The following is a 111,587-nucleotide window of genomic DNA, read 5'->3' as shown; positions in this document are numbered from 1 at the left end:
GGCGGTCGTGACGTTCATCCGGATGTCCTGGGGCAACCACGGCACGGCCGTGTCGCCGCAGCAAGTGGCCGAGCTGCGTTCGGCACCGCTCGACTGAGCAGCGTTTGATGCACCCGGGGCGCGGCCTGCGAATTTCGCGGCCGCGCCCTTCGTTTTTTCAAGACCGGTATCATATGGGTCCGTTTGTGTTGGTGGTCACCTTCGGGTGACCGTGCAGGAGAACTGAGCCGTGCCCGTTGGTGAGCGCTTGAACAGCATTACCCATCTCGTCGGCGCCGTGCTGTCGGTGGTGGGGCTGGCGACGCTCGTCACGATGGGCGCGCTCGCCGGGGATGCGTACAAGGTGGTGAGCTTCAGCGTGTATGGTGCGATGCTGTTCGTGCTGTATGCGATCTCGACGCTGTATCACAGTGTGAGCCATCCGCGTCTGAAGGCGATTCTGCAGAAATGCGATCACTCGGCGATCTACCTGCTGATCGCCGGCAGCTACACACCATTCACGCTCGTCACCTTGCGTGGACCGTGGGGCTGGTCGCTATTCGGCGTGAGCTGGGGGCTTGCCGCCCTCGGCATCGTGCAGGAACTCACGCTCGGGCGACGCACCCGCAGCGTGTCGATGGTGCTGTATGTATTGATGGGATGGCTCGCGCTCGTAGCCGTCCGCCCGCTGGTGCAGGCATTGCCGGCCGCGGGAACCGCGTGGCTCCTGGCCGGCGGCGTCATTTATAGCGCTGGCATCTATTTCTTCATCAACGACGAGCGCATCCGCCACGGACATGGTATCTGGCACCTGTTCGTACTGGCGGGCAGTCTGTGTCAATTCGTCAGTGTCGCGCGTTATGTCGCGTGACAATCCACGGCGACGAAATGCAACTTAAGGCCAGTCGACGTGTCTGCATAGCGCGTTGAAACATCCGGCACATCTGTGAGCGTGCCGCCGATTTCTCCGTGAACGGAACCGGGCTTCGGCCTCGCACACGCCATGCGGGCGTGTCGATGCCGTGCCGGTCTTTCCGCGTTGGGGTCCGTTGCCCGCGCGGGGCCGTTCGCGAAACTGCATTGCAAAGAACTTTTATGTCTTTTGATTCCCTCGGCTTGTCCGAACCGCTGGTCCGCGCTGTCAATGAACTCGGCTACACGAGCCCGACCCCGATCCAGACTCAGGCGATTCCCGCCGTGCTCAACGGCGGCGACCTGCTCGCCGGCGCGCAAACCGGCACCGGCAAAACCGCCGGCTTCACTCTGCCGATCCTGCAGCGTCTGAATTCCATGCCGCCGCCCGCCGGCGGCAAGCGCGTCGTGCGCGCGCTGATCCTCACGCCCACGCGAGAACTCGCCGCCCAGGTCGAAGAAAGCGTGCGTGCGTACGGCAAGTATCTGAAGCTGAAATCGACCGTAATGTTCGGCGGCGTCGGCATCAATCCGCAGATCGATGCATTGAAGCGCGGCGTCGATATCGTCGTCGCGACGCCGGGCCGTCTGCTCGATCACATGCAGCAGAAGACCATCGACCTGTCGCATCTCGAGATTCTCGTACTCGACGAAGCGGACCGCATGCTCGACATGGGCTTCATCCACGACATCAAGCGCGTGCTCGCGAAGCTGCCGCCGAAGCGCCAGAACCTGCTGTTCTCGGCGACTTTCTCCGACGAGATCAAGGCGCTCGCCGACAGCCTGCTCGACTCCCCGGCGCTGATCGAAGTCGCGCGCCGCAACACGACGGCCGAAACGGTCGCGCAGAAGATTCATCCGGTCGATCGCGACCGCAAGCGCGAGCTGCTCACGCATCTGATTCGTCAGCACAACTGGTTCCAGGTGCTCGTGTTCACGCGCACCAAGCACGGCGCGAACCGCCTCGCCGAACAGCTGACGAAGGACGGCATCAGCGCGCTTGCGATTCACGGCAACAAGAGCCAGTCGGCGCGCACGCGCGCGCTCGCCGAGTTCAAGGACGGCACGCTGCAGGTGCTGGTCGCGACCGACATCGCGGCGCGCGGCATCGATATCGATCAGCTGCCGCACGTGGTCAACTTCGATCTGCCGAACGTCCCGGAAGACTACGTGCACCGCATTGGCCGCACGGGCCGCGCGGGCGCGACGGGCGAGGCGGTGTCGCTCGTCTGCGTCGATGAACTGCAGTTGCTGAAGGACATCGAGAAGCTGATCAAGCGTCCGGTCCCGCAGGAAGTCATCGCCGGTTTCGAGCCGGACCCGACCGCGAAGCCGGAGCCGATCCAGCGACGCGGTCAGGGCGGCGGCGGCCGTTCGCCGCGCCAGGAACAGGGCGCCGGGCGCCGTGGCGGTGGTGCTGGTGGTGGCGCTTCGGCCAAGCCGGCGCAAGGCTCCGGTCAGCGTACCGGACAAGGTACGGGTCAGCGCTCGAACCAGCATCCGTCGAACGGTCAGCCCGCGCCGCGCTCGCCAGGCGCGAAGCCGGCCGGCAACGGCGGCCAGCCGCGTCGCGATGCGCAGCGCCACGACGATCGGCCGCGTAGCGCAGCGCATGAGGGCAGCGCCGCGCACCATGCGCCGCGCAAGCAGCAGGGCAATCGTTCGCACAATGGCAATCCGGGCGCGTTGCTCGGCGGCGGTGTCAAGCGCAACGATGCGCCGCGTGGCGCGCAACCGTCGCGCAACGGCGAGCGCGGCCGTTAAGCGTCGCCGTGCCTGAAGGCTGCCGCTGTATCAGCCGTTAGTACTTCTCTGCTCGAAGACTAACGGCTGCTCGCGGCGGCGGCCCGCTTCAAACGCTCGACCTGCCGTTCCCATCGCTCGAGCACCGCACTCTCCTCTCCTTGCAGTTCGAACATGATGCCGCTGGTCAGGCGCGCATAACGGACGCTTTGCGCTTCCGCCGTGTCGATCGAGCCGAGCAGATAGACGAGACCGCTGTCGTCGCCGTCGACGCCGGGCAACGGCGCGACGCGCAACTGCACCTGATAGAACGCTGCATCCCAGACGAAGCTCAGCGCCGCGCGTCCGCTTTGCGCGATCGCGCGCGTCGCTCGGGCCTGCGGCCATAGTGCGACGCACAGCGTGCGCGAGTCGGGTGCATAGAGTTCGCCGACGCTCAACAGCGATGTGCGCACATGGCCGTTCGCATCGACGCTCAGCAGCGAGGCGGTGAAGCCCGCTTTATCACGAAGCGCCGACCCGTCGAACAGCGCGCGCACGTTGGCCGGCCATTCGTCGAATACGGTCTGTTCGAGCGGACGCGCGGACGCGAAGGAGTCGCTCATGGCATCGATCCATTCGAAGTGGTCTGTGAGGCTCAATCATGCCTCGAAAAAACCAATGCCCGCATGAGCGGGCGGGGCCGCTTCGTCAGGCGGTTGCGCCCGCGTCGCCGATGGATGGCGCAACGAAAGAACGCTCAGCGAAAGAACACGTGCTGGGTGATCTTCGCGAGCGGGTAATGCACGCCCGGTTGAATGCGCGCCGGCAGCTCCAGCGGCTTGAGCAGCATCTTCACGCACATATCGGCAGACAGATTGCGCCGCACCAGGGTATTGATGCGGGCGGCGCGCTCGCGGTTATATGCGCCGTCGTGCACGCGCTCCGGATAGCGAATCGCGAACACGTGCCGCAACGCGATCTCCGAATCTTCGTTCTTGATTTCCATCACGCGGCGCATCAACGCGCCGAGCACCGCCAGCCGGCCGTTGCCTTCGATGCGGTTGTACTTCTTGAAGTATCTGAAAAAGTGCTTGTAATGACGGACTTCGTCGGTGCGGATGTTGTCGGTGATCTGCTTGAGCACCGGCTCGTCCGAACACTCGTTGATCGCGCGATACAGCGTCGCGGTACCCGTTTCGACGACGCAACGCGCGACCATTTCGAGCGCGCGGGTCTTTTCGAAATCCTCGACCGAGCACGTGAGCGAATACTCGCCCATGAAATTGCGGAACGCGGTGTCCCAGTCGAACTCCGGCCACACATATCCGATATAGGTCTTCAGAGCCCGGCCGTGCTGCATTTCCTCAGGCTCCCACTCGTCGTTTAGCCAGGCAGAGACCTCGGGATCGTCGTTGAAAAACTTGCTCAGATTGCTGGTGTAGAGATCGGTGCCGCTTTCGATAAACGAAGCCGCGCACAGCAACAGCAGCAGGTCTTCGTTGACGGCGGCCTTCTGCCGGTCAATGCGCGTCAGATCGATGTCCTCGATCCGCCAGGGCATGACATGGTTCAGCTCTGTTTGCATCGTGTCTTGCTCCCATGCTGTCCCGACCCGTGGAGCGACTCGCAACTGCCCCCCGCGCTCGCCGTGATATTGCTCCGTGTCGGATACAACGCCGTGAATTAGAGTTGGGCCCTCGTACTCTGCATGTTAGCCGGAGATGTCCGACCATGCAGACCACACAGCACAGACCATGCCGCATCGACGCAGTTCCTGTTTCAGGATGGTCCAATGTTCCAACGGATTCGACGAAGTGCGCAAGGTGGACAAAATACCAGTTCAAAAGGCCGGCTTTACGGACAGGCGGCAGGTCTGGCGGGCGCCCGCGTCTTCAGGCAGTCTGCGGGTCGCCCACGACTCCTCCCGCATGGCGAAGACCTGTTTCGCAATTGCGGCGTGCCGCCCTAGAAACCGGCCGCGAGCCCGTCGCGGCGGCTGTCGCTGGCTGCCACGTAGCCGCGCTCCGGCTCGTCGCGATCGAGCTTCCAGATGAACTGGCCGGAGCCGAAGTCCATGTACGGATCGTCGACCGACTTGATCGTGTGGCCGAGCTTCTGCAAGCCCTCGGTGGTCTTCGGATCGAGTGTCGACTCGGTATCGACCGTGAAGTCGTGGTTGACCTTCCAGCGCGGCGCATCGCACGCGGCCTGCGGCTGCTGACCGTAGTCGAGCATGCGCACCACCGTTTGCAGATGGCCTTGCGGCTGCATGTCGCCGCCCATGACGCCGAAGCTCATCACCGCTTCCTGCTGACCGTTCACCTGCTGCGTGAGGAACGCCGGGATGATCGTGTGGAAGGGCCGCTTGCCGCCCTCGACGACGTTCGGCGACTTCGGATCCATCGAGAAGCCGCAGCCGCGGTTCTGCAACGCGATGCCGCTGTCCGGCACCACGACACCGGAGCCGAAGCCCATGTAGTTCGACTGGATGAAGCTGACCATCATGCCGCTCTCGTCCGCCGCCGACATATAGATCGTGCCGCCCGCCTTCGGCATGCCGAAGTCGAAGTGCGTTGCGCGCTTCGGGTCGATCAGCTTCGCGCGCGACGTGAGATATGCGTCGTCGAGCATCTGCTCGGGCGTGACTTCCATCGAACGCGGATCAGCGACGTAGCGATACACGTCGGCAAACGCGAGCTTCATCGCTTCGATCTGCAGATGCTGCGACTCGACGCTGTCGACCTCCAGCGACTTCACGTCGAACTTCTCCAGAATGCCGAGCGCGATCAGCGCCGCGATGCCCTGGCCGTTCGGCGGAATCTCATGCACGGTGTAGCCGCGATAGTCCTTGCCGATCGGCTCGACCCAGTCCGCGCGGTAGTTGCGCAGATCGTCGGCGGTGAGCGCGGCGCCGCCTTCGCGCGCGAACGCGGCGATGCGCTCGGCGATCTCGCCCTCGTAGTACGCGCGCGGGCCTTGCTCGGCGAGTTGACGCAGCGTCTTTGCGTGACCGGGGAAGCGCACCAGCTCGCTGACTTCAGGCGCGCGGCCGCGCGGCATGAAGGTCTGTGCGAAGCCCGGCTGATCCTTCAGGTCCGGCACGGCGGCCGCCCACTTGTACGCGACGACGCTCGCCACCGCGTGACCGCGCTCCGCGATCTCGATGGCCGGCTCCATCAGGTCGGCGAACGGCAGCTTGCCGAACTTCTGATGCAGCGCTTCCCAGCCGGCGATCACGCCGGGCACCGTGACCGCGTCCCAGCCGCGCTTCGGCTGCTTCGCGAGGCCGTTGTCCTCGCCGTGCTTGCGCCTGAAGTATTCGACGTTCCATGCGGCTGGCGACACGCCCGACGCGTTCAGGCCATGCAGTTTCTTGCCGTCCCACACGAGCGCGAACGCATCGCCGCCAAGGCCGCACGACACCGGCTCGACGACCGTGATGACGGCGGCCGCCGCGACGGCCGCATCGACGGCATTGCCGCCCTTCCACAGCATGCGCAGCCCGGCCTGGGCGGCGAGCGGATGCGAGGTCGAGACGATATTGCGTGCGAATACGGGCAGACGTTGCGTCGGATAGGGGTTTTGCCAGTTGAAGCCAGTCATGTCGAACACTCTCGAAAGCGTGGCCCGGCACGGAACAGTCGCCGGACATCATGGGAATGGTTGTAAAGCAGATAAAAAGCTTGGAAGCCGGGATTGCACCGCGAAGCGGGCCAAAAAACAAATTCATTTATCAAATGAATAAATGTGCAATGTATCTCAACGGGGTCGAAGCAGGTTTGCAACCTTGGCGTCCACTTCAGGCGGACTGCGCCGTTGGCGGGCAAGAAGCCCGATGGTCTTACAATAGCGGCAGCCGCGTTCGCCGACGGACCGCGCCGACACAACAGCCACGACCCGAGACACATGACACGAGACCCCCGCCTGACTCTCAACGCCCGGCAACAGGAATTGCTGGAGTGGGTGCAACGCGACGGCTTCGTGACCGTGGACGACCTCGCGAGCCATTTCGACGTTACACCGCAGACGATCCGCCGCGACGTCAACTGGCTCGCCGATATGAACCTGCTGCGCCGCTACCACGGCGGCGCGAGTCTGCCGACCAGCTCCGAGAACGTCTCCTACACCGCGCGGCAGCGGATGTTCCATGAAGAGAAACGGCGCATCGCGGGACTGGTGGCCACTCACATTCCCGATCAGGCGTCGCTGTTCATCAACCTCGGCACGACCACCGAAGAGGTCGCCCGCGCGCTGAACCGCCACCGCGGACTGCGCGTAATCACGAACAATCTGAACGTCGCAAGCATGATGAGCGGCTACCCGGATTGCGAGGTGCTGGTGACGGGCGGCATCGTGCGGCCGTGGGACAAGGGCATCGTCGGCGAACTGGCGATCGACTTCATCCGGCAGTTCAAGGTCGATTTCGCGATCATCGGCACGTCGAGCATCGAGCCGGACGGCACGCTGCGCGATTTCGACACGCGCGAGGTGCGTGTCGCCGAGGCGATCATGGAGCACGCTCGCACCGTGTTCCTCGCCGCCGACCACTCCAAATTCGGCCGCCCGGCACTCGTACGCCAGGGACACCTGGAACAGATCGACGCACTGTTCACCGACGCAGCCCCGCCCGCCGACATGACCGAGGCGCTGAGTGCCGCCAACTGTCAAATCTATATCGCCGGATAATACCAGGCGTTCTCCGCCATGCTGCGGTGCACGAAAAACCTCCAGTGAAATCAAGAAGTTGGCTGCGGGGGCGGACCGCCGGTCGCGCAGCGAATTGTCAAAGGGAAAATTTACGGGGACAAGGTTGGCGTTTCATCGATGGTCGCCTACACTCCAGTTCCCCAACGTGCGTTGCGAGTTTCGCACGGCGTCGGTTGTGTGAGTCTGTCGTGTAAGCCGTACCTCCCGCCCTGATCCTTTAGCGGACCCCGCCCCGGCCTGCCGGTCGGCTGCAAGGTTGTCCGTGATTGCCTGACATGGAGAGAACGATGCTGAGTCCGCATGAATTCGCCACGTTGTTGCTCGTCAAGGACGCCCCCAACCAGGTCGATATGGACCGACAAGAACTCGATGCGTTGCTCGAACGCCAACTGGTGCAACTCGAACGCCTCGCATCGGGCAATGAAGAATGGCGCGTGACGGAAACCGGCGACACCGCGTTGCGGGCCATCAAACGTTTTTCCTGAGTTTCCCCGGCATTCGTTTCGAGAGTCATTGGCGGCGTGCGCGCGCCACCTCGGCGCTCGCGCCTCGCGCTCCCATCGTCCGACTTCGTCTCACCCGAATCGCATGGCAACGGGCCGCCCCGCGGCCCATTATTGTGCGCAGCTCTCGTTGACACAATAAATTCACGCGACGAACTCCCTTCCCTCGCGTATGCCCAGGACGCTCTCCGCCGACGCGGGAGCCGTCGCGCGAAGCCGTGTTCGCACAGCTGTTGCGCATGCTGTGGCGCGGAGCGTTGGCGCAGCGCGGTTGAGCCTGCATGCCGGGCAGGCTGCGGAACGATCAGGGCCGTCCGTCACCTCACCGCCGCTCACCCGGCGCGCAGGGTGGGATCAGCGCTCGCACGCCAACTGATCGCCCTTGCGCGCTGCTCGTTGAAGAACGCGACCCACTGGTTACGCACCTTCGGATCGCTGCTCGTCGCCTCGCTTGTATGGCGCTGCGCAATCGCCGCCTGGAACGCGCAGAAGTCCTCCTTCGACAGCCGGCCGCGCCGGTTCGCCACATAGGCGTCGAAGAACGTCTCGTAGACCGCCTGGGCGTCGCGGCCGTAATCGACGGTCTGCGGCGAGCACATCAGCTGCAATGCCTCGAACGACGTCGCCCCCCTCGTCCCCTCCAGGCTCGGCGTACTCACGCATCCCGCCAGAAAAGCCGCCGCACCGATCATCAAAAGTCCACGCATACATCACCTCGAAATGGCTGCTGACGAGAGTATCGTTCGCGGCCCCGCGTTGCGCCACTTCCTCGCCATATGGCCAGGATTCGTTCGGACTGAGTGAGCTTTACTTTTTCGAATATGTTCATTAGAGTTCGAAAACGAACATCATTCGTTCGATTTGCTTTCCAACCAACTTCCGGATGCGATGCAAAGGACTCAGCAGGTGGCGCAAGGCACGAAATACGATCTGCTCGTCGTGGGCGGCGGGATCAACGGCGCCGGCATCGCCCGCGACGCGGCCGGTCGTGGACTGTCGGTGCTGCTGTGCGAGCAGGACGATCTGGCCGCGCATACGTCGTCGGCGAGTACCAAGCTGATTCACGGCGGACTGCGCTACCTCGAATACCGCGAGTTCGGGCTCGTGCGCAAGGCGCTGCAGGAACGCGAAACGCTGCTGCGCGCGGCCCCGCATATCATGTGGCCGCTGCGCTTCGTGATGCCGCATATGCCGGACCTGCGCCCCGCCTGGCTGATCCGCGCGGGTCTGTTCCTCTACGACCATCTGGCCAAACGCGAGCTGCTGCCGGGTTCGCGCGGCATCGTGATGAAGCGGCATCCGGCCGGCGTGCCGCTCGTCGATTCGATCAAGCGCGGCTTCGTTTATTCGGACGGCTGGGTCAACGACGCGCGCCTCGTCGTGCTGAACGCGCTCGACGCGCACGAGCGCGGCGCGACGATCCTCACGCGCACGAAGCTGCTCAACGCCGGGCGCGTCAACGGCGAGTGGCGCGCGCAGCTGCGGCGCGCGGACGGCGCGACGCTCGACGTGCGCGCCGCCGCGATCGCCAACGCGGCGGGCCCGTGGGTCGGCGAGCTGCTGAAGGGCGCGCTCGGCCGGCCCGCATCGCATAGCGTGCGGCTCGTCAAGGGCAGCCATATCGTCACGCGGCGCCTGTTCGAGCACGACCACGCGTACATCTTCCAGAATCCCGACAAGCGGATCATCTTTGCGATCCCGTACGAGCACGACTACACGCTGATCGGCACGACCGACCTCGAATATCGCGGCGACCCGTCGCAGGTCGCGATCGACGCGAACGAAACGCAGTACCTGTGCGATTCCATCAACCGCTACTTCAGGCAGAAGATCTCCACCGCCGACGTGCGCTGGAGCTATTCGGGCGTGCGCCCGCTGCTGGAGGACGAGAACGCGGACAATCCGTCGGCGCTCACGCGCGACTACTTGCTCGAACTCGACGCGCCGGCCCACGAGGCGCCGCTGCTGTCGGTGTTCGGCGGCAAGATCACGACCTTTCGCAAGCTCGCCGAGCAGGCCGTCGACACCCTGACCGAGGCGCTGCGCCGCGACGCGCCCGCGTGGACCGTCGGCGCGCCGCTGCCGGGCGGCGACATCGCGCAGGCGAACTTCAATCGCTTCCTCGGTGAGTTCTCGCGCGAGCATGCGTGGCTTCCGGCGTCGCTCGCGCATCGGCTCGCGCGCGCGTATGGCACGCGCGCGAATCGCGTGATCGGCCTGGCGCGGTCGCGCGCCGAGCTAGGCCGCGAGTTCGCGCCGGGACTGCACGAAGCCGAGCTGGTCTATCTGCGCGATACCGAATGGGCGCTCAGCGCCGAGGACGTGCTTTGGCGGCGCTCGAAGCTCGGCCTGCATCTCGAGCCGGGCAAGCTCGAGCAGGTCACGCGCGACATCGACGCGTGGTTCGCGCGCGAGCCCGCGCGACAAAGCGCGTAAGTGGCGCCACCCGCGGCGCCACCCGCCACAGGTTCGGCTGGACGGCGCCGGCACGCGCCCTCACACTATCTCGGCCCGCTCACAACAACACGCCGTTCCCAACGCCGTCCGCCGATCCGCCGATCCGGCGATCTGCAACACGCATGGAGAAGAGACAATGCAGGATCAGTACGTCCTCGCGCTTGACCAAGGCACCACCAGCTCGCGTGCGATGCTGTTCGACCGGCGCGGCAACGTCGTGTCGATCGCGCAGAAGGAGTTCCAGCAGATCTACCCGGATCCCGGCTGGGTCGAGCACGACCCGCAGGAAATCTGGTCGACGCAGGCCGGCGTCGCCGCCGAAGCCGTCACGCGGGCAGGCATGAACGGCACGTCGATCGCGGCAATCGGCATCACGAACCAGCGCGAAACCACGATCGTCTGGGATCGCGAAACGGGCCACCCGATCTACAACGCGATCGTCTGGCAGGACCGCCGTACCGCCGACTTCTGCGACGAACTGAAGGCGCAGGGGCTCGAAGCAAGCGTGCGCGCGAAGACCGGTCTGCCAATCGACTCGTATTTCTCGGCGACGAAGATCCGCTGGATTCTCGACAACGTAGAAGGCGCGCGCGAAAAGGCGCGTCAGGGCCGGCTCGCGTTCGGCACCGTCGATAGCTGGCTCATGTGGAATTTCACGAAGGGCGCGCTGCACGTCACCGACGTGACCAACGCGTCGCGAACCATGCTCTTCAACATCCACACGCTGAAGTGGGACGACGAACTGCTCGCCGCGCTCGACATCCCGCGCGGCATGCTGCCGGAAGTACGGCCGTCGTCGGAGGTGTATGGACCGACCGTGACCACCGTGTTCGCCTCGAAAATTCCGCTCGCGGGCATCGCCGGCGATCAGCACGCCGCGCTGTTCGGCCAGATGTGCACCGAGTCCGGCATGGTGAAGAACACGTACGGCACCGGCTGCTTCCTCGTGATGAACACGGGCGACAAACCGATCGAATCGAAGAACAATCTCGTCACGACGATCGCCTGGCAGATCGGCGAGCGGATCGACTATGCGCTCGAAGGCAGCATCTTCATCGGTGGCGCGGTGGTGCAGTGGCTGCGCGACGGTCTGGGCATCATCAGGAACGCGGCGGAAAGCGAAACGCTCGCGCGCGGCGTGCCGCATTGCGACGGCGTGTACCTCGTGCCCGCGTTCGCCGGCCTCGGCGCACCGCACTGGAACGCGCATGCGCGCGGCACGCTGTTCGGTGTCACGCGTGGCACCACGTCGGCGCACATCGCGCGCGCCGCGCTCGATTCGATCGCGTATCAATCACTCGACGTGCTGACGGCCATGGAAGCCGACTCGGGCATTCGCATCGGCGAGTTGCGCGTGGATGGCGGCGCCTGCGCGAACAATCTGCTGATGCAGTTCCAGGCCGACATTCTCGGCGTCGACGCGGTGCGCCCGCAGGTGTCGGAAACGACCGCACTCGGCGCCGCGTATCTGGCTGGACTCGCGGTCGGCTACTGGAAGGACATCGACGAATTGAAAAGCCAGTGGAAGCTCGAACACCGCTTTACACCCGCGCTGCCGCATGCGGAGGTCAAGACGTGTCTCGAAGGCTGGCAGCGCGCGATTCGCGCGGCGAAGGCCTGGGCCGATACGCCCTGAGGCGGCGCATTCGTCAAGGTTTGACCCGAACAGGTTTGGCCCGACGCGAAAGCCCGCGTCCGAAAGTACGTATGCACGTATGATGGCGTTTTTCACCACGTAGCGCGGGCCCGCAACCCGTCGCCCGCGCGCTTTGCGCCTACCGCTCTTCAGGCATGATCGACCACCTCATCTGTGACTGCGACGGCGTGCTCGTCGACAGTGAAGTCATCGCCGATCGCGTGATGTTCGACACGCTGACGGCCACCTTCCCCGGCCTCGATTTCGCCCCTGTCGTCAAAACCGCCTTCGGCCAGCAAACGTCGCGCTTTCTGGCCGGCCTGGAAAAGCATTTCGACATCACGCTGCCCGCGAACTTCCTCGATACGATCGAGCACAACGTCGAGCTCGCGCTCGCCGCGTCGCTCGGTCCGATCCACGGCGTGCGCGACGCGCTGCAACGCGTGACGCTACCGGCCGCCGTCGTGTCGAACAGCCGTATGACGCGCGTGAGCGCTTCGGTGCGGCGCGCGGGCTTGCAGCAGATTTTCGGCGAGCGCGTGTTCAGTGCCGAGCAGGTCGCTCGGCCGAAGCCGTATCCCGACGTCTATCTGTTCGCGGCAAAGACGCTCGGGGTCGAGCCGGCACGCTGCCTCGTCGTCGAAGACAGCGTCGCGGGTCTGAACGCGGCGCGCGCGGCCGGCATGAAGACGATCGCGTTCGTCGGCGCGAGCCATATACCGGACGGCTATGCGGATGCGCTGCGTGCGATGGGCATTACGCGGATCATGAAGCACATGGACGAACTGCCGGCACTGATCGAGGCGGGCGTGCGCGGCGAGTTCGGCGACGTGCAGTCGTAGCGGTTTCCGCCAGGCGAACAAGAAAAAAGCCGGTTCTTCTTCTGAAGGACCGGCTTTTTGCATTGCTTGATGGCGTCAAGCGCCGCTCGCTGGATGGATGGCCCGTCAAGCCTCGGCCATCGCGCCCTCGCGCACCTGTGCGAGCGCCTCGCGAAACTCGACCAGCTCCGCGATCGTCAGCATCGGCAGATTATGTTGCGCGGCGAAGCGTTCGACGTCCGCGCCGCGCGTCATCGTGCCGTCGGCGTTCATCAGTTCGCACAGCACGCCAGCCGGCTTCAGGCCGGCGAGGATCGCGAGATCGACGGTGCCTTCGGTGTGGCCGCGCCGCGCGAGCACGCCGCCGGGCATCGCGCGCAGCGGGAACACGTGGCCGGGGCGCACGATGTCGGCGGGCTTCGCCGTATCGGCGATCGCGGCACGGATCGTCGTCACGCGATCCTGCGCGGACACGCCGGTGCTGACGCCTTCGCGCGCCTCGATCGACACCGTGAACGCGGTGCCATGACGGCTTTCGTTGTTGACGGCCATCGGCGGCAGTTCGAGCGCACGGATCTTGTCGTCGGGCAGGCACAGGCACACGATGCCGCTGCATTCACGAATCAGCAGCGCCATCGTTTCAACCGACAGGCGCTCGGCCGCGACGATCAGATCGGCTTCGTTCTCGCGGTCATGGTCGTCCTGCAGCACCACGGCGCGACCTTCGCGCAGCGCCTGCAAGGCGGCGGCGATACGCGGCGGAACGGCTTCGGTGGCGAGCAGCGGGAGATCGGCGAAGGCATCGTCTGCAATCGTCGACGGTGCGGGAAAAGTAGCAAAGGACATGGTTGAAACGCTCATCGCAAAAGTTGGGCGAGAAACGTTTCAGGGCATTGCAAACAGACTGAGACGCGCCGCCGGGCGCCGCACGAAAGCGGACGCTCATCCGCCGCCTCAACTGCAGGGGCGTCGCGAAACGCACAGGACTATCTGCACATCTTCTTCCATCCGGACTATGACCGTCGGCTCTGGCTTCTAACCAGATCTGCTGACCCCGCCGCTGTCTTCAATACTTCGAAGACAGCATGATGCGGGCGCTCGCGGGCTTGCCGGCTCGCGCTGTCGCGCTGCCGGCCTACCGCCGGTGGGGAATTTCACCCCGCCCTGAAGACGCACTGATTGCCGGTTCGACCGGCCGGCGAAGCATACAGCAGCCGCGCGTGAATTGCAGCGCGACACCCACAAAATCCCCGGTTGCGGCGTTGGACCTGCCTCAACGCTGCGACCTGCGCCTGAACCTCCGGCGCCCTCGATCCTCAACTCGACACGCTTGCGCGCGCGGCTTCATCACGCGCGACGCCTGCAGTCGGCACTTCCCAGCGCGGCGGCGTCTCCGCCCGCAGCGTCACGCGAAACGCGCGCGCCTCGGTGTCGCCGGGATTGCGCAGGCTGTGCGGCTGGTCGGCGTCGAACACGATCGCGTCCCCTGTGGCGAGCAGCTGGCGCTGGTCGTGCACACTGACTTCGAGCGTGCCGTCGCTGACCACCAGATTCACCGTCGTGCCGGGCGCGCGGCGGATGCCGGCTTCGGTGTGGAGCGGCGCGATACGCAGCTCGTGGAACTCGGCGGCGATCGGCTCGTCGTCGGGATACAGCGGCCGCACCGAGTAACGCCCGTTCGCGCTCACGACGCGCGCCGAGCGCTCGGCCGGCAGATGCTCGAAGCCATTGGTCGCGTGACGCCGCAGGAACGCCGCCACCGATACCTTCAGCGCCGCCGCCACCTTGCACAGCACCTTGATCGAAGGCACGCTGCGCGCCGACTCGATTTGCGCGAGCATCGCGCGCGACACGCCGGATGCGCGCGCCAGCGCATCGAGCGAAAGCTGCCGTTCGGCACGCAGCCGCGCCAGATTCACGCCGACCAGTTGTTCGAGCGCATCGAAGGGTTCGGCGCCGCGCGGCGCGGCGTCGGTATCGGCCCCGGCCGAAGGATCGCGAACCAGCGCGAGCGGGGAATGCATATTGGCCTCCAGAGCGCCGCCCGGCGGCGCAAGAGCAGTAAGTGCAAGCAAGATAGCATCGGCTTTCGCCGCGCCCAACGAAGTTATCTTCACACTGTTATCAGCATTGGGGAGACAAGCAACTGACGACTCACGCACTGCGCGAGCGGGGCGCGCCGCAAGACCGACCGGGAAGCCCCGAAACCCCCGCCGGGTGAAGGGCTATAATATGCAGTTACGCTGCAAGGACACGCGCAAGCCGGCCACCGTGCGCCGCGCCACCCCGCGCCGCAGCTTCATTCACCCTTTTACGACGCCCCCAGGTTAACCACTGCGACCGGCGAAATTCGATGACCAAGAAAGTTTATGTAAAGACCTTTGGCTGCCAGATGAACGAGTACGACTCCGACAAGATGGTCGACGTGCTCGGTGCCGCTGAAGGACTCGTCAAGACCGACACGCCGGAAGACGCCGACGTGATCCTGTTCAACACCTGCTCGGTGCGCGAAAAAGCCCAGGAGAAAGTCTTTTCCGACCTCGGCCGCGTGCGCGAGCTGAAGGACGCGAATCCGGATCTGATCATTGGCGTGGGCGGCTGCGTTGCAAGCCAGGAAGGCGCCTCGATCGTCGCGCGCGCGCCGTACGTCGACATCGTGTTCGGCCCGCAAACGCTGCACCGCCTGCCGCAAATGATCGACGAGCGCCGCGCGAGCGGCCGCGCGCAGGTCGATATTTCGTTTCCCGAAATCGAGAAGTTCGATCACCTGCCGCCGGCGCGCGTCGAAGGTCCGAGCGCGTTCGTGTCCATCATGGAAGGCTGCAGCAAGTACTGCAGTTATTGTGTCGTGCCGTACACGCGCGGCGAGGAAGTGTCGCGCCCGCTCGACGATGTGCTGACCGAAATCGCCGGCCTCGCCGACCAGGGCGTGCGTGAAGTCACGCTGCTCGGCCAGAACGTGAACGCTTATCGTGGTGCGCTGACCCTGGGCTCGACCGAGATCGCCGACTTCGCGACACTGATCGAATACGTCGCGGACATCCCAGGTATCGAACGGATCCGCTATACGACCTCGCATCCGAAGGAATTCACGCAGCGCCTGATCGACACCTACGCGAAGGTGCCCAAGCTCGTCAGCCACCTGCATCTGCCGGTGCAGCACGGCTCCGACCGCATCCTGATGGCGATGAAGCGCGGCTACACCGTGCTCGAATACAAGTCGGTGATCCGCAAGCTGCGCGCGATCCGGCCTGACCTGTCGCTGTCGACGGACATGATCGTCGGCTTCCCCGGCGAGACCGAGGAAGACTTCGCGAAGATGATGGCGCTCGTCGAGGAGATGAAATACGACACGAGCTTCTCGTTCATCTACAGCCCGCGCCCCGGTACGCCGGCCGCGAACCTGCACGACGACACGCCGCGCGAGGTCAAGCTCAAGCGCCTGCAACACTTGCAGGCCACGATCGAAGAGAACGTGCAGCGCATCAGCAATGCGATGGTCGGCAAGGTCGAGCGCATTCTGGTCGAGCGCCCGGCGCGCAAGGACCCGAACGAGCTGGCCGGCCGCACCGAGAACAACCGCGTCGTCAATTTCCCGGCGCCGGTCGCCTCGCATGCACGGCTGATCGGTCAGATGGTCGACGTGAAGATCGTGCACGCGTACCCGCACTCGCTGCGTGGCGAACTCGTGATGGTTCACGACGACAGCGCCGCCACGACTCACTGAGCGCACCGAACGACATTCTGAGTACCGTAACCGACAGGATCGACTCACCGCCTTGAAGACCACTCAGCAGCAGCATCTGGAATTCACCGCACCGCGCGAAGACAACGCGCGGCTCGCCAACCTCTGCGGACCGCTCGACGAAAATCTCCGGCAGATCGAGCAGGCCCTCGACGTGACCCTGCAGCGCCGCGGCCACCGCATCACCATCCGCGGGCGCGGCGCGAAACTCGCGCTCACCGCGCTCGAAAACTTCTACAACAGCGCACGCGAGCCTTTGTCGGTCGACGACATCCAGCTTGCGCTCGTCGAAGTGCGCCATCCGGCGCGCCACCGCGCGAACGGCAACGGCAACGGCAATGGCAAGGTCGACGACAGCGGCGACCCGCGCTTCGCGGGCAACCCCGACCATCCGTTCGACCAGCCCGTCGATATCAATGCGAACGAAGACGACTTCGAGGAGTACGGCCCGAAGCTCTACACGCGACGCGCGGATCTGCGCGGCCGCACTCCGGCGCAGCGTGGGTACCTCAAGCAGATTGTGTCGCACGACGTGACGTTCGGCGTCGGTCCGGCCGGCACCGGCAAGACCTACCTCGCGGTGGCCTGCGCGGTCGACGCGCTCGAGCGCGACCAGGTCAAGCGCATCGTGCTCACCCGCCCCGCGGTCGAAGCGGGCGAGCGGCTCGGCTTTTTGCCGGGCGATCTCGCACAGAAGGTCGATCCGTATCTGCGCCCGCTTTATGACGCGCTGTACGACCTGCTCGGCTTCGACAAGACCGCGAAGATGTTCGAGCGGCAGATGATCGAAATCGCACCGCTCGCGTACATGCGCGGCCGCACGCTCAATCACGCGTTCATCATCCTCGACGAGGCGCAGAACACGACGCCCGAGCAGATGAAGATGTTCCTCACCCGGATCGGCTTCGGCTCGAAGGCGGTCGTCACCGGCGACACGACCCAGGTGGACCTGCCGCGCGGCCACAAGAGCGGGCTCATCGAAGCGCAGCAGGTGCTCGCGGACGTGCGCGGCATCGCGCTCACGCGCTTCACGAGTGCCGACGTCGTGCGGCATCCGCTAGTCGCGCGAATTGTGGAGGCGTACGATGCGCATGCGCAGAAAACGCCAGCTTCGGTCGATTCGCGCTGAGCGATGCGCCTCGCGGCCCGAGGCGCAACCAGCCGCACTGCGAACAAACGCCTAAGCCACGAACGCCACGCATAGACACCGCATGAGCCGCCCCCCGAAACTGACATTGAACCTGCAATTCCCCGCCGCCAAAGCCTGGCCGGAACACAAGGCGCTGCTGCCACGAGCGACGGTGGCCGGCTGGATCAAGGCAGCGCTGTTCGCGGATGGCGAACTGACGGTCCGGTTCGTCGACGCCGAAGAAGGCCGCACGCTGAACCGCACCTATCGCGGCAAGGACTACGCGACCAACGTGCTGACTTTCGCCTACGCCGAATCGGAAGACGACCCGGTCACGGGCGATCTGATCCTGTGCTGCCCGGTGGTCGAAAAGGAGGCTGCCGAGCAGGGCAAGCCGCTCACCGCGCATTATGCGCACCTGCTCGTGCACGGTACGCTGCATGCACAGGGCTACGACCACGAGGTCGAAGAAGAAGCCGAGGAAATGGAAGCGATCGAGACCGAAATCCTCGGCAAGCTCGGCTTTCCCGACCCTTATCAATAAGAATCCATCGTGAGCACCCAGTCCCCCGAAGCCGATATCGCCGTGCGCTGCCGGGATTACCCGCCGGTGCTCGGCGAATCGCGGCTTCTGACGGACGACGAGTTGCGCGAGTCGCTCGAATGCACGTTGCGCGGCTGGGACCGCGAGCGCGATCTGTGGCTGTTCGGCTACGGCTCGCTGATCTGGAACCCGGGCCTGCCCACCGTCGAGGCGATGCGCTCGAAGGTGCATGGCTATCACCGCGGCCTCTATCTGTGGTCACGCGTGAATCGCGGCACGCCCGAGCAGCCCGGCCTCGTGCTCGCGCTCGATCGCGGCGGCTCATGCACGGGCATGGCGTTCCGGCTCGCCGCCGTCGGCGCGATGCCGCATCTCGAAGCACTGTGGCGCCGCGAAATGCCGATGGGCTCGTATCGGCCCGCGTGGCTGCCGTGCGTGCTCGCGGACGGACGGCGTGTCGATGCGCTCGCGTTCGTAATGCGCCGCGACGTGCCGAGCTACACCGGCAAGCTGCACGACGACATCATCCGGACCGTGCTGGGCTGCGCGAGCGGCCGCTACGGCACGACGTTCGAGTACGTGAGCCGCACCGTGCATGCGCTGCGCGAAAGCGGGATGCCGGACCGCGCGCTCGAAGCGCTGCTCGCGCGCTGCACACGGACGGCGTGACTCGGCGAATCCGCGAAAACCCCACCCGCGACTTTTTTCCCCCCAAGCGCTTTTGCCCGTGTAATCGGTTAGCATGGACCCACGCCCCGCCGTTTCGGCGCGGCCGCTTTACCCCGGCTTTGCTCGTCGCCAGTCCCGGTGGGACACGGTTCCGCCATGTGCCTGGTGTATCCTTAACGCTCTGCAACAGCGCGCCCAGTCTCGCCGGGCGCACTACCATGAACGACACGTATCCCAGTCGACGCCATACCGGACGCCAACCCGACAAACCGCAGGAAAAGCGCTCGCTGCTCGAGCGCCTGACCGACTTCATCTCGCCCGAGCCCGACTCGCGCGCCGAGCTTCTGGAAATCCTGCAGGACGCGCACGAGCGCAACCTGATCGACGCCGACTCGCTGTCGATGATCGAAGGCGTGTTTCAGGTGTCGGAACTGAGCGCACGCGACATCATGGTGCCGCGCGCGCAAATGGACGCGATCAACATTGCGGACAATCCCGCCGAATTCATCCCTTATGTGCTGGAGAAAGCGCATTCGCGCTATCCGGTGTACGAAGGCAACCGTGACAACATCATCGGCGTGCTGCTCGCGAAAGACCTGCTGCGCTACTACGCCGAAGAAGAATTCGACGTGCGCGGCATGCTGCGCCCGGCCGTGTTCATCCCCGAGTCGAAGCGGCTGAACGTGCTGCTGCACGACTTTCGCGTGAATCGCAATCACCTCGCGGTGGTCGTCGACGAATACGGCGGCGTCGCGGGCCTGATCACGATCGAAGACGTACTGGAGCAGATCGTCGGCGACATTGAGGACGAATACGATTTCGACGAGGAAAGCGGCAACATCATCGCGTCGCCGGACGGACGCTTCCGCGTGCGTGCGCTGACCGAGATCGAGCAGTTCAACGACACCTTCGGCACCCATTACCCGGACGACGAAGTCGACACGATCGGCGGCCTCGTCACGCATCACTTCGGCCGGGTGCCCCATCGTGGCGAGAAGGTCCGCCTCGACGATCTGATCTTCGAGATCCTGCGCGGCGACGCCCGCCAGGTCCACATGCTGCTGGTGCGCCGCGATCCGCTCGCGGGCCAGCGCGAACGCGAGACGCAGCCCGTGCAAACCTGAGCCCGCTGCGCGGGCCTTTGCACTGCCTGCGCGTCCGCGCGTTTTGCTGTGTGTGCATTTTGCCTTCTCATTTGACTTCTCAACTACCGACGCCGACCGCGCAACAATGGCCGACCCGATCACTTCCCGTTCGCGCCGCGGCGTGAGCGCTCCCGCTCCCGCCGACGACAGCACGCGCAGCCGCGCGCTGCCTCGCTGGCACTACCTCGTCGCACTCGCCGCGGGCGCAGCCAATACGCTGTCCTTCGCACCGACGCCGCACGGCGGCTGGCTGCAGCTCGCGATCTTCGTGTTCTTCTTCGCGTGGCTCACGCGCAGCACCGGCTGGAAAAGCGCCGCGCTGACGGGCGGCGCATTCGGCTTCGGTAATTTCGTGAGCGGGATCTGGTGGCTTTATGTGAGCATGCACTACTACGGCGGCATGCCCGCGCCGCTGGCCGGCACGGCGCTGGTGCTGTTCTCGCTGTATCTCGCCGTCTACCCGGCGCTCGCCGCGGGCTTGTGGTCGTTCTGCGCGGGCCATGCTCAAAACGGCGCCGCCGACGAGCGCGCGCCGTTCTCACCGACCTGGCACGGCGCGCTTGCGTTCGCGAGCGCGTGGGCGATCGGTGAATGGCTGCGCGGCACGGTGTTCACCGGTTTTCCGTGGCTCGCGATCGGCTATGCACAGGTAGATGGCCCGTTCGCGGGGTTTGCGCCGGTGGTCGGCGTGTACGGCGTCGGCTGGATGGCCGCGCTGACGGCCGCGTTGATCGTGCAGGCGCTGCTCGCGCTGCTGCCGTCGTGGCGCTCCGGGCGTGCGGATGAAGCTCGCGATCCGAACACGAGAAGCCGCGTCGCCCCTATCGTCCTGCCCGCCGGCGTCGCGCTCGCACTGATCGTGATCGGCCTGGTGCTGCCGCTCGTGCAATGGACCACACCCGCCAACGCGCCGCTGTCGGTGCGTCTGCTGCAAGGCAACGTGAAACAGGAGATGAAGTTCGAGGAAGCCGGCACGCGCGGGGCGATCGAAGAGTATCGGCAGATGATCACGTCGAAGCCGGCCGATCTGATCGTCACGCCGGAAACCGCGATCCCCGTGCTCGCGCAGCAGTTGCCGCCGAACTTCGCGGCGGCGATCCGGCAGTTCTCGGATTCGACCGGCAGCGCGCTGCTGTTCGGCGCGATCGGCGGCACGGTCACGCCGGACGGCCGCGTGGTCGACTACACCAACAGCCTGTTCGGCGTCACGCCCGGCTCGCACGAGATCTACCGCTACGACAAGCACCACCTGGTGCCGTTCGGCGAATTCGTGCCGTGGGGCTTCCGCTGGTTCGTGAACCTGATGAACATTCCGCTCGGCGACTTCTTCCGCGGCCCGCCGGTGCAACCGCCGTTCATGGTTCATAACCAGCCGGTCGCGGTGAACATCTGCTACGAGGACATCTTCGGCGAGGAGATCGCACGCACGCTGCGCGAGAACGCGACGCCCGCCGGCGTGCTCGTCAACGCGACCAATCTGGCGTGGTTCGGCGACACCATCGCGCTCGACCAGCATCTGCAGATCGCGCGCATGCGCTCGCTCGAAACCGGCCGGCCGATGCTGCGCGCGACCAACACCGGCATGACCGCCGCGATCGACGCCAACGGCCGCGTGATCGGGCGCCTCACGCCGTACACGGTCGGCTCGCTCGACGTGACGGTGCAAGGCACCTCGGGCAGCACGCCTTATGTGACGAGCGGCAACAATACGGTGCTCGCGGTGTCCGCGCTGCTGCTCGCGTTCGGTTTTGCTTTCGGGCCACGGATCGTGCGGCGACGCAACGGCAAGCGGTAGCGCCCACGTCAAATACACCACCCGCAAAAAAAATGCGCCTGACGTGCAGGCGCATTTTTTATGCTCTTTCGAGCTTCCTCAGTCCCTCGGCACCGTATCGATGAATGACTGCCGCAGCGACAGCTTCTGGAAGTGCTTGTCCAGATTCGGATGCGATTCGCGCCAGTTCAGTTCCGGCGTGCGGAAGTCCAGATAGCCGAGCGCGCAGCCTACGGCGATGTCGGCGAGCGTGTAGTGATTGCTCGCGCACCACGGCTTGCTGCCGAGCCCCTGCGACATCGCGATCAGCGCTTCGTCGATCTTGCGCTGCTGCCGCGCGACCCACGCGTCGACGCGCTGCTCGGGCGCGCGCTGCGTGCCTTCGAGACGGATCAGCACGGCCGCGTCGAGCAAGCCGTCGGCGAGCGCTTCCCAGCAGCGCACCTCGATACGCTCGCGCCCCGACGGCGGAATCAGCTTGCCGACCGGCGACAGCGTATCGACGTATTCGCAGATCACCCGCGAATCGAACACGGCCTCGCCGTCTTCCATCACGAGGCAAGGCACCTTGCCGAGCGGATTGAAGGTGTGAATCCGGGTTTCCGGCGCCCAGACGTTCTCGGGCACCAGTTCATAGTCGATCTTCTTGTCGGCAAGCACGATCCGCGCTTTACGCACGAACGGGCTGCCAAACGAACCGATGAGTTTCATCATGACCTTCTGCCTTTATCTGAATCCGGCGAAAGTATAAGTGGTCCAAGGCGTTCGCGAACGTGCGCCCGGCATCTTCGCGAGCTGCCCGCCGAGCCGCTGTGGGCGGATTGCAACATGACCTCGGCCGCCGCGCTGTCGGGATCCGCACAAACCCGGTCAATGTCGGGCGCGGAAAATAGGGCCCTGTGAATCGCGGCGCTACAATCGCACGATGAACCAGCCGACCGAACCCACCATCGCCATCGACGTCTACCGCGCGCGCCGCGAGCGCGTTCTCGCCGCGCTGCGCGCCGCGGGCGGCGGCGTCGCCATCGTCCCCACCGCGCCGGAGGCGCTGCGCAACCGCGACGCCGACTACCCGTACCGTCACGACAGCTACTTCTATTATCTGACCGGCTTCACCGAGCCCGAAGCGCTGCTGGTGCTCGACGCGAGCGCCGCGCCGGGCGCGCCCGCGTCGATCCTGTTCTGCCGCGAGAAAAGCGTCGAGCGCGAGACCTGGGAAGGCTTCCGCTTCGGCCCCGACGGCGCTCGCGAAGCGTTCGGACTCGACGCCGCGTTCCCGTTCGGCGAACTCGACACGCAGCTGCCGCGCATCATCGCCGACAAGCCGGCGCTGCACTACGCGCTTGGCACATCGGCACGGCTCGACGAGCAGGTGCGCGGTTGGCTCGACGCGGTGCGCGCGCAAAGCCGCAGCGGCACCGTCGCGCCGACGGCCGCGCGCGACCTGCTGCCGCTCATCGACGAGATGCGGCTCGTCAAGGACGACCACGAGCTGGCGATCATGCGCCGCGCCGCGCAGATTTCTGCGGCCGCGCATCGTCGCGCGATGACGGCGTGCCGCCCCGGCGTCCGCGAGTACGAACTCGAGGCCGAGCTGCTGTACACGTTCCGCAAGTTCGGCGCGCAGGCCCCGGCCTATGGGTCGATCGTCGCGGCCGGCGCGAACGCATGCGTGCTGCACTACCCGGCCGGCAACGCGATCGCGCGGGACGGCGACCTTATCCTGATCGACGCCGCCTGCGAACTCGATGGCTACGCGTCCGACATCACGCGCACATTCCCGGCGAGCGGCCGTTTCACGCCGGTGCAGCGCGAGCTTTACGACATCGTGCTGGCCGCGCAGCAGGCTGCCGTCGCCGCGACGCACGCCGGCGCGAGCTTCGACGATCCGCACCAGGCCGCGCTGGGAGTGCTGTCGCAGGGGCTGCTCGACACCGGCATCGTGCCGCGCGCGAAGTTCGCCTCGGTCGACGACGTGATCGCCGAGCGCGCCTATGCGCCGTTCTATATGCACCGCACCGGCCACTGGCTCGGCATGGACGTGCACGACTGCGGCGACTACCGCGAGCGCGGCGCGCCACGCGACGAGGCGGGCGCGCTACCGTGGCGCACGCTGCGCGCGTCGATGACGCTGACGATCGAGCCGGGCCTGTACATCCGCCCGGCCGAGGGTGTGCCCGAGCGCTACTGGAATATCGGTATCCGCATAGAGGACGACGCGATCGTCACGCCGTCGGGCTGCGAGCTGATCACGCGCGACGTGCCGGTGGCCGCCGACGAGATCGAAGCCCTGATGCGGGAAGCCCGGACGGGCAATCAAGCCCCGCATGAAGCGAGGACCTGATCCGCGATGAACGATGCTTCTCCGTCGGCGGTGATCCTGAAACCCGCCTCCCACCAGCAGGGGTTCGATTTCGATGTCACGATCGTCGGCGCCGGACCGGTCGGCCTCGCGCTCGCCGGCTGGCTCGCGCGCCGCAGCGTCACGCGCGAGCTGAAGGTCGCGCTCGTCGATGCGCGGGAACCGGAAGACTCGATCGCCGATCCACGCGCGATCGCGGTCTCGCACGGCAGCCGCATGATCCTCGAGCCGCTGCGCTGGCCCGCCGACGCCACCGCGATCGAGCGCATCCACGTGTCGCAACGTGGTCATTTCGGGCGCACGCTGATCGATCATCGCGAGCACGGGCTGCCCGCGCTCGGCTACGTGCTGCGCTACGGCTCCATCGTGCACGGTCTCGCCGACGCGGTGCGGGCGACGCCCGTCCACTGGTTCCGCTCGACCTCGGCGGGCGCGCCGGTTCAGGACTCCGACGGCGTCACGCTGCCGATCGAAACCGCGGGCGTCGCCCGGCACTTGCGCACGCGGATTCTGGTGAACGCCGAGGGCGGACTGTTCGGCGACCAGAAGCGCGCGAAAAGCGTGAGCAGCGTCACGGACGAAGACACCGGCTCCCGCAAGCCCGGCAAGAACAACGGCGGCTCGCGCGACTACGGTCAGACCGCGCTGGTCGGCACGGTCACCGTGTCCGCGCCGCAGCCGCACGTCGCGTGGGAGCGCTTCACGTCGCAAGGCCCGATTGCGCTGCTGCCGATGGGCGGCGTGCGCGGCGCCGACTACGCGCTCGTCTGGTGCTGCGCGCCCGGCGAAGCGGCGCGCCGCGCGCAGCTCTCCGACGAAGCGTTCCTGCGCGAGCTCGACGCCACGTTCGGCGACCGCATGGGCCGTTTTACGCACATCAAGCTGCGCGCATCATTCCCGCTCGGGCTCAACGCGGTCGACACGCTGGTGAACGGCCACATCGTCGCGATCGGCAATGCGGCGCAGACATTGCATCCGGTGGCGGGTCAGGGTCTCAATCTGGGCCTGCGCGACGCGCACGCGCTCGCCGATGCTCTGTCGGCCGAAGGCCCGACGCCGCTCGCGCTCGCGAGCTTCGCGCAGCGCCGCGCGCTCGACCGGCGCCTGACGATCGGCTCGACCGATACGCTCGCGCGCCTGTTCACCGTCGACTTCGCGCCGCTGGCGGTACTGCGCGGCCTCGCGCTGACCGCGCTCGAATTCGTGCCGCCGGTGAAGACCGCGCTCGCCCGGCAGATGATGTTCGGCCAGCGCCGCTAGGCGCGAGAAGCCGCCGTGCGGTTCTATGAACGGCGCGACTTTCATAGAAGATTTAACGGGTTACGGGGGCCGGACGGCGAGTCCCGGCAACCCGTTAACGCTAAAATACAGGTTTTCCCTCGCATTTCGCGCTGCGTCGGCCGTCACGATCTTCAGGTCGTGGTCCGTCGCCTGGGCGCGCTCACGTCATGCCCACTCTCGGCTCCCACAATCTGCGCAACAATCTGTTCGTCGCCCCAATGGCGGGCGTCACCGACCGGCCGTTCCGCCAGCTGTGCAAACGGCTCGGCGCGGGCTACGCGGTGTCGGAAATGGTCGCGTCGAACGCGCAGCTATGGAAAAGCGAAAAGACCATGCGCCGCGCGAACCACGAAGGCGAGGTCGAGCCCATCGCGGTGCAGATCGCCGGCGCGGACCCGGACATGATGGCCGAAGCCGCCCGCTACAACGTCGCGAACGGCGCGCAGATCATCGACATCAACATGGGCTGCCCGGCCAAGAAGGTCTGCAACGTCGCGGCCGGCTCGGCCCTGCTGCAGAACGAGCCGCTCGTGCAGCGGATCGTCGAGGCCGTCGTCAACGCGGTCGGCGTCGGGCCAGACGCGGTGCCTGTCACGTTGAAAATCCGCACCGGCTGGAATCGCGAAAACAGGAACGCGCTGAATGTCGCGCGTCTCGCGCAAGCAGCGGGCATTTCGATGCTGACCGTGCACGGCCGCACGCGCGCCGATCTCTACCACGGTGACGCCGAATACGACACCATCGCCGCGGTGAAAGCGGCGGTACGCATTCCGGTCGTCGCGAACGGCGACATCACCTCGCCGCAAAAAGCGCGCGATGTGCTCGCCGCGACCGGCGCGGACGCGATCATGATCGGTCGCGCCGCGCAGGGCCGGCCGTGGCTGTTTCGCGAAATCGGGCATTTCCTGCAAACGGGCGAGCTGCTGCCGCCGCCGCGCATCGACGAGATCCAGCAGGTGATGAACGAGCATCTCGAAGATCACTACGCTTTCTACGGGGAATTTACCGGTGTGCGCACTGCGCGCAAGCACATCGGCTGGTACACTCGCGGCCTTTCCGGCGCCAACCTGTTCCGGCATCGCATGAATACGCTGGACACCACGCGCGAACAACTCCTCGCCGTCAACGAGTTCTTTGACGCGCAGAAGGCGATCTCAGACCGCCTCGTCTACGTCGACGAAGCGCCCGACAGCCAGGGCGAGGACCCCACCGACCGACTAGCAGCATGAGCAAGAACAATATCGAACAATCCGTCCGCGACAGCCTGGGCGTGTATTTCCAGGATCTCGACGGGTCCAATCCGCACGACGTCTACGACATGGTCATTTCATGCGTGGAAAAACCCTTGCTCGAAGTGGTGCTCGAGCAGGCCGGCGGTAATCAGTCGCTGGCCGCCGAGTATCTCGGCATCAACCGCAATACGCTGCGCAAGAAGCTGCAACAACACGGTTTGCTGTAGCGCGTTGTAGCTTCCGGCGCCCTGCCACGTTTCCCTTCGGCTTTTCGTCTTCATCATGATCAAGCAAGCGCTCATCTCCGTTTCAGACAAGTCCGGCATCGTCGACTTCGCCAAATCGCTGTCGGACCTCGGCATCAAGATCCTGTCGACCGGCGGCACCGCGAAACTGCTCGCGGACGCGGGCCTGTCCGTCACCGAAGTCGCCGACTACACGGGCTTCCCTGAAATGCTCGATGGGCGTGTGAAAACGCTGCATCCGAAGGTGCACGGCGGCATCCTCGCGCGCCGCGATCTGCCCGAGCACATGGCCGCGCTCGAGAAGCATGACATTCCGACCATCGACCTGCTGGTCGTGAACCTGTACCCGTTCGTGCAGACCGTGTCGAAGGAAGAGTGCTCGCTGGAAGACGCGATCGAGAACATCGACATCGGCGGCCCGACCATGCTGCGTTCGGCCGCTAAGAATCACCGCGACGTGACGGTGGTGGTGGATCCTGCCGACTACGCGCTCGTGCTCGACGAAATGCGCGCGAACGGCAACACGGTGTCGTACAAGACGAACTTCCGCCTGGCGACCAAGGTGTACGCGCACACCGCGCAGTACGACGGCGCGATCACGAACTATCTGACGAGCCTGACCGACGAGTTGCAGCACGCCTCGCGCAACGAATATCCGGCCACCTTCAACATGGCGTTCGAGAAGGTGCAGGACCTGCGCTACGGCGAAAACCCGCATCAGAGCGCGGCGTTCTACCGCGACCTGACGGTGCCGGCCGGCGCGCTTGCGAACTACAACCAGTTGCAGGGCAAGGAACTGTCGTACAACAACATCGCCGATTCCGACGCGGCGTGGGAATGCGTGAAGACCTTCGACGTGCCGGCCTGCGTGATCGTCAAGCACGCGAATCCATGCGGCGTCGCGCTCGGCGCGGATGCGCACGAAGCGTACTCGAAGGCGTTCCAGACCGATCCGACCTCGGCGTTCGGCGGCATCATCGCGTTCAATCGTGAAGTTGACGAAGCGGCCGCGCAAGCGGTCGCAAAGCAGTTCGTCGAAGTGCTGATCGCGCCGTCGTTCAGCGCCGAGGCACGCCAGGTGTTCGCGGCGAAGCAGAACGTGCGTCTGCTCGAAATCGCTTTGGGCGAAGGCCACAACACGTTCGATCTGAAGCGCGTCGGCGGCGGCCTGCTGGTGCAGTCGCTCGACTCGAAGAACGTGCAGCCGCGCGAGCTGCGCGTCGTCACGAAGCGTCACCCGACGCCGAAGGAAATGGACGACCTGCTGTTCGCATGGCGCGTCGCGAAGTACGTGAAGTCGAACGCGATCGTGTTCTGCGCGAACGGCATGACGCTCGGCGTCGGCGCGGGCCAGATGAGCCGCGTGGACTCGGCGCGTATCGCGAGCATCAAGGCGCAGAACGCCGGTCTGACGCTGGCGGGTTCGGCGGTCGCGTCGGACGCGTTCTTCCCGTTCCGCGACGGTCTCGACGTGGTCGTCGCGGCAGGCGCGACCTGCGTGATCCAGCCGGGCGGTTCGGTGCGCGACGACGAGGTGGTCATGGCGGCCGACGAGCACAACATCGCGATGGTGCTGACCGGCGTGCGTCACTTCCGTCATTGACCGGCTGAAATTCGATAGCTGAAAAGAGGCCCGGCGGGTTGTCCTGCCGGGCCTTTTGCTTTGGAGCGGCGCGCTCAATCGTTCGGATCTTTGCGGGCGTAACCGTCCCGCACTTGCGGGTGTTGACTGATGTACGTGCCCAAACCCTTGCCGCGCCGCGCAAGACGCTTCAGCACGGCGACATGGTCGGCGCCCACACTCGCCTCTGTGTACCAATACGCGACGCCCGGCCGAAAGCGCACCTTGATGAAATCGTCGCCGATTTCGTAAGCGTCGACACCCGAGTCGCCGCTGAGATTGCGGTAGCGCTCCATTCCCGATGGCCCTCCCTGGGCAATGCCATAGCAGTTTTTATTCCGCCACGCATGCTGCCAGCGGGCCGCCACGCGCCGTGTTCGTTGTAGTATCGCAGGCACCTGGTTTTTAGCGCTCCTGCGGCACTTCATGAGAATTCTCGGCATCGACCCCGGCCTGCGCGTGACCGGCTTCGGCGTGATCGAACAGCACGGCCACACGCTGCGCTACGTCGCGAGCGGCGTGATCCGCACCGCCGACGCCGATCTGCCGTCGCGGCTCGGCACCATCTTCGCAGGCATCTCGACCTTGATCCGCGAGCACGCGCCGGATCAGGCGGCGATCGAAAAAGTCTTCGTCAACGTCAATCCGCAGTCGACGCTGCTGCTCGGCCAGGCGCGCGGCGCAGCGATCTGCGGGCTCGTCGCGGGCGGCGTGCCGGTCGCCGAGTACACCGCCTTGCAGTTGAAGCAGTCGGTGGTCGGCTATGGCCGTGCGACCAAGGAGCAGATGCAGCAGATGGTCGTACGCCTGCTGAGCCTGTCCGGCATACCGGGCACCGACGCCGCCGACGCGCTCGGCATGGCCATCTGCCACGCGCACGGCGGCTCGACGCTGAGCACGCTCGGCGGCATCGCGCCGGCGCTCGCGAAGAAGGGGCTGCGGGTACGGCGCGGCCGTCTGGTCGGCTAGCGCGAGGTGCTAGCCGCTACGCCATACGCACCGCCGATGCGCTGCGCTAAACTCGCGCATTCCCATCCGACTCTGAAAACGAATCCGCCATGATCGGTCGCATTGCCGGCGTTCTGCTGGAAAAAAATCCGCCGCATCTGCTCGTCGACTGCAACGGCGTCGGCTACGAAGTGGACGTGCCGATGAGCACGTTCTACAACCTGCCGTCGACAGGCGAGCGCGTCGTGCTGCTCACACAGACGATCGTGCGCGAGGACGCACATCTGCTGTACGGCTTCGGCACTGCGCAGGAACGCGCGACCTTCCGCGAACTGCTGAAGATTTCCGGCATCGGTGCGCGCATGGCGCTCGCGGTGCTGTCGGGCATGAGCGTCGCGGAGCTTGCGCAGACCGTCACGATGCAGGACGCCGCGCGCCTCACGCGCGTGCCGGGCATCGGCAAGAAGACCGCCGAGCGGCTGCTGCTCGAACTGAAAGGCAAGCTCGGCGCCGACCTCGGCGCGATGGCGGGCGCCGCGTCGGCGTCCGACCACGCGTCCGACATCCTCAATGCGCTGCTCGCGCTCGGCTACTCGGAAAAAGAAGCGCTCGCCGCTATCAAGAACGTGCCCGCTGGCACGGGAGTGTCCGAGGGCATCAAGCTCGCGTTGAAGGCGCTGTCGAAGGGCTAAGCGCCAAGCCGCGCGCGGTACAATGACCCTATGATCGAAACCGACAAACTCGCCGCCGAGCGCATCATCGCGGCCACGCCCGTGTCGCCGAACGAAGAAGCATTCGAGCGCGCGCTGCGTCCGCGCCAGCTCGAGGAATATGTCGGGCAGGAGAAAGTACGCGGCCAGCTCGAAATCTTCATCGAGGCCGCGAAGCGCCGTTCAGAATCGCTCGACCACGTGCTGCTATTCGGCCCGCCGGGCCTCGGCAAGACCACGCTCGCGCACATCATCGCGCGTGAGATGGGCGTCAATCTCCGGCAAACGTCGGGGCCGGTGCTCGAACGCGCCGGCGACCTCGCCGCGCTGCTCACGAATCTGGAAGCCAACGACGTGCTGTTCATCGACGAAATCCACCGGCTCTCGCCGGTCGTCGAGGAAATTCTCTACCCCGCGCTCGAGGATTATCAGATCGACATCATGATCGGCGAGGGGCCGGCCGCGCGCAGCGTGAAGCTCGACCTGCAGCCGTTCACGCTCGTCGGCGCGACCACGCGCGCGGGCATGCTGACCAATCCGCTGCGCGACCGCTTCGGCATCGTTGCGCGGCTCGAGTTCTATAACGCGGAAGAGCTCGCGCGCATCGTCACGCGTTCGGCCTCGCTGCTCGGCGCGCAAATCCATCCGGACGGCGCATTCGAAATCGCCCGTCGCGCGCGCGGCACGCCGCGTATCGCGAACCGCCTGCTGCGGCGGGTGCGCGACTTCGCCGAAGTCAAGGCGGACGGCAACATCACCGCGCAGGTGGCCGACGCCGCGCTCAGCATGCTCGACGTCGACGCGGTCGGCTTCGACCTGATGGACCGCAAGCTGCTCGAAGCGATCCTGTACAAGTTCGACGGCGGCCCGGTCGGTGTCGACAATCTCGCGGCGGCGATCGGCGAGGAGCGCGACACGATCGAAGACGTGCTCGAGCCGTATCTGATCCAGCAGGGCTTCCTGCAGCGCACGCCGCGCGGCCGTGTCGCCACGTTGCTCACCTACCGGCATTTCGGGCTGACCGCGCCGGATTCGTCGAGCGCGCTCCCCGGTCTGTGGGATTCCACGAACTGACTCGTGCGACGAGGCTGACCAGGATGTCCGACCAGACCCAGCAACCCGGCCCTTCCAACCGTTCACCCGTCAATCCCGCCGGCGATCCGTCCGGCAACTTCACGCAGCGGCTCACCCATCGCCTGCGCTCGAAGCTCGCCGCCGGCGTTACACATCTGACGACCGGCAGCGGCCCCGTGCTCGACTACTCGTCACCGCCGGGCGATCCCGGCCTGTTCGGGCCCGACTCGGTCTGCTGGAAAGTCCACGCCGACTTCACGTCGATGATGACGGGCGGCATCAGCGCGCTGCTGCTGCAGGCGCTGCATCCGCTTGCGCTCGCGGGCGTCTGGGACCATTCGAGCTTTCGCACCGACATTCTGGGCCGGTTGCGTCGCACGGCGACGTTCATCGCCGGCACGACGTACGGCAGCAGGGTCGATGCACTTGCGCTGATCGAACGCGTGAAGCGTATCCATCTCGACGTGACCGGCCTCGCGCCGGACGGCCAGTCGTATCGCGCGAGCGAACCCGCCTTGCTGACATGGGTGCACGTCGCCGAAGTGTCGAGCTTCATGACCGCGCATCTGCGCTACGTGAATCCGGTGCTGTCCGTCGCCGCGCAGGATCAATACTTCGCAGAGACCGCGCGCATCGCGGAAATGCTTGGCGCCATCGACATTCCGCGCTCGCGCGCCGAGATCGAAGCGTATCTGCTCGCGATGCGGCCCGCGCTCGTCGCGAGCGAACGCACGCGCGAAGTCGTCCGGATTCTGATGACCGCACCTGCACCAAGCCTGGCCATGCGGCCCGCCGGCACGCTGATGCTCAATGCTGGCGTCGATCTGCTGCCCGACTGGGCGCAGCAGATGCTCGGCTTGAATCGCTACGCGGCACTGCGTCGCACCTTCACGCGGCCCGGCGTGCGGGTCGTCGCGCCGGTGATTCGCTGGGCGCTGGTCAATGGGGTCGCGAAGCGGGCCAAGCGCCGCGCCGCGGCGGCGGTGCGGGAGCGGGATTGATTGCGGCACGCGTCTTGCGAGCTTGCCCGCCTTTGCTTACCGCCCCGGTCCCTTCCTGAAACCATCATCGTCGGCGCTGCCCGCGTCGAGATGCGCTACGTCCGCCCACGACACGATCGTCGCGCGACCGTTCAGGTAATCCACGACGTTCAGGCTGGTGTTCAGCAGCGGGTAGTCGCGCGGTGCGTCGAGCCGCATGCCGGTTGCAAAGCGGCGCACGCAGTCGAGCACGCCCCCATGCGTGACGCAGGCGATGCGCCCGCCCGGATGCGCGGCGACGAGCGGCTCGATCGCATGCACGATGCGATGGTAGAACACACGTTGCGACTCGCCCTCGGGGGGCGCGAAGCCGGGGTCGCGGGTTTGCCACTGCGCGTATTCGTCGGGGAAACGTTGCGCGATTTCGTCGCTGTCATGGCCTTGGAACGCACCGTACGAGCGCTCGCGCAAGTGCTCGCGCGAGAGTAGCGGCAGGCCGAGCGCATCGCCGATCGGCTGCGCGGTCTGGCGCGCGCGCTGCAGGTCGCTTGAATAGATCGCGTCGAGCCGTGCGCCCTGCTTCGCCTCGTCGGCGAAGCGCTGCGCGAGACGCCGCGCCTGGGCGATGCCCGTCGCCGCGAGCGGTATGTCAATGTGGCCTTGAATGCGCTTGATGCGGTTCCAGTCGGTCTCGCCGTGCCGGATAAACAGGATCTGCGTCGTCATGAGAGAGAGGTGCCGTCGTCGATGGGGCCGAGCGGCTATTGTCGCAAAAAGCGCCGGCACACCTCGCTTGCGGCGACGGAGCGCTCGAACGTTAGCGCTCTCTTATGCGTTGGTCTGCAACCAGAACGTGACCGGCCCGTCGTTGACGAGCGACACTTGCATATCCGCGCCGAACTCGCCTGTCTGCACGATCGGATGCTTCGCGCGCGCGGCCGCGACGAAGTAGTCAAACAGGCGCTTGCCCTCGTCGGGCGGCGCGGCTGGCGTAAAGCTCGGGCGCAGGCCGCTGTTGGTATCGGCCGCCAGCGTGAACTGCGAGACGAGCAGCAACCCGCCCGCGCGCCCGGCGCCGTCGAGATTCTGCACCGACAGGTTCATCTTGCCGGCCGCGTCGCTGAATACACGGTAACCGAGCACCTTGGCGAGCAGCTTGTCGGCGACAGCCTCGGTGTCGCCGCGCTCCGCGCACACGAGCGCGAGCAGACCCGCGTCGATCGCGCCCGTCACACGATCGGCGACGCGCACTTCGGCGCGCCGCACGCGTTGGATCAGCGCGATCACGCCGTCAGCGTCACGCGCGCGAAGCGGCGCTTGCCGACTTGCACGACGTACTCGCCCGCTTCGACCTTCAGGCCCTTGTCGGACACCGCGGTGCCGTCGATCTTCACGCCGCCCTGCTCGATGTTGCGCAACGCCTCGCTCGTCGACGGCACGAGGTTCGCCTGCTTCAGCAACTGGCCGATCGCGAGCGGTGCGCCCGCGAGCATCACTGCGGGAATATCGTCGGGCACGCCGCCCTTCGCGCGATGATTGAAGTCTTCGAGCGCGCGCTCGGCATCTGCCTGTGAGTGGAAACGCGCGACGATTTCCTGGCCGAGCATCACCTTGAAGTCGCGCGGATTGCGGCCCGCGTCGGCTTCACGCTTGAAGCCGGCGATCTCGTCGAGCGGGCGGAACGACAGCAGTTCGAAGTAACGCCACATCAGCGTGTCGGAGATGCTCATCAGCTTGCCGAACATGTCGTTCGGCTTTTCGCTGATCCCGATGTAGTTGTTCTTCGACTTCGACATCTTCTCGACGCCGTCGAGCCCTTCGAGCAACGGCATCGTCAGGATGCACTGCTGCTCCTGGCCGTACTGCTTCTGCAACTCGCGGCCGACCAGCAGGTTGAACTTCTGATCCGTGCCGCCGAGTTCGAGGTCTGCGTTCAGTGCGACCGAGTCGTAGCCCTGCATCAGCGGGTACAGGAATTCGTGGATCGAGATCGGCACGCCGCTCTGGAAGCGCTTCGTGAAGTCCTCGCGCTCGAGAATGCGCGCGACCGTGTAACGCGACGCGAGCTTGATCATGCCGTCGGCGCCGAGCGGCATCGACCATTCGCTGTTGTAGCGGATCTCGGTCTTGTCGCGATCGAGCACGAGCGCGGCCTGCTCGAAGTAGGTCTTCGCGTTCGATTCGATCTGCTCGCGCGTGAGCGGCGGGCGGGTCGCGTTACGCCCCGACGGATCGCCGATCAGCGACGTGAAATCGCCGATCAGGAAGATCACCGTGTGGCCGAGGTCCTGCAGTTGGCGCATCTTGTTCAGCACGACCGTGTGACCGATGTGGATGTCGGGCGCGGTCGGATCGAGCCCGAGCTTGATGCGCAGCGGCTTGCCCGTCGCCGCGCTGCGCGCGAGCTTTTGCGCGAATTCGTCTTCGATCAGCAGTTCGTCGACGCCTCGCTTGGTTACGGCGAGCGCGTGACGGACTTCGTCGGTGATCGGGAAGGCGGAAGCGGGATTGGGCTGGGTGGACTCGGTGCTCATGCTGGAAACGTGAAGTCGCGAAAAAACAGGATTGTCCCATAGATGCGCGCCGCCGCGCCCACTGACGCGCGCGCGGCACCCGCGCCACGCTTATCCTGAACCGCACTTGCGCCGATAATCTGCTACAACGAATCGCAACGAACATCGACAGGAGCAGCGACGTGGCGCAAGACCCCGCAGACGGCATCTATTTCGGACTGATGTCGGGAACCAGTATGGACGGTGTGGACGGGGTGGCCGTCCGGTTTGCCAAAGGGAAGCCACCGGAGGTACTGGCCGAAGCGTTCGTCGGCTTCTCGGCCGGCATTCGCCAGGCGCTGTTCGCGCTGCAGCAGCCCGGGGACAACGAGATCGAGCGTGAGGCGCTCGCCGCCAACGCGCTTGCGGCGCGCTACACGGTGTGCTGCCACGATCTGCTGCGCGACAGCCGCGTGTCGGCCGACGACGTCCGCGCGATCGGCGTGCATGGACAGACCGTGCGGCATCGGCCCGAAATGGGCTATACGCGACAGATCAACAACCCGGCGCTGCTAGCGGAAATGTTGCACATCGACGTGGTCGCCGATTTCCGCAGCCGCGACGTCGCCTCGGGCGGCCAGGGCGCACCGCTCGTGCCCGCTTTTCACGCGACGATCTTCGGCGCGAAGAACGAAACGCGCGTCGTCTGCAATCTTGGCGGCATCAGCAACATCACGATACTGAATGCGAACGGCGCCGTGCGCGGCTTTGACTGCGGCCCGGCGAACGCGCTGCTCGACGCGTGGGCCGAGCGCCATCTCGGCAAGCCATTCGACGAAAACGGTCATTTCGCGGCGAGCGGCCAGGTGAATCACGAGCTGCTGGACGCGTTGCTCGACGAACCGTTCTTCGCCGAACAGCCGCCGAAGAGTACCGGCCGCGATCTGTTCAACACCGCATGGCTCGACGCGAAACTCAAGCCGTTCGCCGCGCTTGCGCCGGCCGACGTACAGGCGACGCTCGTCGCGCTGACCGCGGTGACGGTCGCGCGCGAAATCGAGCGTCATGCCTCCGACGCGCGCGCGGTGTATGTATGCGGCGGCGGTGCGCGCAATCCTGAGATCATGAAGGCGTTGCAACGGGCCCTCGAAGATAGCGGTGTAAGCGCCGTACCTGTCTTGACGACCGACGCGCTGGGCGTGCCGCCGAGCCAGGTCGAGCCGCTCGCGTTCGCGTGGCTCGCGATGCGTTGCATCGCGCGTCTGCCAGGCAATCTGCCGAGCGTGACCGGCGCGTCCGCGGAGCGGGTGCTGGGGGCGATTTATCCGCGCTGAGAAAGGATGGGATGAAAACAAGCGCTTATTGGCTGCCGCACGCTGCCTACGCGGCGCGAAAGCAATGAGAAACGGGGCCTCTCGGCCCCGTTTCTTTCGCTGTGACTTGACGAGCCTTTGCGCTCAGACCGAGAACGACGAGCCGCAACCGCAGGTCGTGGTCGCGTTCGGGTTCTTGATGACGAACTGCGCGCCGTTGATGTCGTCCTTGTAATCGATCTCGGCGCCGACCAGGTACTGGTAGCTCATCGAATCGATCAGTAGTTGTACACCGCTCTTGTTCATCACGGTGTCGTCTTCATTGATCGCCTCGTCAAACGTGAAGCCGTACTGGAAGCCTGAGCAGCCGCCGCCCTGCACGAACACGCGCAGCTTGAGCTCCGGGTTGCCTTCCTCATCGATCAGTTGCTTGACCTTGTCAGCCGCTGCGTCGGTAAAGACGAAGGGGGCCGGCATCTCGGTCACGGGGGTGTCGGTGACTGCGTTCATTCGAACTCTCCAAAAAGCTTTAAGCGATATTGTAGGGCTGATCCGAATATCGTGCTGAAGCCCACAAACTCAATGGGTTCTTGCTGCAAGGTCGATGCAAGGTGATTCATTGCTAATCGAGCGGGCGAGGCCGGCCCGCGAACCCAGGCGGGGCCATAAAAAAAGCCGCCTTCGCGCATGGCGTTGGCGGCTTTTTCTGCAAACCGGCGTGAAAGCCGGTTCGCGCCCGAAACGATTAACGCTTCGAGAACTGCTTGCGGCGACGTGCCTTGTGGAAGCCGACCTTCTTACGTTCGACTTCACGAGCGTCACGCGTGACGAAGCCGGCCTTCGACAGCTCCGGCTTCAGCGTTGCGTCGTAGTCCATCAGCGCGCGGGTGATGCCGTGGCGAACCGCACCGGCTTGACCCGTTTCACCGCCACCCGTGACGTTGACCTTGATGTCGAACGTGGTGCCGTGGTTCGTGAGTTCGAGCGGCTGACGCACGATCATCAGCGACGTTTCGCGCGAGAAGTAGTCGGCGATGGGCTTGCCGTTGACCACGATGTCGCCCTTGCCTGCCTTGATGAACACGCGAGCGACGGCGCTCTTGCGGCGGCCCGTGCCGTAATTCCAGTTACCGATCATGTGGGCTCCCCTTAGATCTCGAGCGCCTTCGGCTGTTGTGCCGAATGCGGATGCGTTGCGTCAGCGTAGACCTTCAGCTTCTTGATCATCGCGTAGCCGAGCGGGCCCTTCGGCAGCATGCCCTTGACCGCCTTCTCGAGCGCGCGGCCCGGGAAGCGTTCTTGCATCTTGCCGAACGTCGTTTCATAGATACCGCCCGGGTAGCCCGAGTGACGGTAGTACTTCTTGTCGGTAACCTTGTTGCCCGTGACCTTCAGCTTGCCGGCGTTGATAACGATGATGAAATCACCGGTGTCGACGTGCGGAGTGAATTCAGGCTTGTGCTTGCCGCGAAGACGGTGTGCCACTTCGCTGGCGACACGCCCGAGAACCTTATCCGTCGCGTCAATCACGTACCATTCGCGCGCCACCTCATGGGCTTTTGCGGAAAACGTCTTCATGATCGATCCAAAAAAATTGCTGCGCCCAATGTGTTTTTTCCTGCTTGTAGTGTGCGCATCGAGGCGCGTGCAGGCTCTCCCTGGTTCTTCCTCCGCGGGCGCGGATGCGGAAAAGCCCTGAATTATAAAGGAATTTGCGCTTGCAAGTCAAAACGTGCGCTGCGCTGGCCGCGAACGGCTCGAAAACGGGGCGAAACGCCGGACCGGCACGGGCGAAAAAAAACCCGAACGAGCGGTTCGGGTTTAATCCACCAAAGGAGGAGGTGGAGGAGACAGCGGAGGTTGCAGAACTGCTGCAACGATGAAGCGATTATAAGACTCGCCCTTGTGCGACGCAAGAACATTTGCATTGCGAAATACGATTTCATAATGTAAAAAACGGCCGAATGAAGCGCGTTTCGCGAAACTCCTTTTGGATCAAGCACTAAGGATTAGGGAATGATGACCGCTTCAAGCATCCACTAGAGTCAAACCCCTAAATCGCTCGCCGTCTTCGGAATCGCGCGCCCGTTCTGCATTGCAGCATGAAACCGATCAGAGGGCATAGATTCGCGGTGCGCGCAGTGTGAACCAATTGTCAGACACCGGGCTACAATGCCGACTCGATATAGCGATGCGCGGTGGGAGTCACAGCATGGAATGCAAAGTAAGCTGGATGGGGCAAGACGGGATGGCGTTCGCGGCCGAGACGGGTAGCGGCCATCTGGTCACGATGGACGGCGCGCCCGAAGGTGGCGGCCGCAATCTCGCGCCGCGTCCGATGGAGATGGTGTTGCTCGGTACCGGCGGCTGCACCGCCTACGACGTCGTGATGATCCTGAAGAAAAGCCGTCAGGAAATCGCCGGCTGCTCGGTGACGCTGAAGGCCGAGCGCGCGAGCGAAGATCCGAAGGTGTTCACGAAGATCCATTTCCACTTCACGGTGACGGGCAAGAATCTGAACCCGGCGACCGTCGAGCGCGCGATCAACCTGTCGCACGACAAGTATTGCTCGGCATCGATCATGATCGCGAAGACCGCCGAGCTCACGCATTCGTTCGACATCGTCGCGATCTGAGCGCGGTAACCATCGCGATAGCGGCCATGGCCGCCATACTTGCCCAAATAAAAAGCCGGCGTCCCAACGGACGCCGGCTTTTCTTATTCAGCGGCAAAGCAGGCCGATAAGCCGGATTCTGTGCACGCATCGCGTCCGAAGACGCGACGCGCGTGGCAGCCATTCCTCTAGGCGCGCCATTACTGACGCGCTCAAGCTTCCTACCCGCAGACGAGACGGGGGCCCCGTCCTGCATCGCGAAGATGCGCGCCTGCCTACTTGGAATTGCTCCGGGTGGAGGTTACCGTGCCGGTCTGCCTTGCGACAGCCGCGGTGCGCTCTTACCGCACCGTTTCACCCTTACCTGATCCCGGCTTGCGCCGGGCCATCGGCGGTCTGCTCTCTGTTGCCCTGTTCCGCGTGTCGCCACGGATGGCCGTTAGCCATCACCCTGCCCTGTGGAGTCCGGACTTTCCTCGCCCTCGCTGGCCGAAACCGTCGAGGCCGCGACTGCCTGGCCTGCTTTGCTGGCGCGGATTTTAACACCGATCGCCGATGCGGCCGACGCAGACCTGTCCCGCGCCTGGCGCTCGCGCCGCCCCGCGCGAAACACGGACGTGTCGTCGTAGAACGCCGGCGATTCGTTATCAGGCCACCAGCCCGGAATGCCGAGCACGGGCAACGGCGCGAACATCCGGCTGGTCAAAGCGTCGGTGCCGAGCAGCGCCGCGCTGACCGCTTCGTCGAGCCACGCGTTGCGCGCAGAGGCATCCCAGTCGAAATAGGCTGCCGGCACGTCGACGATCCAGGCATGGCCGGTGCAGCCCTTGAACGGCGCGATCAGCTTTTCCAGCAGCGCATGGCCGAAGCAACGCACTTCACAGCCGCGCCCCCACGCATCGCGCCGCGCGACGAACAGCGTCTGCCAGTCGAAGCCGCGTAGCGCAGCGCTCAGCGAAGGATCGGCGCAGGCGAACAGCAGCGCGTTTTCGTCGAAGAGGGTCAACATGTCGCGCACGCCGCCGCGCGTGGGGCCGACGCCGAGCACGTCCAGTTCCGCCGACTGGCGCGCGTTCAGCGCCGCTTTGATGCGCGGAAAGGCGAACCACATCGAGCCGTTGAAGAAGTCGTGCAGATCGTGGCGCGTCGGCACGCAACCGGTCGACGCGATATGCGCTTCATAAGCGGCACCCGCGGGCAGATCGTCCTGCGCGATAAACGTAAGACGCCGGCCGCGGCCGGTGGTTTGTTGGATCTGGGCGGCATCGGCGTTCATCGTGGCGAGCAGGTCCGCGTAGCTGGTCAGCGCCGCTTGCTGCCAACGCTGACCGCGGGCGGCGAATTGCGCAAACCACGCCTTCGACCAGTCGATTGCGGCGAAGTCCGGTGATATTGGTTCGGGTACCATGCCGCGCGCGGCTTTGGCCGCGGTTTCGTGCGCTACCGTGAAGCCCGCTTGGGCCGCCACCTCATCCGTGGCGCACTGTCCCGCCTCGAACTCCCGCATCTAGCGCTGCCTCAAACGAGACGCCAGCCAATCGACTCGCCGCCGCGCAGCGGCACGACCGGCGTATCGCCCGCCGGCAGCTCGGCCGGCAGCGTCCATTCCTCGCGACGCAGCGTGACCTTCTCCGTATTGCGCGGCAAACGGTAGAAGTCCGCACCGTGGAAGCTCGCGAAGCCTTCGAGCTTGTCGAGCGCACCGGCTTTGTCGAACGCTTCGGTGTAAAGCTCGAGCGCGTGCAGCGCGGTATAGCAGCCCGCGCATCCGCACGCATGCTCCTTCAGCCCCTTTGGATGCGGCGCGCTGTCGGTGCCGAGAAAGAAGCGCGGATTGCCGGATGTCGCCGCTTCGACCAGCGCGACGCGATGCGTCTCGCGCTTCAGCACCGGCAGGCAGTAGTAATGCGGACGGATGCCGCCCTGGAAGATCGCGTTGCGGTTGTACAGCAGATGGTGCGCGGTGATCGTCGCGCCAAGCAGTTCGGCAGCGGCGCCCGCTTCGCGGACGTAGTCGACCGCGTCCTTCGTCGTGATGTGCTCGAACACCACCTTGAGCGCCGGAAACTCGCGGCGCAGCGGCGTCATCACGCGATCGATGAAGACCTTCTCGCGATCGAAGAGATCGATGTCCGAATCCGTCACCTCGCCGTGCACCAGCAGCGGCATGCCCACTTCCTGCATCATCTCCAGCGTCTTCGCGCACTTCATCAGGTCGGTGACACCCGCGTCGGAGTTCGTCGTCGCGCCCGCCGGGTACAGCTTCACGCCGTGCACGAAGCCGCTTTCGCGCGCGCGGCGGATTTCGTCGGGCGGCGTGTTGTCGGTCAGGTACAGCGTCATCAGCGGCTCGAATTTCGCGCCCTCGGGAATCGCGGCGATGATGCGCTCGCGATACGCCCCGGCCATCGCCGTCGTCGTGACCGGCGGCTTCAGGTTCGGCATGATGATCGCGCGGCCGAACTGGCGCACGGTATCGGGCAGCACGGCCGCGAGCATCGCACCGTCGCGCACATGCAGATGCCAGTCGTCCGGGCGGACCAGCGTGATGGAATCGGGGGAAACGTTGGAAGCAGTCATGGCAGGGAAACGAGACTTCGCGCGCCTGGCTGATCGACCGGTCAAACCGCGTTGTTGCGGCCCGAACACATGTCAATTCTGCTTTTTGGCGTCTCCGGCTCGGTGATATGCTTGGAAAATCATCATTGTAACGGCTCGCTCCGTTCACAGGCTCACCGCAACATGTGCCAACTTCTCGGAATGAACTGCGCCGCGCCGACGGACGTCACGTTTTCCTTCACCGGTTTCGCGGCGCGTGGCGGCGTCACCGATCACCACGCCGACGGCTGGGGCATCGCTTTCTTCGAGGACAAGGCCTGCCGGTTGTTCATCGATCATCAATCGTCGGCCACGTCGCCGATCGCCGAGATGGTCAAGCGTTACCCGATCAAATCCAAAAACACGATCGCGCACATCCGCAAGGCGACCCAAGGGCACATCCTGCTCGAAAACTGCCACCCGTTCATGCGCGAACTGTGGGGGCGTCACTGGATCTTCGCGCATAACGGCGATCTGCAGGCCTACGCGCCGCAGCTGAACGGCGTGTACCAGCCGGTGGGCACGACCGACAGTGAACTCGCGTTCTGCGCGCTGCTGCAAGGGCTGCGCAAGGCCTTTCCGGGCACGCAGCAACCACCGCTTCACGAACTCCTGGCCGCGCTCGAAGCGCTCACGCGCGACATCACGCAATACGGCGTGTTCAATTTCCTGATGTCGAATGGCCAGGCGCTGTTCGCGCATTGCTCGACGCATCTGCATTACCTTGTGCGCCGTTGGCCGTTTTCGACCGCGCATCTGGTCGACGCCGACGTGTCGATCGATTTCGCCCAATACACGACGCCCGAAGACCGCGTCGCGGTGATCGCGACCAAGCCGCTGACCGACAACGAAGTGTGGATCTCGTTCAATCCTGGCGATCTGCTGATGTTCCAGCATGGCGAAGTGATCGGCCGCACCAACATTCCGGTGCCGGAGTCGGTGCTCGACAAGCTGCGCAATCCGGCGCTCGATGCATCGGCGTCGGCCACGACGATTGCAGCGTCGGGCGGCGCTCACGCAGCGGGTACGAGCGGGACCGCGCTTTCGCCCGACAGCGAGGCTGATCTGGAAGCCGCGGACGACGCAGCGGCGTTCGAGTCCTAAGCCGCTGCCGCCCCTGAACCCGGGCAACAAAAAGCCGCTCCGAGAAGCGGCTTTTTTTCATCCGATGCAAGCCCCGGGCCGAGGCCTGCGCGCCGAACCTCAGTGCAGAATCTTCGCGAGAAAGTCCTTCGCGCGATCCGACTTCGGATTCGCAAAGAAGTCTTCCTTGCGGTCGTCTTCGACGATCAGGCCCTTGTCCATGAAGATCACGCGATGCGCGACCTTCTTTGCAAAGCCCATTTCGTGCGTCACGCACATCATCGTCATGCCTTCCTGCGCGAGTTCGACCATCACGTCGAGCACTTCATTGATCATCTCCGGATCGAGCGCCGAAGTCGGCTCGTCGAACAGCATCGCGATCGGGTCCATCGACAGCGCGCGCGCAATCGCCACGCGCTGCTGCTGACCACCGGAAAGCTGCCCCGGATACTTGTCCGCATGCGCGCGCAGACCCACGCGATCGAGCAGCTTCAGGCCCTTCGCCGTCGCCTCGTCGTTCGAGCGGCCAAGCACCTTGATCTGCGCGAGCGTCAGGTTCTGCACGATCGACAGATGCGGGAACAGCTCGAAATGCTGAAACACCATGCCGACCTTCGAGCGCAGCTTCGACAGATTGGTTTTCTTGTCGGTCAGCGATTGGCCGTTGATGACGATCTCGCCCTTCTGAAACGGCTCGAGGCCGTTGACAGTCTTGATCAGCGTGGACTTGCCCGAACCGGACGGCCCGCACACCACGACCACTTCACCCTTTTTGACTTCCGTCGTGCAGTCGGTCAGCACCTGGAAGTGGCCATACCACTTCGAAACATTCTTGATAGAGATCATCTTGCGACCTTTTTCTGAAGACCTTTGACGAGGCTCGACGCGATCACGCAGATCACGAAATAAACCGCACCCGCGAACAGTACCATCTCGACATTCGTGCCGTCACGATCGCCAATATTCGTGGCCGTGCGGAAGAAGTCGGCGAGGCTGATCACGTAGACGAGCGACGTATCCTGAAACAGCACGATACCTTGCGTGAGCAACAGCGGCACCATCGCGCGGAATGCCTGCGGCAGGATGATCAGACGCATCGCCTGTCCATAGGTCATGCCGAGCGCGAACGACGCGTTGACCTGGCCGCGCGGCACCGCCTGAATGCCGGCGCGGATGATCTCGGAATAATACGCGGCCTCGAACAGCGAGAACGCGACCATTGCCGAGGCCAGCCGGATGTCGATGTCCGCCGACAGACCGAGCACGCTTTGCAGCACCTGCGGCACGATCAGGAAAAACCACAGCAGCACCATCACGAGCGGGATCGAACGGAAGATCGTCACGTAGCCCTGCGCGAACCATGCGAGGGGTTTGATGGGCGACAGCCGGAACATTGCGAGAATGGTGCCCCAGATGATGCCGAACACGATCGCGACCAGCGTGATCTTGAACGTGATGATGGCGCCGGTCCACAGCGTAGGCAGCGCGCCCGGAATACCGCTCCAGTCGAAATGATGCATCACTTGCCTCCGATATAGCCGGGCAGCCGGGTCTTCGCTTCGACCCAGCGCATCAGTTGCATCACGATCAGATTGATCAGCATGTACGCGAGCGTGACCGCAATGAACGACTCATACGTCTGCGCCGTATAGTCGACGAGCTGACGCGCCTGCGCGGACAGATCGAGCAGACCGATCGTCGAAGCGACCGCGGAGTTCTTGAAGATGTTCAGAAACTCCGAGGTGAGCGGCGGCACGATGATCCGGTACGCGACCGGCAGCAGCACGTAGCGATACGTCTGCCATTGGGTGAAGCCCACCGCGAGACCGGCCGCGCGCTGTCCGCGCGGCAGAGCGTTGATGCCCGAGCGCACCTGCTCGCACACGCGCGCGGCGGTGAAGAGACCGAGACACACGATCGACGAGGAGAAGAACTGCGCGCTCGGCGGCAATTGCTTGAACCAGTTGCCGATCGACACGGGCAGCAACTCCGGTATCACCAGATACCAGATGAAGAACTGCACGATCAGCGGAATGTTGCGGAAAACCGCGACGTAGACGGTGCCGATGCCCGATGCCCATTTGTTCGGCACCGTGCGCAGCACGCCGAAGAGCGAACCGACGATCAGCGCGATCACCCATGCCGACAGCGACACGGTGACCGTCACCCACAGTCCTGACAACAGCCAGCCCAGATAGGTGGTCGGCTCGCCCGTGGAGACGGGACTCAGCAGAATGCCCCAGTTCCAGTGATATGACATGACCAAGACTCCGGCAAAAAAGAAACGGAAGAAGCGCGTGGCCCCTTCCGTTCCGTTCAGCGTTACGAAAGTGTCGAAAAAGCGGTGAGCGTTTAGTCGATTGCCTTGTCGTTCGGGTTCTTGAACAGCGCGCGCATATCGTCGCTCATCGGGAAGTTCAGGTTCAGGCCCTTCGGCGGGATCGGCGATTCGAACCAGCGCTTGTAGATCTGCTCGCCTTCGCTCGAGAGCTGCACCTTCGCGATCGCGTCGTCGGCGACCTTCTTGAAGTCCGCGTCGTTCTTGCGCAACATGCAGCCGTACGCCTCACGCGATTGCGGCGTGCCGACGATCACGAAATCGCCCGGATTGCTCGACTTCGCGCGCTCGCCGGCGAGCAGCGCGTCGTCCATCATGAACGCGGCGGCGCGACCCGTCGACAGCGTCAGGAACGACTCGCCGTGATCCTTCGCGCTGATGATGTTCATGCCCATGTTCTTGTCCTGGTTCATCTTGCGAAGCAGGCGCTCGGACGTGGTGCCGGCGGTCGTCACGACCGTCTTGCCCTTCAGGTCCGGGAAGTCCTTGATGCCGGAGTCTTTCTTCGTCATGAGGCGCGTGCCGATCACGAAGATCGTATTCGTGAAGGCGGCCTGCTGCTGGCGCTCGAGGTTATTCGTGGTGGAACCGCACTCGATGTCGACCGTGCCGTTCTGCACCAGCGGAATGCGGTTTTGCGACGTGACCGGCACGAGCTTGACCTTCAGATTCGGCATGTTCAGCTTCTGCTTGACGGCCTCGACGATCTTCATCGCGTAATCCTGCGAGTAGCCGATCACGTTCTGCTTGTCGTCGTAATACGAGAACGGAATCGACGATTCGCGGTGGCCCAGCGTGATGACGCCCGTGTCCTTGATCTTTTTCAGCGTGCCCGAATCTTGCGCGTGCGCGCCAACGGTAAACAATCCCAGAGTGGCGAGCAGCAGCGCAGCTTTTTTAATCTTCATCTTGATCTCCTATGCAAGAACGGGCGCCAGTGTAGCAAAGTAATTTTTCTGAAAGTAATACTATTGATTTTGCTGTTGCGCGCACGCCGCGAAGAGTCCGCAGCGCCGTCGCACAGCCTTTTCGCGCACATGCGAAGGCGGACGGCATCGATAGATGTCGTCCGCCGGTAAAACACGCCGTCTCGTGGACCGCGCTGATGCTCAAAGTCGGGGCGGTTGCGCCTACCGGCCCGCAAGCCGGGCCGCGTAACCGCCGTCTCAAACAGAGTAGAACACGGTCGATCAGGGATACAAGCCGCGCATCTCGCGCGCTTGCAGAATCCGCTTACACGCGACGATAAACGCCGCCGTGCGCACCGACACGTTCTGCTCGCTCGACACCTGCCAAACCGCCGCGAACGCTTCGCGCATTACGCGCTCGAGCCGCTCGTTGATCTCGTCCTCGGTCCAGAAGAAGCTCGAGAAGTCCTGCACCCATTCGAAGTACGAAACGGTCACACCGCCCGCGTTCGCGACCACGTCCGGAATCACGAGGATGCCGCGATCGTGCAGGATGTCGTCGGCCGCCGTGGTGGTCGGGCCGTTCGCGCCCTCGACGATGATCTTCGTCCTGATCTTGCCGGCGTTCTTTTCGGTGATCTGATTTTCCAGCGCCGCCGGAATCAGGATGTCCGACTCGACCATCCAGAACTCATCGCTCGCGATCGCGTCGGCCTCAGCGAAACCGGCGACGCCGCCCGTCTTCGCGACGTGATCGAGCAGCGCGACCGCGTCGATGCCGGTGGACTTGTACACCGAGCCGGTGTGGTCCTGCACCGCGACGACTCTCGCGCCCGCTTCCTGGAACAGCCGCGCGGCGATCCCGCCGACGTTGCCGAAGCCCTGCACCGCGATGCGCGCGCCTTCGATGTCGAAGCCGATGCGTCGCGCCGCTTCGCAGCCGACCACGAACACGCCGCGGCCGGTCGCCTCGCGACGCCCGAGCGAGCCGCCGAGCGTAATCGGCTTGCCGGTCACGACGCCGGTGGCGGTCTGGCCCTGGTTCATCGAGTACGTGTCCATCATCCACGCCATGATCTGCTCGTTCGTGTTCACGTCCGGCGCGGGGATGTCGGTGTTCGGTCCGATGATGATGCCGATTTCGCTCGTGTAGCGGCGCGTCACACGCTCCAGCTCACCACGCGACAGCGTGCGCGGATCGACGCGGATGCCGCCCTTCGCGCCGCCGTACGGCACGTTCACCGCCGCGTTCTTCACCGACATCCACGCGGACAGCGCCATTACTTCGGATAGCGTAACGTCCTGGTGATAACGCACGCCGCCCTTGCCCGGGCCGCGCGACACGTTGTGCTGAACGCGATAGCCCTCGAAGTGCGCGACCGTGCCGTTATCGAGCTCGATGGGCACATCCACGATGAGAATGCGCTTTGGGCGCTTCAGGGTTTCGAGCCAGCGGGACAGCGAACCAAGATACGGCGCGACGCGGTCGACCTGACGCAGGTAATTGCCCCAGGGGCCGAGGTTGTCGCTGTTGAGATACGAGGGAATGGACTGCAACGTTGAAGCGGATTGCGCGGCTTGTTGCTGGATTGACATGAACGCTCCGGCGTTTGATCGAGTACGGGCATTGTGGAAAAACGCTGTATCGAAATCCAATGCCGTTTCCTTATCCTGTTATGTTTTTTTTGCATAACGTTCGGAAAGCCGCAAATTCGCGTCGTCGCGACGCAGGTTCAAGCCCGAGTTTCGTGCCGCGTTTCATGCCGCGTTTTATGCACTCCCCTGCCTGAGTTCTTCCGACACCACGTCCCATAACTGCCGCACGAGGATCTGACGCGCGTCGTCGCTTTTCGCGGCGAGCTTGTCGCGATACAGGCGAATCTCCATGGTGAGCGTCAGTTGTCCTTCAGGCGTGCCGCGCGTCGCGCGATCGAGGCGGATCAGGCGGCCTTCGGCCACCGCGTCTTCGACCGCGCTATGCGGCAGAAACGCGACGCCGTGGCCGGCGAGCGCCATTGCCTTGAGCCCCTCGGCCATGTCGGTTTCGTAGAGGCGGTCCAGATACAGGCGCTGCGGCGCGTTCGCGAGAATCACCTCGGTCATGCGCCCGAGGTACGCGTTCGGCGTGTACGAGAGATAGGGCGCGGGGGCATCGGAGGAGCCCGGCAGCGTGTAACGCGGACGGCCCGCACGGGCCGGCGCCGAGAATGGGCTGATCGGCTCATGGCCGAGCGTCAGCATGTCGTAGCGGGCCGGATCGAGCGCGACCGGATGGCTCGGGTGGTGATAGCCCATCATCAGATCGCAACCGCCTTCCACCAGCGACAGCGCCGCGTCGTGCACGTTCAGCGCGCGCAGTCGGGTGTGGATCGGGCCCATCTGCGCCTCGATACGCTGCAGCCAGCGCGGGAAGTACGTGAGCGACAGCGTGTGCGGCACTGCGAATTCGATCGTCGCCTGCGGTGTGGCCGTGTGGCCGCGCAGCAGCGCGCGCGCCTCGTGGAACTGCGACAGCATCGCGAGTGCCTGCTCGTTGAACACCTGGCCGGCCGCCGTCAGGCGCGTCGGATAAACCGAGCGGTCGATCAGTTCCGTGCCGAGCCACGCTTCGAGCGCCTGGATGCGTCGCGAGAAAGCCGGCTGCGTAACGTGGCGCAATTCGGCCGAGCGGCTGAAACTACGCGTTTCCGCGAGCGAAATGAAGTCTTCGAGCCATTTCAGTTCCATGCGATTGCGCTTGCCGGCGGGAGGAAAGAAGTCTGCATTCTAGCGGCGCGGGCAGCGGCTGACGCAACCGGGCAGGCCCATCACGTCACAGTGGTAAAATTCCCGATTCCCTGCGTTTCCGATCCGCTCGCTGAGCGCTCAACCGCCTCAACCCGGTCCTCATCATGTCCGACACCCGCCCCGACACCCTGTTCGCGCTGAATGCGCTCTCCCCGCTCGACGGCCGCTATGCCGCGAAAACCGAAGCCCTGCGCGACTGGCTCTCGGAAGCCGCCTTCATGCGCAATCGCGTGACGGTCGAAATCCACTGGCTGATCGCGCTGTCGCGCGCCGGTTTCGCCGAGGTGCCGCGCTTCTCCGCAGCGTCCGAGCAGTTCTTGCTGCAACTGGCCGAGCGCTTCACCGCACACGACGCCGCACGCATCAAGGAAATCGAGCGCGTGACGAACCACGACGTGAAGGCTGTCGAGTACTGGCTGAAGGAATCGGTCAAGGGTCAGGAAGAACTGGAGCGCGCGAGCGAGTTCATCCACTTCGCCTGCACGTCGGAAGACATCAACAACACCTCGCACGGCCTGATGCTCGCCGGTGCGCGCGAACACGTGATCCTGCCGGCGCTGCGCTCGGTGCATCAACGCCTCGTCGCGCTCGCGCACGCCCAGGCCGCGCAGCCGATGCTGTCGCGCACGCACGGTCAGCCGGCCAGCCCGACCACGCTCGGCAAGGAAATCGCCAACGTCGCCGCGCGCCTCGCCCGTGCGATCGAGCGTATCGCAAAGGTCGAACTGCTCGGCAAGATGAACGGCGCGGTCGGCAACTTCAATGCGCACCTGTCCGCGTATCCTGAGTTCGACTGGGAAGCGTTCTCGAAGGACGTCGTCGAGAACCGCCTGAAGCTCACGTTCAATCCGTACACGATCCAGATCGAGCCGCACGACTACATGGCCGAGCTGTTCGATGCGATCTCGCGCGCGAACACGATCCTGCTGGATCTGGACCGCGACGTGTGGGGCTACATCTCGCTCGGTTACTTCAAGCAGCGCACGAAAGCCGGCGAAATCGGCTCGTCGACGATGCCGCACAAGGTCAACCCGATCGACTTCGAAAACTCCGAGGGCAACCTCGGTCTCGCCAACGCAACGCTGCGTCATCTCGCCGACAAGCTGCCGGTGTCGCGCTGGCAGCGCGACCTGACCGACTCGACCGTGCTGCGCAACATCGGCGTCGCGTTCGGGTACTCGCTGCTCGCGTACGACTCGCTGATCCGCGGTCTCGACAAGCTCGAAGTGAACGCGCAGCGTCTGAACGAAGATCTCGACAATTGCTGGGAAGTGCTGGCCGAGCCGGTGCAGACCGTGATGCGCCGTTACGGCATCGAGAATCCGTACGAGCAGCTGAAAGAACTCACGCGCGGCAAAGGCATCACGCGCGAGGCGCTGCAAAGCTTCATCGGCGCTCTGGCAATTCCGCAGGACGCGAAAGAGCGTCTCCTCGCGATGACGCCAGGCTCGTACATCGGCAAGGCCGTCGAGCTGGCGAAGCGGATCGGCTGATCGTCGGCCTCCGCTTCGGCGCATAAAAAAGCCGCTCCGTGGAGCGGCCTTTTTTTCGTCCTGCGTTCGAGAAGCCGGAACGCGCCGAAATCAAAGACTCAGCGCGTTTGGACCTGCTTGAGCACCTCGTCGACGATCTGCTCCGGCGTCATCTCGATGCTGACTGTGATCGCTTCATCGTCGCCGGGCTCCTCGAGCGTATCGAGCTGGCTTTGCAGCAGCGACGGATCGAAGAAGTGCCCGGTGCGATGCCCGAGACGCTCCGCGAGCACCTCGCGCGAACCCTTCAGGTAGACGAAGCACACGTCCTTGTCGCCGGCGCGCAGAATGTCGCGGTACGAACGCTTCAGCGACGAACACGTGAACACCGCCGTCTCGCCCGCCTTCTGCTTTTCCTCGATCGCCGCGCGGATCGTCTTCAGCCACGGCCAGCGGTCTTCGTCGGTGAGCGGGATGCCGTGGTGCATCTTCTCCTTGTTCGCCGCGCTATGGAACGCGTCGCCGTCGGTGAACGCGCAATGCAGGCGCTCGGCCAGCATTTCGCCAATCCTCGTCTTGCCGGCGCCCGACACGCCCATTGCGATCAGAATCATTTGAAGCTCCTTATAGGACCGCCGCGAGTGCGAAGGTCAGGCCCAGCCCCATCACCGAAATGATGGTTTCGAGGAGCGACCAGGTCTTGAAGGTCTGCCCCACCGTCATGCCGAAATATTCCTTGATCAGCCAGAAGCCGCCGTCGTTCACGTGCGAGAAGATCAGCGAGCCCGAGCCGGTCGCGAGCACCATCAGCTCCGGCCTCACCTGCACCGCACCAGCCGCCGCGATCGGCGCGACGATGCCGCAGGCGGTCGTCATGGCGACGGTGGCCGAGCCGGTCGCGAGACGGATCATTGCCGCGACGAGCCAGCCGAACAGCAACGGCGACAGATGCACCGCGGTCGCCACGTTGGTGATTTCCTTCGAAATGCCGCTATCCATCAGGACGCGGCCAAAACCGCCGCCCGCACCGACGATCAGTGTAATGCCGGCGATCGGCGCGAGACACTCGCCGCAGAACTTCTGGATCTGATCGCGCGTAAAACCGCGGCTCGCGCCGAAGGTCCAGAAACTGACCAGCACGGCCGTCAGCAGCGCGACGTCGGTGTTGCCGAAGAAGCGCAGCAGATCGTTGGGCAGCGTCTTCGGCTCGAAGACCAGGTCGGCCCAGCTGCCCACCAGCATCAGGACCACCGGCAACAGGATCGTGACCAGCGTGATGCCGAAGCCCGGCAATTCGCGTTTCGCTGCGTTCGCTTGCACGGCGTTGCCAGCTTGAACGCCGTTGGCGTCCTTCACATCGCTGCCGAGGAATTGCGCGGCAAGCGGATTTTCCTTCGGCAACTGGATATGGCGGCTCACCAGCAGCGCGAACAGCGGACCGGCGACGATTGCGCACGGCACGCCGACGATCAGACCGTAGGCGATCGTCTTGCCGATGTCCGCGTGAAATGCCTGCACGGCGAGCAGCGCCGCCGGGTGCGGCGGAATCAGCCCGTGCACGACGGACAGACCCGCGACCATCGGCAGGCCGATTAGCAGCAGCGATTTGTTGGTGCGCCTGGCGACGTTGAATGCAATCGGAATCAGCAGCACGAAACCGACTTCGAAGAACACCGGCAAGCCGACGATGATCGCGACGACCATCATCGCCCAGTGAATGTGTTTCTCACCGAACCAGTTGATCAGCGTGGTCGCGACGCGCTCGGCGCCGCCCGATTCGGCCATCATCTTGCCGAGCATCGTGCCGAGACCGACCACGATGGCGATATGCCCAAGCGTGTTGCCGTTACCTGTTTCGAACGATTTGACGATGGTCTGCATCGGCATGCCGGCCACGAGGCCGAGCAGCAGCGAGACGATGATCAGGACGAGAAACGGATAGACCTTGAAACGCGTGATCAGCAGGATCAGCAACGCGATCGCGATCAATGCGTAGACCAGCAGCATGCTGCCGTGGACAGCTTCCATGAAGCCTACTCCTTTAAGTTATTGATTTCTGGGTGCGGACACGGCCGGCACTTCGTCTCACGGCAACCTGCGCGATGCCTGAAAACCCGGCTAGCCGCGCGGTGGCTGAATTTTACTGTTTGTTTCCCGATAGCGCGCGCAAATCCAGCACGCATAGATAGCAAAAAAAGAGCCTCGCCGCGACAGCCTGGTGCGGCTGTGTCGGCGAGGCTCCGGGGCCCTGTTCAGGTAATCGGTGGGCTCTGGCGCGGTTTAGTGCGCGGGCGCGGCCAGCTGACTCGCGGCGCGCGCGAGGCGCGTGACTTCATCCCAGTTCTTTGCTGCAAGCGCGGCCTTCGGCGTGAGCCACGAACCGCCGACGCAAACCACGTTCGGCAAGGATAGGAAATGCGGTGCGCTTTCCGGCGTGATGCCGCCGGTCGGGCAGAACTTCAGCGCCGGGAACGGGCCGTGGAACGCCTGCAGCATCGGCACGCCGCCCGCCTGCTGCGCGGGGAAAAACTTGACGATCTCGTAGCCGAGTTCGAGCGCGAGGATGATGTCCGACGGCGTCATCACGCCGGGCAGCAGCGGCAGACCCGCATCCTGCGCGGCCTGGTGCAACTCTTTGGTCAAGCCCGGCGACACGCCGAACTGTGCGCCCGCCTTCTTCGCCTGCTCGCAGTGCTCGGGCTTCGTGAGCGTGCCGACACCGACCACGATATCGTCGGCAAGCTCGCACGCACGCTCGATCGCGCCGAGGCCCGCCGGCGTGCGCAGCGTGATTTCGAGCACTTTCACGCCGCCCGCGTGCAATGCGCGCGACACGTGTTCGCCCTGTTCGACCGTGTCGAACGCGAGCACCGGAATGACCGGGCCGAGGCGCACGATATCGCTTACTGTTTTCGACGTCATGTTCAGACTCCTTGTTTCTGCAGCGCCGCGCCGGCTTGCGCGGTGCTCGTGTGATGGCGGCTGTGTTGATGGCCGTGGTTGTCGGCGTGCTGATGGTCACTGCCGTGGCCGTCCTCGCCGACCAGCCTGCCGAATACCGACGCGCCCTGCTCCGCCGGCGCGGCCGCCGCGCGGAACACGCCGAACAGCTCGCGGCCGAAGCCGACTTCGTTGTCCGCCTGATGCAGCGGCTCGGCGTTCGGACGCGCGGCCCATTCGGCTGCGTCGATCTCGATGTCGAGCACGCCGGCTTCGGCGTCGATCACCAGCATGTCGCCGGTGCGAACCTTGCCGATCGGCCCTTGCAGCAACGCTTCCGGCGACAGATGAATCACCGCCGGCACCTTGCCGGACGCGCCCGACATGCGGCCATCGGTGACCAGCGCGACATGGAAACCCTGATCCTGCAACACGCCGAGCAGTGGCGTCAAACGATGCAGCTCGGGCATGCCGTTTGCCCGCGCGCCCTGGAAGCGCACCACCGCGATGAAGTCACGCTTGAGCTCGCCATTGTCGAACGCTTCCTGCACTGCTTCCTGCGAATCGAACACGATCGCGGGCGCCTTCACCTTGCGATGTTGCGCCGCGACCGCCGAGATCTTGATCACGCCGCGGCCGAGCTTGCCCTGCATCAGACGCAAGCCGCCGTCCGGCTGGAACGGCTCCTTGATGCCGCGCAGCACCGCCGTATCCGCGCTCGCCTCGACGCCCGGCACCCATTGCAGCTTGCCGTCGATCAGCTTCGGCTCCTCGGTGTAGCGCTTCAGGCCTTTGCCCGCCACCGTGTTCACGTCTTCATGCAGCAGACCGCCTTCGAGCAGATTGCGCACGAGGAACGCGACGCCGCCCGCCGCGTGGAAGTGGTTCACGTCGGCCTTGCCGTTCGGATAGATCTTCGCGAGCAGCGGCACCGCCTGCGACAGCGCGTCGAAATCGTCCCAGTCGATCACGATGCCGGCCGCACGCGCGATCGCAACGAGGTGCAGCGTGTGGTTGGTCGAGCCGCCGGTCGCCAGCAGCGCGACGATGCCGTTGACGATCGCCTTCTCGTCGACCACATGGCCGATCGGCATGTAGTGGCCGCGCTCGACCGTCAGATCGAGCACGCGGCGCGCGGCCTGCGCGGTCAGCGCGTCGCGCAGCGACGTGTGCGGATGCACGAAGGCCGCGCCAGGCAGATGCAGGCCCATCACTTCCATCAGCATCTGGTTGCTGTTGGCGGTGCCGTAGAAGGTGCAGGTGCCGTGGCTGTGATAGGCGGCCGCTTCCGCTTCGAGCAGGGCCTCGCGGCCGCACTGGCCGGTCGCGAACTGCTGGCGCGTCTTCGCCTTGTCGTCATTGGACAGGCCGCTCGCCATCGGCCCCGCCGGCACGAAAATGGTCGGCAGATGGCCGAATTGCAGCGCGCCGATCAGGAGACCCGGCACGATCTTGTCGCAGATGCCGAGGCACAGCGCCGCGTCGAACATGTTGTGCGTGAGCGCGACGGCCGTGCTCATCGCGATCACTTCGCGCGAGAACAGCGACAGCTCCATGCCTGCGTTGCCCTGCGTGACGCCGTCGCACATCGCCGGCACGCCGCCCGCGAATTGCGCGACGCCGCCGTTTTCACGCGCGGCCTGCTTGATGATGTCCGGGTAGTTTTTGTACGGCGCGTGCGCCGACAACATCTCGTTGTACGACGAAACGATGCCGATGTTCGGCTCGCGAATCTGCTTGATCACGAGCTTGTCATTGCCTTCGAGGCCCGCGAAACCGTGGGCGAGGTTCGCGCACGACAACGCGCCGCGCGCCGGGAAGCGCCCCTGGGCACGCTGGATACGGGCCAGATACGCTTCACGGGTAGGCTTGCTGCGCTCGATCACGCGTTTCGTGACCTTCAACAATTGCGAATGCGGGGAAACCATCGGAGCTCCTTCGTCGTGGGCGGCAGGCGCATGCATGACACCGGGCGGTATCGCGGGGTTGTGTTGTCGAACGAGGCCATGTTAGTAGAAAAACTACACGATCGCAACAATGAACTCTGCTGCGGCGCCGCAACCGACCAATGGCCGCCTCGCCCTATGGACGGCGCTTGCACGCTTTACACCCGAAACCCAGGGAATACGCTTACTCATCGATATGTAGTTTTTGTACATACGTTTTGTGCGCCCACAGCCAATCGGATATAGTCCACACGTTCTTCAGCATAGTGCGAGTTTTCCAATGATGCTGTCCCAGGTGGAGCAGATGCGCGATCAGTTGCGCCCGTCCGAGCGCAAGCTGGCCGATTACGTGATCGAGGCGCCGCGCGAGGTGCTCGATCTCTCGATGACCGAGGTCGCCGCGCGGGCGGGCGTGAGTCAGCCGACGATCGCGCGGTTCTGTCACGCGCTCGGCTTTTCCGGCTTTCGCGAGTTCAAGATCCGCCTTGCACAGGGCATCGCCGCCGAAGTGCCGGCCGTCTATCGCGACGTGCGGCCCGACGAGCCGACGCCGGGCGTCGCCGCGAAGGTGCTTGACCGGACCATCGGCGCGCTGATCCAGGTGCGCAACAATCTGTCGTCGGATAGCGTCGCCGCGGCCATCGACATGCTCGCGCGGGCGAAGCGTATCGAGTTCTACGGCGCGGGCGGCTCGGGCATCGCCGCACTCGACGTGCAGCACAAGTTCTTTCGGCTCGGCATGCCGAGCGTCGCCTATTCGGACCCGCATACGTTTCTGATGTCGGCGGCGCTGCTGGGCGAGGGCGACGTCGTGGTCGCGATCTCGAACACGGGCCGCACGCGCGACATCATCGACGCCGCGAAGGCCGCGCTGAAGGCAGGCGCAAAGGTGATCGCGATCACGCACGGCAATTCGCCGCTCGCGCGGCTGGCAACTGTGGGCCTGTTTGCAAACGTCGACGAAGACACGGATATCTTTTCGCCGATGACCTCGCGCGTGTCGCATCTGGCGATCGGCGACATTCTGGCGGTCGGCGTCGCGCTGAGCCGCGGGCCGGAACTGGTGGAAAAGCTCGCGCAGACCAAGGAAGTGATTCATCGGCGGCGGGTGGATTCGCAGAGTTAAGCCGCTGCGACAAATAAAACAAAGGGCGGTGTGCCGTTCAACCGGCACACCGCCCTTTGGTCTTTTCCAGCGCGGCGCCAAGCGACGTTGAGCGCCTTCAATCGCTCAGAACGGCTTGATCACCACCAGCGCGACCGCCACGAGCATGCCAAGTACCGGCAACTCGTTGAACATCCGATACCACTTGTCCGAGCGGCGATTCTCGCCGCGCTCGAACCTGCGCAGCAGCACGCCGCAATACACGTTGTAGATGACGAGCAGCACGACCACGCCGACCTTCGCGTGAATCCAACCCTCCCCGCTGCCGATGCCGATGAAGAGCCACAGCCACAGCCCGCACGCGATCGCGGGCACGGCAATGAGGCTCATGAAGCGGAACAGCTTGCGCGCCATCAGCAGAAGACGCGCCGTCGCGGCGGGTTCCGTTTCCATCGCCAGATTGACGAAGATGCGCGGCAGATAGAAGAGGCCGGCAAACCAGGAAGCAATCAAAACAATGTGAAACGTCTTTACCCAGAGCATCGGCGCGTCCTTGTGGTCCTTGTTGTCGTGGTGCTTGCTGTTGCGGTACTTCGATTCGTGGTTATTGACGGCCCTCGCCGTGACCCAGCACGACGTACTTCAGCGAGGTCAACCCTTCGAGACCGACCGGGCCACGCGCGTGCAGCTTGTCGTTGGAGATGCCGATCTCGGCGCCGAGGCCGAACTCGAAGCCGTCTGCGAAACGCGTCGACGCGTTGACCATCACGCTTGCCGAATCGACTTCGCGCAGGAAGCGCATCGCGCGGTCGTGGTCTTCGGTGACGATCGCGTCGGTGTGCTGCGAGCTGTACGTGTTGATGTGCTCGATCGCCGCGTCGATGCCGTCGACCACCTTGATCGCGAGCACGGGTGCGAGATATTCGGTGCGCCAGTCCTCCTCGGTCGCGTCGACGAGCGGACCGACGCCCGCATCGGCCAGCACCGCGCGCGCCGCCGCGTCGACGCGCAACTCGACCTCCTTGCCGCGATACAGCTTGCCGAGCGGCGGCAGCACTTCAGCCGCGATGCCGCGCGCGACCAGCAGCGTCTCCATCGTGTTGCAGGTGCCGTAGCGGTGCGTCTTTGCGTTGTCGCAAACGTTGAGCGCCTTCGCCAGGTCGGCGCGATCGTCGACATAGACGTGGCAGATGCCGTCGAGGTGCTTGATCATCGGCACGCGCGCTTCGTTCATCAGACGCTCGATCAGGCTCTTGCCGCCGCGCGGCACGATCACGTCGACGTACTCGGTCATCGTGATCAGCTTGCCGACCGCCGCGCGGTCCGACGTTGCGACCACCTGCACCGCGTCCTGCGGCAAGCCGGCGGCTTCGAGCCCTTCGGCGATCAGCTTCGCGAGGGCGGTGTTGCATTCGAGCGCTTCCGAGCCACCGCGCAGAATGGTTGCGTTGCCGGACTTCAGGCACAAGGCGGCCGCGTCGATCGTCACGTTCGGGCGCGATTCGTAGATGATGCCGATCACGCCGAGCGGCACACGCATCTGGCCGACCTGGATGCCGCTCGGCCGATACTTCAGATTGCTGATCTCACCGATCGGGTCGGCAAGTGCCGCGACCTGGCGCAGGCCTTCGACCATCGTCTTCAGCGCCTTGTCCGACAGCGTCAAACGGTCGATGAACGCGGCGTCGTGCCCCTTGCCGCGAGCGCGTTCGAGGTCGCGCGCGTTGGCCGCCTTCAGCAGATGGGCATCGCGCTCGATAGCCTCGGCCACGGCCGCGAGCGCCGCATTCTTCGCGGCGGTCGAGGCACGCGCCATCGCGCGCGAAGCCTGGCGGGCGCGCCGGCCGAGGTCGGTCATGTACTGGTCGATATCCATGGTCATTCTCGTGATGCCCCGCACGTTGGTGTGCGGTGGTCGGGCAAGATTAGCGAAAGATCAAGCGATTGTAAGTCGGGTATTGGGGCTTTGCTCGCGCGCGGGCTGCGGGTGCGATGAGCTGTCGCGGGTTCGCCGATGCGTTGCGTCGAGCGGGCGGCAGGTGAAACGCGCTGGCCCGCGAGCGGAACGACTGGCGCTTGCAATGCGATTGCTCGCGTCAGACTGGCCGCCGGGTTGGCGCCGCGGTTGGCGCTCGAGGTCGCGGCGGCGGCACTGGCGATGCCGCCGTCGATTTCGGCGCGGCCACCGTCATGGCGAGCTCGAACAGGCCGTCCCACGGATCGGGCGGGGGATCGTTGCGATGATTGCCCGGCGTGCCGCCCGACAGACCCTTCACCTGCCGGTCGAGCCGCGCCGCCAGCGCGAGCGCGTTCTCGAGCGCCGCTTCGCTGACGCGCGACAGCGCCGGTCCGATCAGCCGCTCGCGCGGACCCCACACGCGGTTCTCTCGGGTGAGCATCGCCAGCGGCTTGCCGGCCGCGACGCCGCGCTTGATCCGCAGCAGCGTGCGCACTTCCTCGACGACGGCCCACAGCACGAGCACCGCGGCCTCGCCTTCGCCGCGCAGCCCGTCGAGCATGCGCGCGAGACGGCCGACGTCGCCCGCGAGCATCGCCTCGTTGAGCTTGAACACGTCGTAGCGCGCGACGTTGAGCACTGCGTCCTGCACCTGATCGAAGCTCAGCGAGCCGCTCGGATACAGCAGCCCGAGCTTCTGGATTTCCTGATGTGCGGCGAGCAGATTGCCCTCGACGCGCTCGACGATGAACGCCAGCGCGCGCCGCCCTTCCTCGCCGGCCGCGACGCGCTGACCTTGGGCCGCTAGCCGCTGCCCGACCCAGTTCGGCAGCTGTGCGCGCTCGACCGGATCGATCTTCAGCGCGACACCGGCATCGGCGAGCGCGGTGAACCACGCCGACTTCTGCGTGGCCGCGTCGAGGCGCGGCAGCGCGATCATCGTCAGCACGTCGGCGTTGACGGTCGAGGCGAGCACCTTCAACGCATCGGCGCCCTCCTTGCCCGGCTTGCCCGACGGAATGCGCAACTCGACGAGTTGCCGGTCGCCGAACAGCGACATCGACTGGCTCGCGCCGAGCAGCGAACTCCAGTCGAAACCGCGCTCGACCGTGAACACCGAGCGGTCGGTGAAGCCTGCCGCACGAGCCGCCGCGCGGATGCGGTCACAGGCTTCCTGCGCGAGCAGGTGCTCGTCGCCGTACACGACGTACAGTCCGGCGAGGCCCTTGGCAAGATGTGCTTCGAGCGCGTCAGGTCGCAGTTGCATGGCTGGCGGTTGACGGGATGGATGAGATTCGACGACTCACGAACGGCGCGGCGCTCACAGCGGCGGCGGCGGCAGCGGTGCGCGCGGCGCGATGGCCGGCACGGCTTCCGCCGGCGTCGGATGCAGCGAGCGCACCACGCCGAGACGGCGGATCAGCTGATCGACCGCGTCGTTCTCCATGTCGGCGAACAGGATGTCGGACTCGGCGGCCTTCGCCTGCGAGAACTGGTCGCTATAGGTCATTGCGCGGTTCAGCGCGATCACGCTGCCTGGGATCAGCACGGTACCGTCCTTGCCGGTCAGCGTGTAGTTCATCTGCAGATTCAGCTGATACTCGGCGACGACGCCCAGCGAATTCAGCGTCAGCGTGCTGACGTTGCGGTTCTGCGTGATCTGCAGGATCGCGTCGGCATTGGCGGGCGAGCTGACCACCACGGTGTCGCTGCCGCCCTGCACCATACGCGTGAAGCGCGCCATGGCCGCGGGCGAGCCGCCCGACACATAGAGGCGCTTGAACGCGAAGTCCTGCTGGCCGCGCAACTGGAAGCCACAGGCCGACAACATCAATACGCTGCAAGCGAGCGTCAAAAACGATCTGCGAGTCACATTCGCTCCCGGTTCGCAGTGGATTCGCGGTGCCGAGGAACGCCGCCGGGCGGGCGGCGTTCCATCTGCCGGATCAAGGTGTGGAAACGTCAAACGACCACGTTCACTAGACGGCCAGGCACCACGATAATCTTCTTCGGCGCCTTGCCTTCGCCGAACTTCCCGACCATTTCGTGCGCGGCCGCCAGTTGCTCGATCGCTTCGCGCGATGCGTCCCTCGCGACCGTGATCGCGCCACGCACCTTGCCGTTCACCTGCAGCACGAGTTCGATCTCGGCCTGCTCGAGCGCCTTCTCGTCGACCTTCGGCCACGGCGCGTCGAGCAGCGGGCCGAATTCGTCCGCGTAGCCGAGCTCCTGCCACAGCTGGAACGTCAGGTGCGGCACGACCGGGTACAGCACGCGCAGCATCACGCCGTAGGCTTCGCGCAGCACGGCCGACTGGGCGCCCTTCGCGCCGTCGAGCGCGTTGAGCATCTTCATCGCGGCCGACACCACCGTGTTGTACTGCAGACGCTGATAGTCGAAATCCGCCTGCTTCAGCACGCTATAGATCTCGCGACGCAGGGGCTTGTCGGCGTCATTGAGTTGCGCGGCGTCGACCTGGCCGCCCGCGCGCAGCGCGGCTTCGTTCGTGTAGCCGAAGTTCCAAACGCGACGCAGGAAGCGGCTCGCGCCTTCGACGCCCGAACCCGACCACTCGAGCTGTTGCTCGGGCGGAGCGGCGAACATCACGAACAGACGCGCGGTGTCCGCGCCGTGCTGATCGATCAGCATCTGCGGATCGACGCCGTTGTTTTTCGACTTCGACATCTTCTCGACGCCGCCGAGCACGACCGGCTGGCCGTCCGCGTTCAGCACCGCGCCGACCGGGCGGCCCTTGTCGTCGAACGATACGGTGACGTCGGCCGGGTTGTACCAGGTCTTCTTGCCCGCTTCGTTTTCACGGTAGTAGGTTTCGTTGAGCACCATGCCCTGCGTGAGCAGGTTCTTGGCTGGCTCGCCGAACTTCACGAGACCGAGGTCGCGCATCACCTTCGCCCAGAAGCGCGAGTACAGCAGGTGCAGGATCGCGTGCTCGATGCCGCCGATGTACTGGTCCATCGGCGCCCAGTAGTCGGTGCGCTCGTCGACCATCGTCTTCGCGTCCGGCGACGCGTAGCGGTAGAAGTACCACGACGAGTCGACGAAGGTGTCCATCGTGTCGGTTTCGCGCTTGGCCGCGCCGCCGCACTTCGGACAGGTGCAGTTCAGGAACGCTTCCGATTTCGCGAGCGGATTGCCGGTACCGTCCGGCACGAGATCTTCCGGCAGCACGACGGGCAGGTCCTGTTCCGGCACCGGCACGTCGCCGCAACTCGGGCAGTGGATGATTGGAATCGGCGTGCCCCAGTAGCGCTGGCGCGACACGCCCCAGTCGCGCAGACGCCACGTGATCTGCTTGTCGCCGAGGCCGAGTTGCTTGAGATCGGCGGCGATGCGGTCCACGGCTTCGTCGTACGCGAGGCCGTCATACTTGCCGCTGTTCACCAGCGTGCCGGTCTTTTCGCCGTACCACTCGGCCCAGGCTTCGGTCGAGAATTCCTTGCCCTCGACCGCCACCACCTGCTTGACCGGCAGACCGTACTTCTTCACGAAAGCGAAGTCGCGCTCGTCGTGCGCCGGCACGCCCATGACCGCGCCTTCGCCGTAAGTCATCAGCACGTAGTTGCCGATCCACACCTCGACCTTCGCCTGCGTCAGCGGATGCGTGACGTAAAAGCCGGTGGGCATGCCCTTCTTTTCCATCGTCGCGACATCGGCTTCGGCGACGCCGCCGCGCTTGCATTCGTCGATGAAGGCCTGCAGTTCCGGCTTGTCTTGCGCGAGGCGCGTGGCGAGCGGATGCTCGGCGGCGATCGCGCAGAAGGTGACGCCCATGATCGTGTCGGCGCGCGTCGTGAACACGCGCAGCAGTTTCTGTTCGCCGTCGATTTCGTACGGGAAGCCGAAGTTCACGCCGAAGCTCTTGCCGATCCAGTTCTGCTGCATGATCTTCACGCGCTCGGGCCAGCCGAGGCCTTCGAGATCGTTCAGCAGCTCATCCGCGTACTGCGTGATGCGCATGTAGTACATCGGGATTTCGCGCTTCTCGACGAGCGCACCCGAGCGCCAGCCGCGTCCTTCGATGACCTGCTCGTTCGCGAGCACGGTCTGATCGACCGGGTCCCAGTTCACGGTGCCGGTTTTCTTGTACGCGATGCCCTTCTCCAGCATCTTCAGGAACAGCCACTGGTTCCACTTGTAGTAGTCGGGGCTGCAAGTCGCGACTTCGCGCGACCAGTCGATCGCGAGGCCCATCGACTGCATCTGCTTCTTCATGTAAGCGATGTTGTCGTAGGTCCACTGCGCGGGCGGCACGTTGTTGGCCATGGCGGCGTTCTCCGCCGGCATGCCGAAGGCGTCCCAACCCATCGGCATCAGCACGTTGTAGCCGTTCATCCGCAGATAGCGGTACATGACGTCGTTGATCGTGTAATTGCGCACGTGCCCCATGTGCAGCTTGCCCGACGGATACGGCAGCATCGAGACGCAGTAGAACTTGGGCTTGTCGCTGGTTTCCGTCGTCTTGTAGGCGTCGATGGCGCGCCATTGTCCTTGCGCGGCGGCTTCGACGTCGGAGGGAACGTATTTTTCGTGCATGGTGTGGTGGGATCGCTGGGTTCGGTGCTTTCGCACCGGCCTGGTGCTTTGCAGAATGTTGTGGCGGTCTCCCCGCAGGCGGGGAAAGGGCAGATTATACCGTTCGCGGACGGGTGCGCCGCGCGGCGTGGGCGCGGCCGGTTATGCCGGATTCGTGGACGTGGTGCGCGCCCGGCGGCGCTCAGTGCTGCGCGGCGGGCGGCGGCGGGTCGGTCACGAAGCCGATCCGCTCGAGCCCCGCCTGCTGCGCGGCGCCCATCACCTGCGCGATCACCTCGTAGCGCGTCGAACGCTCCGCGCGTAGCTGGATGTCCGGCTGGTCCGCCTGCTTGCCGGCCTGCGCGAACTGCGCGCGCATCTGCGCGAGCGTGATCGGCTTGCCGTTCCAGTACAGCTTGCCGGCTGCGTCGATGGAAAGGGAAATGGTCTGCGGGGTCTGACGCGCGGGCGCCGCCGCGACCTTCGGCAGATCGAGCCGGATCGCGTGCGAGAACAGTGGCGCGGTGATGATGAAAATCACCAGCAGCACCAGCATCACGTCGATCAGCGGCGTCATGTTGATCTCGGCCATCGGCGCGGCCGTCTGCTTCTTTTCGAGTCCGCCGAATGCCATGTCGCCTCCTTGCGTTTGAGCCTGCTTGTGCGATGTGCCGTGCGTCGTTCGCCGCGCCATGCCGCACTCGCCGGGTGGCACGTCAGCGCTGCGCCTCGTGCGCCGCCTGCTGCGCGCGCGGCGGCGTCGCTGCATGCTCGGCCGGCCCGCACACGTACGCGTGCAGATCGTGCGCGAAGCCGTCCAGGTCCTCGCACAATTGCCGCACGAGGCGCCCCAGCACGTTGTACGCGAGCACCGCCGGAATCGCGACCACCAGACCGAACGCGGTCATGATCAGCGCCTCGCCGACCGGTCCCGCGACACTCTCGATCTGCGCCTGCCCGCTCGCCGCGATGCTGCCGAGCGCGTGATAGATGCCCCAGACGGTGCCGAGCAGACCCACGAACGGCGCGGTGCTACCGACCGACGCGAGCAGCACCTGACCGAATTCGAGCCGCCGCTGCGACGCGTTGAGCGCCTGGCGCAGCGCGCGCAGCACCCGTTCGCTACGCTCGACGCGCGCGAGCAGCGCGCCCGGAATATCGACCTCGGCCGCATGGAGCGCTGCTTCGGCGAGCGGCGCGAAAACGCGCTCGCGGTCGGTGCGGCGCAGTATGGCGACGCCTTCGGCGAGCGTCGGCGCCTGCCAGAAGCGCGCGATGGCCCGCTTGGCCTGGCGTTTCGCGCGCGTCAGAATCCAGCTCTTGACGATCAGGAAGCACCAGCTCGCAATCGACATGGCCAGCAGCACATAGGCGACGCCATGCGTGAGCGCGTCGCTCGTTTGCAGGTAATGGATGATGCCGCTGTTGCCTGCCATCTGACCTCGCCGGGGGAAAGTGACTTCGGGAGGGCGCGCTCGGGATGCGACGCCCCGCCTATGCGCAACAGGCTCTGCTCAACGCAGGCCGAGCACGTCCTGCATGTCGAAGAAGCCGTTGTCGTGGCCTTCGAGGAAGCGTACAGCACGAAGCGCGCCTTGTGCATATGACAACCGGCTCGCCGACTTGTGCGTGATCTCGATACGCTCGCCGATGCCTGCGAACAGCACCGTATGATCGCCGACGATGTCGCCGCCGCGAATCGCCGAGAAGCCGATCGTCGACGGATCGCGCTCGCCGGTTACGCCTTCGCGACCGTAGACCGCGCAGTCGTCGAGATTGCGGCCGAGCGCGTTGGCGATGACTTCGCCCATCGTCAGCGCGGTGCCGGACGGCGCGTCGACCTTATGGCGATGATGCGCTTCGATGATCTCGATGTCGTAGCCGGTCGAGAAGTGCCGCGCCGCATATTCGAGCAGCTTCAGCGTGACGTTCACGCCGACGCTCATGTTCGACGCGAACACGACGCCGATCTTCTCCGCCGCCGCGCGCAGCTGCGCTTTTTGCCCGTTGTCGAAGCCGGTCGTGCCGATCACCATTTTCACGTTGTGGCGCTGTGCGGCTTCGAGATGCGCGAGCGTCGCGTCGGGGCGCGTGAAGTCGATCAGGTAGTCGGATTCGGCGAACACCCGTTCGATGTCGTCGGACAGCAGCACGCCGGTCTCTTTGCCCAAAAACGCGCCGGCGTCCTGACCCAGCTGCGGCGCGCCTGCGCGGCAGAGCGCGCCCGACAGCGTGACGTCGGCATCGTTCAGGACGGTTTCGATCAGCATGCGGCCCATACGGCCCGATGCGCCAGCAATGGCAATTTTCATGACGATGAGGATTCGAAAAGAGTCAACCGGGATGGAGCCCGGCAAACGCACCGACCAGTGTGCCGGATCGCGGCCGGTAGAGACAGGGACAAGCAGCGGCAGGCAGCAAGATCCGGCGGCAAAATCAGCCGACTCGCTCCTGACGGCAAAGCGGGTGGCGGACCGTCCGGTCCGCTCAGCCGGGTAAGCGTTGCAGCCTATTGTGGCACCACATGCAGGCGGCCCAAGCAGTACTTTTCCGGTCTCACCGATCGCCGGACCTACAAACATCCGGCGGGCGCAGCGCACGGAGTGCGCAGCCCGCCTCACAACGACACCGGCAGGCGAATCAGTTGCCCGTTCCCGATGTTGACGGCGAACCGGTCTGCCCCGGGCTGCCACTGTCTTGCGAGCCCGTCGGTCCGACCGGGTTGCTCTCGTTCTCCGGAGCCGGCGGCGGCTGACGTTTGAACTGCAACTGCGGCTGGCCACCGGCCGTCGGACCTCGAGTCGGAATTCCGCCGGCCCCCGCTCTCGGCACGGCTGAACGCACGGACGGCGCGCCCTTCGGCGTCGACACCGCGCTCGTCGCACGATTGGCGGCCTCGGCGGCTTCCGCGTTGGCGTCCGTGGACGGCGTGGCGGCCTGCGCGGCGCCTTCGACTGACGGCGAGCGTGTCGTATCCACAGTGGGGGGCGCTGCTGCAGCAGCGGCCGCGCTCGCGGCGGCTGCGTCGCTCGCGGCCACGGCGCCGGCAGCCTCGGCTGCGCTCGCCGCGCGCGGCGGCGTCGCGTTCGGGCGACGGCCACTGCGGTCGCCGTCGATTTCAGCCAGCAATTCGAGATTGGTCGGCAGATCTTCGCCGCCCGTCCAGTGGGTGACGAGGTCGCCCGAGAAGAACACCACGAAGTCACGCTGCTGCACGATCGAAGTCGAGCCGCGCTTGAAATAGAACACGTAATCCCAGCGATCCGCGTGGAACATGTCGGTCAACAGCGGCGTGCCGAGTAGCTGACGCACCTGCGCGCGCGTCATACCGACCTTCATCTGGTTGGCCATTTCCTGCGACACGAAGTTACCTTGCACGACCGTGATCCGATACGGCGTAATGCGTTGGGCAACACGCTGGGTGAGGCTGTCGTACGTGGAACATCCGGCAAGAACCGCGACAGTCGCAACAGCGATCAAGGTACCCCGCATGCGGCTCCCCCGGTAGATCAATTGAGATTTAGAAATCATTTCACTCACCGTGCGGGCCCGCTTGTGGGCCGCGCTCATTCCATCGAAGATGACCAGAACGGCAAAAACACATTACTATGAGAGCCCAGCATTGTACTCTAGGGATCCCTTGTCATGACCAATCCAACCGATCTCAAGAATATCGGGCTCAAGGCGACCCTTCCGCGCCTCAAAATCCTTGAGATTTTTCAGCATAGCCCGGTACGTCACCTGACCGCCGAAGATGTGTACCGCAACCTCCTGCACGAAGAAGTCGATATCGGTCTCGCCACCGTGTATCGCGTGCTGACGCAGTTCGAGCAGGCCGGCCTGCTCTCGCGCAGCAATTTCGAATCGGGCAAGGCGGTGTTCGAACTGAACGAGGGGTCACACCACGACCACCTCGTGTGCCTCGATTGCGGGCTGGTCGAAGAATTTTTCGACCCCGAGATCGAAAGCCGTCAGCAGTCCATCGCCAAGGCCCGCGGCTTCAAGTTGCAGGAACACGCGCTGGCGCTGTATGGGGCGTGTACGAAGGAGAATTGCCCGCACCGCAAGCACTGACGAGCCGCTGGCCGCGTCAAGGCATGCGGTTAGGCACGTCGAAAAAGGCCCGGCCGATGGGGATCGGCCGGGCCTTTTTTGTCCATGCGGCTGCAAATTCCGCTATTCGGTCAGTTCCATGCTCGGCTCGAATGCGAGCCGCCACGGCTCTGCCAATTGCAGTTCGTCGCAGTTCGCCGCGTCGCCGCCCCGATCGATGACGATGAAATCGCTGACCTGATCCAACGCGAGCAACGGATGGTGCCAGACCCCTTTCGCGTAATTGACGCCCTGCCACGCGTCGGTCCAGAACGCGCGCATCCGCGCGGCGTCGAATTCGCCGGCGGGCGCGACCACCACCAGATAACGGCCCGCGCGTAAGGGAATGAAAGCCTGGCTGCCGAGCGGATGCCGCTCCATCATCGTGATCTCGACGGGCAGCGCACGCGGCTGCGCGCGAAACAGGTTGACGAGCGGCCGGCCGCCCTGCTCCGCCACGTCGATGCGCGCGAGGTCGTGATAACGCTCGGTCGTACCGCCGTTGATCGGAAAATGACGCGCGCCGTCGAGTTCGATCACGTCGCCGAACGGTGCGAACCGCGCGCGCGTCAGTCGTTCCATCTGCAAGATCTTCATGCTCCCGCTCCATGAGGTGACGTTAAGCGATCTCGCCCCACAGCCGCAGGCGCGACACGCCGCCGTCCGGGAAGATGTTCAAGCGCACGTGCGTGACCGGCCCGAGCGCGGCGAGGTCGTCCGTGAACGTGTGCACGCGGTCCATCTGCAGCTTCTGTTCGCCGAGCAGAACCGGCCAGAACATCGCTTGCGTGACGAGAGAAGCGTCGGTGCCGCCCGTGACCGACGCCGCCTGCAGGGAGCAGCGGTCCGGGAAGTTACCCTTGAAGTGCGCAGTGTCCACTTCGATCTTGTGGATTACGCCGGGCCGCGCGAGCGCGACGATCGCCCAGTCGTTGCCCGGCTCGCGACGCCGCCGCGTCTCCCAACCGTCCCCCATATTGACGCCGCGGCCCGGCATCAGCATCTGCGAGGCCGGCCCGAAATGCTGGTTGTTCGCGGCGACGAGGTATGCGCCATTTTCGATCGCGGCGAGATCGACCAGCGTGCCGCGCTCGACGCGGCTCCAGTCGCGCTGCGGCTGGCCGTACACGCGCAGCCGTGCGAGCCCGCCGTCGGGGTACAGGTTCACGCGCAGATGGGTGACTGGGCGCGCGTCCTTCACCTCGACGTAGTGGTGCTGGTTGCCCTGCAACGTCGTGGCCGCCACGAGCGGTTGCCAGTCGGCGTGATCGGGCGGCACCTCCGCGTCGCTATAGCAGGCATCGAGCGACGCCGCCGGCGGGAAATTGCCGGTGAAGTGGCTCGTATCGAGATCGACGCCATGCACGACGCCCGGCCGCGCAAGCTGGATCACGCAGTAGTCGTGGCCGGTCGTGCGCTTGCGACGCGTTTCCCAGCCGTCCATCCACTTGCCGTGGTCGTCGTATTTGCCGGGGATGAACACCGCCGGCTGCGGGTCGAGCATGCGCTCTTTCGGCGCGAAGAACTCGTCGCTCGCGAACAGCGCCTTTGCGCCGAGGCGCGGATCGGCGAGGTTCATATAGCGGCGCGTGAAGGCAGGAGCGTCCGGGTCGAGAATCGGGTTGGCCATGATAGCGGTCGGTGTAGAAGGGAAGAGGTCAGGAACGGACGGCGGCGTCACGGCATCCGCCGGCTCGCGAAAAACGGCAAAAGGTGTCTCAACCGGCAGCGGTTGGTCTGGTCGGACCAGCGCCGGCACAACGCCATTAGAGTGCCGGCGAGGGTTCGGTCACCCCCGGCTCGACGCGCGTGTCGTCGACGCTGGGCACGTAGCGCAGCGCCGCATCGCGATTCAGCACGCGATGCGCGCGCGCCTTGTCGATATCGTTTTCCCATACGGCGATCACCACCGTCGCGACGCAGTTGCCGATCAGGTTCGTCAGTGCGCGGGCAATGCCGACGAACCAGTCGACCGGCAGAATCAGCACGAGGCCGAGCACCGGAATCGCGGGAATGGCGGAGAGCGTCGCGGCGAGAATCACGATCGCCGAGCCCGGAATGCCGTGCGCGCCCTTCGAGGTCACCAGTGACACCAGCACGACGACGATCAGGTCATGGATCGACAGCGGCGTGTTGGTCGCCTGCGCGATGAAGATGACCGCAAGCGTTAGATAGATCGAGAAGCCGTCGAGGTTGAACGAGTAGCCGGTTGGAATCACGAGGCCGACAGTCGAATCCTTGACGCCCATCCATTCGAGCTTGCGCATGACCTGCGGCAGCACGGCGTCGGACGACGCGGTGCCGAGCACGATCGACAGTTCCTCGCGCAGATAGCGGATCAGCTTGAACACGCTGAAGCCCGCGAGCCGCATCACCATGCCGAGCACGAGCACGACGAAAACCACGCAGCTCGCGTAAAACACCAGCACGAGCATGCTGAGCTGCTTGAGCGACTCGACGCCGTAGGTGCCGGTCGTGAACGCGATCGCGCCGAGCACGCCGAGCGGTGCGAGCTTGATGATGAAACCCATCACGCGAAAGAACACCTGCGACAGCTCATCGATCAAGCCGCTCACCCGCTGCGCGCGGTTGCCGAGCAGCGACAGCGCCGAGCCGAACAGCACCGAGAACACGAGGATCTGCAGGATGTCCCCGGTCGCGAACGCATTGATGGCCGTCTCGGGGATGATCTTCAGCAGGAAGCCCGCGGTGTCCTTCAGGCTCTTCGCGTGCTCGGCGTAGCTCGCGAGCGACGCCGCATTGAGCGAATTCAGATTCACGTTCATGCCCGCGCCGGGACGCGTCGCGTAAGCGAGCAGCGCGCCGATCACGAGCGCGATCGTCGTCATCGCCTCGAAGTAGATCACCGCCTTCAGGCCGACGCGGCCGACCTTGCGCAGATCGCCCGCGTGCGCCATGCCGCTCACCACGACGCAGAATACGATCGGCCCGATCACCATCTTGATCAGCTTCAGAAAGCCGTCACCGAGCGGCCGCAGCGACTGCGCGAAATGCGGAAACACGGCACCGAGCACGATGCCCGCGACGAGCGCGATCACGACCCGGCCAAACAGCGAATTGAAGAATTTCAACACGGCTTCCTCCTGCGATGGTTGTCTCGGCGACCGCTGTTCAGACTGGTCGGACCAGAATCGTTATGGCGAATATTAGGAAGCCGATATACTCGCGTCAAGGATTCGTCGAACAGTGTTTACCCGTTGGTTTTTCGGCGATTTCGGGTCGGATTGGGGATTGGATGCGCCGCGCGGCGCGCCTTCTCTCGAGCACGTATAGAATTGCGGTCAGACCACGCTAACGAGCAAGCCGTCATGAAAAACGTCCCGCATACCGTCACCGACGCAGCCATCGCGACCATCCGCGAGCGCATCGAAGCGGGCGTCTATCCGGTGGGCAGCCTGCTGCCGGCGCAGCGCCAACTGTCCGATGAACTGTCGATCAGCCGCGCATCGTTGCGCGAGGCGCTCTCCACGCTCGAAGCGCTCGGCCTGCTCGTGATCCGTCCCGGCAAGGGCGTCTATGTGGAAAGCGCGCAGGCGAAGACCGCGCAGACGTGGCGCTTCGCCGAGCAGTCGTCGCTGCCCGACACCTATCAGATGCGTTACGCACTCGAAGGCTTCGTCGCCCGCATGGCGGTTCTCGCGGTCAGCAACGACGACCTCGCGTGGCTCGAGGAGAACATCACCGCGATGCAAGGCGCGCTCGCCTGCGAGGATCTCGACGAAGCGGCGCGGCTCGATTACGCGTTCCATATGCGCATCGTCAGCATCGCGGGCAACGCGGCGATCGAATCGATCCTGCGCAGCAGCGCCGAGATCATGAAGGAAAGCCAACGGCTGCCGTTCTACCGGCGCGAGCGGGTGCTGTCCACCTACACCGAGCATCGCGCGATTCTCGACGCGTTGAAGGCCCGCGATTCGCTCGCCGCGGGCCGGGCAATCGAGACGCACATCGCGAACGCCGCGCAGCGCGCTGGCGTCTACTTCCCGACGCCATAGACGCGGATACCGCGAACGAAAAAAAACCGCTCCGAAGAGCGGCTTTTTCATTCAGCGTGAAACCGGAACTTACTTCGCGTTCGCGAGCGCCACAGCCGTGTCCAGCATGCGGTTCGAGAAGCCCCACTCGTTGTCGTACCAGCTCGACACCTTCACGAGACGGCCCGACACCTTGGTCAGCGTCGCATCGAACGTCGACGAAGCCGGGTTGTGGTTGTAGTCGATCGACACGAGCGGTGCGTCGTTGTAGCCGAGGATGCCCTTCATCGCGCCTTCCGATGCTTCCTTCATGATCTTGTTGACTTCCTCGACCGTCGTGTCGCGCGCGGCGATGAACGACAGATCGACGACCGACACATTGATGGTCGGGACGCGGATCGCGTAGCCGTCCAGCTTGCCGTTCAGTTCCGGCAGCACGAGGCCGACCGCCGATGCTGCACCGGTCTTGGTCGGAATCTGGCTGTGCGTGGCCGAGCGCGCACGGCGCAGGTCTTCGTGGTACACGTCGGTCAGCACCTGGTCGTTCGTGTACGCGTGGATCGTCGTCATCAGGCCGTTCACGAGGCCGATCTTGTCGTTCAGCGGCTTGACCAGCGGTGCGAGACAGTTGGTCGTGCACGATGCATTCGAGATGACCGTATCCGATGCCTTCAGCACGTTGTGGTTCACCCCGTAGACGACCGTCGCATCGACGTCCTTACCGCCCGGTGCCGAAATGATGACCTTCTTCGCGCCGCCCTTGATGTGCGCGCTCGCCTTTTCCTTGGTCGTGAAAAAGCCGGTGCACTCCATCACGACGTCGACGCCGAGCTCGCCCCACGGCAGTTCGGCCGGGTTGCGGTTCGCCAGCACGCGGATCCGGTCGCCGTTCACGACGAGGTAGTCGCCGTCCACCGACACGTCGCCCGGGAATTTGCCGTGCGCGGTGTCGTACTGAGTCAGGTGAGCGTTGGTCTTCGCATCGCCCAGATCGTTGATGGCGACGATTTCGATATCGTGCTTCTTGCCGTTTTCATAGAAGGCGCGCAACGTGTTGCGGCCAATGCGGCCATAGCCGTTGATTGCGACGCGAATCGTCATGATTTATCTCCTGATGGCTAAAAAATCCGTTGATGTTCGCCCGGTAGGACATCCGGTTGTGTGCGTTGCCGCGCAGCCGCGAGGGGCGCGACGGCAACGCGACGCAACAATCAGCCCAGCGCGGCCTTGACCGTCGCCACCACGTGCTCGACGGTGAAACCGAAATGCTTGAACAGCGCGCCTGCCGGGGCTGACTCGCCGAACGTGTCGATGCCGACCACGCCGCCTTCCAGACCCACGTACTTGCGCCAGAAGTCCGACACGCCCGCCTCGATCGCGACGCGGCGCACGCCGTGCGGCAGCACGCGTTCACGGTACCCGGCGTCCTGCTTGTCGAACACGGTCGTGGACGGCATCGACACGACGCGTGCCGCGATGCCTTCGCGCGCGAGCGGCTCGACGGCCTTCATCGCGAGTTCGACTTCCGAGCCCGTGGCGATCAGGATGATCTTACGCGCGACGATTTCCTCGTCCCAGTCGCGCAGCACGTAGCCGCCCTTCTCGATGTTGGCGATCTGCGCGTCGGTGCGCTCGTTGAACGGCAGGTTCTGACGGCTGAAGATCAGGCACGACGGACCTTCGTGTTCGATCGCATGGGTCCAGGCCACCGCGGTTTCGACCGTGTCGGCGGGGCGCCACGTCTGCAGATTCGGGATCAGGCGCAGACTCGCGACGTGTTCGATCGACTGGTGGGTCGGGCCGTCTTCGCCGAGACCGATCGAGTCGTGCGTGAACACGAAGATCGATTGCGACTTCATCAGCGCGGCGACGCGCAGCGCGTTGCGGCTGTAGTCGGAGAACGTCAGGAACGTGCCCCCGAATGCCTTGTAGCCGCCATGCAGCGCGACGCCGTTGATCGCGGCGCTCATGCCGAACTCGCGCACGCCGTAGTTCACGTAGTTGCCGGCGGCACGGCCTTCGGCATTCACGCGCACGGGCTTCGCGGCCTTCCAGTTGGTCAGGTTCGAGCCGGTCAGGTCGGCGGAGCCGCCGAGCAGCTCGGGCAGCACGGCCGACAGGCCTTCGATGGCCTGCTGCGAGGCCTTACGCGTCGCGACGGTTTCCGCGCGTTCGTTCGCGCCGGCGATGATCGCGCGGGCCTTGTCCTTCCAGTCGGCCGGCAGTTGCTTCGCGCTGCGGCGCTTGAACTCGGCAGCCTCCTGCGGGTACTTCGCCGCGTAGGCCGCGAAGGCCTCGTCCCAGGCCGCTTCGATGCGCGCGCCCGCTTCCTTCGCATCCCATGCCGCGTAGACTTCCTGCGGAATCACGAACGGCTCCCACTTCCAGCCGATCGCTTCGCGCGTTGCCGCGATTTCCTTGTCGCCGAGCGGCGCGCCGTGCGAATCGTGCGAGCCCGCCTTGGTCGGCGCGCCTTCACCGATCACGGTCTTGCAGCAGATCAGCGTCGGCTTGTCCGACTGCTTCGCCTTCTGGATCGCCGCGTCCACTGCGTCGACGTCGTGACCGACCACGTTCGGGATCACGTTCCAGCCGTACGCTTCGAAGCGCTTCGGCGTGTCGTCGTGGAACCAGTGCACCACTTCGCCGTCGATCGAGATGCCGTTGTCGTCGTAGAACGCGATCAGCTTGTTCAGCTTCAGCACGCCCGCGAGCGAACAGGCTTCGTGCGAAATGCCTTCCATCAGGCAACCGTCGCCGACGAACACGTACGTGTGGTGATCGACGATCTTCGCGTCAGGCTTGTTGAATTCCGTGGCGAGCAGCGACTCGGCCAGCGCCATGCCGACCGCGTTCGCGAGACCCTGGCCGAGCGGGCCGGTGGTCGTCTCGACGCCCGGCGTGATGCCGTATTCCGGGTGACCCGGCGTCTTCGAATGGAGCTGGCGGAAGTTCTTGAGCTCTTCCATCGGCAGATCGTAGCCGGTCAGATGCAGCAGCGAGTACAGCAGCATCGAGCCATGGCCGTTCGACAGCACGAAGCGGTCACGATCGGCCCACTGCGGGTTCTTCGGGTTATGGCGCAGATGACGCGACCACAGGGCAACGCCGATTTCGGCCATGCCCATTGGCATGCCGGGGTGGCCGGAGTTCGCCTTTTGAACGGCGTCCATGGACAACGCGCGGATCGCGTTGGCCATCAGGGAGGTGGGTGCGGGAGACGGGGTCGTCATGTCGAGTCCGGAGACAGAGTCAGAAAGCGGGGCGCGCTTGAGGTCCGGGAGCTCGGCGGCCAGTTCGCTACGGCGCACGATGCGGCGCCACGAGACGCGAAACGGGCAGAGCAAGCGGACAAGGCTGAAAGCACCACATTCTAGCAGAAGGTTAACCCGTAACCGGCCCGAAAGCCGCCTGGCCGCGTGGTCCAACGCACACCGCCATGCACCGCATTTACAATTCGAGCAGCCGTGTTCGCCACGTTGCCGATCGAGTCCGTCCGCCGTGAACGCCCCCCTGTTGTTCCGACCGTGCCCCGCCCCCTTCGCGCTCACCATCGACGCGCTCGCCGCACGCGGCATCGATTCGCCGCGTCACGACGACCCAGCCTTGCAAGGGGGCTATTCTCGGCAGCACGATCGGTGCGCGATAAACTGGACCCGTTGACGAAGCCATCCATTTGAAGCGACGACACGTTGCGTGAATCGGTTCGAGCGATGCCGGCATGCCGCGCCCGCCCCGATCTCGCAACAATGGCTTCGCTGTCCCACGAGATCCGGAGAACTCCATGACCGCCCCCCGCCCCGCCGGTGTGCCCTGGCTGACCCCCTATCTGACGGTGCGCGACGCGCGCGCGTCGACGGCGTTCTTTTCGGCGGCGTTCGGCTTCGATGTGCGCGACAGCGTGCAGGACGACGGCGTCGTCATGCACGTCGAGATGACCTATCAAGGCCAGTTGATCGTGATGTTCGCGCCCGAAGGCGCGTTCGGCTCGACCGCGAAGACACCGAGAAGCGCGGGCACGATCGCGCCGCAATCGTTCTATGTCTATGTCGAGGACGTCGACGCCGTGTATGCTCGCGCGCTCGCGGCCGGCGCGAAGTCGCTGAGCGAGCCGCAAGACCAGTTCTGGGGCGACCGCTTCGCGCAGGTCGAGGATCTCGACGGCTATCGCTGGGCGCTCGCCCGCCACCTTTCCTGAGTACAAAAATCTTTCGTCGATGCCCCGTTTTTTTGTTGATATGCCGCTTTACCCCGAGGACGTGATCGCGCTCCCCGACGACGTCGTGCGCCACGTGAGCGTGTTGCGTCTGCAGCCCGGCGATTCGCTCGTGCTGTTCAACGGCGAGGGCGGCGAATACGATGCCAGGCTCGTCGAGGTCGAGCGCCGGTCGGCTCGTGTGAAGGTCGGCGAATATCGCCCGCTCGAGGTCGAACCGCCCTATCGGCTGACGCTCGCCCAAGGCATCGCCGGTGGCGACAAGATGGACTGGCTGATCGAGAAGGCGGTCGAGCTCGGCGCCGCGGGCTTCGTGCCGCTCGCCACCGCGCGCAGCGTCGTGCGGCTCACCGGCGAGCGCGCGCAGCGGCGGCAGCAGCACTGGCAGGGTGTGGTGCGGGCGTCATGCGAACAGTGCGGGCGCAATCGTCTGCCGCAGGTGATGCCGGTGCAGGAATTTGACTCGTGGCTCGATACGCTGTCGCGCGAGCCGGCACCCGACGAGCTGCGCCTGTTGCTGTCGCCGCGCGCGAGCATCGGCTTCGCGGCACTGCCCGGCGCGCCGCCGCAAGGTTGCGTGACGCTGCTGATCGGCCCCGAAGGCGGCCTTTCCGCCGACGAGGAAGCCGCCGCCATCGCACAAGGCTTTACCGCCGTGGGCTTGGGGCCGCGTGTGCTGCGTACGGAGACCGCGGGGATTGCATTGCTGGCGGCGCTCGCGGCGCGTTGGGGCGGCTGGTAAGCCGGGTGTGCGCGGCAAAGCATCGCCGCAAAAAGCGAAGGCCCGCCTGTTAGCGGGCCTTTGCCGTCTTTACCGCGACGTTCGCCACCGGATGCGCGCAACTGTGCCTGAACAGGCGAAAACCAGCTGGGCCTCAAGCGAACGAGTAAAACACCCGGAATGCGACCTTGCGCTCGGCCCAGAATTCGGCCGCTTCGCGGAAGACGTCGAGCAGCGTCTCGCGCCCTTCCTTGTCGAATTTCTGCGCGACTGGCAGTTGTTCAAGCACGATCACGAAGCCGGGCTGCGCGCCCGCCTTGTGCACGAGGTCGGTCAGGCAGTCGAAGAGCGCGTCGTAGTTCTTGCCGAAATGCTTGGGAAACAGGAACGATGTCGCGATCGTCTCGAGCACTTCCTGCTTCGAGGCCGCGTTGGCACAGTACGCATACAGAAAGTGCTGGCCGAGCTGGCTCGCTTCGTCGGCGAGATCCTGCACGCGGAACGCGCGGATCGACTGGACGATATTCGGCCGCACCGTCGCGAAAAGGCTCATGGGCTCCTCGTTCGATGAAACCACCGTGCCAGCCTCACTTTGATTGTCGCGGCCCTGCTCGCCGGCGCGCATTTTCATGACGCGTTGGAACAAATTGCCGTCGCCGGCCGCGAAAAGATCCGTCGCGACTCCGGAATCGTGCGCGTAGATGTTGTCGCTCATGCCATTCATCCCGATGTCATTCAACAATACGATTAAAACTGGTGTAGTGGTCGTCCGAGTAGTAACAATTGTCGGTTCGCTGTAGCGGACCTCCGCAGACGATGCGGCGCGCCCCGCGATTACGCGCGTGAGGCGTGGGGACGGTGTATTCGTGGTAATAGCCGCGCCGATGGACGGGCAGCACACGTTCGTAGTTACCGAATACGATGCCGTCTTTCTGATACGGGTAAGGCCCGCCGGCGGCAATGAGGTTCAGCGTATTGACCGCCTCGCGCGGCAATTGCGCGAGCGCGACGGTACCGACCTCCACTTCCACCCCGGCACGCGCCGGGTAGTCTCGCGCCAGCGCGGAGGGCGCGGTCGACCATGCGCAGAACGCGACGGCACCGATCAGCACGCCTCTTATGCGCAACCAGTTGCGTGCCATGTATCAGGTTCCCGCTGTCAGATCACGAGTTTTACGACCATGAAAGTCGTAAGGGTATCGCTAATAGCCTTTGGAATCAACGTTCGACGGGCCAACGACATCATGGCGCGCCCCGCAAAAGGCGGGGGATCAGGGCTTTGACGACATTTGACAAAATGTTTAGCCTGATCGGGATAAACTGAGCCTGATCGTGATCGAACACAGCGCGAGGGCGGAGCAAGCGGCCGCTCGCCGAGGTGTTCGGTGACGGTCGATAGAGCCTGGAACTACCCAGCCGAAAGGCTGTGTCATTGCCATTTTTCGGGGTGGCGATCCCCAGCTTGCCCTGAGGGCGTGCCCATTGCGGGCACGCCATTTTTTCGGGGCGCGCCGGTTGGAGAACCGGCGCCTGGCCTGTCGCGGGCCGGTAACAATACGCGGATCAGCGGGTCGCGCTGACGTCCGCAACCAGCAGCGCCGCCATGTTGACGATCCGGCGCACCGTCGCCGACGGCGTCAGCACATGCACCGGCTTGGCCGCGCCGAGCAGAATCGGGCCAATCGCGATGTTGTTGCCAGCCGCCGTCTTCAGCAGGTTGTACGAGATGTTGGCCGCGTCGATGTTCGGCAGCACCAGCAAATTCGCATCGCCTTCCAGCGTCGAATCGGGCAGCACTTCGCGGCGCAGGTTGGCATCCAGCGCGACATCCCCGTGCATTTCGCCGTCCACTTGCAACTCCGGCGCGCGTTCACGCAGGATGTCGAGTGTGTCGCGCATCTTCTGCGCGGTCGGCGCATTGCTCGAACCGAAGTTCGAATGCGACACCAGCGCGACCTTCGGCTCGATACCGAAACGGCGCACCTCCTCGGCTGCCATGATCGTAATCTCGGCCAGCTCCTCCGGGGTGGGGTCGACGTTCACGTGCGTATCGACGAGGAAGATCTGCCGGTTCGGCAGCACCAGCCCGTTCATCGCCGCGTAGACCTTCGCGCCCGGCTTCTTGCCGATCACCTGGTCGATAAAGTGCAAATGACGGTGCGTCGTACTGACCGTGCCGCAGATCATGCCGTCCGCCTCGCCCTTCCTGACCATCATCGAGCCGATGAGCGTGGTGCGGCGGCGCATTTCGAGCTTGGCCATCTGCGTGGTGATGCCCCTGCGCGACATCATCTTCGCGTATTCCTGCCAGAAATCGCGATAACGTTCGTCATGGTCGGTGTTGACGATCGTAAAGTCCTGTCCCGCCACGAGCCGCAGGCCATAGCGTGCGATGCGCTGTTCGATCACCGCCGGCCGGCCGATGAGAATCGGCTTGGCGAGCTTTTCGTCGACGATGATCTGCATTGCGCGCAGTACGCGTTCTTCTTCGCCTTCCGCGAACACGATGCGCTTCTTTTCCGGCTCGACGCTGCGCGCGAGCTGGAAGATCGGCTTCATGGTGGTGCCGCTGTGGTAGACGAATTGCTGCAGATGCTGGGAGTACGCGTCCATGTCCTCGATCGGACGCTCAGCGACGCCGCACTCCATCGCGGCCTTCGCCACCGCGGGCGCGACCTTGACGATCAGACGCGGATCGAAAGGCTTCGGAATCAGGTACTCGGGCCCGAACGAAAGATCCTGGATGCCGTACGCAGTCGCGACGACGTCGCTCTGCTCCTGGCGCGCCAGCTCGGCGATCGCGTTGACCGCGGCGATTTCCATTTCGCGCGTGACCGTCGTCGCACCGGCATCGAGCGCGCCGCGGAACAGGAACGGGAACACGAGCACGTTGTTCACCTGGTTCGGGTAGTCGGTGCGGCCCGTGCACAACACCGCATCCGGGCGCACTTCGAGCGCGAGTTCCGGCAGGATTTCCGGCGTCGGGTTCGCGAGCGCGAGGATCAGCGGCTTGGCGGCCATTTTCTTGACCATGTCCTGCTTGAGCACGCCGCCAGCCGACAGGCCGAGGAAGATGTCCGCGCCTTCGATCGCTTCGCTGAGCGAGCGGGCGCTGGTTTCACGCGCGAAGCGTTCCTTGACCGGGTCCATCAGCTCCGTGCGGCCCTTGTAGACCACACCCGCGAGGTCGGTCACGGTGATGTTTTCGAGCGGCAGGCCGATGTCCACGAGCAGGTCCAGACAGGCGAGCGCCGCCGCGCCCGCGCCGGAGGCAACCAGCTTGACTTCCTTGATGTCCTTGCCGACCACCTTCAGGCCATTGGTGATCGCCGCCGCGACGACGATCGCGGTGCCGTGCTGGTCGTCGTGGAAGACCGGAATCTTCATGCGCTTGCGGCATTCGCGCTCGACGATGAAGCAGTCCGGCGCCTTGATGTCCTCGAGGTTGATGCCGCCGAAAGTCGGCTCCAGCGCGGCGATCACCTCGACCAGCTTGTGCGGATCAGTCTCGTTGATCTCGATATCGAACACGTCGATGCCGGCGAACTTCTTGAACAGGACGGCCTTGCCTTCCATGACCGGCTTCGACGCGAGCGGCCCGATGTTGCCGAGACCCAATACCGCGGTACCGTTCGTGACGACGCCGACGAGGTTGCTGCGCGCGGTGAAACGCGCGGCGTTCAACGGGCTTTCGACGATTTCCTCGCACGCGAACGCGACACCCGGCGAATAAGCCAGAGCGAGGTCGCGCTGATTGAGCATCTGCTTGGTCGGGGCGATCGCGATTTTGCCGGGAGTCGGGAACTCGTGGTAATCGAGAGCGGCTTCGCGGAGTTTGGTATTGACGGGATTCGACATAAGGCGGGCTTCGAAGTGCAGATTAGAATAGACGTTCGACGGCATTGTAGCGCCAATCGCCTACGCAATTCCTTCAATACGGGTACAACAGCCACGACTTAAACAGCGCGAAAGCGCGCTATGCCGATGCTTGCGCGCCGTGCGGGGCGATGGTCCTACGCGTGCGGCGGGCCACCGCGTTGCACAATCGCTAGCTGCATAATTTCTCCCTTCTTCTCCGCTCACGTGCCGCCAACATGCTCTCCGAGTTTTCGCTGATCGACCGCTTCTTCGCCCGCCGTGCCGCTGCTAACCGGTCGTCCGCTGCAGAGGGCATCCCGCTTGGCATCGGCGACGATTGTGCGTTGCTGACGCCGCGCGCAGGCGAGATGCTGGCGATATCGACGGACATGCTGGTCGAAGGCCGCCATTTCTTCGCTGATATCGATCCCGAAGCGCTCGGCCACAAGGCGCTCGCCGTCAATCTCTCGGACCTCGCCGCGATGGGCGCGCAGCCACTCGCGTTCATGTTGGCCTTTTCGCTGCCCAAAGCAGACGAGGCCTGGCTCGCCGGGTTCAGCGAAGGTCTGTTCGCACTGGCCGAGCGTTACGGTTGCGAGCTGATCGGCGGCGACACGACGGGCGGCCCGCTCAATCTGTGCATCACGGTGTTCGGCAGCGTGCCGCCACAAACGGCGTTGCGCCGCGATGCCGCGCAACCCGGTGACGACATCTGGATCTCCGGCACGCTCGGCGATGCGCGCGCCGGACTCGGCGTGCAGCGCGGCGAATGGACCGCCAATGCGAACGACGCCGCGATGTTCCGCCACGCGCTCGAACGCCCCGAGCCGCGCATCGCGCTCGGCCTCGCTTTGCGCGGCATCGCGCACGCGGCGCTCGACCTGTCGGACGGCTTGGCCGGCGATCTATTGCACATCCTCGAGCGCTCGTCGATGCGCGCCAGCGTCGACGTCGACGCGGTGCCGCGCTCGGCCGCGCTGCGCCGACTCGCGCCCGACATCCAGCAGCGCTGCACCCTCGCGGGCGGCGACGACTACGAGTTGTGCTTCACCGCGCCCAGCGCCGCGCGCGCCGCGGTCCAAGCCGCCGCGCAGAAGGCGTCCGTGCCAGTCACCCGCATCGGTACAATAGCTGCTCTGGCGTCGCCCGCCGACCGCCCGGCCATCGCGTGGCGCAACGCCGCCGGCGCGCCGCTCACCGTGACGTTGCAAGGTTTCGATCACTTCCATGCAGAATGACCCCTCGCTCGGCCCCGCCGACGACTTCATCGGCGGCGAACCGCCCCGGGCACCCGGACCGCGCGCGCCGAAACCCGCTCAGCCGCGTCGCGCGACCGCGCGCTTCATGCTGTCGCATCCAGTCCACATCCTGTCACTCGGCTTCGGCAGCGGTCTGTCGCCGGTCGCGCCGGGCACGGCCGGCACGCTGTTCGCGTGGGCCTCGTTCGCGGTACTGAGCCGCTTTTTGACGGTCATCGATTGGGGCGTGCTGATTGTCGTCGGCTTTCTCGGTGGCATCGCGCTGTGCGACTTTACTGCGAAGCGGCTCGGCGTCGAGGATCCGTCGGCGGTCGTGTGGGACGAAATCGTCGCGTTCTGGCTCGTGCTGCTGATGGTCACGCCTGTCTCGCTCGGCGGCCAGGTGTGGGCGTTCGTGGTCTTCCGCTTCTTCGACATGGTGAAGCCACCGCCCATCGGCTACTTCGACCGCCGGCTGAAAGGTGGCTTTGGCATCATGTTCGATGACCTGATCGCCGCATTCTTTTCGTTGCTCGTGATTGCGCTGTGGCGGATGTCGGTTTGAGCGCTGCCTGATCATCGTTTGAGTGCCGTTTGCCGCGCCTCACGGCCGGCTTCGTTTTTTGGATTGACTGACGCTATGCCTACCGATTCCGTCGTTCATCAGCTTGCGATCCGCGTGAGCAACCGTCTGCGCGACGAGCGCCTGATGCTCGTGACCGCCGAGTCCTGCACGGGCGGCATGGTCGCGACCGCGATCACCGACATTTCCGGCAGCAGCGGCTGGTTCGAGCGCGGTTTCGTCACATATTCGAACCAGGCGAAAAGCGAAATGATCGGCGTGCCGGCCGAGCTGATCGAAAAGCACGGCGCGGTCAGCGAGCCGGTCGCGCGCGCAATGGCCGAAGGCGCCCTGCGCAACAGCCGCGCGCAGGTGTCGCTCTCGACCACCGGCGTCGCCGGACCCGGCGGCGGCACCGAGAACAAGCCGGTCGGCATGGTGTCGTTCGGCTGGAGCAACCGGCTGCATACATCGGTGGAAACGAAAATATTCAAAGGCGACCGCGAACAGATCCGCGTGCAGGCCACGGCGCACGCGCTGCGCGGACTGCTGGCGCTGCTCGACGAGCGCGAACATTGAACGGGGCGCGGCCTCGTATCTAACCATCGCCCAGGAGACGGAGCCATGCCGGATTCGCGCTCGATCGCCGACGAACTGATCCGCCGCTTCGAACTGAAGCCGCATCCTGAGGGCGGCTTTTTCGCGGAAACCTACCGTTCGGACGCGCGCGTGCTGCGCGCCGGCCAACCGGGCAAGACTGACGGCACCCGCGCGGCGTCGACCGCGATCTATTACCTGCTGCGCGACGGCGCGCATTCGGCGTGGCATCGGATTCGTTCCGACGAGGTGTGGCACTTCTACGCCGGCGAGCCGTTGCTGGTCCATGTGCTGGACGAAAGCAACGCCGGCGGCACGCTCGTCACGCACCAGCTCGGCAATCCGCTGACGCATCCCCACACAGTGTGTCAGGGCGTCGTGCCGGCAGGCTTGTGGTTCGCCGCCGAATGCGCCGATCCGGCGTCGTTCGCGCTGGTCGGTTGCACGGTGGCGCCGGGTTTCGAATTCAGCGAGTTCGAGCTCGCGGACGTGGGCGCACTGAAGGCGCGGCATCCGCGGCATGCGGAGTTGATCGGGCGGCTCGGGCCGGCGGCTTGACGCGTCGCGCCGCCCGTCGCGGGATCGCCCGCAGGTTCAACGAAACGCGTTGATCCTGTCGCGCGTGTCCTTCGCGGCCTGCGCGGCCGCTTGCGCGAAGTCGTCGCCCTTGCCCGCATAGATGATCGCTCGCGACGAGTTGATCAGCATGCCGGTGCCGTTCGCGGTCCGCCCGGCGCTCACGGTGGCCTGCACGTCGCCGCCCTGCGCGCCGATGCCCGGAATCAGCAGCGGCATGTCGCCGACGATCCCGCGCACCACTTCAATTTCCTTCGGAAACGTCGCGCCGACCACGAGACCGAGCTGCCCGCTCGCATTCCACTTCTGCGCCGCCAGTTGCGCGACGACCTGATACAACGGCCGGCCGCCCGTTTCGAGGAATTGCAGATCGGAGCCGCCCGGGTTCGACGTGCGGCACAGCACGATCACGCCCTTGCCCTCGTGCTCGAGATACGGCTCGATGGAATCGAAACCCATGTACGGATTGACCGTCACCGCGTCGGCCCGGTAGCGCTCGAAAGCCTCGCGCGCGTACTGCTCGGCGGTGCTGCCGATATCGCCGCGCTTCGCGTCGAGAATCACCGGCAGGCCCGGATGGTTCGCGTGGATGTGGGCGATCAACTGCTCGAGTTGGTCCTCCGCGCGATGCGCGGCGAAGTAGGCAATCTGCGGCTTGAACGACGACGCGTACGGCGCGGTCGCATCGACGATCGTGCGGCAGAACTCGAAGATCGCGTCGGCGCGGCCGGCGAGCGCACCCGGGAATTTGCTGGGCTCGGGATCGAGGCCAACGCACAGCAGCGAGTTCGTGCGCTGCCAGGCGTCGTTGAGTGTCTGGATGAAATTGGACATGGTGAGTCTCGCGGCGAGCCGGTAATCGGGGAGGCGCGTATTTTACCCGCGTCTCGCGCGCGGCTCCTTGCGGCGCCGCCTCGCCTCCTACGCCTTGCGCCGCATGCCGCGCCCGCCCGGCATCGAGCGTAGCCCGATGCGCTCGACCGAAAAGCGGAACGTGCGCGTCAGGCGCTCGCCGCGCTTGAGCAGGGTCATGCCGTTTTCGCTCGCGCCGCCGGCGAGGTTCACTGCATTGATCGGATGATCGACCGGCTCGAAGCAGAAGAAGTCTTCGCCGGGTGGGGTGTACAGCACGTAGTAGTCGGTATCGGCAGCGATGTTCAGCGATAGGCGGCGCTTCGGCCACACCACCGATGCCTGGCCGCTCCAGCCGGTGAACGCGTGATTGACGATCGTCTCCGGCAGCGGATACGCGACGCCGAATTGCCAGGCGGGCGGCGCCGGCACGTGACGCACCGGCAGCCAGTCGTCGCCCGACAGCCACAGGCCGCCCGCCGCCGCCGACAGCTCGGTATCCGCGTCGCGCACGAAGAACGGGTGCACGCCGAGCCCGAACGGCAGAGCCTCGCGGCCAGTGTTTTCGATTTCGAGCGCGACCACCAGCGTGGGACCGTCGAGCCTATAGGTTTGCGTCGCGCGGAACGCGTACGGCTTGCCGTCGCGGTGATCGAGCATGAGCCGCACGCGTTCGCGGTCGGCGTCGAGCACCTGCCATGGCGCGAGCCAGCCGTCGCCGTGAATCGGCAGCGGTTCGTCGGCGCGGTTGCGCGGCACCTCGACGCGCCGCCCAGCCACGCTGAAACGACCGCCGCCGATGCGGTTCGAGTACGGCAGCAGCGGATAGCAGGCGAGCTGATTCGGTTGCGTGTCGACGCCGACGTGGTGGCAGCGCCGGAAGATCGGCGTCAGCACGCCGTCGTCGCGCCAGTCGAAGCGGGTCACGCCGCCACCGAGCGTCGGCGCTACGTCGAGGCGCAGTTGCGCGTTGGCGAGCGTGATGCACGCGATATCGCCGGCGCTGCTTTCGCCGACCGCCACCGCCGACGTGCTCGGGCCCGCGAGCACAGGGTTGGCCGCCGCGGCAAGTCGCGAGCGGCGGGTTTGGGACGTGGTGGATGAGGCTGAAACGAGATTCGCAACAGTCATATCTGGCTCCATCGAGAGGCGTGGGACGTTGCCGTCCGGGCTGGCGGGTGTGGTGGGCGATCTTTTGACGAAGTCGCCTCGAGTCCGAACTGCATGTTGCCGATTCGTTGCCGGCCGGCCGCGGGCGTGCCGCTCGCAGCCGAAACTGCCACATCGACTTCTGTTTCACCTTCGGGATCGCGGCCCCGGCGCGCGGCCAAGGCTGCGTCATTCTGCGCTAGATGGGCGCGCCCTGGAACAGCGGCTCGGCCAAACCGTGGCGCGCAAGCGTCGCGACGAACACGCCGCCCGCGAGCGTGTCGGCCGCGCGCGCCGTCGCGTCGAGCTCGGCGTACGCGCTCGTGATGTACAGCGTGTCGAGCGGCGCGCTGTGCGCGGCCGCGCCGAGAGCGGCAGCGCCGAACGCGACGCAGCTCGGCTGCGTGGTCGGCACGTCGATGCGCTCGGTTTCCACGCCATCGGGACCGTAGCGCACCACGCGCGCGCCGCCCCACTGCGCGTTCCACAGACCGCCGTCGCTGTCGACGGTCGAGCCGTCGGGGATGCCGTTCGCATCGGTCAGACGAGTGAACAGCCGTTCGTTCGCGATACCGCCATCCGCGTGATAGTCGCAGGCGCGGATTTCACGCGTCGGCGAATCGCAGTAGTACATCGTCGCGCCGTCGGGGCTGAATGCGAGGCTGTTCGAAATCGCCGGCGCTGGCAACGGTAAGCGTTCCAGCGACAGATCTTGATTGAGCCGGTAAAAGCCGCCGACCGCCTGCAGTTTTCCACTTTCGTCCTTGGTGCCGAACACGAAGCGCCCTTGCCGATCGCAGCGGCCATCGTTGACGCGTGTATTCATGCCGGGCTCGACGTCGATGATCCGCTGCGTATTGCCGGTTTCCAGATCGAAAAACGCGAGCTGCGATGCGAGCCCGAGCAGCAGGTAGCGCGGGTTTTCACACAGCGCGAAGGTGGCGAGCCGCTCGGGCATGTCGAACGAATCGCTGCGGCCGTCGGCCGGATCGTAGCGCCACAGCCGCGCGCCTTCGATGTCGGTCCAGTAGAAGCGCCCGCTCCTCGAGCACCAGGTCGCGCCTTCGCCAAGCTCGCATTGCGCGTCGATGAGCAGCGTGGCCCGCTGCGCGCGCGGGTTGACGCTCACGCCCAGCCTCCGTCGACGACGATGTCCTGCGCGGTGATCATGCGGCTGTCGTCGGCGGCAAGGAACAGCGCCATGCGCGCGAGGTCGGCCGGCATCAGCTCGGCGTCGATGCACTGGCCCTCCTTGATCTGGCGGCGGCCGTTGTCGTCGAGCCACAGACGCAACTGCTTCTCCGTCATCACCCAGCCCGGCACCAGCGTATTGACGCGAATATTGAAGTGCCCGAGGTCGCGCGCAAGGCCGCGCGTCAACCCCTGCACCGCCGACTTCGACAAGACGTACACCGGATAGCCGCCGTTCTTCAGCATCCAGCTGATCGAGCCGAGGTTGATGATGGAGCCGCTGCGCGCGGCCTTCATGTCCTCCATCACGGCCTGCGCCGCGAAGAACTGATGGCGGATGTTGACCGCGATACCCGCGTCGAACGACTCGCGCGTCACCTCGCCGATCTGGTGGCGCTTGTCGTTCGCCGCATTGTTGACGAGCACCTGGATCGGACCCAGCGCCGCCTTCACGTCGGCGATTGCTTTTTGCAGCGCGTCGACGTCGGTCAGATCGCAGCTCAGAAAGAGCGGCTTGTGCTTCGAATCGCCGAGCTGCTCGGCGAGGGCTTCGCCCGCGCTCGCATCGATATCGAAGAACGCGACGCGAGCGCCCTGCGCCGCGAAGTGCTCGACGAACGATGCGCCGATGCCGGTCGCGCCGCCCGTGATCAGCACCGTACGGTCGACGAGGCTCGGATAGCGCGCGTACGCGGTGTCAGCGAGGCGGACGTTTGCATTGGCGGGAGACGACATCGTTCGATTCCTTTATGAGCTTGAGATGAGATGAAAATAAATCAGTCGCGCGAACCGCGGTTCTTCAACTGGTCGAGCAACACGGCCGCGAGCAGGATCGCGCCGCGCACGAGGTACTGGTAGAACGCGTCGATGTTCATGAGGTTCATCACGTTTTCGACCGTGCCCATGATCAGCACGCCGATCACGACGCCCGAGATCGTGGCGCGGCCGCCCAGCAGCGACACGCCGCCGAGCACGCACGCGGAGATCACGTTCAGCTCGAAGCCTTCGGCGGCGTTCGGCTGACCCGAGGTGATGCGCGAGGCGAGGATCACGCCGGCGAGCGCGGTGACCGCGCCCTGGATCAGGAAGATATAGACGCGCGTGCGCTCCACGTTGATACCGGCGAGCCGCGACGCTTCAGGATTGCCGCCGATCGCGAGCGTATTGCGGCCGTACACGGTCTGGTTCAGCATCACGCCGAACACGATGAAGCAGATCAGCGTGACCCAGATCGGCAGCGACACGCCGAAGAACGTCAGGCCGCCCAACGCGATGAACGTATCCGACGACACGCCGACGGCCTGCCCATGCGACACGATGAAGCCGAGGCCGCGGACGATTTCCATCGTCGCGAGCGTCGTGATCAGCGCGTTGATCCGCAAATAAGCGATCACCGCGCCGTTGACGAAGCCAATCACGGCGCCCGCCGCGACCGCCGCGACGATCGCGATGAACGTGCTGTTCGTCGCGTTCAGCACCATCGCGCACAGCACTCCGGCAAACGCGACGGTCGAGCCGACCGACAGGTCGAAGTCGCGCGACGCGAGGCAGAACATCATCGTGCACGCGACCATGCCGATCTGCGAAATCGACAGCGCGAGGCCGAGCATGTTCTCGATCGAGAAGAAATGATCGACGGTCAGCGACATCGTGACGAACATGACGACGAAGATCACGATCAGGCTGTATTCGGTGATTTGCTGCCACCATCTGGCCTTGTCGGTGGTGTGCGGAATCAGCGCGTCCGCCGCGCTCTTGGCGGTCTGCTGCGCGAGGTTTTCTCTGGCTTGCATGTTCAATACTCCTCCCCGTTCCCCACGGGTTGCGGACTCACGTCCGGATAAGGTTCAGGCCGCGCGCGACGCGTTCTGGCTGGCGGCGTTCAAGCTTGCGTTATCCGGCAGCGCGGTGGAGCTTTGCGGCAGCGCGAGGCTCAGCACCGACTGCTCGGTCGCATCCTTGCGTGCAAGCTCGCCGGAAATGCGGCCCTGGCGCATCACGACGATCCGGTCGGACACACCGAGCACTTCGGGCAATTCCGACGAAATCATCACGATCGCGCAGCCGCGCTCCGCAAGCTGATAGATCACGTGATAGATCTCGTGCTTCGCGCCGACGTCGATGCCGCGCGTCGGTTCGTCGAGAATCACGACCTTCAGATCGGGCTCGGCGAGCCAGCGCGACAGAATCGCCTTCTGCTGGTTGCCGCCCGACAGGAAGCGGATCTTCTGCCGGCGATGCGGCGTCTTGATCTTCAGGAGCTTGATGAAACGGTCGGCGGTCTGCGCTTCCTTCTTGCGATCGAGAAACACGCCCGCGCGCAAATAGTGACGGCGGCAGCTGATGTTGATGTTCTCGGCGACGCTCGCCATCGCGACGATGCCCTCTTCCTTGCGATCCTCGGGACACAGCACGATGCCGTGTTTGATCGCCTCGCCCGCGCTGCGCACCTTGATCGGCTTGCCGTCGAGCATCAGCTCGCCACCTTTGCGATGCTCGGCGCCATACACCAGATGCATCAGCTCGCTGCGCCCCGCGCCGACCAGACCGAAGAAACCGACGATCTCGCCGCGCCGCACCTCGAAGCTCGCCGGCTGCTCGAGCGGATGACCTTCGATCGCTTTCGCGGCGAAGCGCACTTCGCCGAGCGGCCGCGGCGCATAGCTGTAGATGTCCGAAATCTCCCGCCCGACCATCTCGCTGACGATCATGTCGCGCGACACGCCTTCGAGTGTGGGATGCGACGCAACCTTACGGCCGTCGCGGAAGATCGTGCACGCGTCGCACAGCTCGTAAATCTCGTCCATGCGGTGCGAGATGTAGATCATCGCGCGGTTGTCGGCGCGCAGATCGCGCACGAGCTTGAACAGCACCTCGGTCTCGCGATGCGACAGCGAGCTGGTCGGCTCGTCGAGCGCGATCACGCGCGCGTTGCGCATGAGCGCCTTGCAGATCTCGACCATCTGCCGCTGCGCGATCGACAGCTTGCGCAACTTGGCGTTCGGATCGAGCGCGACGCCCATCGCTTCGAGCCGCTCGCGCACGAAGCGCTTCGCCTCGCGCTTGTTGACCCAGCCGAGCGAGTTGGGCAGCTGGCCGAGCAGCAGATTTTCCGCGACCGTGAGGTCGGGCACGTACTGCAGTTCCTGGTGAATCACCGCGATGCCGGCGCCGATCGACGCGGCCGCGCTCGGAAAATGCACCTCGTTGCCGTCGATCATCATGCGGCCCGAATCGGGCTGATACTCGCCGCCGAGGATCTTCAGCAGCGTCGATTTTCCTGCGCCGTTTTCGCCCATCAGGCCGTGCACCTGGCCGACGTTGACGTCGAAGGACACACCGTCGAGCGCGCGCACGCCTGGAAAAACCTTGCCAATATTGTCAAAACGTAGCGTCGCTGACACTTCGCCTCCTTGTAGACCGTACGCGCGCCGCTCGCCCCGATACCGAGGCGAGCGGCGCGCCGGCGGTGTACTTCAGCTCACCGCAAGACTCGCGCTCACTTCGACGCGAGGCCCATCTTCTCGCGCACTTCCCCGACGTTCTCGCGCGTCGCGAGCATGCCGCTCGTCAGCGTCAGCAGCGGCGGCTCCTTGCCTTGCGTGATCCACGCGTACATCAGTTCCGAGGTTTCCTCGCCGTGGCGCTTCGGGCTGATGATCACGGTGCCGAAGAAGCCCGTCGGCTGGGGCTTCTTGAACTCGTTCAACGCCGAGTCCGCGCCGCCGATGCCGACGCCGATCATGTTGTCGGCCTTGATGCCGCGGCCTTCCGCCGCGCGCACCGCGCCGAGCACGCCTTCATCGTTCAGCGCGTAAGCGACCCAGTGCTTGAACTGCGGGTTCTTCGTCAGCGCGATGTTGGCCGCGTTGAACGCGTTTTCCGTGTCGGTCTTCGCCTGCGGCGCGGCGATCACGTTCGCTTTCGGAAAGCCCGCGGCGACCAGCGCGTCGGTCGCGCCGGTGGTGCGGTCATGGGCGGTGGGCAGTTGCTCGTAGGTCACGTCGATCGCGCCGACTTCCTTCATGTCCCAGCCGCGCTTCTTGATTTCAGCCGCGATACCGTCGCCGACCTGCTTGCCGATGTTGTACGCCGAGATGCCCATATGCGGCACCGACTCGATCGGCTTGCCGGCGCCGTCGACCAGGCGGTCGTCGACCGTCATCATCTTCAGGCCATCGGCCTTCGCCTTCGCGACGATGCCCGGCCCGAGCTTGACGTCGGGCGTGCAGATCACGAAGCCCTGCGCCTTCTGCGCGGCGAGGTTATCGATGGCGCTCATTACCTTCTCGCCCGACGGCGCACCGATCTTCACGAGCGTGAAGCCCTTGTCCTTGGCGGCGATCTCGGCGAATTTCCATTCATCCTGGAACCAGGGCTCCTCAGGCTGCTTCACGAGGAAGCCGATCTTCACGGTATCGGCAGCCTGCACGGCCGGCGCGTTGAAGAGCACACCCGTCGCCGCCGCTGCCAGCGTGAGGAAAATTCTGCGTTTCATGATGCGTGTCTCCTGACTAATTGATAACGAGAAGGTATCGGCCGCGTCTTCTAGTACCGGTCTGACACACGCGGCCAGCGCGTCGTCCGGTGTTCTGTGCGTGTGTGTGCCTGGGCGTCCGCAAGCGTCTCCTGGCGAGGCGAATTCAGTCGTGATACAGCACCGAGCGACCGCCATCGACGGTGATGCAGCTCGCGTTGATGAACGGCGCCTCGTCCGATGCGAGGAACACCGCGGTCATCGCCACCTCCTCCGGGCGACCGATGCGCTTCATCGGCTGCAGATCGAGTGTCGCCTGCTTCGCGGCGGCCGGATCGGGCTGCGCGTTCCACCAGTCGTGCGTCAACTGCGTCTCGATGTAGCCCGGCGCGATCGCATTCACGCGCACGTTGTGCGGTGCGTACTCGATGCCGAGCGCGCGCGTGAGGCCAATCACGCCGTGCTTTGCGACCGGGTACGGAAAGCAGCCCGGAATGATCTTGAACGCGTGCGTCGACGCAATATTCACGATGCTGCCCGCGCCCCGCTCGACCATGCCCGGCAGCGCCGCGCGACAGCCGTTCCACACGCCGTCGAGATCGACCGCGAAACAGCGCCGCCAGTCGTCGTCGGTCATCGTCAGCGGATCGCAGAACACGTTGATGCCCGCGTTGTTCACGAAGATGTCGAGCCCGCCGAACGCGCGTTCGCCCTCGCTCACCGCCTGCTGGACCGACGCGGACTGCGTCACGTCGGTCTGCACCGCGAGCACGCGCGCCCCGGTCTGTGCCTCGATCTGCGCGGCCGTGCGTTGCGCCATGTCGAGATCGAGTTCCGCCAGCACGACCGCCGCGCCCTCGCGCGCGAACGCGAGCGCGATCGCCGCACCGATGCCGCGCCCCGCGCCGGTGACGAGAGCGGCTTTGCCGGCGAGCCGGTTCATTTCCTCGCGCCCGCGCGGGCGATCCGCAAACCGTTGATGAACGCCTTCGCATGCGAAGCGGTCACCGCCGCGCTCTGTCCCGGCTTGTACAGCGCCGAGCCGAGGCCGAAGCCGTTCGCGCCGGCGCTGAGGAACGGCCCCATGTTGTCCGGCGTGATGCCGCCCACCGGCACGAGCGGCACCTGCGCGGCGATCACCGCGCGCCATGCCTTGACGATCTGGCAGCCGAGCTGCTCGGCAGGGAACATTTTCAGCACGTCCGCGCCGTTCTTGAGCGCGATGAACGCTTCGGTCGGCGTCGCAACGCCCGGCGCGCATGCGAGGCCGCGTGCCTTCGCGGCGATGACGACCTCCGGATCGCTATGCGGCATGACGACGAGCTCGCCGCCCGCGGCCTTCACGTCGTCGACGAACTGCGGATGCAGCACCGTGCCCGCGCCGACGATCGCATCGGGCGGCAGCACCTCGCGGATCGCCGAGATGCTGTCGAACGGCTGCGGCGAATTCAGCGGCACTTCGACGATGCGAAAACCGGCTTCGTACAGGGCTTGCCCGTGATCGGCCGCGTCGGCGGGCGTGACCCCGCGCAGGATCGCGATCAGCGGACAGGCTTCGAACGCAGTGATCAGACCCGCGTGCGGCATGTACGGCGCGGGCAGATTGATGTGAGGTTGCATGTCGGTTCCTTGGTTCGTGAGCGTCATGGGCGAGCGCAGCGCCGGTTAGCCCGCGCGCGCCGCGTGAGTGAACGGCTGGACCAGCCCCGCTGCGACGGCGACGCGCCACAGGCCGCGCTCGGTCGCGTGCCTGACCGGTTCCGCGCGCAGGCAGCCGAATTGCGCGAGCGCGAGACGGTAGCGCTCGCACAGCGCGTCGTTGCCGATCAGCCGCAGACTCTGGCGGGCGAGCGAACTGCCTTGCTGCGCGAGCAGCGCTTCGAGGCCGGCCAGTTCGTGTCCGATCAGCAGGCCCGACAGATAGTCGGGCTGCGCCTCGCTCGGCAACTCGCCGGTCAGGCCGAGCGTGCGCGTGCTGAACACGGTCGCGAGCATGCCCGCCTGGCCTTTCTCGCGCGCGATGTTCACGCCGCGCAGAAATGCTTCGGTATCGGGGCGATCGGGCGTGACCATCGTGCGGCCGAGAATCGTGTGTTCTCGCAGCGCGGCGAACACCTCGCCGGTCATGAACGTGTGAAAACGCTCGATGCGCCCTGCCTGCACGACGGCCCATTTCGCATGGGTGCCGGGCAGGCCGATCAGCGAGCGGTCGTTGCTGTCGATGGCGTTCGTGTCTGGCGCGCCGTTCGCGTCCGCGCTGAGCGCGCCGAAAATCTGCGTCTCCTCGCCGCGCATCACGTTCGGCAGTTCGCCGCGTTGCAGGACGCCCGGCACGATATGCAGCGTCGCGCCGCACGCGGTCTGCACGCGCACGAGGCCGGCCACCAGCGCGTCGGCGCTTGCGGGCGTCTCGACATACGGCGCCTCGCGCCAGCCTTGCGCGCTGCCGACCATCCCCGCCGCGATCACCGGCACGCCGCGCGCGCGGTCGAGCCATGCGCCGCAGGCGTCGTCGAAGGCGGCGTCGAAGCCGCCCTCAGCCGCGCTGCGCGGCAGATTCATGATGCCGGTCGTCGATGCGCGCGTCGCCAGTACGCGACCGTGCGCGTCGAACAGATAGGCGCGCAGCGACGTCGTGCCCCAGTCGAGCGCGATCAGCGCGGCTTGCGCGAGATCGGCATCGGCGAGGACGGCTCCATCGGCGGCCGGTTGGTGGTTTGCCGGCGTGGCGGTGCCCGCTTGGTTCATCGCTTGATCCTGCGCGTGGCCGGTTGCGGAGCGCGCCAACCGAGTTCTTCCGAAATCGCGCGCGCCTCGCGCTGAACGACCGGAATCAGTTCGTCCATCCGTTCGAGCGGCATATACGGAATCGTGCTCGCCACCGACAGCGCCGCGACGATCGCGCCCGACGCGTCGCGCACCGGCGCCGCGACGCAGCGGATCGCCGCCTCGTTCTCTTCGAGATCGAACGTGTAGCCGCCGGCCGCGTAGCTGTTCATGCGCTGCAGGAAAGTCGGCGCGTCGGGACGGTTGTCCGGCTTGAAGCTGACGCCCGCGAGCGCTCGGCGCGATGCGTCGAACAGCGAGCGCCATGCGTCCGGCGCGAGGTCGAGCATCAGTGCCTTGCCGATGCCGGTCGAGGCGAGCGGCATCCGATGGCCGACACGCGAGCGCATTTCGAGGCCGCGCGTGCCGGGGATCTTGTCGATGTAAAGCACGTCGTCGCCGTCGCGCACGCCGAGGTGGATCGTGTCGAGCGTCTGCTCGGCAAGCGACTCCAGGTGCGGGCGCGCCACTGCCGTGAGGGGCATCTGTTCGAGCGCGATCGTACCGAGCTCGATCAGCTTCGGCCCGAGCAGATAGCCGCCCTGCACCTGACGCAGATAGCGCGCCTGCACGAGGCTGCTGACGAGCCGGTGCGTCGTGCTGCGGGTCGTGCCGAGCGCCGCGCCGAAGCTGCGCAGATCGCGCACGCCGGCCGCGGCCGCCTCGAGAATCGCGAGGCCGCGCAACAGCGTCTGCGTGCCGGCCTGCTGCGGCGTGATTTCCAGCAGCGTGCCCGGTAGCCCGAGTCCGTCGACGGTAGCCGCGCGCGCCACCGGTCGCGACGTCCTCGCGGTCGCGGACGCACTGGCGGCGACATGGGTGGTGACGGGTGAGGGCTCGTGCGGCGCGGACTTCGGCACGCCGCTCGACCGCTGCACGGCCTCGGCCGCGCTGGCGGCGTCGTTGGGCATCGCTTTGTTCATGGCGACTCGCTGTCGGATGGTTTCTGCGCTTAGCGCGCGGGGCCGGAGGACAGGGCGGGAACGCGTGCGGCGCCGCGCTCGCGCGGCTGCTGTGATTGGCTGCCAGACATGGTGGGACTCGTCTCCGGTTTTTCTGTCGCTATTCGCTATTTGCTATTCGCTGTGTCGCTGCACTGGGCGCGCGCTGGCGATGCATGTTGGCTTGGATTGTAGGGCGACTTTTTGGAATCACCAATATGTGAATGTTGCGTCCATATAGTGAGATTTTAGTGGTTTGCCGAGTGTTGAGCGGGCAGTCGGGCCTCTGCATCAGGACGCAAAAAAGCCCGCGCGAGGCGGGCCTGGAAGCGGGGAAAACCGGGGAGCTACAGGGCTGCTTCAATCCGGCAATTCAGCCGCGCCCATGCGCCGTGCGATGACGCGCGCACGTTGCGCGAGATACGCCGAATTCCTGTGTTCATCGAAATATCGGGGGCGCGGCAACATTACCGCGAGCCGCGCGGACTGCGCGGCCGTGAGCTTGCTCGCCGACGTCTTGAAGTAGTACTGTGCGGCCGCTTCGGCGCCGTACACGCCGTTGCCCCATTCGACTGAGTTCAGATAGATCTCGAAGATGCGCTGCTTGTCCATCAGCGTTTCGAGCATCCAGGTGATGATCAGCTCCTGGCCCTTGCGGATATAGCTTTTCTCGCGCGACAGAAACAGGTTGCGCGCGAGTTGTTGCGAGATCGTCGAACCGCCGCGCACGATCCGGCCCTGCGCCTTGTTGCGCTCCCACGCCTGCAGGATCGCGTCGGTTTCGTAGCCTTTATTGTTGACGAAGTTAGCATCTTCGGACGCGATGATCGCGCGCTTCAGGTTGCGCGAAATCTGCTCGTACGGCACCCATGTGCGCTGGATCGACAGCTCGGGCCGATCCTGCGACAGACGCCACGCGTCCGAGCGCATGAACGCGGTCGAGCGCGGATTGACGACGTTCCAGATCGCGATCTGCGTGAAGTAGAACGCCTGCGTCGCGAGCCATGCGATCACCATGACCGCGATCAGATAAGCGAGCCAGCGCAGCGGGCCGGGCCGGCCGCGCGAACCGCTGGCACGCCGCGTGGCTGTCATGGTGCGGGCAGTCCGCGCTCGCGTTACGCCGGCGACGGCGCCGTCAGCAGCGCGCGCAGTTCTGCGAGCACTGGCGCGCCGTCCGGGCGCACACCGCGCCAAACGTAGAACGATTCGGCGGCCTGCTCGACCAGCATGCCGAGGCCGTCTGCACCGCGCGCGCCGAGCTTCGCCGCGTGCTGCATGAAGACCGTCGGATGCGCGCCGTACATCATGTCGTAGGCGAGCGTGCCGTTGCCGAACGCGCGGTCGTCGCACTCCGGCAACGAGGCGTCGAGGCTGCCCGCGGTCGCGTTCACGATCACGTCGTACTGGCCCGCTTCGATCGCGCGGGCGCTGCCGCCGGCGAGCCGGCAGTGCGCGTCGCGCGCGGCCTGCGCGAACTGCTCGACGAGCGCCTGAGCCTTTTGCGCCGTGCGATTGACGATGGTGAGCGTATGCGGCGCGCGATCGAGCATCGGCAGCACGACCCCGCGTGCGGCACCGCCCGCGCCGAGCAGCAGGATGCGCGCGCCTTTCAGCGGCACGCCAAGATTCACCTCGATATCGCGCACGAGGCCGAAGCCATCCGTGTTGTCACCGTAGACGCCGCCGGCGTCGACCCGCAGCGTGTTCACCGCACCCGCCGCCGCCGCGCGCGGCGACAGCGTGTCCGCGAACGCATGCGCGTCGAGCTTGAACGGCACCGTCACGTTCAGGCCGCGCCCGCCCGCTTCGATGAACGCGCGCACGTGCGGCACGAACGCGTCGACCGGGGCGAGCAGATGGCCGTAGTCGACCGGCTCGCCCGTTTGCGCCGCGAAACGGCCGTGGATGAACGGCGACTTGCTATGGCCGACCGGGTTGCCGATGACCGCGTAACGGTCACGCGTCTGGTTACCGCTCATCGTCCCGGCTCCGTGATCTGCTGGTCGGTGTTGGTGGCGTCCGCGGCGGCGTTGCCCTCGCCGGATGCGGCGGATTCGTCGTCGCTGGAGTTGTCGACATCGGCTTCGGCCTGGGCTTCCGCTTCGCTTTCAGCGCTGTCGTCCGATGCGTCGAGCAGCGCTTCGTCGCCCTCGTCCTCGCTTTCTTCCGCTTCGGCGCCGCTCGTCACGCTCGGCGCATCGAGCACGTGCAACAGACGCACCGACGCTTCGATCGTCAGTTCATCGACCGACATCACTTCGAGCTGCAAGCGCGTGCCGCGCGCATGTACGCCGAGTCCTGGCACGTGCAGCAGCAGCGGAATTTCTTCCAGACGCACGAGATCACCCTTCACGACGGAGGCGACCACCTGCTTGCGATTTTCCTGCGTAAGCCAGCGCAGACACCAGAAGTACTCCATGCGGCGCTGGTAGTCGGCGTACGCGGTGTAGGTGTCGTCGAAGCCCTGCACGACCGCGAACAGATCGGCGTCCTTCGGCTTGAACGGCGCGGCGAGCTTCGCGGTCACGCCGTGCTGCACGCACGCGATCAGCTGCCACTGGTTCACGAGGTCGACGTAGCGGCGCAGCGGCGACGTGCTCCACGCGTACTGCGCGACGCCGAGCCCTTCGTGAGGCGCGGCGCTGGTCTGCATGCGCGTGCGCTTCGGGCCGCTCGGCGCGCCGAACGCGCGCTGCGTGCGGTAGATGCCCGGCACGCCGTGATCGTGCAGAAACGCGCCCCACGACGAGTTCGCGAGAATCGCCAGCTCGGCGACGATCGTGTCGAGCGGCGAGCCGCGCCTGCGCGGCGTAATCGTGATGTGCTCGCCGTCGACATAGAAATTGAAATCGGTATTGCGCTGCACCTCGCGGCGCAGACCGTAGCCGGCGCGCGCGGTCTGGCGCTTTTCGAACAGCGCCTGCGCGAACGGCCACAGCACGGCGATATCGTCCTTGTGCGGATACTCGCCGCTGCCTGCGGCGAGCGCTTCTTCGGTGACGATTTCGTCGAGCGTGTTGTGGCGCAGGTTGCTCTTCACGAACACGCGCTCGGCGCGCGTTTCGCTCGCGACGATTTCCTGCGTCTCGCGATTGACGATCACGTACAGCGACAGCGCCGGGCGATACCCGCCCTCGGCGAGCGTGAAGGTGTCGACCACGCTGTCGGGCAGCATCGTGATCTTGTCGCCGGGCATGTAGACCGTCGACAAACGCGCGCGCGCGATCGCATCGACTTCATCGCCACGCTGAATACCGAGCGCCGGCGCGGCGATGTGCACGCCGATGCGCACGCGGCCGTCGGCCAGATGCTCGACCGAGAACGCGTCGTCGATTTCGGTCGTGGTGATGTCGTCGATCGAGAACGCTTCGACCTCGGCCTGCGGCAGATCGTCGGGCACGTTCGCGCCGGCGACCGACGGAAAGCCGGTGCCGTGCGGGAAGAACTCGGACAGGAACTTCGCCTCGTGCAGCGCGCGCGGCGAGGCGATCGCGCCGCATTCGAGCATCAGCCGCGCCTGCGAGATGCCGCGCGCGGCCGCGGCGGCCTCCAGCGCCTTGTATTCGATCGTGTTCTTGTCGGGCTTCGTCAGGAGCGCGAGCCCCTTGCTGCCCGCGAACGCTTCCGGCAAACGGCCTGCCTTCAGCTCTTCCTCGTACTGCGCCTGCACGAGCGCCTGCTGCCGCTTGCGCTCGAGGCCCGCGAGCGCCATCTTCAGCTGCTCTTGCGGCGCGCGCTGATACATGCCGCGGCCCTTGCGGCGGAAGTACACCGGCGAGCCGTGCAAACGCAACACCAGCGCCGCGCGCTCGATCGCACCGAAGCTCTGGCCGAAGTACTCGGCGCCCAGCGTCGCAAACGGAAATTCATCGTCCGGCGCGCATTCCCACAGGAAGTCGAGATCGATGTCCTGCGCGAGCGCGTCGGCCTGCTGCATCAGTTCGGCCGCAGTGGGCTTCTCGAACTCGATCAGCACATCCTTCGCGCGCACCTTCGCGCGCCGCCCGCCCGGCAACTCGACCTGAAACGCGTCGCCCTGACGCGACAGCACGCTGCCGGCCTTGAAACTACCCGATTCCTCGAAGAAAACGTTCACTCAATACTCTCGTTCTGACTAGCATCTGCCGGCGCGCCCGACGCTCTCTGGCGATCGATCACTGCATGCGCGGCGCGGCAACCTGTTCGTGATAGTGAATCCGCGGTGCGCACTGCGCGCGCCAGCGGGTTGAATCTTGCGACCGGCGGAGGCGGTCGGTACGTCTTTAAGATGTCCTTGCGCAGAGATAGGCCGCCGCGCTTGAGCGCGCTCAGGCCTCCGCGCGCGGCGTCGTCGGCTCTGCGTGTTCGGCGTCGCAAAACGCCAGCACGTCGCCGAGATACTGCGCGAACTCGCTGATCGCGTGGTCGCTGCCCTCGATCAGCGTCGTGCGTGCGCCCGGGTAGTGCGCGAGCATTTCGCGGTAGTCGAGCACTTCGTCGCCGGTGGCTGCCATCAAATAATAGCGTTCGGGCCGCGTGATCGACGCGACGCCGAGCGCGCGCAATTCATCGAGATGATGCGGCTCGACGACGATGCTGCCGCCACCGTGCCACAACGGCTGCTCGCCGAGATACGCGCTCAGATCGCGTTGCGGCGCGACCGCCGGGTTCAGCAGCACGGCCGGCCAGCCATGCTTCTCGGCCAGATGCGTCGCGAAGTAGCCGCCGAGCGAACTGCCGATCACCGTGACCTGCTGTGCACCGCCCTTCGCGCGCGCCTCGGCCACCCGGGATTCGGCGAGCGCGACCGTCTCGAACGGCGACACCGGCAGCATCGGGCAGCACCATTCGTCTGCGCGGCCCAGCTCGGCGAGACGCGCCGCCAGCAGACGCGCCTTGAACGAATTCGGCGACGAGCGGAAACCATGCAGATAGAGAATCACGACGCGCCTCGCGCCGAAAGACCGTCGAGCAGCTTCTGGTGCACGCCGCCGAAGCCGCCGTTGCTCATCACCAGGATCTGGTCGCCGGGGCGCGCCGCGTGGACCACGGCCTTCACCAGCGCGTCGAGGTTGTCGAACGCCTGCGCCTTGCCGTCGAGCGGCGCAAGCGCCTCGCCGAGGTTCCAGCCGAGCGCGTCGCGCCCGCTCGGCGCGCCGTAGCCGAAAACGAGGTCGGCGTCGGCGAGGCTCGCGGGCAGCTGCGCTTTCATGACGCCGAGCTTCATCGTGTTCGAGCGCGGTTCGAGCACCGCGAGAATGCGCGTGTTGTCGCGGCCAACGCGCGCGCGCAGCCCGGCCAACGTCGTCTCGATCGCGGTGGGGTGATGCGCGAAGTCGTCGTACACGGTCACGCCGTCGACGCTGCCGCGCACTTCCATGCGGCGCTTCACGTTGCGGAACCCTGACAGGGACTTCGCGGCCTGCGCCGGCGGCACGCCTACATGGCGCGCGGCGGCGATCGCGGCAAGCGCGTTCATGCGGTTGTGCTCGCCCTGCACCTGCCAGTCGACCACACCGACGCGCTCGCCGTTGTGATAAACGGCGAAGCGTTCGTCGACGGGCACGCCGTCCTCCGCCGCTTGAATCTCCCAGCCGCCCTGCACGCCGAAGCGCTCGATCTCGCTCCAGCAGCCGCGCGTCAGCACGCGCTCGAGCGCGTCCTCGCGGCCGTTCGTGACGACGCGGCCGAGGCGCGGCACCGTGCGGATCAGATGATGGAACTGCGTTTCGATGGCCGCGAGATCGGGGAAGATGTCGGCGTGATCGAATTCGAGATTGTTCAGCACCGCCGTTTTCGGGCGGTAATGGACGAACTTCGAGCGCTTGTCGAAGAATGCGGTGTCGTATTCGTCGGCTTCGATCACGAAGAAGCTCGAATCCGTGAGCCGCGCCGACACGCCGAAATTCAGCGGCACGCCGCCGATCAGAAAGCCCGGGTTCAGGCCCGCGTCTTCGAGCAGCCAGGTCAGCATCGAGCTCGTGGTGGTCTTGCCGTGCGTGCCGGCCACCGCCAGCACCCATTTGCCGTTCAGCACGTGCTCGCCGAGCCATTGCGGACCGGACACGTACGGCAAACCGCGGTCGAGGATCGCTTCCATCAGCGGGTTGCCGCGCGTGACCACGTTGCCGATCACGAACAGATCCGCGTTCAGGCCGTTCAGCTGATCCGCGTCGTAACCCTCGATCAGACCGATGCCTTGCGCCTCGAGCTGCGTGCTCATCGGCGGATAGACGCCGGCGTCGCAGCCGGTCACCGTGTGGCCCGCGTTGCGCGCGAGGACCGCGAGTCCGCCCATGAAGGTGCCGCAGATGCCGAGGATGTGGATGTGCATAAGCCTGTCGTGCCGCGCGGGCGTTTCTTGCGAGGGATGGGAGAGCCGCAGGACAGCCGGAGCGACCGTCTGCAAAGGACGCCTATTGTAACCGACGCATAACCGACGCGGCCCGCGCTGCCCCGGCTGGCCGCGCCCGGCGCCGCCCTGTCCGGGGGCCTTGGACCGCGCCGCCAGACCCGATCGAGTATGATGCAAAGATGGTGCGCAAATCACATTTCGATCCGCAACGCGTGCGCGAGGAAATCGCAATCGCGGCTGCACGCCTGATTGCCGAAGACGGTCTGGACTACGCCAGCGCGAAGCGCAAGGCGGCCCGGCAGGTCATCGGCGAGAACCGTGTTGCCGGCGAGTGGCTACCGGACAACGACCAGATCGAGGAAGAAATCCGCGAATATCAGTCGCTGTTCCAGGGCGACAGCCAGCCGGCGCTGCTGCGGCGGCTGCGCGTGATCGCGGTCGACTGGATGGAGCGGCTCGCGCCGTTCAATCCGTATCTGACGGGCGCGGTGCTCGGCGGCACGGCCGGCGAACACTCGGATGTGCATCTGCAGGCGTTCTGCGACAACCCGAAGGAGGTCGCGATCTACCTGCTCAATGCGAACATCCAGTATGACGTGTCGGAAACACGGCACTTCGCGGGCCGCGGCTACGTGGAGACGCTGAGCTTCCTGTGGCGCCCGGCGGACGACCGCAACGCCGAGCCGGTCGGCATTCACCTCGCGCTGTACGAAACCGACGACCTGCGCGGCGCGGTGCGCGCCGACGCGCGTGGCCGCACCGCGCGGGCGAATCTGCAGGCAGTACAGGCACTGCTCGACGGCGACGAAGTGCAGTCCTTCACCATTTGAACAGACAGAACGGGGCACGATGAACACGAGACGTATGCTGGCAGGCGTAGTCGTAGCGCTGGCCGCCGCGGGAGGCGGGGTGCTGGCCAATCACTGGCTCGCTCGCGATACCGAGGTCGCGTACGCGGCGCAGTCCGGGGCACAGACCGATCCTCACGCAAGCGCTGTCCAGCAGTTGTGGGCCGCGCCGGTCACGAACGTCGACGGCAAGCCGCAGTCGCTGAGTCTCCTGAAGGGCCACCCGATCGTCGTCAATTTCTGGGCGTCGTGGTGTGGTCCGTGCGTCGAGGAAATGCCCGCGCTGTCGCAAATCCAGCGCGAGTACGCGAAGAAAGGCATCCAGTTCATCGGCCTCGGCGTGGATTCGGAAAAGAACATCCAGACCTTCCTGCAGAACGTCAAGGTTGCCTACCCCATCTACGTGACCGGCTTCGGCGGCGCCGATCTCGCGCGCGCCTTCGGCAACAATGCGGGTGGTCTGCCGTTTACCGTCGTGATCGACGCAAAAGGCAACATCCGCTCGACAAAACTGGGCCAGATCAATCCCGCGGCGCTGCGCCAGACGCTCGATGCGCTGTAAATTTCCCGATTTCGTGCGCTGCGTTTTTTGGCATGCCATTCCGCGCAGAACGAGCAAAAATGCGCGAACAATCCCCGAAATTGAGTGAAGTTGAATCCGAGGCAGTTCCGCAGTCCGCACCGGCCGTCACCGCTTACGCGCGCGAAACTAGACAAGTTTCTCTAATCAGCGCTAAAGTGCGCGCAATTCCACGGAAAAAGAAGCGACCATGACGCGACTGCTGGTACTGCACGGACCCAACCTCAACCTTCTCGGCACCCGGGAACCCGAGGTCTATGGTCGCGTGACCCTGCCGCAGATCGATCAGGCGCTGGCGGACCGCGCAGCCGACGCAGGCGTCGAGCTTGCGTCATTCCAGAGCAATCACGAAGGCGCCCTTGTCGACCGTATTCAGGCGGCCCGCACCGAGAAAACCGATTTCATCCTGATCAATCCCGCCGCGTACACGCACACGAGCGTGGCCATTCGGGACGCACTGGCGGGGGTTGGCATCCCGTTCGTCGAGATTCATCTGTCGAACGTGCATCGTCGCGAACCGTTCCGGCATCACTCGTATTTCTCCGACCAGGCTGAGGGCGTGATCTGCGGCCTCGGCTGGAAGGGGTATCTGTACGCGCTCGAATTCGCGCTCGACCGGCTTGCGGCCGGCACGTCGCGCGGCTGAATCCAAACACGTCCAATTTGAGCCGGCTTACTGCACATTTGCGCAAGCCGGCAATCTACGCATTGAAAAGGGGCACCCTGATGGATCTACGTAAACTCAAAACTCTGATCGACCTCGTCTCGGAGTCCGGTATTTCGGAACTCGAAGTGACCGAGGGCGAAGGCAAAGTCCGCATCGTCAAGAATGCGCCGCCGGTTTACGTTCAGCCGTCCGCCTCGTACGCCGCACCGCAATTCGCACCACCGGCACCGGTCGGCGCCGTCGAAACACCGGCAGTCGCCGCGGGCGCTCCGGCCACGCCGGCCGCCGCCGCGCCGCAAGGTCACGTCGTGACCTCGCCGATGGTCGGCACGTTCTACCGCGCACCGTCGCCGGGCGCCGATCCGTTCGTGCAGGTCGGCGACACGGTCAAGGAAGGCCAGACCATCTGCATCATCGAAGCGATGAAGCTGCTCAACGAGATCGAGTCGGACAAGTCCGGCGTGATCAAGGAAATCCTCGTCGAAAACGGCCAGGCGGTCGAGTACGGCCAACCGCTGTTCGTGATCGGCTAACGCGGCACGCACAAATCGCCGCCCGCGCGCCGCTCATGACGAGGCGCGCGACCGATCCTCTGCGGTAGCCGGCGTCGTGACCGACCCGGCGCCCATTGATGAGTCGAAAAACCGCTATGTTTGAAAAAATCCTCATTGCCAATCGTGGCGAGATCGCGCTTCGTATCCAGCGCGCCTGCCGCGAGCTCGGCGTCAAGACGGTCGTCGTCTATTCAGAAGCCGACAAGGAAGCCAAGTACGTGAAGCTCGCCGACGAGGCGGTCTGCATCGGCCCGGCACCGTCGAATCTGAGCTATCTGAACATGCCTGCGCTGATCAGCGCGGCCGAAGTCACCGACGCCGAAGCGATCCACCCCGGCTACGGCTTCCTGTCGGAGAACGCCGACTTCGCCGAGCGCGTCGAGCAGTCCGGCTTTACCTTCATCGGCCCGCGTCCGGAAACGATCCGCATGATGGGCGACAAGGTCACGGCCAAGCAGACCATGATCAAGACCGGCGTGCCTTGCGTGCCGGGTTCGGAAGGCGCCCTGCCGGAAGATCCCAGGGAGATCGTGAAGATCGCCCGCCAGATCGGCTATCCGGTCATCATCAAGGCGGCCGGCGGCGGCGGTGGCCGCGGCATGCGCGTGGTGCACACGGAAGCGGCGCTCGTGAACGCGGTCAACATGACCCGCGAGGAAGCCGGCCGCGCGTTCGGCAACCCGCAGGTCTACATGGAGAAGTTCCTCGAGAACCCGCGGCACATCGAAATCCAGGTGCTGGCCGACTCGTTCAAGAACGCCGTGTGGCTCGGCGAGCGCGACTGCTCGATGCAGCGCCGTCACCAGAAGGTGATCGAGGAAGCGCCGGCGCCGGGCATCGCGCGTCGTCTGATCGACCGCATCGGCGATCGTTGCGCGGACGCGTGCAAGAAGATGGGCTACCTCGGCGCGGGCACCTTCGAGTTCCTCTACGAAAACGGCGAGTTCTACTTCATCGAGATGAACACGCGCGTACAGGTCGAGCATCCGGTGACCGAACTGATCACCGGTGTCGACATCGTGCAGGAACAGATCCGCATCGCGGCCGGCGAGAAGCTAACGTTCCGTCAGCGCGATATCCAGTTCCGCGGCCATGCGATCGAATGCCGGATCAACGCCGAAGATCCGTTCAAATTCACCCCGTCGCCGGGACGCCTGACCTCGTGGCACATGCCGGGGGGCCCTGGCATCCGTGTCGATTCGCACGCATACAACGGCTATTTCGTGCCGCCGAACTATGATTCGATGATCGGCAAGTTGATCGCTTATGGCGCGACGCGCGAGCAGGCGATCATGCGGATGCGTATCGCGTTGTCGGAGATGGTGGTCGAAGGTATTCAGACCAACATCCCGCTGCACCGCGAGCTGATGCTCGACGCGAAGTTCGTCGAAGGCGGCACCAGCATTCACTACCTCGAAAACCGGCTGGCCGCGCGTCAGCAGGTCGCGGAAGAAGCGTAAGTCATGAGCTATCGGGAACTGGTCGCCGAACTGGCGCGCGAGCACGCGGAGGAGTTGTCCGACGCGCTGCTCGAGCTGGGCGCTCTGTCCGTGTCGGTCGAAGACGCCGACGCCGACACGCCCGACGAGCAGCCGCTGTTCGGCGAACCCGGTCTCACGCCGGATCGCACGGCGTGGCAGCATTCGCGCGTGATCGCACTGCTCGCGCCGGAGCACGATCCGGCCGTGCTGCTGACCGCCGCGGCCAACGAAATCGGACTCGATGCCGCGCCGGCGTACACCGTGCGCGAAGTCGAGGAGCAGGACTGGGTGCGGCTCACGCAGTCGCAGTTCGATCCGATCCAGATCGGCGAGCGCATCTGGGTCGTGCCGTCGTGGCACGATGCGCCGGACCCCGACGCGCTCGTGCTCGAACTCGATCCGGGCCTCGCGTTCGGCACCGGCAGCCACCCCACCACGCGCCTGTGCATGGAGTGGATCGAGCAGTCGGTCAAGGCCGGCCAGTCCGTGCTCGACTACGGCTGCGGCTCCGGCATTCTGGCGATTCTCGCGAAGAAGTGCGGCGCCGATCCGGTGATCGGCATCGACATCGATCCGCAGGCGGTCGAAGCGGCGCGTCACAACAGCGAGCGCAATCACGCCGAGGTCATCTATGGCCTGCCTGACGCCTGTCCGGCCGGTGAATTCGACGTCGTGGTCGCGAACATCCTGTCCAATCCGCTGAAGCTGATGGCGTCGATGCTTTCGTCGAAGGTGAAGCCGGGCGGGCGCATCGCGCTGTCGGGCATTCTTGCGCGCCAGGCCGACGAGGTCGCGCAGGTCTATGCGCGCTGGATCGATATCAGCGTGTGGCGCGAGCACGAAGGTTGGGTGTGTCTCGCCGGAACGCGCCGCGAAAGCCATTAGAATAAGGCGTATTGTCAACCCAACGGCCTTTGGCTCAACGGCTCGATATGCACCTGGCGACGCGCTGCCCCTTCTGCGAAACTGTCTTCCGTCTGCAACCGGCGCAGCTTGCGCAGCGCCGCGGCCTCGTGCGGTGCGGGCATTGCCGGGAAGTCTTCGACGCGTCGAGCAGTCTCTTCGACGTCTCCGAAGGCGGCGATTTCTCCACGGCCAAGCCGGTTGCCGCCGCGGCGGCGATCGAAGCGCTGTCCGGAGTGCGGCAACCAGGCCCGGACGTCAGCAGCGCCGCGTTGGACCCGCGGGCTTCGGACCACGTCTCCCCCAGCGCTTCGAGCGATACGCTCGACAGCCGTTTGCGCGATCACGCCGCCAGCGTCCCGCTCGCGCCGCTGCCGCCTGGTAGCGACGTGCACGCACCCGCGGCCCCCGTCACGCCGCGTCAGCCGGCCGAACCTGAATTGCGCCCCAGCGGTTTCACCCCTCCGCTGCCCGAGGACGACGAGCCGACGCTGGCCGACGCACCATTCGAACCGTTTGCCTATCCCACCGACGACACGGTTGATGAACCGGCTGTCGTCCCCCCCGCGGCGCGTCCCGCCGCGCCTGCTACTCCTCCGCCACTCGAAGACGAAGCGCCGCGCGTCTGGCGCAAGGTCGAACGCCCCCAGCCGTCCACGCCGGATGAACCCGCGCTGCATGAACCAGCGGGGCTGCATGGCATGTCCGACAACGAGCCGCGCTTCGGCTCGATCGGCACGGGCCCCGCCAGCTTCGGGACCGCCGCAGGCTTGGGCGCCGCGGGTGTCGCAGGTGCGTCCGGCGGCGGCCCCGGCGGTCCGCGCCCGCCCGGCGGCCCCGCGCCCGCCGCATCGAGCGGCGAGCCATTCTCGGTCAACCCGCCCGTCGGCGACGGCGCCGATCCGTTCCGGGTAGTGCGCGAAACGCGCCCAACGGAAGCCGGGCGCGTCGGCTGGCTCGTGGCCGGCGTGGTGCTCTCCGCGCTGCTCGTCATCGTGCTGCTCGCGCAACTCGCGTGGTGGCAACGCGAGACCGTGATGGTCAACCTGCCGCGTTCGCAGGTGCTGTATGCGCAGGCCTGCGCGTATCTTGGCTGCCAGCTGACGCCGCCGCACGACATCGAAGGATTGCTGGTCGAGCCATCCGACCTGCGGCAGATCGACGGCCCGCACAAGCTCGAACTGAAGATGCCGTTGCACAACCGCCTGAACATCGCGCTTGCCTACCCTGCGATCGAACTCACGCTGCTCGACGATCAGAACAACGTCGCCGTACGGCGCGTGCTGTGGCCGCAGGATTACGTGCCGCCCGGCACGGTGATCGCGAGCGGCCTGCCCGCGCATACGACGCAGACGATGATCGTCCATCTCGACACCGGCACTGCGATCGCCTCCAATTTCCGCGTACAGATTTTTTATCCGTAATACGCACCCCTCGCGCGCCCGCTCAAAGCGGGCGCTTCATTGTCATCACTGACGCACTTTCTGGAGCACAACACATGAGTCAAGTCACGCTGGGTGGCAACCCGATCGAAGTAAGCGGCACGTTCCCGTCGGTCGGCCAGCAGGCCGCCGCATTCTCGCTGGTCGGCAAGGATCTGAAGCCGCTGACGCTCGCCGACTTCGCCGGCAAGCGCAAGGTGCTCAACATCGTCCCGAGCCTCGACACGCCGACCTGCGCGACGTCGACCCGCAAGTTCAACGAAGCCGCCGCAAAGCTTACCAACACGGCCGTGATCGTCGTGTCGGGCGACCTGCCGTTCGCGGCGTCGCGCTTCTGCACGACCGAAGGCATCGAAAACGTGGTGACCGCGTCGACGTTCCGCGGCCATGAGTTCGCGCAAGCGTACGGCGTCGACGTCACGAGCGGTCCGCTGACCGGCCTGACCGCGCGCGCGGTCGTCGTGATCGACGAGAACGACAAGGTCGTGCACGCCGAACTGGTCGGCGAAATCAAGAACGAGCCGAACTACGACGCAGCGCTCGCCGCACTGAAGTAAGCCTTCTGCGCGCGAACGGCAGCGCCGCGCCTCGCGTGTGGCGCTGCCGCCGTGTCGCTTCTATTTCCACCGTTTTCAAACAGGAACGCTCGCTTTGGCTACGCTCATCTGCGGCTCGCTCGCATACGACAACATCATGACCTTCGAGGGCCGCTTTCGGGAGCACATCCTGCCGGAGCAGGTCCACATCCTGAACGTGAGCTTTCTCGTGCCGACCATGCGTCGCGAGTTCGGCGGCTGCGCGGGCAACATCGCCTATGCGCTGAACCTGCTCGGCGGCGACGCGCGCATCATGGGCGCGATCGGCGCCGTCGATGCGCAGCTCTACCTGGACCGGCTCGCGACGCTCGGCCTGTCGGCAGAAAACGTGCTCGTCGTGCCGGACACCTACTCGGCGCAAGCGATGATCACGACCGACCTCGAGAACAACCAGATCACCGCGTTCCATCCGGGCGCGATGATGCAGTCGCATCACAACCGCGCTGACGAAGTGAAAGGCGTGACGCTCGGCATCGTCGCGCCGGACGGCTACGACGGCATGGTTCAGCACTCCGAACAGCTCGCCGCCGCGGGCGTGCCGTTCATCTTCGATCCGGGCCAGGGCTTGCCGCTGTTCGATGGCGAGACGCTGCGGCGCATCATTGAACTTGCCACATATGTTGCGGTCAACGATTACGAAGCCGCGCTGGTGAGCAACAAGACCGGCTGGTCGATCGAACAGATCGCGAGCAAGGTCGAGGCGCTGATCATCACGCTCGGCGAGAAGGGCGCGCAGATCCATCACGGCGGCGGCATCGAAGAGATTCCGGCTGTCAAGGCGACGCAGGTGCTCGATCCCACCGGTTGCGGCGACGCGTTTCGCGGCGGCTTGCTCTACGGTATCGAGAAGGGTCTCGGCTGGGCCACGACCGGCCGTCTCGCCAGCCTGATGGGCGCAATCAAGATCGAGCATCAAGGCCCGCAAAACTACGCGCCCAGCCGGGCGGAAATCAACGAGCGATTCAAGCAGGCCTTCGGATACGACCTGCACTGATATCGCGTGCTATGGAGTTTGGGAATGAGAACATCGAGTCGCCTGATCGTCGCCAGCGTGATCGCCGGTTCGCTCGCCATGTCGGGGTGTGCGGTCAACAGCAGTTCTCCCGACGTTTTCACCGCCTCGCAGGCGCAGCGTGAGCAGACGGTTCGCATGGCCACGGTGGAGAGCGTGCGCGCGGTGCGCATCAGCACCAACGAAGGTCAGCCGATCGGCATCGGCGCACTCGGTGGCGCGGCGCTCGGCGCGCTCGCGGGCAGTACGATCGGCGGCGGACGTGGCTCGGTCGCGACGGGTATCGTCGGCGGCATCGGCGGTGCGGTCGCAGGCAATGCGATCGAGAACCGCGTGGCGATGCGCGACGGTATCGAAATCACCGTGCGGCTCGACAACGGCGACCTGCGCGCGGTAACCCAAACCGCCACCGGCGAGATCTTCCGCGCCGGCGATCGCGTGAGGCTGCTGTCGAGCGGCGGCGTCACGCGCGTTACGCACTAAGCCCGGCTCCTTCTCGCACGGCCGCGCGCAGTTCAACGGCGCGACGTCGGCTCCGCACGCATGCGCCCTCACGGGTTCATGCGTGTTTTTCTTTCAGGGCGCCGCGCAAAAAAAAACCCGCCACCGGCACGCCGGTAACGGGACATTGACCGGGTGGCACTCGCACGAATTCGAGCACGACCCGGCCATCCGACACATCACGCGATGTGTCGACTTTCTTCTACGGCTTACGGACGGCTGCCCGTCGGGAACGGCCATGCCGCTGCCGGGTTCAGCGCGGTCTTCACCGTCGCCGCCGGTGCGCTCGAGACAGCAGGCGCAGCGGGAGCAGGCGCGGCCTTCTTGGCGACAGCCTTCTTCGCAGGAGCAGCCTTTTTCGCGGGAGCAGCGGCCTTCTTCGCAGGTGCAGCCTTCTTGGCAGGTGCAGCTTTCTTGGCTGCAGCCTTTTTCGCAGGCGCCGCCGCCTTTTTGGCAACGGTCTTCTTCGCCGCGGCCTTCTTCGCCGGTGCTGCCTTCTTCGCCGCGACCTTCTTGGCTGCAACCTTCTTCGCTGCGACCTTCTTCACTGCGGCTTTCTTCGCCGGTGCTGCCTTCTTCGCCGCGACCTTCTTGGCTGCAACCTTCTTCGCCGCAACCTTCTTCACTGCGGCTTTCTTCGCCGGTGCTGCCTTCTTCGCCGCGACCTTCTTGGCTGCAACCTTCTTCGCCGCAACCTTCTTCACTGCGACCTTCTTGGCGGCGACCTTCTTGGCCGGTGCGGCTTTCTTAGCCGGAGCAGCCTTCTTGGCTGCGGTCTTCTTTGCTGCCGGCTTCTTGGCCGCGGCTTTCTTTGCAGTTGCCATCATTTTCTCCTTCAGGTTTCGAGATGAGGTCAGTTCAAACAACACCCTTCGTCAAAACCCGCTTCCCGCGGACGCTTCTCAGGGCGCGCGCTACGAAGCGGGCTATTCATCGGCGTACGCTGGTGCAACGCGCTTACGCTAATGAATGCGGTTAGGCGCGCTGTGCCCGAAGGCACCGCGCGCCAGATCTGGTCGGCGTCGCGAGGCGACGCCGGCAATGGCTTGATCGGGCCGCCGGCAACAACGCCAGCGGCTTTTTCCGGGGGGAAGTTTGCCCATCCCACTGAAGGGTCCGCAAAGTGCCTGTCATGTTTGTGGGCCGTCAAGGCACCGGGCACGCTTTGCATCAGGCCGTTCTGCTCCTAACCCGGGGCGCCGCGGCCACAGGCGGCGGCATCCCCATCAATGAATACATCCGCGACGCGAATCCCGGTTTTACTCCCAGGACAGCGCGCCGCCAGTCTGATATTCGATCACTCGCGTCTCGAAGAAATTGCGTTCCTTCTTCAGGTCGATCATCTCGCTCATCCACGGGAACGGGTTTTCCTCGTTCGGGTAGAGCGGATCGAGACCGATCTGCTGGCAACGGCGGTTGCAGATGAAGCGCAGATAGCTCTTGAACATCGACGCGTTCAGACCGAGCACCCCGCGCGGCATCGTGTCTTCGGCGTAGCGATATTCGAGCTCGACCGCCTGCTGGAAGATCGCGCGAATTTCGGCGCGGAACTCAGCCGTCCACAGGTGCGGATTTTCGAGCTTGATCTGGTTGATCAGGTCGATGCCGAAGTTGCAGTGCATCGACTCGTCGCGCAGGATGTATTGGTACTGCTCCGCCGCGCCGGTCATCTTGTTCTGGCGGCCGAGCGCCAGGATTTGTGTAAAGCCGACGTAGAAGAACAAGCCCTCCATCACACAGGCGAACACGATCAGCGAGCGCAGGAGCGTCTGGTCTGCTTCGAGCGTACCGGTCTTGAAGGCCGGGTCGGTCAGCACGTGGATGTACGGAATCAGGAATTCGTCTTTCGCGCGGATCGACGGAACCTCGTGATACGCGTTGAAGATTTCGCCTTCGTCGAGACCGAGCGACTCGACGATGTACTGGTAAGCGTGCGTGTGGATCGCCTCTTCGAACGCCTGGCGCAGCAGGAACTGGCGGCATTCGGGCGCCGTGATGTGGCGGTAGGTGCCCAGCACGATGTTGTTGGCGGCGAGGGAATCCGCCGTCACGAAGAAGCCCAGGTTGCGCTTGACGATGCGGCGCTCGTCCTCGGTCAGCCCGTTCGGGTCTTTCCACAGGGCGATGTCGCGCGACATGTTCACTTCCTGGGGCATCCAGTGGTTGGCGCAACCTGCCAGATACTTCTCCCACGCCCACTTGTACTTGAACGGCACCAGCTGATTGACGTCAGTCTGGCCGTTGATGATGCGCTTGTCGGCGACATTGACGCGCGCTTCGGAAGCAGCCGCGGCGTTGCCGGCACGAGCAACGGGAGCGACAGCGATGTCGTTCGCGAAGACTTCTTGAGCGGAGGGAGCATGAGGAGCGGAACGCGTTCCGATTTGCGAACCCACAGCCGACCCCGCAGCGTTGCGCAACACGTCGGGTTGCGTCGCGCTCGAGGGAGTTACGGCAGTGATCTCGTCATCCCAGTTGAGCATAAATGTCACCATCAATTTAGAACGGTTTGTACCATCTTTTCACGAGCGATAAAAGAGCTCACTCGCGAAAATTCCTGTTTTCGATTCGCGTTGCTACGTTCATACAACACTTTGTTCGACACGCTGTGTGTGATGCGTCGAGTGACACGCGATGAATGCGTGTTGAACAGGTGTTGTCGAGGTGCTTCGCGAACTCGAAGAGCAACGTTTCGACACGACGCTTCGTTGCTCTATCTATATGTATTGCGCAGTGCATCCGCGGCATCCGTTGACTGATCGATGCCGCGCGAGCCGCTCATCGCGAGAGTCGACGTCGGCGAGTGAAGTGCGATGGCGTGTCGGGCGTGGCCGACTGCTGTGCTGCTTCGCTGCATCGACGAGCGGTGAGACCTCGAAACTGCCCACCGCTCATCGACCTGCTTCTACTTCATTGAGGCGGCGCGTTGCTCGCCGCTTGCGGGTCGTCACCTGCAACTGCCTCGTGCAGTTAGCAAGCAATGCTCCCGCTGCTTGCTTCCGCTTACTGGCAAGCCTCGCACTCGTCGAAGCCAGGATCGCCCGGACGCATCATGCACACCGGACCATCCGCTTCGGGCGCCGCTTCGAC

Annotated in this window: 110 protein-coding genes, 1 other RNA gene, 1 pseudogene and 1 riboswitch (2 of these 113 cut by a window edge); of the genes and pseudogenes, 48 read left to right on the top strand and 64 right to left on the bottom strand. The window is 65.1% G+C overall.

What is annotated here, in order from left to right:
• The 3 genes from LJ655_RS16900 to LJ655_RS16890 form a co-directional block, all read left to right on the top strand.
• Positions 1-97, top strand: partial view of a c-type cytochrome gene (locus LJ655_RS16900; protein ID WP_230562391.1) — the 3' end only. 1,205 nt of this gene lie to the left of the window's left edge; 97 of the gene's 1,302 nt are visible here — the last part of the coding sequence; its start codon lies off the left edge, out of view; the stop codon is at positions 95-97.
• Between the two features lie 132 nt (positions 98-229).
• Positions 230-850: a PAQR family membrane homeostasis protein TrhA gene (gene trhA / locus LJ655_RS16895; RefSeq protein ID WP_230562390.1), complete on the top strand. Its 621-nt coding sequence runs from the start codon at positions 230-232 to the stop codon at positions 848-850.
• Positions 851-1,074: 224 nt separating this feature from the next.
• Positions 1,075-2,655 carry a DEAD/DEAH box helicase gene (locus LJ655_RS16890; protein WP_230562389.1) on the top strand — a complete coding sequence of 527 codons (1,581 nt, stop codon included), beginning with the start codon at positions 1,075-1,077 and terminating at the stop codon, positions 2,653-2,655.
• A gap of 59 nt (positions 2,656-2,714) precedes the next feature.
• Here the strand turns inward: LJ655_RS16890 and LJ655_RS16885 are convergent, their stop codons facing one another.
• From LJ655_RS16885 to LJ655_RS16875, 3 genes are all read right to left on the bottom strand, one after another.
• Positions 2,715-3,239, bottom strand: a complete 525-nt coding sequence (locus LJ655_RS16885; RefSeq protein WP_230562388.1) for a hypothetical protein — start codon at positions 3,237-3,239, stop codon at positions 2,715-2,717.
• 134 nt (positions 3,240-3,373) lie between these two features.
• Positions 3,374-4,201, bottom strand: coding sequence for a ferritin-like domain-containing protein (locus LJ655_RS16880; protein ID WP_230562387.1), 828 nt, complete (start codon positions 4,199-4,201; stop codon positions 3,374-3,376).
• Positions 4,202-4,581: 380 nt separating this feature from the next.
• Positions 4,582-6,219, bottom strand: a complete 1,638-nt coding sequence (locus LJ655_RS16875) for a gamma-glutamyltransferase family protein (protein ID WP_230562386.1) — start codon at positions 6,217-6,219, stop codon at positions 4,582-4,584.
• Positions 6,220-6,522: 303 nt separating this feature from the next.
• On the opposite strand from LJ655_RS16875, the gene LJ655_RS16870 reads away from it, so the two are divergent.
• Both LJ655_RS16870 and LJ655_RS16865 read left to right on the top strand, forming a co-directional pair.
• Complete coding sequence (locus tag LJ655_RS16870; protein WP_230562385.1) at positions 6,523-7,302, top strand: DeoR/GlpR family DNA-binding transcription regulator; 780 nt, start codon at positions 6,523-6,525, stop codon at positions 7,300-7,302.
• A 308-nt stretch (positions 7,303-7,610) separates the two neighbouring features.
• The gene (locus LJ655_RS16865) at positions 7,611-7,808 is read left to right on the top strand and encodes a hypothetical protein (protein WP_230562384.1); all 198 of its coding nucleotides are present in this window, start codon (positions 7,611-7,613) and stop codon (positions 7,806-7,808) included.
• A 350-nt stretch (positions 7,809-8,158) separates the two neighbouring features.
• On the opposite strand, the gene LJ655_RS16860 is transcribed toward LJ655_RS16865, so the two are convergent.
• Positions 8,159-8,533, bottom strand: a complete 375-nt coding sequence (locus LJ655_RS16860; protein ID WP_230562383.1) for a hypothetical protein — start codon at positions 8,531-8,533, stop codon at positions 8,159-8,161.
• Positions 8,534-8,714: 181 nt separating this feature from the next.
• Between LJ655_RS16860 and glpD the strand changes: the two genes are divergently transcribed.
• The 3 genes from glpD to LJ655_RS16845 all read left to right on the top strand — a co-directional run bounded on the left by glpD (position 8,715) and on the right by LJ655_RS16845 (position 12,761).
• Positions 8,715-10,262 (top strand): glycerol-3-phosphate dehydrogenase, encoded by a 1,548-nt coding sequence (glpD, locus tag LJ655_RS16855; RefSeq protein WP_268991526.1) that lies wholly within the window; start codon positions 8,715-8,717, stop codon positions 10,260-10,262.
• 157 nt (positions 10,263-10,419) lie between these two features.
• On the top strand, positions 10,420-11,919 hold the full coding sequence (gene glpK / locus LJ655_RS16850) for a glycerol kinase GlpK (RefSeq protein ID WP_230562382.1): 1,500 nt from the start codon (positions 10,420-10,422) through the stop codon (positions 11,917-11,919).
• 155 nt (positions 11,920-12,074) lie between these two features.
• A complete protein-coding gene (locus LJ655_RS16845; RefSeq protein ID WP_230562381.1) occupies positions 12,075-12,761 on the top strand; it encodes an HAD family hydrolase in 687 nt (228 codons plus the stop codon).
• Between the two features lie 105 nt (positions 12,762-12,866).
• On the opposite strand, the gene ribB is transcribed toward LJ655_RS16845, so the two are convergent.
• A complete protein-coding gene (gene ribB, locus LJ655_RS16840) occupies positions 12,867-13,586 on the bottom strand; it encodes a 3,4-dihydroxy-2-butanone-4-phosphate synthase (protein ID WP_230562380.1) in 720 nt (239 codons plus the stop codon).
• Positions 13,587-13,732: 146 nt separating this feature from the next.
• A riboswitch (FMN riboswitch) is annotated at positions 13,733-13,916 on the bottom strand.
• 140 nt (positions 13,917-14,056) lie between these two features.
• Positions 14,057-14,764, bottom strand: coding sequence for a helix-turn-helix domain-containing protein (locus LJ655_RS16835; protein ID WP_230562379.1), 708 nt, complete (start codon positions 14,762-14,764; stop codon positions 14,057-14,059).
• A 329-nt stretch (positions 14,765-15,093) separates the two neighbouring features.
• Between LJ655_RS16835 and miaB the strand changes: the two genes are divergently transcribed.
• The 6 genes from miaB to lnt all read left to right on the top strand — a co-directional run bounded on the left by miaB (position 15,094) and on the right by lnt (position 21,767).
• Entirely contained in the window at positions 15,094-16,467 is a 1,374-nt protein-coding gene (miaB, locus tag LJ655_RS16830) for a tRNA (N6-isopentenyl adenosine(37)-C2)-methylthiotransferase MiaB (RefSeq protein WP_230562378.1), read from the top strand.
• Between the two features lie 52 nt (positions 16,468-16,519).
• Positions 16,520-17,614 carry a PhoH family protein gene (locus LJ655_RS16825; protein ID WP_230562377.1) on the top strand — a complete coding sequence of 365 codons (1,095 nt, stop codon included), beginning with the start codon at positions 16,520-16,522 and terminating at the stop codon, positions 17,612-17,614.
• 82 nt (positions 17,615-17,696) lie between these two features.
• Positions 17,697-18,158, top strand: a complete 462-nt coding sequence (gene ybeY, locus LJ655_RS16820) for an rRNA maturation RNase YbeY (protein ID WP_230562376.1) — start codon at positions 17,697-17,699, stop codon at positions 18,156-18,158.
• A gap of 9 nt (positions 18,159-18,167) precedes the next feature.
• Complete coding sequence (locus tag LJ655_RS16815) at positions 18,168-18,827, top strand: gamma-glutamylcyclotransferase (RefSeq protein WP_230562375.1); 660 nt, start codon at positions 18,168-18,170, stop codon at positions 18,825-18,827.
• A 218-nt stretch (positions 18,828-19,045) separates the two neighbouring features.
• Positions 19,046-19,951: a CorC family transporter gene (locus LJ655_RS16810; protein WP_230562374.1), complete on the top strand. Its 906-nt coding sequence runs from the start codon at positions 19,046-19,048 to the stop codon at positions 19,949-19,951.
• 106 nt (positions 19,952-20,057) lie between these two features.
• A complete protein-coding gene (gene lnt, locus LJ655_RS16805) occupies positions 20,058-21,767 on the top strand; it encodes an apolipoprotein N-acyltransferase (protein WP_230562373.1) in 1,710 nt (569 codons plus the stop codon).
• A 78-nt stretch (positions 21,768-21,845) separates the two neighbouring features.
• Here the strand turns inward: lnt and LJ655_RS16800 are convergent, their stop codons facing one another.
• Positions 21,846-22,460, bottom strand: a complete 615-nt coding sequence (locus LJ655_RS16800; protein WP_230562372.1) for a glutathione S-transferase C-terminal domain-containing protein — start codon at positions 22,458-22,460, stop codon at positions 21,846-21,848.
• A gap of 211 nt (positions 22,461-22,671) precedes the next feature.
• On the opposite strand from LJ655_RS16800, the gene LJ655_RS16795 reads away from it, so the two are divergent.
• The 5 genes from LJ655_RS16795 to purH all read left to right on the top strand — a co-directional run bounded on the left by LJ655_RS16795 (position 22,672) and on the right by purH (position 28,469).
• Positions 22,672-24,090 (top strand): aminopeptidase P N-terminal domain-containing protein, encoded by a 1,419-nt coding sequence (locus LJ655_RS16795; RefSeq protein ID WP_230562371.1) that lies wholly within the window; start codon positions 22,672-22,674, stop codon positions 24,088-24,090.
• 6 nt (positions 24,091-24,096) lie between these two features.
• Positions 24,097-25,368 carry a UbiH/UbiF/VisC/COQ6 family ubiquinone biosynthesis hydroxylase gene (locus tag LJ655_RS16790; RefSeq protein ID WP_230562370.1) on the top strand — a complete coding sequence of 424 codons (1,272 nt, stop codon included), beginning with the start codon at positions 24,097-24,099 and terminating at the stop codon, positions 25,366-25,368.
• Between the two features lie 188 nt (positions 25,369-25,556).
• On the top strand, positions 25,557-26,618 hold the full coding sequence (dusB, locus tag LJ655_RS16785; protein WP_230562369.1) for a tRNA dihydrouridine synthase DusB: 1,062 nt from the start codon (positions 25,557-25,559) through the stop codon (positions 26,616-26,618).
• Positions 26,615-26,848, top strand: a complete 234-nt coding sequence (locus LJ655_RS16780; RefSeq protein ID WP_020069294.1) for a Fis family transcriptional regulator — start codon at positions 26,615-26,617, stop codon at positions 26,846-26,848. The genes dusB and LJ655_RS16780 overlap by 4 nt, the downstream gene beginning before the upstream one ends.
• 55 nt (positions 26,849-26,903) lie before the next feature.
• A complete protein-coding gene (gene purH / locus LJ655_RS16775) occupies positions 26,904-28,469 on the top strand; it encodes a bifunctional phosphoribosylaminoimidazolecarboxamide formyltransferase/IMP cyclohydrolase (protein ID WP_230562368.1) in 1,566 nt (521 codons plus the stop codon).
• Positions 28,470-28,543: 74 nt separating this feature from the next.
• Here the strand turns inward: purH and LJ655_RS16770 are convergent, their stop codons facing one another.
• On the bottom strand, positions 28,544-28,783 hold the full coding sequence (locus LJ655_RS16770; RefSeq protein ID WP_230562515.1) for a hypothetical protein: 240 nt from the start codon (positions 28,781-28,783) through the stop codon (positions 28,544-28,546).
• Positions 28,784-28,913: 130 nt separating this feature from the next.
• Between LJ655_RS16770 and ruvC the strand changes: the two genes are divergently transcribed.
• The 4 genes from ruvC to LJ655_RS16750 all read left to right on the top strand — a co-directional run bounded on the left by ruvC (position 28,914) and on the right by LJ655_RS16750 (position 32,220).
• The gene (ruvC, locus tag LJ655_RS16765; RefSeq protein WP_230562367.1) at positions 28,914-29,456 is read left to right on the top strand and encodes a crossover junction endodeoxyribonuclease RuvC; all 543 of its coding nucleotides are present in this window, start codon (positions 28,914-28,916) and stop codon (positions 29,454-29,456) included.
• An 89-nt stretch (positions 29,457-29,545) separates the two neighbouring features.
• Entirely contained in the window at positions 29,546-30,127 is a 582-nt protein-coding gene (gene ruvA / locus LJ655_RS16760) for a Holliday junction branch migration protein RuvA (protein ID WP_230562366.1), read from the top strand.
• A gap of 30 nt (positions 30,128-30,157) precedes the next feature.
• Positions 30,158-31,219: a Holliday junction branch migration DNA helicase RuvB gene (gene ruvB, locus LJ655_RS16755; RefSeq protein ID WP_230562365.1), complete on the top strand. Its 1,062-nt coding sequence runs from the start codon at positions 30,158-30,160 to the stop codon at positions 31,217-31,219.
• Between the two features lie 23 nt (positions 31,220-31,242).
• Positions 31,243-32,220, top strand: coding sequence for an oxygenase MpaB family protein (locus LJ655_RS16750; protein ID WP_230562364.1), 978 nt, complete (start codon positions 31,243-31,245; stop codon positions 32,218-32,220).
• Positions 32,221-32,256: 36 nt separating this feature from the next.
• On the opposite strand, the gene LJ655_RS16745 is transcribed toward LJ655_RS16750, so the two are convergent.
• The 3 genes from LJ655_RS16745 to tyrS all read right to left on the bottom strand — a co-directional run bounded on the left by LJ655_RS16745 (position 32,257) and on the right by tyrS (position 34,733).
• Positions 32,257-32,925: a histidine phosphatase family protein gene (locus tag LJ655_RS16745; RefSeq protein WP_230562363.1), complete on the bottom strand. Its 669-nt coding sequence runs from the start codon at positions 32,923-32,925 to the stop codon at positions 32,257-32,259.
• A 102-nt stretch (positions 32,926-33,027) separates the two neighbouring features.
• Positions 33,028-33,486, bottom strand: coding sequence for a D-aminoacyl-tRNA deacylase (dtd, locus tag LJ655_RS16740; protein ID WP_230562362.1), 459 nt, complete (start codon positions 33,484-33,486; stop codon positions 33,028-33,030).
• On the bottom strand, positions 33,483-34,733 hold the full coding sequence (tyrS, locus tag LJ655_RS16735; RefSeq protein ID WP_230562361.1) for a tyrosine--tRNA ligase: 1,251 nt from the start codon (positions 34,731-34,733) through the stop codon (positions 33,483-33,485). The genes dtd and tyrS overlap by 4 nt, the downstream gene beginning before the upstream one ends.
• A 161-nt stretch (positions 34,734-34,894) precedes the next feature.
• Here tyrS and LJ655_RS16730 point away from each other — a divergent pair, with 161 nt between their 5' ends.
• On the top strand, positions 34,895-36,025 hold the full coding sequence (locus LJ655_RS16730; RefSeq protein ID WP_230562360.1) for an anhydro-N-acetylmuramic acid kinase: 1,131 nt from the start codon (positions 34,895-34,897) through the stop codon (positions 36,023-36,025).
• A 123-nt stretch (positions 36,026-36,148) separates the two neighbouring features.
• Here the strand turns inward: LJ655_RS16730 and erpA are convergent, their stop codons facing one another.
• The 3 genes from erpA to rplM form a co-directional block, all read right to left on the bottom strand.
• Entirely contained in the window at positions 36,149-36,514 is a 366-nt protein-coding gene (gene erpA / locus LJ655_RS16725) for an iron-sulfur cluster insertion protein ErpA (RefSeq protein ID WP_013090506.1), read from the bottom strand.
• A gap of 235 nt (positions 36,515-36,749) precedes the next feature.
• The gene (gene rpsI, locus LJ655_RS16720; protein WP_008919630.1) at positions 36,750-37,142 is read right to left on the bottom strand and encodes a 30S ribosomal protein S9; all 393 of its coding nucleotides are present in this window, start codon (positions 37,140-37,142) and stop codon (positions 36,750-36,752) included.
• Positions 37,143-37,153: 11 nt separating this feature from the next.
• Positions 37,154-37,582, bottom strand: coding sequence for a 50S ribosomal protein L13 (rplM, locus tag LJ655_RS16715; protein WP_008919631.1), 429 nt, complete (start codon positions 37,580-37,582; stop codon positions 37,154-37,156).
• 140 nt (positions 37,583-37,722) lie between these two features.
• Between rplM and LJ655_RS16710 the strand changes: the two genes are divergently transcribed.
• Both LJ655_RS16710 and LJ655_RS16705 read left to right on the top strand, forming a co-directional pair.
• On the top strand, positions 37,723-37,887 hold the full coding sequence (locus LJ655_RS16710) for a hypothetical protein (RefSeq protein ID WP_230562359.1): 165 nt from the start codon (positions 37,723-37,725) through the stop codon (positions 37,885-37,887).
• Between the two features lie 329 nt (positions 37,888-38,216).
• Positions 38,217-38,639, top strand: a complete 423-nt coding sequence (locus LJ655_RS16705) for an OsmC family protein (RefSeq protein WP_230562358.1) — start codon at positions 38,217-38,219, stop codon at positions 38,637-38,639.
• A 91-nt stretch (positions 38,640-38,730) separates the two neighbouring features.
• Here LJ655_RS16705 and rnpB read toward each other — a convergent pair.
• Positions 38,731-39,144, bottom strand: an RNA gene (rnpB, locus tag LJ655_RS16700) — RNase P RNA component class A.
• A 129-nt stretch (positions 39,145-39,273) separates the two neighbouring features.
• Positions 39,274-39,789 (bottom strand): annotated as a pseudogene (locus LJ655_RS30370) (DUF3025 domain-containing protein); the annotation flags it as partial.
• Here LJ655_RS30370 and LJ655_RS30365 point away from each other — a divergent pair.
• Positions 39,748-40,008, top strand: a complete 261-nt coding sequence (locus tag LJ655_RS30365; RefSeq protein WP_230562357.1) for a hypothetical protein — start codon at positions 39,748-39,750, stop codon at positions 40,006-40,008. The pseudogene LJ655_RS30370 and the gene LJ655_RS30365 overlap by 42 nt on opposite strands.
• A 128-nt stretch (positions 40,009-40,136) precedes the next feature.
• Here the strand turns inward: LJ655_RS30365 and pyrC are convergent, their stop codons facing one another.
• Positions 40,137-41,198: a dihydroorotase gene (gene pyrC, locus LJ655_RS16685; RefSeq protein WP_230562356.1), complete on the bottom strand. Its 1,062-nt coding sequence runs from the start codon at positions 41,196-41,198 to the stop codon at positions 40,137-40,139.
• Positions 41,199-41,360: 162 nt separating this feature from the next.
• Between pyrC and LJ655_RS16680 the strand changes: the two genes are divergently transcribed.
• Complete coding sequence (locus LJ655_RS16680) at positions 41,361-42,320, top strand: class II glutamine amidotransferase (protein WP_230562355.1); 960 nt, start codon at positions 41,361-41,363, stop codon at positions 42,318-42,320.
• Between the two features lie 99 nt (positions 42,321-42,419).
• On the opposite strand, the gene LJ655_RS16675 is transcribed toward LJ655_RS16680, so the two are convergent.
• The 6 genes from LJ655_RS16675 to LJ655_RS16650 all read right to left on the bottom strand — a co-directional run bounded on the left by LJ655_RS16675 (position 42,420) and on the right by LJ655_RS16650 (position 48,272).
• The gene (locus LJ655_RS16675; RefSeq protein ID WP_013090513.1) at positions 42,420-43,145 is read right to left on the bottom strand and encodes an amino acid ABC transporter ATP-binding protein; all 726 of its coding nucleotides are present in this window, start codon (positions 43,143-43,145) and stop codon (positions 42,420-42,422) included.
• Positions 43,142-43,819 (bottom strand): glutamate/aspartate ABC transporter permease GltK, encoded by a 678-nt coding sequence (gene gltK / locus LJ655_RS16670; protein ID WP_230562354.1) that lies wholly within the window; start codon positions 43,817-43,819, stop codon positions 43,142-43,144. The genes LJ655_RS16675 and gltK overlap by 4 nt, the downstream gene beginning before the upstream one ends.
• Positions 43,819-44,559 carry an amino acid ABC transporter permease gene (locus LJ655_RS16665; RefSeq protein WP_230562353.1) on the bottom strand — a complete coding sequence of 247 codons (741 nt, stop codon included), beginning with the start codon at positions 44,557-44,559 and terminating at the stop codon, positions 43,819-43,821. Before LJ655_RS16665 ends, gltK begins: the two co-directional genes overlap by 1 nt.
• Before the next feature lie 92 nt (positions 44,560-44,651).
• The gene (locus tag LJ655_RS16660; protein ID WP_230562352.1) at positions 44,652-45,545 is read right to left on the bottom strand and encodes a glutamate/aspartate ABC transporter substrate-binding protein; all 894 of its coding nucleotides are present in this window, start codon (positions 45,543-45,545) and stop codon (positions 44,652-44,654) included.
• 282 nt (positions 45,546-45,827) lie between these two features.
• A complete protein-coding gene (locus tag LJ655_RS16655; protein ID WP_230562351.1) occupies positions 45,828-47,141 on the bottom strand; it encodes a Glu/Leu/Phe/Val family dehydrogenase in 1,314 nt (437 codons plus the stop codon).
• Positions 47,142-47,315: 174 nt separating this feature from the next.
• Complete coding sequence (locus LJ655_RS16650) at positions 47,316-48,272, bottom strand: LysR family transcriptional regulator (protein WP_230562350.1); 957 nt, start codon at positions 48,270-48,272, stop codon at positions 47,316-47,318.
• Between the two features lie 164 nt (positions 48,273-48,436).
• On the opposite strand from LJ655_RS16650, the gene purB reads away from it, so the two are divergent.
• A complete protein-coding gene (purB, locus tag LJ655_RS16645) occupies positions 48,437-49,825 on the top strand; it encodes an adenylosuccinate lyase (protein WP_230562349.1) in 1,389 nt (462 codons plus the stop codon).
• Between the two features lie 98 nt (positions 49,826-49,923).
• Here purB and LJ655_RS16640 read toward each other — a convergent pair whose 3' ends face one another.
• The 4 genes from LJ655_RS16640 to edd all read right to left on the bottom strand — a co-directional run bounded on the left by LJ655_RS16640 (position 49,924) and on the right by edd (position 54,672).
• Positions 49,924-50,418, bottom strand: a complete 495-nt coding sequence (locus tag LJ655_RS16640; RefSeq protein ID WP_230562348.1) for a gluconokinase — start codon at positions 50,416-50,418, stop codon at positions 49,924-49,926.
• Between the two features lie 10 nt (positions 50,419-50,428).
• On the bottom strand, positions 50,429-51,832 hold the full coding sequence (locus tag LJ655_RS16635; RefSeq protein WP_230562347.1) for a GntT/GntP/DsdX family permease: 1,404 nt from the start codon (positions 51,830-51,832) through the stop codon (positions 50,429-50,431).
• Positions 51,833-52,084: 252 nt separating this feature from the next.
• A complete protein-coding gene (eda, locus tag LJ655_RS16630) occupies positions 52,085-52,726 on the bottom strand; it encodes a bifunctional 4-hydroxy-2-oxoglutarate aldolase/2-dehydro-3-deoxy-phosphogluconate aldolase (RefSeq protein WP_230562346.1) in 642 nt (213 codons plus the stop codon).
• A gap of 2 nt (positions 52,727-52,728) precedes the next feature.
• Entirely contained in the window at positions 52,729-54,672 is a 1,944-nt protein-coding gene (edd, locus tag LJ655_RS16625) for a phosphogluconate dehydratase (RefSeq protein ID WP_230562345.1), read from the bottom strand.
• Positions 54,673-54,970: 298 nt separating this feature from the next.
• On the opposite strand from edd, the gene LJ655_RS16620 reads away from it, so the two are divergent.
• Positions 54,971-55,816, top strand: a complete 846-nt coding sequence (locus tag LJ655_RS16620) for a MurR/RpiR family transcriptional regulator (RefSeq protein ID WP_230562344.1) — start codon at positions 54,971-54,973, stop codon at positions 55,814-55,816.
• 105 nt (positions 55,817-55,921) lie between these two features.
• Here LJ655_RS16620 and LJ655_RS16615 read toward each other — a convergent pair whose 3' ends face one another.
• The 9 genes from LJ655_RS16615 to LJ655_RS16575 all read right to left on the bottom strand — a co-directional run bounded on the left by LJ655_RS16615 (position 55,922) and on the right by LJ655_RS16575 (position 65,777).
• Positions 55,922-56,338, bottom strand: coding sequence for a CopD family protein (locus tag LJ655_RS16615; protein WP_230562343.1), 417 nt, complete (start codon positions 56,336-56,338; stop codon positions 55,922-55,924).
• Positions 56,339-56,399: 61 nt separating this feature from the next.
• A complete protein-coding gene (locus LJ655_RS16610; RefSeq protein WP_230562342.1) occupies positions 56,400-57,671 on the bottom strand; it encodes a glutamate-5-semialdehyde dehydrogenase in 1,272 nt (423 codons plus the stop codon).
• A 220-nt stretch (positions 57,672-57,891) separates the two neighbouring features.
• Positions 57,892-59,019: a DNA polymerase III subunit delta gene (gene holA / locus LJ655_RS16605; RefSeq protein ID WP_230562341.1), complete on the bottom strand. Its 1,128-nt coding sequence runs from the start codon at positions 59,017-59,019 to the stop codon at positions 57,892-57,894.
• A 54-nt stretch (positions 59,020-59,073) separates the two neighbouring features.
• Complete coding sequence (locus LJ655_RS16600) at positions 59,074-59,625, bottom strand: LPS-assembly lipoprotein LptE (RefSeq protein ID WP_230562340.1); 552 nt, start codon at positions 59,623-59,625, stop codon at positions 59,074-59,076.
• A gap of 89 nt (positions 59,626-59,714) precedes the next feature.
• Complete coding sequence (gene leuS, locus LJ655_RS16595; protein ID WP_230562339.1) at positions 59,715-62,306, bottom strand: leucine--tRNA ligase; 2,592 nt, start codon at positions 62,304-62,306, stop codon at positions 59,715-59,717.
• Between the two features lie 181 nt (positions 62,307-62,487).
• Entirely contained in the window at positions 62,488-62,919 is a 432-nt protein-coding gene (locus LJ655_RS16590; protein WP_230562338.1) for an ExbD/TolR family protein, read from the bottom strand.
• An 82-nt stretch (positions 62,920-63,001) separates the two neighbouring features.
• Positions 63,002-63,721, bottom strand: a complete 720-nt coding sequence (locus LJ655_RS16585; RefSeq protein ID WP_230562337.1) for a MotA/TolQ/ExbB proton channel family protein — start codon at positions 63,719-63,721, stop codon at positions 63,002-63,004.
• A gap of 78 nt (positions 63,722-63,799) precedes the next feature.
• Complete coding sequence (dapB, locus tag LJ655_RS16580) at positions 63,800-64,597, bottom strand: 4-hydroxy-tetrahydrodipicolinate reductase (RefSeq protein ID WP_230562336.1); 798 nt, start codon at positions 64,595-64,597, stop codon at positions 63,800-63,802.
• A 328-nt stretch (positions 64,598-64,925) separates the two neighbouring features.
• Positions 64,926-65,777, bottom strand: coding sequence for an outer membrane protein assembly factor BamE (locus tag LJ655_RS16575; RefSeq protein ID WP_230562335.1), 852 nt, complete (start codon positions 65,775-65,777; stop codon positions 64,926-64,928).
• A gap of 153 nt (positions 65,778-65,930) precedes the next feature.
• Between LJ655_RS16575 and fur the strand changes: the two genes are divergently transcribed.
• A complete protein-coding gene (gene fur, locus LJ655_RS16570) occupies positions 65,931-66,359 on the top strand; it encodes a ferric iron uptake transcriptional regulator (protein ID WP_230562334.1) in 429 nt (142 codons plus the stop codon).
• A gap of 102 nt (positions 66,360-66,461) precedes the next feature.
• Here the strand turns inward: fur and LJ655_RS16565 are convergent, their stop codons facing one another.
• From LJ655_RS16565 to LJ655_RS16555, 3 genes are all read right to left on the bottom strand, one after another.
• The gene (locus tag LJ655_RS16565; protein WP_230562333.1) at positions 66,462-66,974 is read right to left on the bottom strand and encodes an ureidoglycolate lyase; all 513 of its coding nucleotides are present in this window, start codon (positions 66,972-66,974) and stop codon (positions 66,462-66,464) included.
• A 22-nt stretch (positions 66,975-66,996) separates the two neighbouring features.
• A complete protein-coding gene (gene alc / locus LJ655_RS16560; protein ID WP_230562332.1) occupies positions 66,997-68,007 on the bottom strand; it encodes an allantoicase in 1,011 nt (336 codons plus the stop codon).
• Positions 68,008-68,143: 136 nt separating this feature from the next.
• Positions 68,144-69,472, bottom strand: a complete 1,329-nt coding sequence (locus LJ655_RS16555; protein WP_230562331.1) for a C4-dicarboxylate transporter DctA — start codon at positions 69,470-69,472, stop codon at positions 68,144-68,146.
• A 234-nt stretch (positions 69,473-69,706) separates the two neighbouring features.
• Between LJ655_RS16555 and LJ655_RS16550 the strand changes: the two genes are divergently transcribed.
• Positions 69,707-70,393 carry a FadR/GntR family transcriptional regulator gene (locus LJ655_RS16550; protein ID WP_230562330.1) on the top strand — a complete coding sequence of 229 codons (687 nt, stop codon included), beginning with the start codon at positions 69,707-69,709 and terminating at the stop codon, positions 70,391-70,393.
• Positions 70,394-70,462: 69 nt separating this feature from the next.
• On the opposite strand, the gene gap is transcribed toward LJ655_RS16550, so the two are convergent.
• Entirely contained in the window at positions 70,463-71,473 is a 1,011-nt protein-coding gene (gene gap, locus LJ655_RS16545; protein ID WP_230562329.1) for a type I glyceraldehyde-3-phosphate dehydrogenase, read from the bottom strand.
• 110 nt (positions 71,474-71,583) lie between these two features.
• On the bottom strand, positions 71,584-73,605 hold the full coding sequence (tkt, locus tag LJ655_RS16540) for a transketolase (RefSeq protein ID WP_230562328.1): 2,022 nt from the start codon (positions 73,603-73,605) through the stop codon (positions 71,584-71,586).
• A gap of 551 nt (positions 73,606-74,156) precedes the next feature.
• On the opposite strand from tkt, the gene LJ655_RS16535 reads away from it, so the two are divergent.
• Entirely contained in the window at positions 74,157-74,570 is a 414-nt protein-coding gene (locus LJ655_RS16535; protein WP_230562327.1) for a VOC family protein, read from the top strand.
• 19 nt (positions 74,571-74,589) lie between these two features.
• Entirely contained in the window at positions 74,590-75,330 is a 741-nt protein-coding gene (locus LJ655_RS16530) for a 16S rRNA (uracil(1498)-N(3))-methyltransferase (protein WP_230562326.1), read from the top strand.
• Between the two features lie 133 nt (positions 75,331-75,463).
• On the opposite strand, the gene LJ655_RS16525 is transcribed toward LJ655_RS16530, so the two are convergent.
• From LJ655_RS16525 to LJ655_RS16515, 3 genes are all read right to left on the bottom strand, one after another.
• Positions 75,464-76,024, bottom strand: a complete 561-nt coding sequence (locus LJ655_RS16525) for a barstar family protein (protein ID WP_230562325.1) — start codon at positions 76,022-76,024, stop codon at positions 75,464-75,466.
• 16 nt (positions 76,025-76,040) lie between these two features.
• Complete coding sequence (locus LJ655_RS16520; protein WP_230562324.1) at positions 76,041-76,451, bottom strand: ribonuclease; 411 nt, start codon at positions 76,449-76,451, stop codon at positions 76,041-76,043.
• 421 nt (positions 76,452-76,872) lie between these two features.
• On the bottom strand, positions 76,873-79,212 hold the full coding sequence (locus tag LJ655_RS16515; protein ID WP_230562323.1) for an NADP-dependent malic enzyme: 2,340 nt from the start codon (positions 79,210-79,212) through the stop codon (positions 76,873-76,875).
• A 191-nt stretch (positions 79,213-79,403) separates the two neighbouring features.
• On the opposite strand from LJ655_RS16515, the gene thiL reads away from it, so the two are divergent.
• The 4 genes from thiL to LJ655_RS16495 all read left to right on the top strand — a co-directional run bounded on the left by thiL (position 79,404) and on the right by LJ655_RS16495 (position 82,122).
• Positions 79,404-80,405, top strand: coding sequence for a thiamine-phosphate kinase (gene thiL, locus LJ655_RS16510; protein ID WP_230562322.1), 1,002 nt, complete (start codon positions 79,404-79,406; stop codon positions 80,403-80,405).
• A complete protein-coding gene (locus LJ655_RS16505) occupies positions 80,395-80,970 on the top strand; it encodes a phosphatidylglycerophosphatase A family protein (RefSeq protein ID WP_230562321.1) in 576 nt (191 codons plus the stop codon). Before thiL ends, LJ655_RS16505 begins: the two co-directional genes overlap by 11 nt.
• 75 nt (positions 80,971-81,045) lie before the next feature.
• On the top strand, positions 81,046-81,546 hold the full coding sequence (locus LJ655_RS16500; RefSeq protein WP_230562320.1) for a CinA family protein: 501 nt from the start codon (positions 81,046-81,048) through the stop codon (positions 81,544-81,546).
• Between the two features lie 45 nt (positions 81,547-81,591).
• Positions 81,592-82,122 carry a cupin domain-containing protein gene (locus tag LJ655_RS16495; RefSeq protein ID WP_230562319.1) on the top strand — a complete coding sequence of 177 codons (531 nt, stop codon included), beginning with the start codon at positions 81,592-81,594 and terminating at the stop codon, positions 82,120-82,122.
• A gap of 36 nt (positions 82,123-82,158) precedes the next feature.
• Here the strand turns inward: LJ655_RS16495 and pyrF are convergent, their stop codons facing one another.
• The 16 genes from pyrF to mpl form a co-directional block, all read right to left on the bottom strand.
• Positions 82,159-82,974 (bottom strand): orotidine-5'-phosphate decarboxylase, encoded by an 816-nt coding sequence (pyrF, locus tag LJ655_RS16490; RefSeq protein WP_230562318.1) that lies wholly within the window; start codon positions 82,972-82,974, stop codon positions 82,159-82,161.
• Positions 82,975-83,061: 87 nt separating this feature from the next.
• Positions 83,062-84,123 (bottom strand): aldose 1-epimerase, encoded by a 1,062-nt coding sequence (locus LJ655_RS16485; RefSeq protein WP_230562317.1) that lies wholly within the window; start codon positions 84,121-84,123, stop codon positions 83,062-83,064.
• 217 nt (positions 84,124-84,340) lie between these two features.
• Complete coding sequence (locus tag LJ655_RS16480; protein WP_230562316.1) at positions 84,341-85,270, bottom strand: SMP-30/gluconolactonase/LRE family protein; 930 nt, start codon at positions 85,268-85,270, stop codon at positions 84,341-84,343.
• The gene (locus LJ655_RS16475) at positions 85,267-86,067 is read right to left on the bottom strand and encodes an SDR family NAD(P)-dependent oxidoreductase (RefSeq protein WP_230562315.1); all 801 of its coding nucleotides are present in this window, start codon (positions 86,065-86,067) and stop codon (positions 85,267-85,269) included. The genes LJ655_RS16480 and LJ655_RS16475 overlap by 4 nt, the downstream gene beginning before the upstream one ends.
• Positions 86,068-86,108: 41 nt before the next feature.
• Positions 86,109-87,125: an L-arabinose ABC transporter permease AraH gene (araH, locus tag LJ655_RS16470; protein WP_230562314.1), complete on the bottom strand. Its 1,017-nt coding sequence runs from the start codon at positions 87,123-87,125 to the stop codon at positions 86,109-86,111.
• A gap of 54 nt (positions 87,126-87,179) precedes the next feature.
• On the bottom strand, positions 87,180-88,736 hold the full coding sequence (gene araG / locus LJ655_RS16465) for an L-arabinose ABC transporter ATP-binding protein AraG (RefSeq protein WP_230562313.1): 1,557 nt from the start codon (positions 88,734-88,736) through the stop codon (positions 87,180-87,182).
• A 95-nt stretch (positions 88,737-88,831) separates the two neighbouring features.
• Complete coding sequence (locus LJ655_RS16460) at positions 88,832-89,830, bottom strand: arabinose ABC transporter substrate-binding protein (RefSeq protein WP_230562312.1); 999 nt, start codon at positions 89,828-89,830, stop codon at positions 88,832-88,834.
• Positions 89,831-89,975: 145 nt separating this feature from the next.
• Entirely contained in the window at positions 89,976-90,752 is a 777-nt protein-coding gene (locus LJ655_RS16455) for an SDR family oxidoreductase (RefSeq protein WP_230562311.1), read from the bottom strand.
• Entirely contained in the window at positions 90,749-91,429 is a 681-nt protein-coding gene (locus tag LJ655_RS16450; RefSeq protein WP_230562310.1) for a 2-dehydro-3-deoxy-6-phosphogalactonate aldolase, read from the bottom strand. Before LJ655_RS16450 ends, LJ655_RS16455 begins: the two co-directional genes overlap by 4 nt.
• 45 nt (positions 91,430-91,474) lie before the next feature.
• Complete coding sequence (locus LJ655_RS16445; protein WP_230562309.1) at positions 91,475-92,557, bottom strand: 2-dehydro-3-deoxygalactonokinase; 1,083 nt, start codon at positions 92,555-92,557, stop codon at positions 91,475-91,477.
• The gene (locus tag LJ655_RS16440; protein ID WP_230562308.1) at positions 92,554-93,558 is read right to left on the bottom strand and encodes an IclR family transcriptional regulator; all 1,005 of its coding nucleotides are present in this window, start codon (positions 93,556-93,558) and stop codon (positions 92,554-92,556) included. The genes LJ655_RS16445 and LJ655_RS16440 overlap by 4 nt, the downstream gene beginning before the upstream one ends.
• Positions 93,559-93,936: 378 nt before the next feature.
• Positions 93,937-94,671, bottom strand: a complete 735-nt coding sequence (gene mtgA, locus LJ655_RS16435) for a monofunctional biosynthetic peptidoglycan transglycosylase (RefSeq protein ID WP_230562307.1) — start codon at positions 94,669-94,671, stop codon at positions 93,937-93,939.
• A 23-nt stretch (positions 94,672-94,694) separates the two neighbouring features.
• Entirely contained in the window at positions 94,695-95,558 is an 864-nt protein-coding gene (gene aroE, locus LJ655_RS16430; RefSeq protein ID WP_230562306.1) for a shikimate dehydrogenase, read from the bottom strand.
• Positions 95,555-97,675, bottom strand: a complete 2,121-nt coding sequence (locus LJ655_RS16425; protein WP_230562305.1) for a ribonuclease catalytic domain-containing protein — start codon at positions 97,673-97,675, stop codon at positions 95,555-95,557. Before LJ655_RS16425 ends, aroE begins: the two co-directional genes overlap by 4 nt.
• A gap of 211 nt (positions 97,676-97,886) precedes the next feature.
• Positions 97,887-98,501, bottom strand: a complete 615-nt coding sequence (locus LJ655_RS16420) for a YqiA/YcfP family alpha/beta fold hydrolase (protein ID WP_230562304.1) — start codon at positions 98,499-98,501, stop codon at positions 97,887-97,889.
• Positions 98,498-99,892, bottom strand: coding sequence for a UDP-N-acetylmuramate:L-alanyl-gamma-D-glutamyl-meso-diaminopimelate ligase (gene mpl, locus LJ655_RS16415; protein ID WP_230562303.1), 1,395 nt, complete (start codon positions 99,890-99,892; stop codon positions 98,498-98,500). The genes LJ655_RS16420 and mpl overlap by 4 nt, the downstream gene beginning before the upstream one ends.
• Positions 99,893-100,092: 200 nt before the next feature.
• Between mpl and LJ655_RS16410 the strand changes: the two genes are divergently transcribed.
• The 10 genes from LJ655_RS16410 to LJ655_RS16365 all read left to right on the top strand — a co-directional run bounded on the left by LJ655_RS16410 (position 100,093) and on the right by LJ655_RS16365 (position 108,479).
• On the top strand, positions 100,093-100,743 hold the full coding sequence (locus LJ655_RS16410; protein ID WP_230562302.1) for a UDP-N-acetylmuramate--alanine ligase: 651 nt from the start codon (positions 100,093-100,095) through the stop codon (positions 100,741-100,743).
• Between the two features lie 19 nt (positions 100,744-100,762).
• Positions 100,763-101,323 carry a TlpA family protein disulfide reductase gene (locus tag LJ655_RS16405; RefSeq protein WP_230562301.1) on the top strand — a complete coding sequence of 187 codons (561 nt, stop codon included), beginning with the start codon at positions 100,763-100,765 and terminating at the stop codon, positions 101,321-101,323.
• Positions 101,324-101,531: 208 nt separating this feature from the next.
• The gene (gene aroQ / locus LJ655_RS16400; RefSeq protein ID WP_230562300.1) at positions 101,532-101,987 is read left to right on the top strand and encodes a type II 3-dehydroquinate dehydratase; all 456 of its coding nucleotides are present in this window, start codon (positions 101,532-101,534) and stop codon (positions 101,985-101,987) included.
• An 80-nt stretch (positions 101,988-102,067) separates the two neighbouring features.
• A complete protein-coding gene (gene accB / locus LJ655_RS16395) occupies positions 102,068-102,541 on the top strand; it encodes an acetyl-CoA carboxylase biotin carboxyl carrier protein (protein WP_230562299.1) in 474 nt (157 codons plus the stop codon).
• 116 nt (positions 102,542-102,657) lie between these two features.
• Positions 102,658-104,022, top strand: a complete 1,365-nt coding sequence (gene accC / locus LJ655_RS16390) for an acetyl-CoA carboxylase biotin carboxylase subunit (protein WP_230562298.1) — start codon at positions 102,658-102,660, stop codon at positions 104,020-104,022.
• Between the two features lie 3 nt (positions 104,023-104,025).
• Positions 104,026-104,928: a 50S ribosomal protein L11 methyltransferase gene (prmA, locus tag LJ655_RS16385; RefSeq protein WP_230562297.1), complete on the top strand. Its 903-nt coding sequence runs from the start codon at positions 104,026-104,028 to the stop codon at positions 104,926-104,928.
• Positions 104,929-104,975: 47 nt separating this feature from the next.
• The gene (locus LJ655_RS16380) at positions 104,976-106,370 is read left to right on the top strand and encodes a zinc-ribbon and DUF3426 domain-containing protein (protein ID WP_230562514.1); all 1,395 of its coding nucleotides are present in this window, start codon (positions 104,976-104,978) and stop codon (positions 106,368-106,370) included.
• A 74-nt stretch (positions 106,371-106,444) separates the two neighbouring features.
• Positions 106,445-106,945 (top strand): thiol peroxidase, encoded by a 501-nt coding sequence (tpx, locus tag LJ655_RS16375; protein WP_008923073.1) that lies wholly within the window; start codon positions 106,445-106,447, stop codon positions 106,943-106,945.
• A 94-nt stretch (positions 106,946-107,039) separates the two neighbouring features.
• Positions 107,040-107,978 carry a carbohydrate kinase family protein gene (locus LJ655_RS16370; RefSeq protein WP_230562296.1) on the top strand — a complete coding sequence of 313 codons (939 nt, stop codon included), beginning with the start codon at positions 107,040-107,042 and terminating at the stop codon, positions 107,976-107,978.
• A gap of 24 nt (positions 107,979-108,002) precedes the next feature.
• Positions 108,003-108,479 carry an outer membrane lipoprotein gene (locus LJ655_RS16365; RefSeq protein WP_230562295.1) on the top strand — a complete coding sequence of 159 codons (477 nt, stop codon included), beginning with the start codon at positions 108,003-108,005 and terminating at the stop codon, positions 108,477-108,479.
• A 227-nt stretch (positions 108,480-108,706) separates the two neighbouring features.
• Here the strand turns inward: LJ655_RS16365 and LJ655_RS16360 are convergent, their stop codons facing one another.
• The 4 genes from LJ655_RS16360 to LJ655_RS16345 form a co-directional block, all read right to left on the bottom strand.
• Entirely contained in the window at positions 108,707-109,321 is a 615-nt protein-coding gene (locus LJ655_RS16360) for a histone H1-like DNA-binding protein (RefSeq protein WP_230562513.1), read from the bottom strand.
• Positions 109,322-109,350: 29 nt separating this feature from the next.
• A complete protein-coding gene (locus LJ655_RS16355) occupies positions 109,351-109,668 on the bottom strand; it encodes a hypothetical protein (protein WP_230562294.1) in 318 nt (105 codons plus the stop codon).
• Between the two features lie 88 nt (positions 109,669-109,756).
• Positions 109,757-110,980, bottom strand: coding sequence for a ribonucleotide-diphosphate reductase subunit beta (locus tag LJ655_RS16350; RefSeq protein WP_230562293.1), 1,224 nt, complete (start codon positions 110,978-110,980; stop codon positions 109,757-109,759).
• A gap of 520 nt (positions 110,981-111,500) precedes the next feature.
• On the bottom strand, positions 111,501-111,587 hold the end of the coding sequence (locus LJ655_RS16345) for a ribonucleoside-diphosphate reductase subunit alpha (protein WP_230562292.1). It continues 2,916 nt past the right edge of the window; 87 of the gene's 3,003 nt are visible here — the last part of the coding sequence; the start codon falls outside the window, past its right edge; the stop codon is at positions 111,501-111,503.

Origin of the sequence: Paraburkholderia translucens (assembly GCF_020881035.1) — a bacterium.
Classification (GTDB): Bacteria; Pseudomonadota; Gammaproteobacteria; order Burkholderiales; family Burkholderiaceae; genus Paraburkholderia; species Paraburkholderia translucens.
The sequence above is the reverse complement of the archived record's forward strand: the minus strand, read 5'-3'. Positions and strand labels throughout refer to the sequence as shown.

What these genes read in the sequence shown, in the direction of transcription:
- LJ655_RS16585 (WP_230562337.1), bottom strand. Translation starts at nt 63,721, where the DNA reads ATGGCAGGCAACAGCGGCATCATCCATTACCTGCAAACGAGCGACGCG.
- LJ655_RS16800 (WP_230562372.1), bottom strand. Translation starts at nt 22,460, where the DNA reads ATGATGAAACTCATCGGTTCGTTTGGCAGCCCGTTCGTGCGTAAAGCG.
- LJ655_RS16680 (WP_230562355.1), top strand. Translation starts at nt 41,361, where the DNA reads ATGTGCCAACTTCTCGGAATGAACTGCGCCGCGCCGACGGACGTCACG.
- glpK (WP_230562382.1), top strand. Translation starts at nt 10,420, where the DNA reads ATGCAGGATCAGTACGTCCTCGCGCTTGACCAAGGCACCACCAGCTCG.
- LJ655_RS16360 (WP_230562513.1), bottom strand. Translation starts at nt 109,321, where the DNA reads ATGGCAACTGCAAAGAAAGCCGCGGCCAAGAAGCCGGCAGCAAAGAAG.
- LJ655_RS16610 (WP_230562342.1), bottom strand. Translation starts at nt 57,671, where the DNA reads ATGGATATCGACCAGTACATGACCGACCTCGGCCGGCGCGCCCGCCAG.
- LJ655_RS16745 (WP_230562363.1), bottom strand. Translation starts at nt 32,925, where the DNA reads ATGACGACGCAGATCCTGTTTATCCGGCACGGCGAGACCGACTGGAAC.
- LJ655_RS16550 (WP_230562330.1), top strand. Translation starts at nt 69,707, where the DNA reads ATGAAAAACGTCCCGCATACCGTCACCGACGCAGCCATCGCGACCATC.
- LJ655_RS16655 (WP_230562351.1), bottom strand. Translation starts at nt 47,141, where the DNA reads ATGTCAATCCAGCAACAAGCCGCGCAATCCGCTTCAACGTTGCAGTCC.
- dapB (WP_230562336.1), bottom strand. Translation starts at nt 64,597, where the DNA reads ATGAAAATTGCCATTGCTGGCGCATCGGGCCGTATGGGCCGCATGCTG.
- miaB (WP_230562378.1), top strand. Translation starts at nt 15,094, where the DNA reads ATGACCAAGAAAGTTTATGTAAAGACCTTTGGCTGCCAGATGAACGAG.
- LJ655_RS16380 (WP_230562514.1), top strand. Translation starts at nt 104,976, where the DNA reads ATGCACCTGGCGACGCGCTGCCCCTTCTGCGAAACTGTCTTCCGTCTG.
- LJ655_RS16520 (WP_230562324.1), bottom strand. Translation starts at nt 76,451, where the DNA reads ATGGCACGCAACTGGTTGCGCATAAGAGGCGTGCTGATCGGTGCCGTC.
- LJ655_RS16650 (WP_230562350.1), bottom strand. Translation starts at nt 48,272, where the DNA reads ATGGAACTGAAATGGCTCGAAGACTTCATTTCGCTCGCGGAAACGCGT.
- rpsI (WP_008919630.1), bottom strand. Translation starts at nt 37,142, where the DNA reads ATGATCGGTAACTGGAATTACGGCACGGGCCGCCGCAAGAGCGCCGTC.
- LJ655_RS16640 (WP_230562348.1), bottom strand. Translation starts at nt 50,418, where the DNA reads ATGATTCTGATCGCAATGGGCGTGTCGGGCGCCGGCAAGACGAGGATT.
- purH (WP_230562368.1), top strand. Translation starts at nt 26,904, where the DNA reads ATGATCAAGCAAGCGCTCATCTCCGTTTCAGACAAGTCCGGCATCGTC.
- aroE (WP_230562306.1), bottom strand. Translation starts at nt 95,558, where the DNA reads ATGAGCGGTAACCAGACGCGTGACCGTTACGCGGTCATCGGCAACCCG.
- ruvB (WP_230562365.1), top strand. Translation starts at nt 30,158, where the DNA reads ATGATCGAAACCGACAAACTCGCCGCCGAGCGCATCATCGCGGCCACG.
- LJ655_RS16350 (WP_230562293.1), bottom strand. Translation starts at nt 110,980, where the DNA reads ATGCTCAACTGGGATGACGAGATCACTGCCGTAACTCCCTCGAGCGCG.
- accB (WP_230562299.1), top strand. Translation starts at nt 102,068, where the DNA reads ATGGATCTACGTAAACTCAAAACTCTGATCGACCTCGTCTCGGAGTCC.
- aroQ (WP_230562300.1), top strand. Translation starts at nt 101,532, where the DNA reads ATGACGCGACTGCTGGTACTGCACGGACCCAACCTCAACCTTCTCGGC.
- LJ655_RS16530 (WP_230562326.1), top strand. Translation starts at nt 74,590, where the DNA reads ATGCCCCGTTTTTTTGTTGATATGCCGCTTTACCCCGAGGACGTGATC.
- LJ655_RS16675 (WP_013090513.1), bottom strand. Translation starts at nt 43,145, where the DNA reads ATGATCTCTATCAAGAATGTTTCGAAGTGGTATGGCCACTTCCAGGTG.
- LJ655_RS16485 (WP_230562317.1), bottom strand. Translation starts at nt 84,123, where the DNA reads ATGACTGTTGCGAATCTCGTTTCAGCCTCATCCACCACGTCCCAAACC.
- gap (WP_230562329.1), bottom strand. Translation starts at nt 71,473, where the DNA reads ATGACGATTCGCGTCGCAATCAACGGCTATGGCCGCATTGGCCGCAAC.
- ruvA (WP_230562366.1), top strand. Translation starts at nt 29,546, where the DNA reads ATGATCGGTCGCATTGCCGGCGTTCTGCTGGAAAAAAATCCGCCGCAT.
- LJ655_RS16565 (WP_230562333.1), bottom strand. Translation starts at nt 66,974, where the DNA reads ATGAAGATCTTGCAGATGGAACGACTGACGCGCGCGCGGTTCGCACCG.
- edd (WP_230562345.1), bottom strand. Translation starts at nt 54,672, where the DNA reads ATGGTTTCCCCGCATTCGCAATTGTTGAAGGTCACGAAACGCGTGATC.
- dusB (WP_230562369.1), top strand. Translation starts at nt 25,557, where the DNA reads ATGCCCACTCTCGGCTCCCACAATCTGCGCAACAATCTGTTCGTCGCC.
- glpD (WP_268991526.1), top strand. Translation starts at nt 8,715, where the DNA reads ATGCAAAGGACTCAGCAGGTGGCGCAAGGCACGAAATACGATCTGCTC.
- ribB (WP_230562380.1), bottom strand. Translation starts at nt 13,586, where the DNA reads ATGTCCTTTGCTACTTTTCCCGCACCGTCGACGATTGCAGACGATGCC.
- araH (WP_230562314.1), bottom strand. Translation starts at nt 87,125, where the DNA reads ATGCAAGCCAGAGAAAACCTCGCGCAGCAGACCGCCAAGAGCGCGGCG.
- pyrF (WP_230562318.1), bottom strand. Translation starts at nt 82,974, where the DNA reads ATGTCCAATTTCATCCAGACACTCAACGACGCCTGGCAGCGCACGAAC.
- fur (WP_230562334.1), top strand. Translation starts at nt 65,931, where the DNA reads ATGACCAATCCAACCGATCTCAAGAATATCGGGCTCAAGGCGACCCTT.
- LJ655_RS16500 (WP_230562320.1), top strand. Translation starts at nt 81,046, where the DNA reads ATGCCTACCGATTCCGTCGTTCATCAGCTTGCGATCCGCGTGAGCAAC.
- LJ655_RS16405 (WP_230562301.1), top strand. Translation starts at nt 100,763, where the DNA reads ATGAACACGAGACGTATGCTGGCAGGCGTAGTCGTAGCGCTGGCCGCC.
- LJ655_RS16635 (WP_230562347.1), bottom strand. Translation starts at nt 51,832, where the DNA reads ATGGAAGCTGTCCACGGCAGCATGCTGCTGGTCTACGCATTGATCGCG.
- alc (WP_230562332.1), bottom strand. Translation starts at nt 68,007, where the DNA reads ATGGCCAACCCGATTCTCGACCCGGACGCTCCTGCCTTCACGCGCCGC.
- LJ655_RS16440 (WP_230562308.1), bottom strand. Translation starts at nt 93,558, where the DNA reads ATGAACAAAGCGATGCCCAACGACGCCGCCAGCGCGGCCGAGGCCGTG.
- gltK (WP_230562354.1), bottom strand. Translation starts at nt 43,819, where the DNA reads ATGCATCATTTCGACTGGAGCGGTATTCCGGGCGCGCTGCCTACGCTG.
- LJ655_RS16460 (WP_230562312.1), bottom strand. Translation starts at nt 89,830, where the DNA reads ATGAAACGCAGAATTTTCCTCACGCTGGCAGCGGCGGCGACGGGTGTG.
- LJ655_RS16410 (WP_230562302.1), top strand. Translation starts at nt 100,093, where the DNA reads ATGGTGCGCAAATCACATTTCGATCCGCAACGCGTGCGCGAGGAAATC.
- LJ655_RS16525 (WP_230562325.1), bottom strand. Translation starts at nt 76,024, where the DNA reads ATGAGCGACAACATCTACGCGCACGATTCCGGAGTCGCGACGGATCTT.
- LJ655_RS16355 (WP_230562294.1), bottom strand. Translation starts at nt 109,668, where the DNA reads ATGCAAAGCGTGCCCGGTGCCTTGACGGCCCACAAACATGACAGGCAC.
- eda (WP_230562346.1), bottom strand. Translation starts at nt 52,726, where the DNA reads ATGACGTCGAAAACAGTAAGCGATATCGTGCGCCTCGGCCCGGTCATT.
- LJ655_RS16590 (WP_230562338.1), bottom strand. Translation starts at nt 62,919, where the DNA reads ATGGCATTCGGCGGACTCGAAAAGAAGCAGACGGCCGCGCCGATGGCC.
- erpA (WP_013090506.1), bottom strand. Translation starts at nt 36,514, where the DNA reads ATGAACGCAGTCACCGACACCCCCGTGACCGAGATGCCGGCCCCCTTC.
- LJ655_RS16770 (WP_230562515.1), bottom strand. Translation starts at nt 28,783, where the DNA reads ATGGAGCGCTACCGCAATCTCAGCGGCGACTCGGGTGTCGACGCTTAC.
- ruvC (WP_230562367.1), top strand. Translation starts at nt 28,914, where the DNA reads ATGAGAATTCTCGGCATCGACCCCGGCCTGCGCGTGACCGGCTTCGGC.
- LJ655_RS16455 (WP_230562311.1), bottom strand. Translation starts at nt 90,752, where the DNA reads ATGAACCGGCTCGCCGGCAAAGCCGCTCTCGTCACCGGCGCGGGGCGC.
- LJ655_RS16445 (WP_230562309.1), bottom strand. Translation starts at nt 92,557, where the DNA reads ATGAACCAAGCGGGCACCGCCACGCCGGCAAACCACCAACCGGCCGCC.
- LJ655_RS16810 (WP_230562374.1), top strand. Translation starts at nt 19,046, where the DNA reads ATGAACGACACGTATCCCAGTCGACGCCATACCGGACGCCAACCCGAC.
- LJ655_RS16860 (WP_230562383.1), bottom strand. Translation starts at nt 8,533, where the DNA reads ATGCGTGGACTTTTGATGATCGGTGCGGCGGCTTTTCTGGCGGGATGC.
- LJ655_RS16870 (WP_230562385.1), top strand. Translation starts at nt 6,523, where the DNA reads ATGACACGAGACCCCCGCCTGACTCTCAACGCCCGGCAACAGGAATTG.
- LJ655_RS16620 (WP_230562344.1), top strand. Translation starts at nt 54,971, where the DNA reads ATGATGCTGTCCCAGGTGGAGCAGATGCGCGATCAGTTGCGCCCGTCC.
- LJ655_RS16795 (WP_230562371.1), top strand. Translation starts at nt 22,672, where the DNA reads ATGAACCAGCCGACCGAACCCACCATCGCCATCGACGTCTACCGCGCG.
- LJ655_RS16660 (WP_230562352.1), bottom strand. Translation starts at nt 45,545, where the DNA reads ATGAAGATTAAAAAAGCTGCGCTGCTGCTCGCCACTCTGGGATTGTTT.
- LJ655_RS16515 (WP_230562323.1), bottom strand. Translation starts at nt 79,212, where the DNA reads ATGCCGTCGAACGTCTATTCTAATCTGCACTTCGAAGCCCGCCTTATG.
- mpl (WP_230562303.1), bottom strand. Translation starts at nt 99,892, where the DNA reads ATGCACATCCACATCCTCGGCATCTGCGGCACCTTCATGGGCGGACTC.
- LJ655_RS16790 (WP_230562370.1), top strand. Translation starts at nt 24,097, where the DNA reads ATGAACGATGCTTCTCCGTCGGCGGTGATCCTGAAACCCGCCTCCCAC.
- rplM (WP_008919631.1), bottom strand. Translation starts at nt 37,582, where the DNA reads ATGAAGACGTTTTCCGCAAAAGCCCATGAGGTGGCGCGCGAATGGTAC.
- LJ655_RS16575 (WP_230562335.1), bottom strand. Translation starts at nt 65,777, where the DNA reads ATGCGGGGTACCTTGATCGCTGTTGCGACTGTCGCGGTTCTTGCCGGA.
- LJ655_RS16885 (WP_230562388.1), bottom strand. Translation starts at nt 3,239, where the DNA reads ATGAGCGACTCCTTCGCGTCCGCGCGTCCGCTCGAACAGACCGTATTC.
- LJ655_RS16780 (WP_020069294.1), top strand. Translation starts at nt 26,615, where the DNA reads ATGAGCAAGAACAATATCGAACAATCCGTCCGCGACAGCCTGGGCGTG.
- ybeY (WP_230562376.1), top strand. Translation starts at nt 17,697, where the DNA reads ATGAGCCGCCCCCCGAAACTGACATTGAACCTGCAATTCCCCGCCGCC.
- LJ655_RS16665 (WP_230562353.1), bottom strand. Translation starts at nt 44,559, where the DNA reads ATGTCATATCACTGGAACTGGGGCATTCTGCTGAGTCCCGTCTCCACG.
- purB (WP_230562349.1), top strand. Translation starts at nt 48,437, where the DNA reads ATGTCCGACACCCGCCCCGACACCCTGTTCGCGCTGAATGCGCTCTCC.
- leuS (WP_230562339.1), bottom strand. Translation starts at nt 62,306, where the DNA reads ATGCACGAAAAATACGTTCCCTCCGACGTCGAAGCCGCCGCGCAAGGA.
- LJ655_RS16875 (WP_230562386.1), bottom strand. Translation starts at nt 6,219, where the DNA reads ATGACTGGCTTCAACTGGCAAAACCCCTATCCGACGCAACGTCTGCCC.
- LJ655_RS16865 (WP_230562384.1), top strand. Translation starts at nt 7,611, where the DNA reads ATGCTGAGTCCGCATGAATTCGCCACGTTGTTGCTCGTCAAGGACGCC.
- LJ655_RS16505 (WP_230562321.1), top strand. Translation starts at nt 80,395, where the DNA reads ATGCAGAATGACCCCTCGCTCGGCCCCGCCGACGACTTCATCGGCGGC.
- tyrS (WP_230562361.1), bottom strand. Translation starts at nt 34,733, where the DNA reads ATGAGCACCGAGTCCACCCAGCCCAATCCCGCTTCCGCCTTCCCGATC.
- LJ655_RS16365 (WP_230562295.1), top strand. Translation starts at nt 108,003, where the DNA reads ATGAGAACATCGAGTCGCCTGATCGTCGCCAGCGTGATCGCCGGTTCG.
- LJ655_RS16475 (WP_230562315.1), bottom strand. Translation starts at nt 86,067, where the DNA reads ATGTCGTCTCCCGCCAATGCAAACGTCCGCCTCGCTGACACCGCGTAC.
- LJ655_RS16890 (WP_230562389.1), top strand. Translation starts at nt 1,075, where the DNA reads ATGTCTTTTGATTCCCTCGGCTTGTCCGAACCGCTGGTCCGCGCTGTC.
- holA (WP_230562341.1), bottom strand. Translation starts at nt 59,019, where the DNA reads ATGCAACTGCGACCTGACGCGCTCGAAGCACATCTTGCCAAGGGCCTC.
- LJ655_RS16705 (WP_230562358.1), top strand. Translation starts at nt 38,217, where the DNA reads ATGGAATGCAAAGTAAGCTGGATGGGGCAAGACGGGATGGCGTTCGCG.
- mtgA (WP_230562307.1), bottom strand. Translation starts at nt 94,671, where the DNA reads ATGACAGCCACGCGGCGTGCCAGCGGTTCGCGCGGCCGGCCCGGCCCG.
- tpx (WP_008923073.1), top strand. Translation starts at nt 106,445, where the DNA reads ATGAGTCAAGTCACGCTGGGTGGCAACCCGATCGAAGTAAGCGGCACG.
- LJ655_RS16750 (WP_230562364.1), top strand. Translation starts at nt 31,243, where the DNA reads ATGTCCGACCAGACCCAGCAACCCGGCCCTTCCAACCGTTCACCCGTC.
- accC (WP_230562298.1), top strand. Translation starts at nt 102,658, where the DNA reads ATGTTTGAAAAAATCCTCATTGCCAATCGTGGCGAGATCGCGCTTCGT.
- LJ655_RS16880 (WP_230562387.1), bottom strand. Translation starts at nt 4,201, where the DNA reads ATGCAAACAGAGCTGAACCATGTCATGCCCTGGCGGATCGAGGACATC.
- LJ655_RS16845 (WP_230562381.1), top strand. Translation starts at nt 12,075, where the DNA reads ATGATCGACCACCTCATCTGTGACTGCGACGGCGTGCTCGTCGACAGT.
- thiL (WP_230562322.1), top strand. Translation starts at nt 79,404, where the DNA reads ATGCTCTCCGAGTTTTCGCTGATCGACCGCTTCTTCGCCCGCCGTGCC.
- LJ655_RS16450 (WP_230562310.1), bottom strand. Translation starts at nt 91,429, where the DNA reads ATGCAACCTCACATCAATCTGCCCGCGCCGTACATGCCGCACGCGGGT.
- lnt (WP_230562373.1), top strand. Translation starts at nt 20,058, where the DNA reads ATGGCCGACCCGATCACTTCCCGTTCGCGCCGCGGCGTGAGCGCTCCC.
- LJ655_RS16535 (WP_230562327.1), top strand. Translation starts at nt 74,157, where the DNA reads ATGACCGCCCCCCGCCCCGCCGGTGTGCCCTGGCTGACCCCCTATCTG.
- LJ655_RS16495 (WP_230562319.1), top strand. Translation starts at nt 81,592, where the DNA reads ATGCCGGATTCGCGCTCGATCGCCGACGAACTGATCCGCCGCTTCGAA.
- prmA (WP_230562297.1), top strand. Translation starts at nt 104,026, where the DNA reads ATGAGCTATCGGGAACTGGTCGCCGAACTGGCGCGCGAGCACGCGGAG.
- tkt (WP_230562328.1), bottom strand. Translation starts at nt 73,605, where the DNA reads ATGACGACCCCGTCTCCCGCACCCACCTCCCTGATGGCCAACGCGATC.
- LJ655_RS16615 (WP_230562343.1), bottom strand. Translation starts at nt 56,338, where the DNA reads ATGCTCTGGGTAAAGACGTTTCACATTGTTTTGATTGCTTCCTGGTTT.
- LJ655_RS16835 (WP_230562379.1), bottom strand. Translation starts at nt 14,764, where the DNA reads ATGCATTCCCCGCTCGCGCTGGTTCGCGATCCTTCGGCCGGGGCCGAT.
- pyrC (WP_230562356.1), bottom strand. Translation starts at nt 41,198, where the DNA reads ATGACTGCTTCCAACGTTTCCCCCGATTCCATCACGCTGGTCCGCCCG.